Genomic DNA, 115,343 nt, shown 5'->3' with positions numbered 1-115,343 from the left:
GGGTGGTGCATGATTCCGACATTGCAATCATTACAAGGAAAAACGATGAAAATGTCGTACTGATGTCTCAGGCACAGTACGATAACTTGATTGAAAACCTTCATGTAAGAGAGAGTAAGTCAAACTATGAGTGGTTGAAAGAATCTGTCCAACAAGCAGAAGATGGAAAACTTGTAAACTTTGATGTGGAGGATTAGTTTATGAATATATCCCTCACTGAGAATGCCTGGGAGGATTATATATACTGGAAAAAAATGGATAAAAAAATTGTAAAAAGAATCAATGAATTAATTAAGGATATAAAAAGGAGCCCGTTTGAGGGGATTGGCAAACCGGAATCTTTAAAATATGATTTAGCAGGTAAATGGAGTAGAAGGATAACCGATGAGCATAGATTGGTTTATCAATTGGAAGGGACCAATTTAATCGTATATACTTGCAGATATCACTATTCATAGTGGCCAATGGATGTAGGACATTTGCAAAAATCTTTTACGGCATTTTGATAGAAACCAATAAGTTAAAGAAGGAAACGACATAAAGCAAGACCGCGATGATGATACCTTCAGAAATAAGGAATTGACAGGAAAATGAGGATGACATTACAACAATTAAGATATATGATTGCCGTTGCAGAAAGAGGTTCTATTACAGAAGCGTCAAAAGAGCTCTATATTTCCCAGCCCAGTCTCTCCGGCGCCATCAAAGAAGTGGAAAAGGAATCCGGAATAACAATTTTCAGCCGATGCCGGGCGGGCGTAGCATTGACGAAAGAGGGCATGGAGCTTTTAGGATATGCAAGGCAGGTTGTCCAGCAGATGGAACTGCTGGAATCAAAATATGTTAACAGAGAACCGGCAAAGCAGCGATTCTGCGTTTCTACCCAGCATTTTACCTTTACGGCCAATGCGTTTGTGGAACTGGTAGAGCGTTTTGGTCAGGAGAGATATGAGTTTATCCTGAATGAAACACAGACCCATCAAATCGTAGAAGATGTGCGGAACCGGTTTAGCGATTTGGGAATCCTTTATCTTTGCAACAGCAATGAAAATGTGCTGAGAAAGTTGTTTGATGAATACAATTTGAACTTTTATGAGCTGTTTACCGCAAGGCCCCATATCTTTATCAGCAAGGAACATCCGCTGGCAGAATGTGCGTCTGTTCAGTTGGATGATTTGAAACCATATCCCCGGCTTAGCTTTGTGCAGGGGACTTATGAGTCTTCCAATTTTTCAGAGGAACTTTTCAGCAATGAGCCTGCTGAAAGAAGCATTAAGGTAAGTGACCGTGCGGCTATCGTAAATCTGATGATTGGCTTGGGAGGATATACAATTTCAAGCGGTATTTTTCCCAAATATCTGCAAGGGGATTCTATCATTTCCGTTCCCCTTAAGGAAGATGAAGTAATGCATATCGGATACATACTTAACAAGGATAAAGAATTATCGGAATTGGGGGAAATCTATGTTGAGGCTTTGAAACAGTATCGGAAATGAACAATAGAAAGTTTCATTCAGATTCTTCTCTGTATTCAAAGACAAACCACTTTTCATTCATATAAATCTCTATTGTATCGTCCGTTCCATATTGATAACCAAATCCACTCCCAAAGTTAGACTGATTATCTTCCATTGGAATTTCAGTTCCGTCAACCGTGGTCGTTATCTCTCCATCCATATTTCCGCAGCGGCCGGTAACAGTACTTTCTTTTCCTGTGTGATAATATAATTTTCCATTTACTCTTACCATAGGTATCCTATCCCACATTACTACAGATTCTTCCTGCTCTGACAATGTCATTTTATACACATCTCCTAATTGTGCAGGATATGTTTCTAATATCTCCCCGTTGTAAGTGATTTCCACCAAATCGCCAATTTGTAATTCAAGTTGTTCCTTATTGGGTATACGAAACTGATCTGCCGAATTAAGTTCCAAAGAACCCTCTATAGGTTTTACCAAAATCGAATCGGCGGCCGTATCAATTACTGTTGCCTGAAACGTTACAGTTTCAGGAGTATTATCTGCCAAATCAGGCATTTTTGTTATAGAATGGTCTAAAGCCGGGGTAGGCTCATGAATACCCTGGGATTGCTGTTTTCCACATGCACAAAGCAGAAAGACAATAAAACTGCATAAACAAATATTGCCGTATAATTTCTTTTTCAAAATATCCCCCTCCAATCTTGTCAGCGTCCCGCAAATTGTGTGTGTGCGGAGTACGCTATGTGTATCTGGAAATCATATTTTTATCATACTATATTTTACTGCATAGTTCAATGAATGAAGCGGTTCGATTACCCTATTTATCAAAGGAAACGTTACTATTCACGGCCTGGGAACCGCTCATAGTAACATTCGGGGCGATATTCCAAGTTTCACTTCGCAAAAATCGCTCCTCACACCTGAATCACGTTCTCACAAAATGCGCAGTAAATGCGCATTCCTGACCCGTGAAAAGTAACAAGGAAACGTTACTTTATCATGGATTATACATAGGCTCAAGCTATGAAACAGCATAAAAAACAGATATTACCTATTACATGATGTTCCATATTAAAATAGTCCCAGAAACTCCTTTCTGGTTGCTTTTGCGATTGCAAAGGAGATTTTGAGGAACTATTGAAATGGAAAGGAGGCATAAAAATGCCGGCTTATGTATTAGGTAATTTTTTGATTTATTCTTGTATCAATGCTTTTACGCCAGGACCGGGAAATATACTAGCGCTGAATACGGTAGCGAACTATGGGTATAAAAAAGGAAGGCCGCTTTTTGGGGGGATTTTTGCAGGATATTATGTTGTGCAGATTATATGTGCGGTTTTTGTATTTGGGGTGAGTGCATTTTTGCCGGATATGCTTGGGATTATGAAATATATAGGGGCCGCTTATATTTTGTGGCTGGCAGTCCATATTGCGTTAAGCAAACCGGCGGTAGATACCGCAGAAGAATCCGCATCTTTTATGAAAGGCTTTTTGTTACAGTTTGTGAATGTGAAAATCTATTTATTTGGAATTACGGCACTGACCGGTTATATAACAGATTATAGCGTTTCTTTTTGGGTTTTGCTATTGTTTGAGATTCTCATTGCCACCATTGGAACAGTTGCAACTTTCACCTGGGTTGGGATGGGCATGCTGATACGGAAAACATATCAGAAATATTACAGGGCGATTAACCTGATCCTTGCGTTAGCTTTAGTAGAGTGTGTATATGGCATGTTAAAATAAAGGTTTTTCCTATGGAATATAGGATACAGAAAATTGATTCAGTTTAGGAGATTTAAGGATGAAAAAGATTCTTTTGGCCACGCCCACCATGCATGGCAAGGAGCGGCAGTATATACAAGAGGCGTTTGAAACAAACCAGGTTGCGCCGTTAGGGTCCAACGTAGATGCATTTGAGGATAAAGTGGCGGCTTATGTGGGGGCGTCTTCCGCCGCCGCTCTTTCATCAGGAACGGCGGCGCTGCATCTGTCCGTTCTTTTGGCAGGTGTGAAGGAAAACGATATTGTCTTTGTTCCTTCCCTGACCTTTGCGGCCAGCGTAAATCCAATCAGATATGAGAAGGCAATTCCCGTTTTGATTGATTCGGAGCGTGATACATGGAACATGGACGGGGCGGCGCTGAAAAAGGCGTTTGAAAAATATCCCCACCCCAAAGCGGTTATGGCAGTGCATTTATACGGCACATCAGCTCATATGGATGAAATATGCGCCATATGTAAAGAACACAATGTCCCTTTAATAGAAGATGCGGCGGAGTCCTTAGGCACCACCTATAAAGGAAAAATGACGGGGACTTTCGGGGACTATGGAATCTACTCTTTTAACGGGAATAAAATTATTACGACTTCAGGGGGAGGGATACTTGTTGCAAAGCGGGATGAGGATGTGGAAAAAGCGCGTTTTCTGTCAAGACAGGCCCGGGATCCGGCCAGGCATTATCAGCATTCTACGATTGGTTACAACTACAGGATGTCAAATATTGTTGCCGGAATAGGATGCGGGCAGATGGGGTATCTGAAAGACCACATAGAAAAAAAGCGCAAGATTTATCAAATCTACAAAGAAGCTTTCTCGGATATAAAGGAAATAGAAATGAATCCGCTAAACAAAGACGGCGCTGACAACAACTGGCTTTCCTGTATGACGATTTCATCAGACAGCAATGTAACGCCTGCTCAGGTTATGGACGCCTTAGAGGCCGAAAATATTGAAACCAGGCCGATATGGAAACCAATGCATCTGCAGCCTGTATTTGAAAAATATGACTTTATCCAGGTAGAGGATGGGATGAGTGTAAGCGAAGATATATTTAACAGAGGGCTTTGCCTGCCAAGCGATATTAAAAATACAAAGGAGGATATGGAGCGCATCATAAAAATTGTACGAAACCAGTTCCGGCAGCAATAAACTTATAGGTGTTTTCTCCAAGCCTTTTTCCGCTATATAGTTTGAGTCATGAATTATCATTACGGTTACGCTTTATGAATGATATAACTTTTGTGTTGCTATCCATTTTGAAATTAAGTATAATTTTTATAGAAAATAGTAGGTATCATAAGGGCTGGCGGCATGACCAAGGTGGGAGAAAAGTATGTTCAACGTATTATTGGTTGAAGATGAAAAACTGGAAATGGAAACATTGAGAGATTACGTGGACTGGAAAAGGCTTGGCGCCTCCAGGGTTTATACGGCCCGAAACGGACGGGCGGCGTTAGAATGTCTGGAAGCCCATGACCCTGATATTATGATTACGGATATTCAGATGCCGGTGATGGATGGGATAGAATTGGCCAAAAGGGCGCGGGAAGAAGGGTATCAATGTAAAATAGTTTTTTTAACAGGTTATGACTATTACGACTATATGAAATCTGCTTTTCAGGTACAGGCAGTAGATTATATTTTAAAACCATTTGGAGTAGATGAAGTAGAAGGACTGATTGAAAGAATTTGTGAACAAATTGGAAGGGAAAAAATGGCGGAGGATTCCATAAGATTTGCATCCGGGCAGCTTTTGGTGCGTGCATGTGAAGGGAATGAACAAAAACTGGACGAGCTTTCTAGAGCCTATTTTTCCCATACGGCACAGGAAAAAGCTTTTGGTATGCTGGGAGTTTATGGGAACGTAGACGAAAAATTGGCAGTCGATTTGTTAAAGTTTTCCGAAGTGCAGCATGCTTTTTGCGCGGAACAAATGATTTTTGTTATTTTGCAGGGTTACATTTCGGTTCAGGATGCAGCAGGGAGAATCATACAGGCGGTCAGAGATAATGGATGTGTGGCTTACCTGGAGGGAAGGCTATCGCTTGAGGAACTAAAAAACGGCAGTGATATTCTAAAAAGCCAAAGAGACAGAATGTTTTACGAAAAGCCTGGCAATGTCAATTGTGTGAGCAGTCAAGAAGAAGATAATAGAAAGCGTGTGGACAAAGATAGCTGGAGCGAAAAAAGAAAGGAATTGCGCAGGGAGATTTTATCCGGCAAAGAGGAAAGTACAAAAGATGCTCTGCTGTCTTGCCTTAGGGAATTGAAAGGACTGAACAGCGCGGAGAGTCAGAGAGAAGCATATGCATTGTATCTGAATCTGCATAACAGGCTTGAATTGGAAGATATGCAGCTTTTGGAATTTATGGAAAAAAGGGAAGAAAAGCCAGAACGTAAGATATTGAATATCGGTTATTTTACTGGTATTTGCGAGGCTTTGTGGCAGTATGTAAAAGAATTGTGTACTTATTATAAAAAGCAGCAGGAGGACTCAAATTACTATGTGGTTGCCTGGGTCAGAAACTATGTTGATAAAAATTATATGAATGCATGCAGAGTGGAGGATATGGCGGAAAAAATCAACCTGTCTCCTAATTATCTGAGGAGCTTATTTAAAATAGGAACAGGGCAGACTATTTTGGAGTATATAACAGATGTCAGAATGCAGCAGGCATGCGAATTATTAAGAGATAAGCGCTTGAAAGTCAAGGATGTAAGCAGCAGAGCGGGGTATGAAAATGTATCTTATTTTAGCCAGATTTTCACCAAACGATTTGGGGTAACGCCGAATGAATATCGTAAAAAAGTTTAGAAATTTCACTTTTTTCGGCAAAATGATGTTGGTATATATTACATTTGCCGTGCTTCCTATGATACTTATGACGGCATACAACTATAAGCAGACCAGTAATATTCTGAAAGAAAAAAGTTATCAGGATATGCAGCAGAATATGGAAACGGCAGCCAGGAGTCTGGGAGCGTTTTTTCAGACTTACAGCACAATCATGGATCTGCTGTACACGAACCAGGCGATGTATAATTATTTGAGTGTGGATTATACAGAGTTGTCCTATTGGGACATGTTTTATTATATTGATAAACAGTTACATAATACGATTTCGCTGATTCCAGGTATTAGTAGAGTAAGCTTTTATTCCAGCAATAAAACACTGCCGCAGGATAACTACTATTTTTATCCCAAAGAAAGCCTGATGGAGGGTTTTGAGGACAGAGCCGAATCAAAAAGCGGCTCAGCAATAGCAGGAGGAATTGTCTGCAAAGAAGATGGAAACTATATCGGGCTGATACAGAAAATGAATCATTACAGCAGCGGGGAAATAGAAAATTTCATGGTGGTAATGATTGATGCGGAGCCTGTCTGCGAGCTGCTTTTTCAAAAAGCCGGAAACAGAAAACTGCTTTTAGTGGATGAGGAAGGTAAGATTCTGGCAGCATCCAACCGGGAGGAAACGGGGTCATCTTTAGATGGAAAGCTTTCCGGATGGAAAAGCGTGGAGGGAGGCGGACGTGGAGTGGCGCTGCACATGGACGATTTGCCAGTTATTTGTATGTCGCAGGATATTGGGCTAGGTATGAAGCTGTTTATGATTGAAAATCAGAAAAGCCTGCTAGAAGAAGCAGGGGCAGTTTCCCGAAAGATATTGACAATTTTTGTATGCAGTTCATTGTTCGTGTTTGTGGCAATCTACATATATAGCGCAAAAGCATCGGCCCGTGTAGGGAAAGTGGTTTATGCGGCCAGAAAATTAGGGGATGGAGAGTTTGACTATGTTCTTGAAGATATGGGTAAAGATGAAATTGGACAAATAGCTGTTGCATTTAATTTGCTCAATGAAAGGATACAGATACTCATTCGGGATAATTATGAGAAAAAGCTTCTTGTAAAGTCCAGCGAGATGAATCTGCTTCAAGAGCAGATAAACCCGCATTTTTTGTACAATGCTCTTTCGGTGATTTCTTCTATGGCATTAAGAGAAGGAGGGAAAAGAACGGTTGAGAGTGTTAAATATTTGGCAAATTTTTATCGCATATCTTTAAATAAAGGGCGTCAGGTGGTTTCCGTCCAGGAAGAATTAGAGCTTTTACAAAACTATATGAAGATCCAAAAAATCCGGTTTGAAGAGGTTATGGATATTGCTTATGAGGTAGATAAGGAAGTGCTCAACTATCGGACAATCAAACTTCTATTGCAGCCATTAGTGGAAAATGCGATTCATCACGGAATGAGAGAAGAAGGGATTCTCCATATAAAAGTGAGTATCGGACAAAAAGGCAGCCGGATTGTTTATACGGTAGAGGATGATGGGTTGGGAATTGAGCCGGAGAAGCTAGAAAGGCTTCGAGCAGAGTTAAAGCATTCCCAGGAAGGATTTGGACTTAAAAATGTAGATATCAGGGTTAAGCTTAATTATGGTGAACGTTATGGGGTGAGTGTAGATAGTGTATTGGGAAAGGGTACCTGCATACGTGTGGAAATTCCTAAAAGAACGGCAGGACAATGAAAATTTATAATGATACATAGTAATGAAACTGTGCAAAATGCCATAGGAGCGTTTTGTGCAGTTTTTTTATTACAAGCAGCCGGAGCACAAAGGGTGAGGGCGTTTGTCACAATAAGTCAGCAAGTGAAACAGCCCTGTCTGAATGAACAGCCGGGAAATTGTGATTGTATGTAAAATCGTTAAAAATATAAACAAATCATTAAAAATTTATATTTTAGAAAAAAGAAAAATCTAAAATTGTAAAATAATGATTAAATTTATAAAATTTTTAGATTGAGACCCATACAAAATGAACATAGAATAAAGACACAAAGAAATAAAAATATACAATACTAACAAAGAAAGGATGGTAAGTTATGAAAAAGGCAGTTGCAAAAGCTGTAAAACCCAAAAAAAGTTTTTGGGAAAGATTTTGGGAACAGAAATATTTGTTCCTGCTCCTGCTTCCCGCACTGATTTGGGTTGTATTGATTTGCTATGCACCAATGACCGGTGTGTACATGGCATTTATCAATTATACGCCAAAAGGAAACGGATATTTTGCGGATATGGCAAGTGCTCAGTTCGTAGGTTTTGATTGGTTTAAGTATTTCTTTTCAACAGATTTTTTTAAGATCATGAGAAATACGCTGGCCACCAGCTTATTGACATTATTGTTTTCTTTTCCATTGCCTATTATTTTGGCAGTTTGCTTGAATGAAGTAAGGAGTGAGAAGATGAAGAAATTTGTTCAGACATCTTCCTATCTGCCATATTTTATTTCATGGGTTATTGCTGCCAATATTTTTATTACGTTTTTATCTGCTGATGGCGTAATCAATAACCTGCTGATGGCAATTGGATTTACGGAAGAAGCGGTTTTGTTTTTCCAGAAAGGACCGTATTTCTGGTGGATCATAGCAATTGCAAATGCATGGAAAGTGCTTGGCTATAATGCAATTATTTATCTGGCGGCAGTCTCAGGGATTAGTCAGGATATGTATGAGGCGGCAGATGTTGACGGAGCCACCAGAGTACAGAAAATATGGTACATAACACTCCCGGCTCTTAAACCTACAATAATGGTTCTGTTGATTTTAGCAATTGGAGGCGTGCTGAATACCGGGTTTGAACAGCAGTTGTTGATGGCGAATGACGCTATTTTAGATTATTCCGATGTCTTAGATACATATGCATATCGTTACGGTTTGAAAAACGGCATGTACTCTTACGGTACTGCAGTAGGACTGTTTAAGTCAATTGTATCTTTTATACTGGTTATGGGCGCTAATACTTTGTCGAAGAAATTTGACGATGATAACAGTGCATTATTCTAAGGAGGGAAAGAAATGGGAACGAATGCTGTGGTATATAAAAAGAAAAAACCTGCTTCAGATATTGCATTGGATGTTTTTAAAGTAGTTTTTTTGACACTGGTAGTTGTGGTTTGTGTATACCCGTTTTGGAATATTTTTATTATTTCCATTAATGATGCGACTGATGCAATTCGTGGCGGACTTTACTTTTTGCCAAGAAAATTGAGCTTTGCAAGCTACAAAGATATTTTGACCAGGACAACATTTTTACATTCTATTATCGTGACAGTTGCCCGTACTGCTATTGGGACGCCGCTGGCGGTGTTGGCTACGACCGCCCTTGCTTTTGTTCTTTCAAGAAAAGATTTGCTTCTAAAAAAGCCTATTACATTATTTTTTATTTTTACAATGTATTTTGGCGGCGGCCAGGTTCCTTACTATATGGTATTAAAAAATTTAGGATTGTTAGACAGCTTTTGGGTTTATATCTTTCCCAACCTGATCAGTGTGTACAATATGATTTTAGTAAAAAATTATATTGAAGGAATGCCGGACGCGCTTTTTGAAGCAGCCAAGATTGACGGAGCAAATGATTTGGTGGTGTTTTTTAAGTTGGTAATTCCGTTGTCAAAACCTATTATTATGACGGTAGCGCTGTTTGTGGCGATCATGCACTGGAATTCATGGTTTGATGCGTATTTATATACGAACTCTCAGAACTTGAAAGTAATGCAGTCTATTTTGGTTGAAATTTTGAACCAATATCAGACAACGGGGGCAAATCAGGCGGCAAACCGTACCGGTCAGGGTATTACACCTGACAGTATTCGTATGGCGGCAACAATGGTGGCGACCATTCCGATTATCATGGTTTATCCATTTATCCAAAAGTATTTTGTGAAGGGAATTATGCTTGGATCGGTAAAGAGCTGACCAAAAAGGTTAAATGTGTAAAAGGGGCATATCCATACGGATATGGAAGGTCGGATTGGGAGTATTTAAAGTAAAGTCGATAGAATGAGCAAATGACAATTGCCTGAAAAATGTTAAAAACAGGAGGAAAATAATGAAAGCAAAAAAAATAACAGCGCTCCTTTTGGGGGCTGTAATGACAGCAACAGCATTCACAGGCTGCGGCGGACAAAATGACAGCACGGACACCAATGCAGGCAGTAAAGGGGCTGCGGAAGGAGAAGCGGTAACACTAACGTTATTTGACAAAAATTCCGGCAGCAATACCTTTGATGACCCAGTGGCATTGGCGATTCAGGAAAAGACGGGTGTAACAATTGCAGTGGAAAATCCTACGGGAGATCCCCTTGAAAAACTGAATCTGATGCTGACAGGACAGAACTATCCCGATATTGTATTGATGGACAGAGGCAATGAAATTGTAGACCGTTATATTGAAGCAGGCGCGCTGATTCCTTTAAACGATTTGATTGACCAGTATGGTCCGCACATTAAAGAAATGTATGGCGAGGTACTTACAAAAAGCAGGTACTCTGATGGTCAGAATTACTATCTGAATAACTGGTACGGTGTGGATCCGGAGGCTTCTGCGGGCGTGTTGATGAGAAAAGACCTGCTGACAGAAATTGTCGGGGAAGAACGTGCTAATAGTACCGATCCCTTTACACAGTCCGAATATTTAGATATTTTGAGACAGTTTAAGGAGAAGTATCCTACTATAGACGGCAAGGAGAGCATTGCAATTACCGTTGATGCAGAAAGTAAAAATTATGAAGGTTCTTTGTTTGGTATGTATGGAATGACAAATTATTATGTAGATGAAAGCAATCAAATACAGCATAGGGCAAAGGATCCGCGATATAAAGAAGCGGTGGCTTTTATGAACACGCTTTATGCAGAGGGACTGCTGGATAAGGAATGGGTTGTAAATAAAAAGGAACAGTGGACACAGAAGCTTTCGGCAGGTAATGTATTTTCCACTTTTTGCTCTTATTGGGATACGGATGCCGCAAATGCCAGCTTGGCAAGCACGATTGGACCGGACGCTAAGTTCTACAGTTATAAAGTAGTAGCGGATGGCGTTGATGCTTCAAAGACTACTTATAATGGCAGGAGTACATTAGGATGGGATGCGATTGCAATAACGACCAACTGCAAAAATCCTGAAGCGGCAATGAAGTTTATTGATTATCTTGTTAGTGAAGAAGGCCAATATTTGATGATGTGGGGAATTGAAGGTGAAAACTGGGATATGGTAGATGGGAAACATGTGCCTCACCAGGATATTATTGATGGATTCAACACAGACTTTGATGATACGAAATTGAAAACAGGCATACGTAAATGGACATGGTTTATTAAAAATGGCTTCGGTTCCGATGGAACCCCTTATGATGTTACTGCTTATGAGAAATCGGACGTTGCCCAATTTGCCAATGAGCGATTCGGCGAATCAGACAGATGGGATACGGCAGATTTCACAGGGCTTGAACCTGCCGGCAGTTCACCGGAGGGCTTAAAATGGCAGAAGGTGAAAGACATTTATGACCAGAACTTTCCTAAAATCGTGAATGCGGCAGATAATGCAGAAGCAATTTCTGTCTACGAAGCAATGATTTCAGAGATGGACGAAGCAGGTCTTTCTGATGTGGAAAGCTATATGTCTAAACAATATCAGGAAAGAATGAAATTGTGGGGAAAAACTGAGTAGTTGAAGTGAGAAAAAGAAAGCCGCAGGCGGGGAACTTTCTGCTTGCGGTTTTTGATGTAAAAGTATAATAAGGAGAAGATGGTGGAATATGGGTATTTTTTATGATGATAAATATAAAACTTTTACTTTACAGACAAAAGACAGCACCTATCAAATGAAGGTGGATGAAAACAAAACTTTATTACATACGTATTATGGGGAAAAGACAGATAATACAGACAAATCGTATTTGATTTGCAGGATGGACAGGGGGTTTTCGGGAAATCCATATGAGCTTGGTAAAGACGACAGAACCTATTCTCCGGACATCCTTCCCCAGGAGTATAGCTGTTTTGGCACAGGGGACTATCGTATCAGCGCTCTGAAAATAAAACACGTGGATGGAAGCAGAGGGGTTTGTTTACATTATGAAGGGTATGAAATAAAGGAAGAAAAATATTCCCTTAAAGGACTGCCGGCAGCATATGGAACTGGAGAAGATGTGCAGACCCTTATTATTACACTGAAAGATTCCGTATCCGGCATAAATGTACTCTTGTATTATGGAGTATTTGAGGAGTTGGATGTTATTACAAGGGCCGTAGAAATTGTAAACGGGAGTATAAGCCCTGTAATCTTGATGAAAGCTGCCAGCATTTCGCTGGATTGGCAAATGGGGGAATACGATTGGCTTACCTTCTATGGACGCCATGCAATGGAACGTAATCTGCAGCGTGCGGAAATTGTCCATGGGCAGCAGTCCGTAGGCAGCATACGGGGCACATCCAGCCATCAGTATAATCCCTTTGCAATAGTCTGTGAAAGAAGTGCAACGGAAGAACAAGGCGCTTGCTATGGGGTTTCGTTTGTATATAGCGGAGAATTTTTGATGGAGATTGAAAAAGACCAAATAGATCAGATGCGTTTGGTGTGTGGAATTCATCCGGAGAATTTTGAGTGGAAACTGGATTTGGGGGAAAGCTTTACCACTCCAGAGGTATTATTGACATATGGAAAGAGCGGTTTTGCAGGTATTAGCCATTCTTTCCATAAGTTGATTCGAAACCATATCTGCCGTGGAATATGGAAAGACAAACCGCGTCCGGTGCTGATCAACAATTGGGAAGGAACTTATTTTCATTTTACTGGAGATAAGCTGGTATCCATAGCAAAAGAGGCGGCGGAGTTGGGAATAGAGTTGTTTGTTATGGACGATGGATGGTTTGGAAAGAGGGATGACGATAATTCCGGCCTGGGTGATTGGTACCCTAACGAGGAAAAGCTGGGATGTACTTTAAAGGAGTTGGGGGAACAGATTGTAGCATTGGGAATGCAGTTCGGCATATGGTTTGAGCCGGAGAGCATTTCCAAAGACAGTGACTTATACCGTATGCATCCGGAATGGGCGGTACAGATTCCAGGTAGAAAACCTAATTTAAGCCGCAATCAGTTGATTTTGGATTTCTCACGCAGAGATGTACAGGATTATATAATAGAAAAGTTGTCATCTGTCCTTAAAAGTGCGCCTGTCACTTATATAAAATGGGATTTAAACAGAAGTATATGCGATAAATATAGTAACATACTCCCGGCTGAGCGCCAAGGGGAGATGGCTCATGGTTTTGTATTGGGGCTTTATCGGGTGCTGGAAAAGCTGCATAAGGAATTTCCTGATTTGCTGATAGAAGGCTGCAGCGGCGGCGGTGGACGGTTTGATGCAGGTATGCTTTATTATACGCCTCAAATATGGTGCAGTGATAATACGGATGCTATTGAGCGGCTGAAAATTCAATATGGCACGTCTTTCGGCTATCCTGTCAGTACTATGGGCGCACATGTTTCAGCGGTGCCAAATCATCAGACCGGCAGGGAAACACCGCTTTCTACAAGAGGATGTGTAGCTATGGCGGGAACTTTTGGCTACGAGCTGGATATAAACCGGATTACAGAAAAGGACAAAGAAGAAATAAGACGACAGATTCGTATTTTTAAGCGATATTATAATGTAATTCAGTATGGAAATTATTATCGCCTGACAACACCTTATGCAAATTCGTGTACTGTTTGGCAGATAGCGGCAGCAGATGGAACGGAAACTTTAGTGAGTGCGGTATACCACCATGTTTGTGCGAATGCTGTTCCGGTCTTTGTCAAGCTGAAAGGATTGTGCGAGAAGGCGATATACCGACTGGAATTAATATGCGCGCCGGACGAAGATATACTGCCTGCGGGCGGAAAAGTTAAATTTCTTGAGCAGGGGCGGAGGTTAAGCGGCGCTGCTTTGATGCATTGTGGATTACAGATACCAATTGCATGGAAGGAATTTGGAGCATGGCAGATTTATGTGGAAAAAATTGAATATGTATCCCCAACAGAACAGGGCGAAGCGAAAGGGGGAAAAGCTAATATCTCTTACACATAAATGGGCATGGTTGTATAAAATGATGAAATAAAGAAAGGGAGAAATGATGAAAGAGTTATTTGCAGAGTAATATATGACAACTGATTCATAAATATATCTAAAATTTTTATAATAATTTCCATATTAGATAGCAAAATTTTTTATAAAATGTTATCATAAAGTTATTACGAAAAAATTATGCCTACACATGACAGGCTGTGTATATGTGTACGCATATACATAAGGTATGTTAAATTTGCGGGTGTTGGCAGGAATGGAGGGTTAGTTGCGATGAACAAAATAAGAATTGAGGCATCGGAAGTCCAGGCCTTTGAAAAGGAGCACATAGCAGCGGCGCGCTTGCTTGCGCCGGAGTGTATGGTGCTTCTTAAAAATGATGGAACGCTGCCTTTAAAGGGAACAGGAAAGCTTGCATTATACGGAAGTGGTGCGAGGAATACCATTAAAGGCGGTACCGGGTCAGGGGATGTGAATGTACGCCATTTCGTGACAGTTGAGGAAGGACTTAAAAACGCCGGATTCGAGCTCACCACCAAAAGCTGGCTGGATGCCTATGACCAGGTAAGGAATGAGGCAAAGAAGGCTTTTTATGGAGGCATTCGAAAAGAAGCCGAGGCAGCAGGCGTGACAGGCGAGCGCATTATGTTTTTTGCCATGGGAAAAGCATGTCCGGAGCCGGAATATGAGATAGCCCTTGCGGGAGAGGGAGATACGGCGGTTTATGTGCTGGCCCGTAATTCAGGAGAAGGCGCGGATCGCACGCCTACGGCAGGGGATATCAATCTGACAGAAACAGAGATACGTGATATCCTTGCGTTAAATGAAAAGTACGAAAAATTCGTGCTTGTTTTAAATGTTGGCGGCATGATTGACTTAAAGCCTGTGGAGGCGGTAAAGACGGTGCTGATTTTGGGCCAGCTTGGTTCGGCTACGGGGGATGCGCTGGCGGATGTGCTTCTCGGAAAGGCTTATCCTTCCGGAAAGCTTACCATGACATGGGCGCCTATTAAGGACTATGCATCTACGGAAGGGTTCGGGGATCCTAACGATACCTATTATAAGGAAGGGATTTACGTAGGGTACCGTTACTTTGACACAATCGGTTATGTGCCTACTTATCCTTTTGGCTATGGAATTGGTTATACCACATTTTCCGTGGAGCCTAAGGAAATGACGGCGGACGCGGATAAAGTATCCGTTAGCGCGACCGTAACCAACACAGGCGCTTTGCCCGGGAAGGAAGTGGTTCAGGTTTATTATTCAGCACCGGCAGGGAAACTGGACAAACCTTATCAGGAACTGGCGGGCTATGCAAAGACGAAAGAGCTTGCACCAGGGGAAAGCCAGGAGGTAACCGTAACATTTGATACGAAGTCAATGGCATCCTATTGTACAAAATGCGCTTCTTATGTGATGGAGGCGGGCACTTATTATGTGCGTGTTGGAAACAGTTCCAGAAACACCCACATTGCAGGGGCTGTTGCGCTGGATGAGTCAAAAGCCATTGAAAAGGTTAAAAATATCTGTGGAGAGAGCGGATTTGAAGACTTAAAACCAGAAGGGAATCCGATTACTTATGATGGCGAGGCGGAAGAAAAAGCAAAGGCAAAAGTGATCCAAATCAAGGCGGCGGATTTGACTGTAAAGGAAATAAGCTACCAGGAGATGCCAACGGAAATTCCGGCAGGCCCCACTGTAAAATGGGAGGAAGTAGTAAGTGGTGACAGGTCAGTGGATGAATTTGTGGCAGGCCTTACGGATGAACAGCTGGCTTACCTGTGCATTGGTGCATACAAGGAATCGGACGATTTTATGGAAGTAATCGGAAACGCTTCAAAGGGCGTTGCAGGAGCGGCAGGGGAGACGACCCGCAAACTGGAAGATCTAGGAACCCCTGCGCTGGTTATGGCGGACGGACCGGCAGGCCTTCGTCTGGCCCAGGCTTACAGAGTAGTGGATGGAGCAGCGAAAGCCCTCTCAAGCAGTTTGGACGCTGATTTTATGTCCTTTGTGCTGACACCGGAGGAGCTGCAGGCTATGGCTGCTAAGGCGCCGCAGCCTGGCGAGGAGGAAAAAGCAGCGCCGGTATATTATCAGTACTGTGTGGCGATCCCTATCGGTACAGGCATTGCCCAATCCTGGAATGACGAACTGGCAAAGAAATGCGGCGATTTGGTAGGCGAAGAAATGGAAATGTTTGGAACCCATCTGTGGCTTGCTCCGGCTATGAATATTTATCGTTCGCCTCTTTGTGGACGTAACTTTGAATATTATTCCGAAGACCCTTGCCTTTCCGGATGCATTGCGGCAGATATTACGGACGGCGTGCAGGTACATGAGGGGTGTGCAACCACCATCAAGCATTACGCCTGCAACAACCAGGAAACCAACCGTTATTTCTCCAACAGCAATGTAGGAGAAAGGGCGTTGCGTGAAATTTATCTGAAAGGGTTTGAAATTTGTATCAAGAAATCACAGCCCCACTTTATCATGACTTCCTACAATCTGATTAACGGCGAACATGCATGCAGCACAAAGGATATCCAGACCTTTACCCTGCGTGACGAGTGGGGCTTTAAGGGAGTGGTTATGACTGACTGGCTGGTAACAGGCGGCATGGGAGCGAAAGGAGATAAATGGCCCTGTGCATCCTGTGCGGGCAATGTAAAGGCTGGCAATGACATCACAATGCCAGGTATCCCTTCCGACAAAGCGGATATCATGAAGGCCCTTACGGACGCATCCCACCCGTATGCGCTCAGCAGAGCGGAACTACAGCTGTCAGCAAAACGAGTGCTTGGCATGATAAAGAAATTAGCATAAATGAAAGAACGTGTGTCTGATACACATTTTTTATCTTCAATTTTATAGCTGTCTTAAACCAAAACGAACACCGCAATCCCTTGCTAAGGGGCTGCGGTGTTGTTAAAGTCATAATTGATAGTTGCTTTTCACAAGTTGGCTAATAAACAGCTTGGAATATTTGTTTTTTCCAAGCATCCTTTGGCCGGTGTGTGAAAAGTAACAATTGAAATATGATGTACCGGAATTGTATCGAGATAGGATTGTTTGCCCTGAAAAGTTATGATATAGTTTACCTATGTGATGCAATATGGAATGAAATGCTTTAAAATGGAGGTAAAAATGAAAAAAGGAATCGTTTTGTGTATAGCCGCCGCCCTTGCGATGGCATTTATTTTTGCAGGGTGCGGAAAGCAGAAAGAAGAAACGCCGGCGGAATCTAAAGGGGCAGGGAATGTGGACGAGGACGGGTATGTCTATGTGGCGCAGTACCACCCTGTGGGAGAAGCCGGGGGAGAAGTTGGAGAGGCAGTGATTGGAAGTGACCAAAAGATTTTTTGGCTGGAGTATGGAAGCACCGGGACAAAGCTAAATTCCATGGATATGGACAGCCAGGAAAAAATACAGCTGCCGGTGGAGCTTGGAGAATACCAGTATATCACCAGCCTTAATGCAGATGGGGAGGGAAATCTGCTGGCCGGTGTGACAGGCTATACGGATGAAAGCAACACTAAGTTAGTGGAAGTACTGATTAAAACACTGGATGAAAATGGAAAGGAACTGGCGTCTTTGGATGTCAGCGATACTTTTTTACAGTCCTCTGACTTCTATATTTCGGATGTTTATACGGATGGGGATGGAAATTATTATGTCTGCAGTGGATGGGAGATTTATGTCCTGAAACCGGATGGCAGTGTGTATAGCCAGGTGAGCCCGGGACAGTATATCAACTGCTTTTTCCGGATGAAGGATGGAAAAATAGGAGCTGCATATTATGATGATGCCCGCGGCTTTATTGTCAATGAGGTGGTTCCGGGAGAAAGTGAGCTAAAGCCGGTCAACAGCTCTATTTCATTTGGCTATGGGACTTATCAGGGGGGAACGGATACGGATTTACTGTATACGGAAAACGGTGTTCTTTTATCCTGCAATCTGACGGATGAAAAGCCGGAGGAAATTTTGCGCTGGACCGATTATGATGTAAATTCCACCAACCTTACCTCCGTAGCTTTTCTTGCTGATGGAAGGATTGCGGCGCTCACTACAGATTTCATGAGCCCTGACGGAGGTACAGAGCTGGTGGTTCTGACCAGGAAACCTGAATCGGAAGTGCCGGAAAAGATTCTGCTGACTTATGGAACCTATTATTCTTCTTTTTTTGCCGAAAGGGATATTACGGCGTTTAACAGGCAAAGTGAAAAGTACCGCATTATGATAAAAGAATATGGAGATGCCTCCATGGATTATAGCGAAAAGGCCGAACTATTTTTAAAGGATCTGGAAAGTGGACAGTTCCCGGACATCATAGACTTGACCTATTGCCCTATGTCCTTAGAGACATTGATATCGGTAGGCGCCATTGAGGATTTGAATCCTTATCTTGATGCGGATGAAGTGATAGCCAGGGAAGATTATGTGGAAAGCGCATTAAAGGCCTATGAAAGAGACGGAAAGCTGTATGCGATTATGCCTTATTATGGTGTGGAAACGCTGGTGGGCAAGGTTTCCGAAATCGGAGATGCAAAAACCTGGACAGTGGATGATGTAATAGAGTTGATGGCGTCCGCAGAAAACGGCGCAAAACTCTTGCCTGGTACGGATAAATCAGGCATTTTGTGGGCAATGTGTACAATGAATCAGGATTTATTTATAAATAAAGAAACCGGGGAATGCACCTTTACGGGAGAGGAATTTAAGAAAATTCTTGCATTTGCCAATGGTTTTGCAAATGAAGCAAGCGATGATACCACCCTGGATGATTTAAGGAGCGGAAAAACATTGCTTAACAATGGATATATCACTTCCGTTTCCCAATACCAGATGTACGAGTTTATGTTCGGAGGGCCGGTTAATCTGATTGGCTATCCCACCTTTGGGGAGAGCGGACTGACCTTCCGTTCTAATGGAACCACTGTGGCCATGGGGAGCGGCTGCGAAAATAAAGAAGGGGTTTGGGAATTTATCCGCTTTAATGTGACAAAGGAAAGACAGGAGAATGTAGGTTCTCCCAACGGGGGATTTCCAATTTTAAAATCCGCTCTTGAAAAAGAGTTTGAGAAGGATATGGAACCGGAATATACAAAAGATGAAAATGGAAATCAGATAGAAACGCCTAAATCGAGTTGGGCAAGCAGCATGGGCGGTGAAGAATTTTCCGTGGAGGTTTATGCAGCTACGAAAGAGCAGGTAGACAGAGTAAGGGAAATGATTGAGACAACACAAAGCGGAGCAGGCATGGATCAGGAAGTGTTAAATATCATTTTGGAAGAAGCATCAGGATACTTTAGCGGGCAAAAGACGCCGGAAGATGTGGCATCGGTGGTCCAAAACAGGGTGCAGCTTTACCTGAATGAAACACGGTAAGGGCAAATTCCTGGTACATATCATTCCTCTGCCTTGCAGAGATAAGGTTTATTCTGCGCTATTTGTTGCCGTATCCCGGAAAAGCGAAAAGCTTTTCCGGGATGTTTAAAGTTTATATTGAAAGTTTTTGATGGTTGGAGGAAGTAAGAAGTGGAAATTTCAAAACAGAAATCAAACGAGGCGGTAAATCTGACGGAAGGGTCCGTGGCAAAAGGGATTTTAGCTTTTGCGGTGCCGATCTTCTGGGGACAGCTGCTGCAGCAGTTATACAATATGGTAGATGCCTGGGTTATTGGAAATTATGCGGACAATGCGTCCTTTGCGGCGGTCAGTTCCGCGGGGAATCTGATTTTTTTGATTGTGGGATTTTTTAACGGCATTGGCGTTGGCGGCGGTGTGGTGATTTCCAAATATTTTGGAGCAAAGGACCAGGAGCATGTAGAGTATGCAATCCATACAAATTTTATGTTTGGGATTCTGGCTTCCATTGCCTCAACCATAGTGGGGGTTCTTTTGATTCCCACTATTTTAAGGTGGATGGGAACGCCGGATAATGTGCTGCCCCAGTCTCTTATATATTTCCGTATTTATTTTGGGGGAGTTTCAACGGTAATTATGTATAATATCTGCATGTCCATTATGCAGGCTGTGGGGGACAGCAAGCATCCTCTGTATTATCTGATTTTGTCTTCCATTATTAATATGGTTTTGGATATGATTTTTGTGGCAGGGCTCCATACCGGGGTGGCAGGTGCAGCCGTGGCCACCGTATTGTCACAGGGAATCAGCGTGGCGCTGTGCGTTTTCAGAATGTGCAAGGGAAAGGACAGGGCAAGGCTGGACTTTAAGAAGTTGCGGATTCACCCGGACATTATCAGGGAAGTGATTTTGCAGGGTATCCCCACAGGTATCCAAAATTCGGTGATCAGTATTGGAAATATAGTGATACAATCCAATATCAATTCATTTGGGGAATATGCCATGTCCGGCATCGGAGCCTATTCCCGTATTGAAGGCATTGTTTTTCTGCCGATTATGAGTATGTCCATGGCATTACCTACCTTTATCAGTCAGAATCTTGGAGCAAGGAAATATGAGCGGGCCAAAAAGGGCGCCCTGTTTGGTATCGCCTCAGGTGTAATCATTGCGGAGCTGATTGGCCTGGTTATGTTCTTTGGAATCTCGCCCCTGCTTAAAATATTCGTAAGCGCGCCAAAGGCGATTGCCTTTGGAAGAATCCACGCAAGAACCGTATCCTTGTTTTTTTGCATTCTTTCCTTTTCCCACTGTGCGGCCGGCGTGATTCGGGGTTGTGGAAAAGCAGTGGTGCCTATGATTGGCATGCTGTTTTCCTGGTGTGTGCTGCGTATCATTTACGTGACGGTAGCCTTGAAAATTGTACCGGAATTTCGGATGATAGCGTGCGCCTATCCAATTACCTGGTCTGTTACGACCGTGATATTTTCCATATTTTTGCTAAAAACAGACTGGACCCATTCCTATGAGCGTTAAAGGATGTTACTTTTTATATGTTAGCCAGAGGACGCTTGGAAAAACAAATATTCCAAGCTGTTTATTGGCCAACCTCTGAAAAGTAACTAAAGGATTAAGAAATTTATAAGAAACCTGCCAAGAATTTTGTAAGAACCCACAGTTATGATACAATTGTTCCGAAAGAGGATGTAAAGAAATTTTCCGGCAATCTAAGGATGCTTGAATAGCTTGCGAGATGCAGGGGGTGTAGTTATGAATGAATGTGTGCTTGTGGTAGATGATGACAAAGAGATTGTAAAGGCAATCGCCCTTCTTTTAGAAAAAGAAGGCTACCGGGTCATCAAAGCTTATGACGGTATGGAGGCTCTTAAAGTGATGGCGGAGCAGGCGGTAAGGCTTGTGATTATGGATGTGATGATGCCAAAGCTGGACGGACTTTCCGCTATGATGAAAATCCGGGAGAGAAAAAATCTTCCAATCATTGTGCTCAGCGCTAAAACAGAGGAGACAGACAAAATCCTGGGCTTATCCATGGGAGCCGATGATTATGTGTCCAAGCCTTTTCATCCCCAGGAGCTGGTGGCAAGGGTAAACAGCCAGCTGCGCAGATATACGCGTTTAGGGGATATCAACGCTTTGCATGAAAAGGAGGAAATCAGAAACGGGCGGCTTTGCTACCGATTAGGAGAACACATTCTTTATGCGGATGGAGAGCCGGTTAAGCTTACCGCCACGGAGACGAAAATCATCGACCTGCTGATGCGGAACAGAGGGAGGATATTCCCGGCGGAGGAAATCTACGAGAGAGTTTGGGAGGAGCCTTCTTTTGCCCCGGAAAATACGGTGATGGTGCATATCCGCCATATCAGGGAAAAAATCGAACTGAATCCGAAGGAACCAGAATATTTAAAGGTGGTGTGGGGTATTGGATACAAAATGGAAAAAATTGAAAATCGCAGTTAGCTGCGGTACATTCTTTTTGGGAATGACTTTGCTGATCAGCAGCCTTATTCCCGTGTTAAATGTGCTGTGGATCACAGAGGGAAATTTGCTGACGGCCGGAATGGACTATCAGGAGGATGAGGAATTTCGGGGGTATATTGAAGACAGGTTAGAAGAATTGCTGGGGGTGGCCACAGGAGGAAAGAGCTGGAAGAATTATGGAACCGGGGCGGTAAGCGAAAGAGGCTATTATTTCGGCTGGGATGGGGATTACCCTGATTGGGGCTGGAATTATTCTGAGGATACAAGCGTTTTAGTGGAGCAGACAGACGAGGAATATGCTTTTGAAGGCTCCATAGCCAGTGGGACGGATGCCAGTACCAGCGATTATTGGGAAGACTACGGTGCGTATGATAATGGCCAAGAGGAAGATGAAGAAACTCTGGATGCGTACATGGCGGATATGGCACTCAATCAGAATCTTCTTTATGCGGTAATTTATCAGGGAAATCTGCTTTATACCAATATTGACGCATTTGCAGACAAGACGGGAGAACCCTGGCAGGGGGAGGATTTTTATGAGGCCATTTCCAAAAGCGAGTACAATTTTTCCCTGTGGTTTAACAGGGAAGGGGACGGAAAGGTGCAGATTGTCAAAGACAACATAAAAGAAAACGTATACGGGAACGGTGTGTATACAAGGGACAGCCGTTGGTTTGTGCCGGGCTATGCAAATTTCCGTGTGGATGCATCTACAAACGATGCCGTGATTTTTATGGCGGCGACTAAAGAGCCGAAGCTTTACGTGGTTGGAAATTATTCGCTTGACGGGGCCGACTGGTATAGCGGCAGACTGTATTCCATGTATGAGAACCGCCTTCATAGCATGGAGCAGTTTGAAAAAAAGTGGACTGCGCTTATTGTTTCGGTGTTGCTGCTTGCCCTGTCAGTTCTCCTGCGAAAGGAAAAGCAGCTTGGAAAACAGGCAATTGCCCGGTTTATGGGAAAGATTTGGTTTGAGGCCAAAGCGCTGCTTATTTTGGGCGTTTCTCTGTTCCTTTGTCTGCTGTTTGTGGTGGGAGAGATTGGAGAAATGTATTCTTTTATCTATATCAACTATGGCAGTTTCAGCTTAGGGGATGCTTATTATTACATGGACATGTTTGCTGGCAGCGAGAAGTTTTTGACTCTCTTGTTTTGGGTGGTTTACCTGATTGTTTTAGATGTAAGGGCCAACAGGGGACAGCAGAAAAAGCCAATCTTAGATAGTATAAGGACAAGAAATTTGCAGTACCCGATACAGAAAAAGCTGATAAAAAGGTATCGCCTGACGCTGGCAGCAGGGATTTTAGCAGCGGTTTTATGCGGACTGCTTTTGATGTCAGCGGCGGCAGCAATAAATGGCGGAAACTATTACCTTTTAAATTTAGGAGAATTTGTGGAGGATTACTTGTGGTCTCCGCTCTCTGACGGCGCCCAATTAATTCTTTTGATTTTGATTAGTATTCTTCTTATCCTCAGCGTACTCAATATAGCATATATGAAAACGAACCGCCGTATGGCCGAGGATATTGGAGCCCTGATAAACCAAATTGAAAAGGTGAAAAAAGGGAACCTGGCTCAGCCTCTTATCCTTGGGGCTGACACAGACCTTGGAAGGGCAGCTGAAAGCTTAAATGAAATCCAGTGTGGCATGGAAGAAGCGCTGCAGGAGCAGATGCACAGCGAAAGGATGAAGGTTGAGCTGGTCACAAATGTCTCCCACGACATTAAGACGCCGCTGACTTCCATTATAAGCTATGTGGAGCTGCTTAAGCAGGAAGAAGGGCTTCCCGAGCACGTGATGGAATTTATCCGGATTTTAAGTGAAAAATCAGAACGTTTAAGAAATATAGTGCAGGATGTGTTTGAGGTAAGCAAGGCCACATCAGGCCAGCTCCCGGTGAAAATGGAAGAACTGGATTTAGGAAAGCTGCTGCGCCAGACGCTGGCCGATATGGATGAACAAATTAGCGCAAGCACGCATATTATGAAAGTTTCCATCTCGGAAGAACCAATGCTTATCAGGGCGGACGGGCAGAGATTATACCGGGTTTTCCAAAACCTGATTCAAAACGCACTGAAATATTCCCTGCAGGGCTCCCGCATTTTTTTGATACTGACGGATAAAAAGGAGGAAGCTGTGGTGAGCATCAAAAATACTTCCAGCGTGGAATTAGATGACGGGGCGGATCTCACAGAGCGGTTTGTGAGGGGGGATGAAAGCCGGACAGACGGCGGCAGCGGACTTGGCCTTTCCATTGCCAAAAGTTTTACGCAGGCATGCGGCGGCAGCTTAAGCGTGAAGGTGGACGCGGATTTGTTTACGGTAACGGTGGTATTTCCGAGAATACCAGAGAGCGTATAAAGTGACAAGATGTAAAAAAGACGCATGTTTTACACTGCCAGGTGTGGGCGAGAAGAAGGAAGGGCGAAGCATAAATGAGCAGATACTGCCGATATTTTCCATAGGTTCAAGCAGATCAGTAAGTGTTGTGTTTGCAAGGCTTGTTTGTGTAGATAAACTGCTGATACTGATAGTATCATTCTGCCAAAGCAGGTACAAAATCTTTCTAAACAGGTATGATTCAATAATGAAATCTTGCGCGTTTCATAGCGAAAAACAGAATGGTTACGGCGGCGGCAACGATTTCCGCGGCAACAACGGAGAGCCAAATACCGTCAATTCCCAAAATAAGCGGAAGGATAAGCACGGCTGCCAACTGAAAAAGGAGCGTGCGCAAAAATGAAATCAGTGCGGATGTCAGGCCGTCATTTAAGGCGGTAAAAAAGGCGGAACCGTAAATTGCAATTCCCGAAAAAAGAAAGAAAAGGAATAGATTACAAAGGCCCTTGTGGTCAGCGCCAAAAGAGTCTGATCATAGCCTGCAAATATTTTCGAGAGCGGCGCTGCCAGAATTTCTGCAATGACAAACATGCATATGGAAGATGCGCCAATCATGACGAAGCTCTTTTTCAGCAGACTTTTCAATTCCATATGGTTCCGTGCGCCGTAATGGTAGCTGATGATTGGGGCGGTTCCGGTGGAATAGCCGATAAAGGTTGCCAGGAATATCATGTTTACATACATAAGTACCCCGTAAGCTGCAACACCGTCTTCCCCAGCATATTTCATAAGCTGGATGTTGTAAAGCATGCTGACCAGCGAAATGGAAAGATTGGACATCAATTCCGAGGACCCATTGGTACAGGCTTTTAGAAGGGCTGATTTATCAAAATTTGTTTTTCCAAGTCTTAGCAGACTTGTATTTGGCCGGGCAAAATAAAACAGCGGCAGCAGACCGCCGATTGCCTGGCTAAGTGTGGTGGCAGCAGCAGCTCCGGCAAGCCCCCAGTGGAACACAGCCACAAAGAGCCCATCCCCGATGATATTTGTTATGCCTGCAGCAATGGAAAAAGCAAGTCCCAGTTGCGGCTTTTCCGCTGTGATGAAGAAACTCTGGAATGCAAACTGCAGGATCAATGTGGGGAGAGAGGCCAGAATGATTCGTCCATATAAGACGCAGTCGTCAAGCATAGCGCCTTTGGCCCCCAGAAGCTCCGCTATAGGGCGTAACAGAAAATATGCCCCAATCATGATGATAATACCGCTTAAGAAGGATATGTAAATAAACAGGGAAAAGTATCGGTTTGCTTTTTGGTGCGCTCCTTCCCCCAGTGTTTTAGCAATGAAAGCGCCGCCGCCGGTTCCGAACATGAAGCCAACGGCACCCAGTATCATCAAGAAAGGCATGATAAAATTAACAGCTGCAAAGGGTGTCTTTCCAACAAAGTTTGATACAAAAAAACCATCTACCACACTATATACAGATGTAAAAATCATCATAATGATAGACGGCAGAGAGAACTTAAATAGTCTGTTATAATTGAAATGATCTGAAAGCTGAATGTGCATGATAACCTCCTGATATTGAAAAGGCCCGGCCACTACAGGGATAAATCCCAAAACAGTAACCGGGCGCACCCGACATCTTCCTTCGACAAGATGGCTACGGCCAAATGTCCTCCGATGACAACTTTACAAATTTAATTGTTTCTTTAATTCTGCCTGAAGCAGTTCAAGGTGCTTTTGGGTCAGGCGCAGGAACTCCTGCCGTTCGGTACTGTCTAAAGAACCAAAAGCTCTTTTTTCCATCTCCATAAAAGGAATGACAGTCTTTTGTGCAAAGGCAGTTCCTTTGTGGGTAAGAAAAATTTGTTTTTCCTTTTTATTCCGAATAGACTGTTCAAAGAATATAAGGCCGCCCGATTCCATATTTTTTAAGGCTGTATTGATAGTCTGTTTGTGAAAGGACCACATACTGCACAGTTCGGTCTGGGTACATGGTTCCTGGCGTTCAAGCAGGGAATAAATAATCCAGAACACGCTGTCCGGAATGTGGCATATTTTCGCAAAGCAGCTGTAAAATTCATCTAATTTCTTTTGAAGCTGGTTATATCGCACCAGGTCTGATTGTACGGTGTCGTCCATGTTGTACCCCCTCCTTTTTGTTGATCTGGTTTCGGACTAATAGGAAGTATAATCCGAAAACGGACTAACGTCAAGCATTAAGGCAAACTTTCTGTTACTTTTCGTAACGACTCAGCCAGGTCTGTGCATATACTGCACAGACCGTGCCCATTCTTGGCCTATGTAAAGTAACGGACAGTTACAATGCAATTAAAAATAGACCGGAATATTTGCACAAGGGTTTTCAGTGCGCTATACTAGTATCGGGAGGTTAATACAATGGATATTATAAAAATGTCAAAAAACACTTGGAGGATAGAAGACGAAGGCGTTCGTTTCTTTTTGCTCTCTGGCGATGAAAAGGCTCTTTTGATTGACAGTGGTATGAAGATTCACAATGCAAAAGAAATTGTACGGCAGCTGGTATCTCTGCCCATAGAACTTCTGAATACCCACGGCGATATAGACCATGTTGCAAGTAACGGTGAGTTTGAAAAATTTTATATGAGCCCGGCAGAAGCGTCAAATTATTATCGTACACAGAAGAAATCGGGATGTTTTATTCCGGTGGAAAATGGGGATATCCTGGATCTTGGCAACAGGAAATTGGAAATTGTTCATATACCTGGACATACACCGGGAAGTATTGCAGTGTTGGATCTCGACAATCGTATTCTTTACAGTGGGGATACCGTTCAGGACGATGTTATTTTCATGTTTGGTGTTCAGCGGGAATTTCATGCATATATGCATAGTCTTGAAAAATTGGAGAAATATGTGGGGAAGTTTGACGAGATTTACCCTTCCCATGGTTCCCTTCCTGTTGGTCCGGAGCTGATATCTAAGCTGTACAAGGGAGCCGGAAGCATATTGGAAGGAACCGTGCCGGGAGAAGATGTGAAGTTTCACGGTATGGACCTTAAGCAGTATGATTTGGGCTGTGCAAAGTTTCTATGTGATTTTTAAAATCTTTTTTTAGAAAAACTTACGAAAAAGGAACAGTAAAATGAAAATTGCCTACATTGAATTTTGGTGGAAACTGTGGAGAAGCGATTCATACGTATGAAAATATAGCTCCTGTCGGGTTATTTTTGTTGATAAGTTTAGGATTCGTTGGGGAATTATGACAGAGCAGACAAAACGGTAAGACAGTTGTTGCGAATGGTGCACCAAAAAACCTATGGTACTTTTGTTGGTTTCTAATGTGAGATTGGGATGTGAAACGGAAATTTTTATCTTTTTTGTCAGGGCGTATCTGAAAATTACCTTCTGCCGGATGGCAATTTTCAGATACGCTAGTATGACAACCTTTGTTTTACAGGCAGGCTTTCATCACCTCATAAGTGCCTTGTGCCTCTATTTTTTCCAGAATATCTGCGACAGTATCCGCAAATCCGGGGAGCCGGGATAAATCCTCACCCCAGAAGTCTTCATTTTTACATACTGCATTGGCAAGCTGGCGTAAAGAGTCGTCCTTGTGGGCTAAGTAGAAATCCAAAACAGCTTTATCATCGGAAATAATGTAGCTCTCTCCATCAGGCCGGTGGGCAGTAAGTCCGGTTTCGGTCATTTCCTTTCCACGATAGAAAGCAATATAAAGGGCAAAAGAGATGGTAAGGCATACCGGAAGTTTGCCCGTATTTTTCATATAATCCTTTAAAGTAGGCATTACCCTTGCTTTCCACTTGGAGGTGGAATTTAAGGAGATGGATAAAAGCGCATGGTCAATAAAAGGATTTTTGAAGCGCTCTGTCACGGAAAATGCAAAGCTTTCCAGTTCATCCTTGGGCAGGGTGAGGGTAGGGATGATTTCTTCGTAGATGGCTTTATTCATAAAACCGCGGATTACATCATCGGCCATACAGTCCCTGACGATATCAAAGCCTGCCAGATAAGCCCCAAGCACCATGGAAGTGTGGGCGCCGTTTAAGATGCGGACCTTCCGCTGTTTGTAGGGCTTGTGGTTATCCGTAATGATGACCGGAAGATTTGCCTTCTCAAAAGGAAGTTCTTCCTTTAACCACTCCGGTCCTTCGATAACCCAGAATCCAAATACTTCGCCGGTGTTGAGAACTTTATCTTCATATCCGTTTTCCTGATTGATGGCATCGGCTTCGCTTCGGGGATAACCAGTTACGATACGGTCCACTAAAGTTGAGCAAAAGAGATTTTCTTCTTCCACCCATCGGATGAAATCTTCGCTTAAATTCCACTGCTTTGCATACTTGATTACACAGTCTTTTAAGACTTTTCCATTATCGTCAATCAGCTCGCAGGCAAGAATGACGAATCCTTTCCCTTTCTTGGTGCCAAATTTTTCAAAACGCCGATATAAAAGCTGTGTCAGCTTTCCAGGGTAACTTGATGGAGGGGTATCCGTAAACTGGCAGGAAGGGTCGTAGACAATGCCAGCTTCTGTGGTGTTGCTGGTAATATAGCGCAGAGACGGGTTGTCTGCGCATTTCATCATTTCCTCGTAATCGCTATAGGCATTGATACACCGATCGATACAGGAGATTACGCGTTTTGCATTTACCTTCCGGCCATTTTCAAATCCACGCAGATATAAGGTGTACAAGCCTTCCTGTTGGTTTAAAAACTGCGGAACGCTAGTAAAGGAATTTTCAGGCAATGGCTGCAGCACGGTGACCTTGCCGTCAAACCCGGCTTTCTCATTTAGGTTGTCGATAAAGTAATCCACGAAGGCCCTAAGGAAATTTCCTTCGCCAAACTGCAATACCTTTACAGGGGCTTTTTCCAGCAGATATCCTTCATAGCCTTGTTCTTTTAAAACTTCATAAGATAATCTTTTCATATTGATACAATCCCTTTCTTTTTTATCATGATTTCATATTTCAGGTTTCCTTTAAAGCGTCACGCCCTGTTTGAAGATAGCCATGTCATGGTATCCGGCTTCCTCCGCCTTTACCTTTTGTCCCGAAGCTACGCTTACTACATAATCAAAAAGCTCCTGCCCAAGCTGCTGCATAGGTTTTCCGTCTACCAGGGAACCGCAGTTGAAATCGATCCAGTTTTTTTTGCGCTCATAAAGAGACGTATTGCTGGAAATTTTAACAGTGGGAACCGGAGAAGCAAAAGGGGTTCCCCTGCCTGTGGTAAAAAGGACAATGTGCGCGCCGGAAGCGGCCAGTGCCGTAGAGGCAACCAAATCGTTGCCGGGGGCGCTTAAGAGGTTGAGCCCCTTTTGGCAGACTCTCTCGCCATAAGAAAGCACACCTTTTACCGGCGCAGAGCCGGATTTTTGGGTACATCCCATGGACTTATCCTCAAGGGTGGAAATTCCGCCCTTTTTATTACCAGGAGAGGGGTTTTCATAAATTGTCTGGTTATGGCTGGTAAAATAATTTTTAAAGTCATTGATCAGGGATACGGTCTTTTCAAATAATGCTTCATTGGCGCAGCGGTTCATAAGCAATGTTTCCGCTCCAAACATTTCAGGAACCTCCGTCAGGATAGTGGTGCCGCCCTTTGAAATCAGCAGGTCGGAAAAACGTCCAACGGCAGGGTTGGCAGTGATGCCGGATAACCCATCGGAGCCGCCGCATTTCATACCAATAATCAATTCGCTGCAGCTGATAGGTTCTCTTTGGAAAGCGCCGGCATATGCGGCCAGAGATTCCACTAATTTAAGACCATCCTCCACCTCATTTTCAGATTCCTGGGAAACCAGAAATTTTACCCGGTCTTCATCATAGGAGCCAATATATTTTTTCAGCTCCTCAATGTTGCTGTTTTCACAGCCAAGACCTAATACCAAAACCCCGCCAGCATTGGGATGATTGATTAAGTCAGCTAAAATCCGGCGGGTATGCTCCTGGTCATCCCCCATCTGGGAACATCCGTAAGGATGCGGAAAAGCTGCGATGGCGTCAATGGTACCCTGCAGGAGCTGTTGTGCCTGCCGCTCAATGGCGGTGGCTATATTGTTGACACAACCTACCGTAGGGATGATCCAGATTTCATTTCTTACACCCACCGATCCGTCTTTTCTCCTGTAGCCTTGAAAGGACTCAGGCGCGGTAGGCGCCAGTGTGGTATCTACAGGCTGATACGTGTAAGTGAGCAAGTCCCCAAGACCGGTTTTCATGTTATGGGTATGAATCCAGGCGCCTGCACAGATATCCTCCTTGGCAATGCCAATGGGAGAACCATATTTTATCACCGGTTCGTTTGCCTTTATGGGGAAAAGGGCAAATTTGTGTCCCTGGGGAATATCCTCAGATAAGGTGACGAGGCTGCCGTCCACAGTAAGAACAGTTCCCTTTGAAAGTGGTTTCAATGCCACTGCCACCTTATCATCCGGGTGAATCTTAAGAAAAACTTCCATATATAAAACCTCCATGTAGCCAACGCCTAAAAACGTGGGTGCTGGCGCAAATAAGCTTGTTTTTACAGTGATGTAAGGGCTTACATAAAAGTTACACCCAAAAGGAAATTCCGTCAATGCATAATCTGAAAAATTATCAATCAAAATACAAAATCAGCGAAATAGACAAAAAATAGTTCGGAAAATCGTAAAAAACGCTGGCGGAATCAGAGTTGATAATCTACGATTTCATGATATAATAAATACAAGTGTAAGGGCTTACACTTCGAGAACAGAAGGGAAGAAGTGAGAGGTGTGAATATATACGACATTGCGAAATTAGCCGATGTATCGATAGCAACCGTATCAAGAGTAGTCAACGACAGTTCTAAGGTCAATGATAAGACCAAGGAGAAGGTACTAAGGGTTATGGAAGAAAATCATTATACGCCCAATGTATTTGCCAGAGGGTTAGGGCTTAATTCCATGAAAACGGTAGGTTTGGTTTGTCCTGATGTTTCAGATAACTACATGGCCAAGGCGGTGGCATATCTGGAAAAAAATCTTAGGGGATATGGCTATGACTGTATTTTGTATTGCAGCGGTTACGATGAGGAAGATAAGCGCCAGGCAGTAGAGCTGATTTTACAAAAAAGAATAGACGCTTTGGTGCTGATTGGTTCCAATTATGCAGGGGGCAGGGACGAGGAAACTTCTTATATCAATGAAGTGGCGGGACAAATTCCGGTATTTATGATTAACGGCTATATAGAGGGGGAAAATATTTACTGTACTCTTGCAGACGATTATCAGGCGGTATATGACGCAACGGAAGAACTGATCTTTGCAGGGAAAAGGAGAATCCTTTTTCTGAGCAATTCAGAGTCTTTCAGCGCAATGCAGAAACGAAAAGGATATGAGGATGCCCATAAAAACCATGGTCTGCCTGTTTTGGAAGAATTAAGGCTTTATACGGAAAATTCCATTCATGGGACCAGAGACAGGCTATTATTATGCAGGAATCTTGTATTTGACAGTGTAATTGCAACAGAGGACGGGATGGCGGTTGGCGCCCTGAAATATGCCAGAGCCAGAGGGATTTCCGTTCCGGGGGAGATAAGTGTCGTAGGATATAACAATTCGGAGCTTTCCATCAGTTGTGAACCGGAGCTTACCACTGTAGATGCCAGAGGAGAAATACTATGTAAGAGCGCGATTGATTCCATGATGTCACTGCTTGGAGGGGAAAAAATCAGGCAGAAAACAATGATAAAGTGCCATCTGATCAAGCGTCACACAACTGACTTCTGATTTTTAGAAGATACTACAAAAAGGCAATGAGTTTTGCAGACAGTCCTTTATGCGGCAGTCGCAAACTGCCCTTATGTTAAGAAAGGAAATAGGAAAAATGAAAAGTTTGAAAAAGATAGGAGCGCTGGTTCTTAGTGCAAGTCTTTTAGTGGGATGCCTGACCGGGCTTACCGGCTGCGCTTCCATTAAAAGCGGAAAACGGATTATCCGTATTTCCCATGCACAGTCCGAGACGCATCCGGAGCACCTTGGGCTATTAAAATTTAAAGAGTATATTGAAGAAAATTTGGGGGATAAGTATGAGGTACAGATTTACCCCAATGAGCTTTTGGGGGGAGCCCAGAAAGCTATTGAGCTGACCCAGACAGGAGCAATCGACTTTGTAGTGGCGGGAACGGCCAATCTGGAAAACTTTGCGGATGTATATGAAGTATTCAGTATGCCTTACCTGTTTACATCCGAGGAGGCTTACCATGAGGTTATGAATGATGTGGACTATATGCAGCAGGTTTACGAATCGACCAATGCGGCAGGTTTCCGGGTGCTTACCTGGTACAATGCGGGCACAAGAAGCTTTTATGCAAAGAAACCGATTTATACGCCGGATGATTTAAAGGGCCTTAAGATGCGTGTGCAGCAAAGTCCGGCCAGCGTAAATATGGCCAATGCCTTTGGGGCGGCGGCGTCCCCCATGAGCTTTGGAGAGGTGTATACGGCAATCCAGCAGGGCGTTATTGACGGGGCGGAAAATAACGAGCTGGCGCTTACAAACAACAAACACGGCGAAGTTGCAAAGTATTATTCTTATAATAAGCACCAGATGGTTCCGGATATGCTTATCGGCAATCTGAAATTTTTAGAGGGCTTAAGCGATGAGGAATATCAAGTTTTTTTGGATGCGGCTTTGATTTCTACCCAGGAGGAGATGCTCTACTGGGATGAGCAGGTGGAGGCGGCAAAGCAGATTGCCATAAACGATATGGGCGTGGAATTTATAGAGGTGGATGTAGGGGTCTTTCAGGATAAGGTTTCCGAGGTGCAGCAGGAAATGCTGGATGATAATCCTAACATAAGAGAGCTTTACGACCATATCCAGGAAATAAACAAAAAATATGCATAAGGAGGAAAATAGAATGGAAGTGTTACACAAGATTCGCAAGGGGATAGACCTTGTATTAAGCTCCGCATGCGCTGTGATTTTCGCGGCTATGGTGGTGATTGGAACCTACCAGATTTTGACCCGTTTTATCTTCAGAAGGCCAAGCACCGTATCGGAGGAGCTGCTTACATACAGCTTTACCTGGATGGCGCTGCTTGCAAGCGCATATGTATTTGGAAAAAGAGATCATATGAGAATGGGCTTTGCGGCGGATAAGCTGGGAAAAGCCGGTCAGAAGATTTTAAATATCATCAGTGAGATTTTGATTGTCCTGTTGGCAGGCAGCGTAATGATTTACGGCGGCGTAACCATTATGGACCTTACGATGACTCAGTCAACTGCTTCTCTTGGAATACCTATGGGCGTGGTGTATACCATTATTCCTCTTTCAGGCGTCCTGATTGTAGTTTATTCTATTCTGAATCTGGTGGATTTGGTAACAGGAGTGGAAAGACAGCAGCGGGAAGTGAAAGAATAGGAAAAAGAAGGAATAGGAAAGTTTGGAAATTTCTTTCCAAACAATCTGTTAACGTAGTATCGCAGACATAGCTCGCGGTACATAACAATAGGCTTTGCCTGTTGTATGCAGGAGGTGTAAATATGAATATAGCATTAGTATGTGGACTTATTATATTAATCGTGCTGGCGGTGCTTTTGATTGCCGGCGTTCCGATTGCGGTGGCGCTGGGCATATCTTCCGTGTGCGCCATCCTGCCGATTATGGATACGGAGGTTGCCGTGCTGACAGGAGCCCAGAGAATCTTTTCGGGTATATCGGTGTTCAGCCTTTTAGCGATTCCGTTTTTCATTTTGGCCGGTAATATTATGAATAAGGGCGGTATTGCAGTGCGCCTTATTAACCTTGCAAAGGTGGTTACAGGGCGTACACCCGGCGCTCTTGCGCAGACCAATGTGTTAGCCAACATGCTCTTTGGAGCGATTTCAGGTTCCGGTACGGCGGCGGCTTCCGCAATGGGTTCCATCATTGGACCTATTGAGAAGGAGGAGGGATATGATCCCAACTTTTCGGCGGCAGCTAACATAGCAACAGCGCCCACAGGGCTTTTGATTCCGCCCAGCAATGTTATGATTACTTTTTCATTGGTCAGTGGCGGAACTTCCGTGGCAGCGCTTTTTATGGCAGGATATATTCCCGGATTTTTATGGGGCCTTGCCTGTATGCTGGTGATCTTTATTATTGCAAAAAAACGCGGGTACAGAAGTAATACAAACTTTACTGCCAAAGAAAAATGGGATATCTTTATCCAGGCGCTGCCCTGCCTTTTGCTGATTATCATTGTAATAGGCGGAATCATAGGCGGTATCTTTACGGCAACGGAAGGATCCGTGGTTGCGGTGGTTTACAGCCTGATTTTGTCCCTGTTTTTCTACAAATCCATTAAAATTTCAGATTTACCGCAGATTTTAAAGGAAAGCGCGGAGATGACAGGCATCATCATATTTCTGATTGGTGTTTCCAGTATTATGTCATGGGTAATGGCGTTTACCAACATTCCGGCATTGGTCTCCTCGGGCCTTTTGTCCATTAGCAATAGCAAAATCGTGATTCTTTTGATGATTAACCTGATTCTGCTCATTGTAGGTACTTTCATGGACATGACCCCTGCATGCCTGATTTTTACGCCGATATTCCTTCCGGTATGTCAGGCCCTTGGTATGAATACGGTACATTTCGGTATTATGATGATATTCAATTTGTGTATCGGAACCATTACGCCCCCGGTTGGAACCACTTTGTTTGTGGGCGTTAAGGTGGGCGGTGTGAAGATTGAGACGGTAATAAAGCAGCTGCTGATTTACTTTGCGGCAATCTTCATTGTGCTTTTGCTGGTAACTTATATTCCGCAGATTTCCCTGTGGCTGCCGGGTCTGTTAGGATATGTATAAATTCGTTCCCCGGCCTGTGTTTCCGGCCGGGGAGAAACAAACGCTGTCACGCTTTGCGAGCCAGCTTATTGAAACAAACGCTGTCACGCTTTGCGAGCCAGCTTATTGAAACAAACGCTGTCACGCTTTGCGAGCCAGCTTATTGAAACAAACGCTGTCACGTTTTGCGAGCCAGCTTATTGAAACAAACGCTGTCACGCTTTGCGAGCCAGCTTATTGAAACAAACGCTGTCACGTTTTGCGAGCCAGCTTATTGAAACAAACGCTGTCACGCTTTGCGAGCCAGCTTATTGAAACAAACGCTGTCACGTTTTGCGAGCCAGCTTATTGAAACAAACGCTGTCACGCTTTGCGAGCCAGCTTATTGAAACAAACGCTGTCACGCTTTGCGAGCCAGCTTATTGAAACAAACGCTGTCACGTTTTGCGAGCCAGCTTATTGAAACAAACGCTGTCACGCTTTGCGAGCCAGCTTATTGAAACAAACGCTGTCACGTTTTGCGAGCCAGCTTATTGAAACAAACGCTGTCACGCTTTGCGAGCCAGCTTATTGAAACAAACGCTGTCACGCTTTGCGAGCCAGCTTATTGAAACAAACGCTGTCACGCTTTGCGAGCCAGCTTATTGAAACAAACGCTGTCACGTTTTGCGAGCCAGCTTATTGAAACAAACGCTGTCACGCTTTGCGAGCCAGCTTATTGAAACAAACGCTGTCACGTTTTGCGAGCCAGCTTATTGAAACAAACGCTGTCACGCTTTGCGAGCCAGCTTATTGAAACAAACGCTGTCACGCTTTGCGAGCCAGCTTATTGAAACAAACGCTGTCACGCTTTGTAAGTCAGTTTATTGTAACAACGGATGTTATGCTTTGTGACATATCCGTTGTTAAATAGAGTGATTGCTACATCAGGCGGTAGGAATGAAAACGATAAAAATATGGAGGTGTTTGAAACATGAAGGAATTTATGGGAAAAGATTTTTTGCTGGGTACGCAGACCGCACAGGAGTTGTACCACGATTTTGCAGCAAAGGTGCCTGTTTTGGACTATCATTGTCATATTAATCCTCAGGAAATCGCCGAGGACAGAAAATTTGAAAATATCACCCAGGTTTGGTTAGGAGGCGATCATTACAAATGGCGCCAGATGCGCTCAAACGGCGTGGATGAATATTATATTACAGGGGATGCACCGGACCGTGAGAAATTTCAGAAATGGGCGGAAACTTTAGATAAAGCCATCGGAAATCCGCTGTTCCATTGGAGCCATTTGGAACTGCAGAGATATTTTGAATATCATGGGGTGTTAGGAGCAGATACGGCGGAGGAAGTGTGGAATCTGTGCAACAGCAAGCTTAAGGAGGATTCCATGAGCGTCCGCAATCTGATTCGACAGTCCAACGTGACGTTGATCTGTACCACAGATGATCCGGCGGATGATCTGAGATGGCACAAAATAATTGCGGAAGATGACAGCTTTCAGGTACAGGTGCTTCCCGCATGGCGCCCGGATAAGGCCATGAACCTTGAGAAACCGGACTATGCAGCATATCTTGTAAAGTTAGGCAAGGCAGCGGACATGGAAATTCAATCATTTGAAGATTTGAAAAAGGCCTTGATTAAGCGTATGGATTTCTTTGACAGCTATGGGTGTCGTGCGTCAGACCATGCTTTGGAATATGTGATGTATAACCCTGCTTCGAAGGAGGAGATAGAAGCAATTTTTGCAAAGCGCCTTAGCGGAGAAGAAATTTCCAGGGAAGAAGAACTGAAATTTAAAACAGAATTTATGATTTTTGTGGCAGGAGAATATGCAAGGCTTGGCTGGGCTATGCAGCTCCATTATGGATGCAAGCGTGACAACAATAAAAAAATGTATGAAAAGCTGGGACCGGATACAGGCTATGACTGTATCAATAATTATGCGCCCTCCAGCGAGACCGCAGACTTTTTAAATGCGCTAAGTGAGACAGGGAATATGCCCAAGACAATTTTGTACAGCTTGAATCCCAATGATGATGAGGCCCTTGGCACGATCCTTGGCTGTTTCCAGAATGGGGATATGATTGGAAAAATCCAGCAGGGATCGGCATGGTGGTTTAATGACAATAAAACCGGTATGATAAAGCAGATGACCTCCCTTGCAAACTTAAGTCTTTTGGGCAATTTCAATGGAATGCTTACAGATTCCAGAAGCTTTCTTTCCTATCCGAGACATGAGTATTTCAGAAGGATTATGTGTGATTTGATTGGCGGATGGGTGGAAAACGGCGAGTATCCCAAGGACATGAAGAAGCTTGCCCAGATTGTAAAAGGAATTTCTTATAATAACGCAATCCGGTATTTTGGATTTAAACTTGATATGAAATAATTAAGCATAAATCAAACAATATGGTTCTTTCCGTATCTAATGAAGCAGCATTCGTAACAGTTCAGCCTTGTGCTGAACTGTTATGCAATTACAAACTATTTCAACTTTTGGTTGACAAAAGTGTTTCCTGGGGCTATACTATAACAGTGATATATAACACTGTTATAAGCAAGGGCGGCAAAATGAGCGAATCAGAAAAAAGTACGCTGGATCTACTCCACAGGGCGGCTAAAGTGGAATTTATGGAGAAAGGGTTTCAGACTGCTTCTTTACGTAATATTGTTAAAACAGCAGGCGTCACCACCGGAGCTTTTTACGGATACTATGACAGTAAGGAAGAATTATTTTCAGCTTTGGTGGGGAAAGCTTATGAATATGTGATGAGCCGGTATAGGCAGGCCCATGAATATTTTGAAAATCTGCCTGCCGAAAAGCAGCCGGAGCAGATGGGAAAGCTGTCTGCAAAATGCATGAACGAACTGCTGGCATATTCCTACGAGCATGCGGATGAGTTCTATTTGATTTTGAAATGCTCGGAGGGCACGAAATACGCCGGTATGATAGACGACATGGTGGAGCTTGAGGTAGAATCCACCCATAAGTATTATAAGGTTTTGGAACAGCTTGGCGCTTACGTCCCTAAAATTGATGAAAGACTGGAACATATCATGGCAACAGGCATGATAGGCGCTTTTTTTGAAATGGTTTTGCATAAAATGCCTTTTGAAGATGCGAAGGTGTTTTTGCAGCAGTTAAACGATTTTTACACCGCAGGTTGGATGAAAATTATGGGACAGTAACATCCAGGCGGATGTGATATAGAAAGTATGCATTGCAGGCTTTCTATATATTTTCCCTATAAGTTAGAATAGACTAACTAATATTTTATGCAGGTAACAATGGAGCGGCTGCAGCGTTTCCATTATTATATTTAATTTAAAATAAGCTGATCCACGAAGCGTGACGGCGTTTGTTACAATAAGCCGCCTCGCGAAGCGTGACGGCGTTTGTTGGACACCAACAGTCCGAACAGCATGAAAAATATAAAAGGAGGTCTTATCTTTGAAAACTTTGAAAAAAGAATCTAATCTGAAAAGGCTTTTGGATTATGCCGGAGGCTACAAATACCTAACGATAGCGTCATGGGCCTTAAGTGCGCTGAGCGCTTTGGTGGCGCTTTTGCCATTTGTGTATATTTGGAAAGTCATCAAAGAGGTGTTAGATGGGGCTGCAAATTTGCAGGATACAAAGAACCTGGCCCATAACGGGTGGATGGCAGTACTGTTTGCGGTGGCTGCGATTTTGATTTATGTGGCGGCCCTTATGTGCTCGCATTTGGCAGCATTCCGGGTACAGGCAAATATCCGGATCAAAGCAATGCACCATATTGTAACTCTGCCAATGGGTTTTATGGACAGCATTGGCAGCGGAAAAATCAGAAAGACGGTGTATGAATCCAGCGCCGCGACAGAAACCTATCTTGCCCACCAGCTTCCCGACAAAGCAAACGCGCTTGCCACGCCCGTGGGGTTATTGATTTTTCTTATGGTCTTTGACTGGCGGCTGGGACTTTTAAGTCTTCTTCCCATTGTGGCGGCATTTATTATCATGAGTATCATGACAGGTAAGCGCATGGCAAAGAAAATGGAAGAATACAATAACGCGTTAGGACAGATGTCCGGTGAAGCGGTGGAGTATGTGAGAGGAATATCGGTTGTAAAAACATTCGGCCAATCGGTATTTTCTTTCAAACGTTTTCAAGAATCCATTGACAATTATGAAAAGTGGGTCATTGCTTATACGAAAGATCTGCGTTTCCCAATGATGTGTTACACCACGCTGGTAAATGGAATTTTTGCAGTCCTGATTGCAGCGGCATTGGTGATAACAAAGGATGGAGTGACAAATGAATTTCTGTTAAATCTGATGTACTATATTATCATCACGCCAGTTATTACGCTGACCCTGACAAAGATTATGTATGCCAGCGAAAATAAGCTGATAGTAGCCGATGCTATGTCGCGAATCGAAAGCGTTTTAGAAATGAAGCCATTGCCGGAAACCCAAAAACCAAAGCATCCAAAGGATAATTCCGTGGAGCTTTCCGGAGTTTCTTTTCGGTATAAGGATGCAAAGAAAGATGCACTTAAAAATATTTCCCTTGTAATCAAATCCGGTGAACATGTAGCATTTGTAGGACCCTCAGGCGGAGGGAAGACCACCCTTGCAAGTATTGTGGCAAGATTCTGGGATGTATCCGGCGGAAGTGTAAAAATCGGGGGTGTCAATGTAAAAGATATTTCCAAGGAAGAATTGATGAACACGGTTTCTTTCGTTTTTCAGGATTCGCAGCTTTTAAAAACTTCTATCCTTGAAAATGTGCGGATGGCTAAGCCGGATGCTTCGCGGGGGGAAGTCCTGAAAGCCCTTCACGATGCGCAGTGCGATGATATTCTTGAAAAGCTGCCGGAAGGAGTGGATACGGTCGTAGGAGCAAAGGGAGTATATCTATCAGGCGGAGAACAGCAGCGCATTTCGATTGCACGAGTTATGCTGAAAGATGCACCGGTTCTTATCCTAGATGAAGCCACTGCTTTTGCTGACCCGGACAATGAGGTTAAAGTGCAGACAGCATTTAATGTGCTTGCCAAAGGAAAGACCGTGCTGATGATTGCGCACAGGCTTTCCACTGTTACCGGCGCGGACAGAATAATCGTTATAAAGGACGGAATGATAGAAGAATGGGGTACCCATGCCCAGCTGAAAGATAAAGGGGGGACGTATGCCGAAATGTGGAGAGAGTACAATAAAGCTGCAAAGTGGAAGGTAGGTGTTTCAAATGCATGAAAAATTAAAACACACGTTTGCCCTGTCTGACCAGGGCGCGAAAGATATGGTAAAGGCATTTTTTACCTGCATCCTGCATAATCTTTCTATGATGGTTCCGGTGGTGCTTTTATATAGCCTTATCAGCGACTTGCTGTACGGAGGGATACCGGACGGAAAAAGTACTTTTTATATTGTGGGACTTTTGGTGGCCCTGGGGTTGATTATGCTTACCTGCTATATTCAATACAACGCCACATTTTTTGCAACCTATGTGGAAAGCGGCGTCAGGAGACTGGCGCTTGCGGAGAAACTGAGAAAAATACCGCTGTCTTTTTTCGGACAAAAGGATTTACCTGATTTAACCAGTGTGTTGATGTCGGACTGCGCCTCTTTGGAAAGCGGTTTGTCCCATTGGGTTCCGGAGCTGATTGGCTCTGTGATTTCTACTTTGCTGATTGCCGTGGGGATTTTTGTCTTTAATTGGAAAATGGCTTTGGCTTCTCTGTGGGTGCTTCCGGTCTCTTTTGGGCTGCTGATTTTGACATCAGGAATCTTGAGAAAATCGGAGAGGAAGGTAAATCAGGCGCAGTTATCCTGCATGGATGGGATACAGGAGTGCCTTGAGTCTGTGAGGGATTTGAAGGCCAACAATGCGGAAGACGAATACTTAAAAGGACTGGATGCTAAAATCAAGAGGGTTGAAAGACAGACTGTCTTTAGTGAACTGACCCATGCAATCTGCAATACCTGTGGAAGGATGATTTTAAAGCTGGGTATCGCTACCACAGTGCTTGCAGGCAGCATGCTGCTTGTGGATGGGCAGATTACATTGCTCACATTATTTACTTTTTTGATACTGGTTTCCCGTATATATGATCCCCTGATTAGCGCTTTAGATAACCTGATGGCGGTGATGATGATGCTCAATATCCAGTGCAGACGAATGGATGAAATCCTAAGCTGCCCGGAACAAAAGGGCACGGAAGAACTGACAAATCAAGGCTATGACATTACCTTTGACCATGTGGGATTTTCCTACAACAGCGGGGAGATGGTGTTAAAAGATGTATCCTTTAGCGCAAAGCAGGGGCAGGTCACTGCTTTGGTAGGACCCTCAGGCGGTGGCAAAACAACAGTTTCCCGTCTTGCCGCAAGGTTCTGGGATATCCAAAAGGGCAAGATTACCGTGGGCGGCATGGATATTTCGAATACGGACCCGGAATCACTGATGTCCCTGTACTCTATTGTATTTCAGGATGTCACACTGTTTAACAATACGGTCATGGAAAATATCCGCCTGGGACGGAAGGACGCCACTGACAATGAGGTGCTTGCGGCGGCAAGACTTGCCAATGTGGATGAATTTGCAGAGAAATTACCCCACAAGTGGAATACCCTGATAGGAGAGAACGGCAGCCAGCTTTCAGGAGGGGAACGCCAGCGCATTTCGATTGCAAGGGCATTTCTCAAGAACGCTCCGATTATCCTGTTGGATGAAGCAACGGCCAGCCTTGATGTGGAAAACGAAACGCTGATTCAGGAATCCTTATCAAAACTGATTGAAAATAAGACGGTTATGATCATTGCCCACCGTATGCGTACCGTTGCAGGGGCGGATAAAATCGTTGTCCTTTCTGACGGCACAGTAGCGGAACAGGGCAATTCTGACATGCTTCTTAAAAAGAACGGTATTTATGCCCGCATGGTTAATCTTCAGACTCAGAGCAGGAATTGGGCAATGGAATAATAAAATTGTTTCTATAATTTATGTTTTAAATACAGATGCATTCATAAAGGCGCGTGGAACAGTGAAATGTAAACCATGCGTCTTTACATTAAGCTGGCGTTTGTGTATGGATTGTCTTCCCTATTGCAGGAAATTGAGGTATAATTGTAATGTTGGAAATATATAAAATGAGATGAAGAATGGCAGTCAAAATGAAAAACCCATGGGAAAAAATTTCTTTAGCCGATTATGAAAATCATATGAAACTTGATTCTGTTATGCAGTTACAAGCTATGAATCAAATGATGATAGGACAGTTTGACACTTATCCTGTTTCCAGCGTAATGATACTTGGTATCGCAGGCGGTAATGGTCTTGAACATATCCAAAAAGACAAATTTGAGAGGGTATATGGGGTAGATGTGAATTCTTCTTATTTAAAAGAAGTTATTTGCAGATATCCTGATTTAGACGGACTTCTGGAATGCCTGTGCATCAATTTGATAAACGAAACTGATAAGTTACCGAAAGCCGATATGATTATTGCAAATCTGCTGATTGAGTATATTGGCTATGAATGTTTTCAGAATGCAGTCCAACATGTAAATCCGAAGTATGTTTCAAGTATAATTCAAATCAACATTGAAAATACATGGATATCTGACTCTAGAAAAAGCTATCTAACTACCCAGAACTTGGAAACTGCTTGCTACACAAATTTTTTAAAAAAAGTTGGCTGACAAGTTGGCTGCACTTAATTAGCTGATGTGCGAAAAGCTCCTTTCTATGTGGGTGCGGCGCAGGGAAATTCGTTCAAGTATAATCATGAGATTTTTAAGTGGGCATTCGAAGGCTCAGGAACAGGGCGATTGCCAATGTTTTTAATCAAATGGGACTTGTTGAAGCGTGGGGAATCGGAATACGAAGAATAAAAGAAGGGGCAAAAAGTTATGGTCTTCCAAGTCCGGAAATATTGGTTTTTGATGACATGTTTAGAGTAAATCTTTATCGCAATCAAATAATAGAAGGACAGAATGATTATACCCTGGCATCTAATAAACAGCAAAAAAGCATCGGAGAAAGATTGGGAACAGTTTCGGGGAGATTTGAGTGATACACAGATAAGAATCTTGGAGCTTTTGTCTGTGGATATATACCTTTCGGCTGCCAAGATGGCCAAACAGCTTGGTATAGCAGGCAGGAACGTTGAGGCGAACATCAAAAAACTGAAAGAAAAGGGCATTTTAATCCGTCATGGCTCTCCCAAAAATGGGTACTGGGAAATTAAATACGATAAGAAATCATGGGACTGAGGAAAGTGAGGGGGAAAGAATGGAAAATGGTATGTTTGGATTTCCATTAGAAAGGTGTAATTTAAAGAGGCAGCAGCTAATGAAATATACAGGAAAATATAAAGAGATGGCAGAGCAGTTTCGGAAGGACGGCTGCGATGAGTATATGATTGAGAAATTTATCCGTCAGGAGATGGAGGCGGATGAATTCAGGAAAGGAGAGGGTATCACAGATATGGAAACACTTCGGATTTGGAAGGCATATCCGGATGAGGCAAAGGAGATGTGGCTGCATAATGCATTTTGTGTCAATTGTGGAAAAGCGTCCTTTAAGTTGGGATACAACTTGCGGCAAGATAAATTTGGTGTGGTGATTGAAGGTTTTTGTAATAAATGTGGAGAACGGATTGCGAGGTGTTGCGACTGATGGCTGGATTTTCGGAAAGAGACTGGAAACTGTTTCGCAGTAAGATTCCTGGTTGGCAGGAAGCATACATGGATAGGCTGAATAAAGAGTACATAGAACTTCTGAGCGCGGAGGGAAACGCATCGGACAAATTTTGGACACTGGAGAAGAGGATTCGTGAGGATAAAAAGGACTGTGGTGTGCAGTGTGAGATGAGCAGATCTAACCAGTTTTATATTATGATGTCGCTGCTAAATGAAGGTGCGATTTCACTAGAGGATTTGGATGATTTCAGCGATGAGCTGAAAGATACAATGAAACATTTTTTTGAGAGAAGATGATGTGTCCGGCGCAAAGCGCTTTAGATTGGAGGAAAAATGGACAGAATGAGAAGGCTGCGGATGAATCCTGCCATAAGGGATATGGTCAGGGAAAATCATGTGCGGGTACAGGAACTGATTTATCCGGTTTTTGTTATGGAGGGAGAGAATATCTGTAATCCAGTGGAGGCCATGCCGGGAATTTTCAGATATTCCATTGACCGTTTAGCCGGTGAATTGAACCGTGTGGTTGAAACAGGGGTTGGAGCGGTGCTTTTATTTGGGATTCCGGCCCATAAGGATGAAATCGGCAGCGGCGCTTATGACGATCAGGGGATTATACAGAAGGCGATCCGCTATATAAAATCGGAAAAAAGATACAGGGATTTATTGGTGATTGCAGACGTTTGTCTATGCGAATACACATCCCATGGACATTGCGGGCTTATTAAGGACGGCGTGATTTTAAATGACGAGACGCTGCCGCTTCTTGCCAAAACAGCGGTAAGCTATGCAAAGGCGGGAGCAGATATCGTAGCGCCCAGCGATATGATGGATAAACGGGTGGCAGCCATCAGAAAAGCCCTTGACGAAAATGGCTTTATCCATATTCCTATTATGGCCTACAGCGCTAAATTTGCTTCGGCTTTTTATGGGCCCTTTCGGGAGGCGGCAGGTTCTGCGCCTTGCTTTGGAGACCGGAAAACCTATCAGATGGACCCGGCTAACGGCCGCGAAGCAATGCGGGAGGTGGAGGAAGATATAGCGGAGGGCGCAGATTTCATTATTGCCAAGCCTGCTATGGCCTATATGGACGTGATACGGGAAATGACGGTAAGCTACAACATTCCTGTTGTGGCCTATAACGTAAGCGGGGAATATTCCATGGTGAAGGCGGCAACGGCACAGGGCTTTATTGATGAAAAGAAAATTGTAATGGAAATCATGACAGGCTTAAAGAGGGCCGGGGCAAAAATGATTATCACCTACCATGCACTGGATGTGGCAAGCTGGCTGGTGTGAAGAAAACGTTAAGAAACGTTAAGGCATCAAAAAACACTGCCTAAGCGTTACGAAATGTTTTAGAGGATGCCGAAAATGCGGGTATTCTCCGCCAGGATTTGAGTTGCCGTAAAGCATCAGCAGAGAATGCCCCAGCATGGGTATTCCCCCCTAGGATTTGAGTTATCGTAAAGCGGCGGCAGAGAATGCCCTAATATAGGCATTCTCCGCATAGATTTGAGTTGCCGCGAAGCAGCATGACATAGTATGAAGATAATTCTTAAGCCGTAAAAAGAAAGGATACAGGCACATGGATACAAAATCAAAAGAACTGTTTTTAAAGGCTAAGAAGTATATTCCGGGAGGGGTGAACAGCCCGGTGCGCGCTTTTGGAGCTGTGGGAGGCTGGCCGCGCTTTATCGCATCAGCTCACAAGGACCGGCTGGTGGACGTGGACGGAAACGAGATGATAGACTATGTCTGCTCCTGGGGCCCGGGCATTTTGGGACATGCGCATCCGAGAGTAATTGAAAAGGTACAAGAAGCCTGCAAAGATGGCCTGACCTTTGGCGCGCCTACAAAGAAAGAGGTGTTGCTGGCAGAGTTGATTGCTGAGCTTGTTCCCTCTATAGAAGACAGCCGTCTTGTGAGCTCCGGAACAGAAGCCGTGATGAGCGCAATACGTGTGGCAAGGGGCTACACCAGGCGGGATAAAATTATAAAATTTAAAGGCTGCTATCATGGACATTCCGATGGGCTTTTGGTGAAGGCGGGTTCCGGCGCTTTGACCACATCCATGCCGGACAGCGCCGGTGTACCAGCGGATTACACAAAAAATACGCTGGTGGCTTCTTATAATGACAGGGCTTCTGTGAAAAATTTGTTTGAGGCTGACCCGGAAGAAATTGCGGCCGTTATTGTGGAACCTGTGGCGGCGAACATGGGAGTTGTGCTGCCCGAGAAGGGTTTTTTGGAATTTTTGCGGGAAATTACGAAAAAGTATGGGGCGCTTTTGATTTTTGATGAAGTAATAACAGGATTCCGCCTGGCCTTAGGCGGCGCCCAGGAATACTATGGCGTGCGGCCGGATTTGACGACCCTGGGTAAAATTGTGGGCGGCGGTATGCCCATTGGCGCTTATGGAGGAAAAAGAGAGATTATGGAAATGGTTTCTCCTGCAGGGCCGGTGTACCAGGCAGGAACGCTGTCCGGCAATCCAATCGCTACCACGGCGGGCATTGAAACCCTGCTGATTTTAAAGGAAGACCCTGATATTTACAGGCGCCTTAACCAAAAAGCCGGGGAAATTGCTTTGGCAGTAAAAGAAGCGGCCAAAGATGCCGTCTGTCTAAATCAGGCTGGTTCTTTGCTCAGTATTTTCTTTACATCTCATAAAGTGACAGACTACGAAAGCGCGGCAGACTCGGATACGGCAAGCTACGGAAGATACTTTAACTATCTGCTGGATAGAGGAATCTATGTGGCACCGTCACAGTTTGAAGCAATGTTTTTGTCAGATGCACATACGGAAGAAGACATAGCGTTTACCTGCCAGATGATCAGGGATTTTTTTAATCAATGAGCGGATTTCTAATGGCCGGATTCAGTAACGGATTGGCCGAAGGCTGAAAAAAGTAACAAGTAACAATGTTATAGCAGATGACGGAAACATGGAAAGGTTTTGGATTGTCATTTCATATGTAAAATGGTATGATTAAGAAACAGAAATTGTGTGGTAGTTTAAGGAGGTAAAAAATGAGGGTATTGGTACTAGGAGGAGTTGCAGCAGGCACAAAGATTGCAGCGAAATTAATGAGAGAAGACCGCAGCAACGAAGTAATCGTGCTCAACAAAGGAAAGGATATTTCTTATGCAGGATGCGGCCTTCCCTATTATGTGGGACATGTGATTGAGGATAAGAACCAGTTGATTGTGAATACGCCTGAAAAGTATTCCAAATTGACGGGCGTATCGGTTTTGACGGAGACAGAAGCGGTCAAAGTTGACCCTCAGGCAAAAAAGGTAACGGCTCATGATTTGAAGACAGGGGAAGAAAAAGTTTACGAGTATGACAAACTGGTTATTTCCGTAGGGGCAAGTCCGGTCAAGCCCCCGATTGAAGGGTGCGACCTTGAAAATGTGTTTTTTGTAAGAACGCCGGAGGATGCAATCAGGCTCCGGGATTTGACAGATAGCAAAGAGGTGAAAAGAGCGGTGGTGGTGGGGGCCGGTTACATTGGCCTTGAGATTGCGGAAAACCTGAAATTGCAGGGAATACGCCCCTTTGTGCTGGATATGGCGGATCATGCTCTGCCGGGCTTTGACGCTGAAATGGCAGGCTATGTGGAAGGCAAGCTGCAGGAGAGCGGTATCCCGGTGGTGACCGGGGTTACGGTGACCGGAATTGAAGGCAATGGCAAAGTGGAAAAGGTTACCACCAGCAAGAAGGCTTACAAGGCGGATTTGGTGGTGCTCAGCGCTGGAATCCGGCCCAATACCGGATTTTTGGAGGGCAGCGGAATCGAGATGTTTAAGGGAACGATTCTGACCAATGAGCAGGGGGAGACAAACCTTCCTGACATTTACGCGGCAGGGGACTGCGCTATGGTACATAATGCGCTGACCGGGAAACCGGCATGGTCGCCTATGGGCTCCACAGCAAACATTGACGGTCGTTTGATTGCCCAAAATATCATGGGAGCAGGGCTTGGCTATGGAGGCGTTCTTGGAACAGCCGTATGCAAGCTGCCTGAGCTGAATGTGGGAAGAACGGGGCTGACACAGGCTCAGGCCAAGGCGGAAGGATTTTCGCCGGTCAGCGTGGTGACGGTAGTGGATGATAAGGCCCACTATTTCCCGGGAGCGTCCTCCTTTATCATCAAAATGATTGCGGACAAAGATTCCCTGAGGCTTTTAGGGGTGCAGGTCATTGGCCAGGGAGCAGTGGATAAAGTGGTGGACATTGCCGTAACAGGCATTATGTTAAAGGGAACTCTGCCGGAGCTTGCAAATATGGATTTAGCCTATGCGCCGCCTTTTTCAACAGCTATTCATCCTTTTGCAAATGCGGCCAATGTGCTGATGAATAAAATAAGCGGAAAGTTTGAGACCTTTACGCCGGCCCAGTACGAAGCGGGCGAGGCAGGGGATTACAAGATAGTGGATGCCTGTCTGGTTCCATCTATTGAAGGGGCTCCTTATGTGGATTTGACTACGGTGGAAGGCCCCGTTGAAGGATTAGGTAAGGATGAAAAAATACTTCTTGTATGCAATAAGGGAAAGAGAGCTTATTTGCTCCAAAACCGTCTAAAATATTACGGATATACCAATACAAAGGTGTTAGAAGGCGGTATTACTTTTAATGAAGTAGAGGTGTAGGAGCCAAGATAACAGTTCAGCCTTGGGATTGCCTGTTACGAAATCTACCTATTCCAAACCGCTTGCGGCGAGAGGCATGATTTCCTCTGGGCCCAATTTAGATGTTCTTGGGGGATTTGCAGCAAATGCAGGGTCCTGGGCTGAATCGTTACGGAACAGGCACAGCCGTCAGGGGGCAAGTTTTGCGCTTGTCTGAAAGAATTGTCTGAAAGCTTAAAGAAGGAAAAGGAGAGAAAACATGGGATGTACATTAAAGCCGGAAGAAATTAAAAAGGTAAAAGCGCTGGGCTTTTTACACAATAAAGGGACGGATTTGTTTAATGGCCGTATTATCACAGTCAACGGCAAGATTACCGCCGCGCAGACAAAGGTGATTGCCGAGGCGGCGGAAAAATTTGGAAACGGGGATGTGGAGTTTACTACCCGTCTGACGGTCGAAGTGAGGGGGATTCCTTATAACGATATTGAGCCTTTCCGTGAGTATGTGGCTAAGGCTGGGCTGGAAACCGGAGGCACAGGCTCGGTGGTACGGCCGGTGGTATCCTGTAAGGGCACTACATGCCAGTATGGCTTATATGATACCTTTGCTTTATCCGAAAAGATACATGAACGTTTTTACAAAGGATATCATACGGTTAAACTGCCTCATAAGTTTAAAATTGCAACCGGCGGATGTCCTAACAACTGCGTAAAGCCGGATTTGAACGATTTGGGAATTGTAGGCCAGCTTGTTCCGAATTTAGATGAGGACATGTGTAATGGCTGCAAGAAATGCCAGGTACAGGCCACATGCCCTATGGGAGCCGCTAAGCTGGAAGATGGAGAGATTGACATTGATAAGGAGCTGTGCAACAATTGCGGCCGCTGTATAGAAAAATGTCCTTTTGACGCCATTCCGGGGGGCATGACAGGTTTCCGTATTTACATAGGCGGAAGGTGGGGCAAAAAGGTAGCCCATGCAAAGCCTTTATCTAAGGTGTTTACCGATGAAAATGAAGTGTTAGATACGGTGGAGAAGGCGATTTTACTATTCCGGGAGCAGGGAAAGACCGGAGAGCGTTTTGCAGACACCATTACAAGAATCGGTTTTGAGGAAGTGGAAAAACAGCTTTTATCAGACGAAATTTTACAGAGAAAGCAGGCGATTTTAGACGCCAATCTGCATGTAACAGGCGGGGCAACCTGCTAGAGTATGTTTGAAAATTCATTCCTGCTTCAAACAGGTGCGAAGTCTTTTAAACAGGGTCGCAGGATATGCGGCCCTGTTTTTAGTACAATAAGCCTGCTGGCGAAGCATGACAGCGTTTGCTGCAATAAGTCTGCTGGCGAAGCGTGGCAGCGTTTATCACAATACGCTTGCTCACGAAGCATGGCAGCGTTTGCTGCAATAAGTCTGCTGGCGAAGCATATGACAGCGTTTATGACAATAAACCGGCTTACGAAGCATGACAGCGTTTGCCGGATAAAAGCAAGAAAGAAGGAGAGACGAAACTGTATGAGGTTTGGTTTTTTAGGAATAAATTATAAAAAAGCCCAGCTGGACATCAGAGACAGGGTTTCCTTTACCGACACAATGAAGCTGGATTTTTTTCAAAGGGCGGAAGGTTTAGGGGTGAGCCAGTCCATGGTGCTGTCCACCTGTAACCGCAGCGAAGTATATTTTGTGTATGAGAAGGAAGAACAGGCGAAGGGGATGGGCCGGGTTTATGAGGGCATGTTTCCGGAGCTAAATTTAAAGGAATACTTAAACAATCTTTCAGGACAGGAGGCAATGGCTTATCTGTTCCGGGTCACGGCAGGGTTGGAATCCCTGGTGCTTGGAGAAGATCAGATCCTTGGACAGGTCCAGGAGGCGCTGGATTATTCCAAAACCATGGGCTTTAGCGGCAAAGAATTAAACCGGATTGTCAGAGACGCCGTCACATGCGCAAAAAGGATGAAATCAGAGCTGAAAATCAGTGAGAAGCCTTTATCGGTCAGCTATATTGGAATCCGTCAGCTGGACAGAGTCTGCGGGATTGCGGGAAAAAGGGTTTTGGTGATTGGCAGTGGGAAAACAGCAACACTTGCATTGAAATATCTCAGTGAATATGAGACAGAAAGCATAACCGCATGCAGCAGAACCTATATGCATGCGAAGCGCCTGAAGGAGGAGTTTTCCCAGATTCATATTATACCCTATGAGGAACGGTATCAGAGAATGGCTCAGTGCCACATTGTAATTTCCGCCACAGCTTCTCCCCACCTGACCGTGCGGAGGGATGCTTTCAAGCCCAGGCAGCCGATAACCTTTTTGGATTTGGCATCTCCCAGGGACATTGATACGGAATTTGACCGGGAGCTGCAGGCAACGCTCATCAATTTGGACGCTTTGCAGGAAATTGCGGAGGAGAATTGGAGGGAGCGGGAGAGGCTTGCTAAGGAAGGCGGGAAAATTGTGGAGGAGGCCCTAAAGGAGACGGATATGTGGCTGCGCCAAAGCAGGATGGACTCTGCAATTGAATCCCTGCAGCACAGATGCAGCGGGATTGTGGAGGACAGCTACCAGTATCTGAACCGAAAGATGGAGCTAAGCCTACGGGAGCAAAAGCTTCTTAAAAAAGTGCTGCATGCATCTTTGCAGCGGCTTTTAAGGGAGCCCATAAAAGAGCTGAAACGTCTTGGCATAGAACAAGAACAGGAGGAATATAAGCGCTTGATAGAGCAATTATTTCAATTTGAAAAGGATGGACAAGGTTGAGCGGACGAATCCTGTTCCAGCCGGTCAAACGCTGCCACGCTCCGCGAGCCGGCTTATAGCACCAAACACTGCTACGCACGGCGAGCCGGTTTATAGCAATAAACGCTGCTGCACTTCGCGAGCCGGCTTATAGTGTCCAACAATGCCACGGTTTGCAGGACAGCTTATTGTAATGACAATGGAGATGAAAGGTTCGGAGGCGGAGGTGTAAACCTTCTGTTTGCAATGGCACGAAAAAGGCAGTCCTGCCATATGAAAATATACTGCTATTGAGAGGTATGAGTATGGAATATAGAATCGGCACAAGAGGTTCCCGGCTGGCGCTTTCACAGGCTGAGTATGTACGGGAGAGATTACAAGGGGCATATCCGGAAGATGCATTTACCGTTCAGGTGATCAAGACCAGAGGGGATATGATTTTGGATAAGCCTTTGCACCAGATAGGGGATAAAGGCGTATTCGTAAAGGAGATTGAGGAAAAGCTTCTTTTGGGAGAAATCCATATTGGCGTACACAGCATGAAAGATATGCCATCTGCGGCGGCAGAAGGACTTACCTTTGCCAGGGCATGGAAAAGAGAGGACTACAGGGATGTGCTTATTTTACGGGAGGGGGCATCTTTAGAGGACCTGCCCAAAGGCGCTGTTATCGGCACCGGAAGCCGGCGCAGGGAGTTCCAGTTAAAGCGCCTTAGGCCGGATATCAAAGTAGTGGGGATCAGAGGCAATGTGGACACCCGACTGAAAAAGATGGAAGAAGAAAAATTAGACGGCCTTGTGCTGGCGGCTGCCGGTTTAAAACGGCTGGGAATGGAAGATAGAATCACCCGGTACCTGGAAGTGGAGGAAATGATTCCGGCTCCGGCCCAGGGAATCCTTGGGCTTGAAATCCTGGAAAGCAATACGGGGCTTTTGGAAATGTTAAACAGGTTAAGCGATAAGGAGACGGTTGAGGCGGTCAAAGCGGAACGGGGCTTTTTACAGGAAATGGGCGGCAGCTGCCATATACCGGCAGGGGCAGTGTGCAGAAATATGAATAACCACGGCCTGTGTCTGGATGTTATGTACGGAAATGAAACCGGTTCTAGACAGGCTTATGCAAAAGTATGGGGTGATGAACCGGATATGCTTTCCAAAAAAGCGGCGGTGTCTATCCGTAGACAGATAGCCGGAAAGGTTTATTTGGTTGGCGCCGGCCCGGGGGATGCGGGCCTTATTACGGTAAAGGGATTAAAAGCCATCCGGGAGGCGGCATGCATTATTTATGACAGATTAGCCGCACCGGAATTGCTAAAGGAGGCAAAAGCGGACTGTGAAATAATTTACGCAGGAAAAGCCAGAGATGCCCACACCATGAAACAGGAGGAGATCAACCGTCTGCTGGTGAAAAAGAGCATGGAATATGAGAGGATAGTCCGATTAAAGGGGGGCGATGCCTATGTATTTGGGCGGGGCGGAGAGGAAGGAATTTACCTGCAGGAGGCGGGTGTGCCTTTTGAGGTGATTCCCGGTATCAGTTCAGCCATTGCAGGGCCAGAATACGCGGGAATACCGGTTACCCACCGGGGGATAGTCCAAGGATTCCATGTGGTAACCGCCCATAACAGCAAGGACACACTTTCGGAGATTGATTTTGAGGCATTGGCCAAGGAGAAGGAAACCTGCGTATTTTTAATGGGACTTAGTAAGGTGGATGAAATTGCCCGCAGATTGATAGAAGCCGGAAAACCTTCCTCTGCCATGGCTGCCGTAATTTCAAAGGCAACAACCCCTAAACAGAGGACTTGTGTTTCCGACCTGTCCCATATAGGCGGGAAAGTAAAAGAGGCAGGATTGACATCGCCGGCTGTGATTGTGGTGGGAGATGTGGTTTGTCTGCGGGATAAGCTGGATTATTTTGAAAAAAAGCCTTTGTTTGGAAAAAAATATCTGATTCCTAAAATAGGGGCTAAAACCACCGGATTAAAAGAACTGCTGCAGGAAAAGGGAGCGGATGTAACGGAAATCCAGGTGGGGGAGATTGTGAAAAAGAAAAAAATCTTTTCGGCCGAACAGCTAAAAAGTGTGGATTGGCTTCTTTTTACCAGCAAAAACGGGGTGGAGGCCGCCTTTTTAAACTTTGTGGAAAGCGGGCTGGATTTGCGAAGCCTTGGAGGGTGCCGTATTGGAGTGATTGGCGCAAAAAGCGCGGAGGCTTTGCAGGCTTACGGGATATATGCAGACTTGCTCCCGGCTGATTTTAACAGTGACGGACTTGTGGAGGCGCTGAAACCCTATCTTACAGGAAAGGAGAAGGTCTGGTACTTTAAGGCGGAAAATGCGGATGGACATTTGAAAGAGGCGCTAGAGGCCTTTTGCCGGTTTGAGGAAATCGTAGTGTATGAAAATTGTGGAGTGGAGGTAGATTTAGGAGACTTAGAGCCGCTTGCAGAGTATAATGGAATTTTATTTACCTGTGCATCCAGTGTAAAGCGTCTGATGGAGGCACTGCATACCAGGAGAAACGCTTTGCCGGAACATGGAAATGAAAAAACCGAAAAATCAGAAAAATCTGAAAAGGAAGAAAAGACAGGCGAAAACAAAAGGGGGTGCAATATATACAGCATTGGTCCTAAAACAACAGCCTGCCTGAAATCCTGCGGGAGGGAGCTTGAAGGCATTGAAAATATATGGGAGGCCAGACAGGCATCCTATGAGGGATTAGCGGAATTATGTGTAGCTACAAGCGCCTCCCAAAGAGAACCTATTTATAGTCCATTAAGCCCCCAGCAGAGCTGAGGAGAGCGGAGTAAGCAGTAGCGCTACCTAAAGTATCAAAATAAAACCTCCATGTTATCATAGATTTGAGTTTGGACAACCTAATCTATGAAAAACAGGAGGTATCCATAAAGGATAATCAGATGTTAGCACATACGAAGTATAATTGCACGTACCATATTGTTTTTATTCCAAAATACTGAAGGAAAGTAATGGTATGTAATGAGAAAGAAGATAAATAGGTGTTTAATCTTGGAGGGAATCAGCATGTTAATAGAGTTAAGGGCGAAAAACTGTTTTTCGTTTTCAGATGAGATTAGATTTTCTACAAAAGCAGATATGAGAAATAAAAAGTTCTCATCCAATGTCCATACAGAGAATAATTTTAATATTTTGAAAACAGTAGGAATCTATGGTCCAAATAACGCAGGTAAGACATGCCTGGTAAAATGTATCCGCAGTGCCAAGAATATTTTATTAAACCAGAGACCCCGTATCATGTCCAATATTTTTCAAGAAAGTGCAATATGCCAGCTGGGTATTACATTTTTGGAGGAGGGCAGAGAGTTTTCCTATGATTTTGGGCAAAGTTTGCTTCCAGGATTGATATTGTCAACATGAATAATATCCCTTTAAAACGTACCATCAACCTCATGAAAAATCAAAATGATCTTCAAAGGAAAGTCGTGGAGTTCATCAAGAATTCTGATCTGTATATGAATGATTTTGAATATGCGGATATGGATAAGATTCGCGTAAAAATGGATTCTGACGAGGAAAAACCGGAGGAAAAGGCTCTTGATATCCCCGAGCAGATTATGGATCAGATCCGACTGGTATCCGTTTATAGAGGGGGGGGGTGCGATCCCCAGTGTACTTTTTGACTCTACGGGAACAAAAAAGATCGCTGCCCTTGCAAGTTATATCATAGAGGGAATTGAACAGGGCAGAATTCTTGTTGTGGACGAACTGGACAGCAGCATTCACTTTAAATTGACCAGAGCGATAGTTGCCATGTTTAATAATGAACTGAATACCGATGCACAGATGATATTTACTGTACATGATATCAACTTGATGGATTGCAAAAAAATGTTCCGCAAAGAACAGATTTGGTTTGTTCATAAGGATGATACAGGCATTTATGTTTATTCCAGACATATCCCTCGCTCGGAAGCAGGATTTCTCCTGTTATGCCCGAAAAAAGCATGCAGACCTTATTCATTTATGAAGCCTCCCGCACTTATCTCCTGTACATTTAAGACGCCTGATCCGGTACCATTCCTTTCCTCCGCCAGCTGCTTTGTGGACACGCTTCCTGTGGTCCCTGGGTTTAAGCCGGCCCCCACAGCAGGGGCAGATACTTTCTTCTTTACTGGTTATTAAAAATGTTTTTTTCCTCATTGTATTCCACTTCATATCCTGATATAATGACCATTGTTTTTATATAGTTCCAGGTACACTCAGCTATGTCAAAAGTAAGTGTTCTGGCGCTTTCTCTTTCTATAGACTGATGACATTATATCGGTTCATTCCGTGACAATCAATCAGATTAATTTGAAGACAAGATAAATGGGAAGCAACAATAATAACCATTGTTTTAATAATAGTTCCTGGATGCCTGGCTCTGCAAAAGTAGGTTTCCAGAAACCTTTCTTTCTCTAAGATAATGTCATTATATTGAGTAATTCTGTGACAGGCAACCAGAGTAATTTGAGGTCAGAAAAAATGGGTAGCAACAGTAATGCTCTGTAAAGGCATCCGGTGATTTACAGCGGACACAATCCACATGACAGTAGGTATAGACGAAGTCTACCCATTTCTGGCTCCGCCAGGAGAGGATATAAGACAAAGTACAAAACCATTATTTTACGGAGCTGTTTTTCTATGAATATCACGGACGGTATTTTTCTTTTGAGATCCAGAATATCCGTGCTGAGCAGTGGGAGAACCGTGATCTGATGCAGGATCTGAAGGATATCCGTAACGGGATTTAGATTGTACATGCTTCCGACATGGAAAAACGGAATCCAGAAAACAAAAGGGAAAGGAGACAACAGCTGCGGGAATCTGCGGTCAGGCGTCTGGAAAAAAGCTGGTGGAGAATGGATATGAAAGTCTGGGAAAATACAGCGTAGACCAACGCCATGCGGATAAATGGCTGGATCAGGAGCGGATGATAGAACTGGAACGACTGCGTAAGGAAAAAGAAAAGGAGAGAAAAGAACAGCCGGTACAATTAAGTCTGTTTGATATGGAACTTTTATAAGATGCAAGAAGGATTGCTGGGAGTTGCAGTAGATTTTTCATTCCAGTATCCTTTTGGCTCATTCATCTGAGATATGAAATTAAAAATTCCTTGAAAAATAAGGAAATAACACTTGACTAAATAGGGAGGCAGACAGAACATGAATGTAATCATACTTGGTTCTGGAGGGTGTGTTAGCATGCTAAGGGCATGTTGTAACTGTCGTGTATGTACAGAAGCGCGGCAGAAAGGATTTCCTTATATTTCCTTATGTAAGAACGGGATGCAGTCTGTTTATTGAAGACGCGAATATATTGATTGATACATCGGAAGATATCAATGCTGCATTGAATAATTCCGACATACAGAAAGTTGAATATATTTTATACAGCCATTGTGCTCTCGATCATACAATGGGAATGCGTGTGATTGAACAATTGAAAATGGATTGGCTTGCCGATTCCCTGGGAAAGAAACCGGACAATCCGATAGAAATTGCTTCTTTACCTGCCATTCTTGAAGATATTAAAAAGCAGTGTACAAAGTATGGTTCAGCTATTGAATACTATGAGGCAAGGAGGCTTGTATATACAAAAGAAATTCGTGTTTTTAAAAAAGACAATATTTTGATAGAGTTGGTTCCTGCAGATGAACAGGAACATGTGGCAATTTTTATTATTTCTTCAAACAGCCAAAAGATAATTTATGCCCCATGTGATGTAAAGCCGTTTCCAAAGTCAGAGAAATTTCAAGATGTAGATGTTTTAGTCATTGGCAATACAATCGTCGGGGACATATTAAAAGATGGCTTTGTATTAAATGAAGACAACCCGCTGCGAAAAGAATTATTTACTTTAGACGAAATTGATATGATACGGAAACAGTATGGAATCAAAAGAGTTATTATTACACATTTAGAGGAGGACTGGGGGAAATCATATGATGATTATAGAGAATTGGAGAGAGAACTGAATTTAATATATTTTGCATATGACGGGTTGAAAATAAGGCTGTAAGCGGGGGCAGGACTGGTTTTTCAGAACAGGGAGTAGTTTTCAATCTTTCTTCTGCTTTATTGCAGCCTATCCGTAAAAAGTAGCCTGCATAGGTGCATACATTAATGTTTTATGTTCTGGACGGACCTATCATAGAAGGTGGCGAGGAGATGGAAACAGTGATAAAACATTTCCTTGCTTCCGGCATGACAATGAAAGAAATTTCTGTGAAAATGGATGTTTCCATTCAGAATTTAACAAAACTTTTAAACAGCTAATATATGGTTGCATGAATAAATAGGCCAAGATTTACGGAGGGAATAGAATGGTACTTTTGGTGGTCGATACTCAAAATCTGATTATGAATAATGACTTATATGAATTTCAGACCCTGGTATATCGGATCAGAACATTGATAGATAAGGCACGCAATAATAATATAGAAGTTATTTATGTCAGGCATGATGATGGCATCGGACAGAAATTGACGAAAGGCACATTGGGTTATGAAATATACGAGGAATTCCAGCCAATGTCAGATGAGCGTATTTTCGATAAAAATGTAAATAGTGCATTTAAAGGTACAAGATTATTAGATTACCTACATGAAAAGGGCGAAGATACAATTATTATTGTTGGACTGCAAACAGACTACTGCATAGATGCAACGGTAAAATGCGGCTTTGAGCATGGCTTTAAAATGATTGTCCCAGCAAATACAAACAGTACGGTTGATAATTCATATATGTCAGCCGAAAGTTCCTATAAATATTATAATGAATTCATGTGGAATGGAAGATATGCAGAATGTATCTCATTTGAAAAAACGCTTGAATTATTTTCTTTTTCATTCCATCCTTCCTATATCATTAATTAATGTGTTTTATATCCTATATTATTTTGCAGAATATTTATATGAAATTAAATTTTACAATTTGTATTCGATATGCTGTCTGAATGACTGAAAAAATTTATACATCAAAAATGTATATTTATGGGATCGTTTTCACCGGATACATAATTCCGAAAATAGAGTATAAAAACTAAAATACTCCTTCATAGTCCGCTGATTTCATTTTACAGCTTCCGTCCAGTTTCTTAAATTCTCCGTAACCAACAAAATGTAGTCCACATTTTTCCATAACATGACCCGAAGCTATATTTGGCTCGGCATGACTTGAAGAAAAATGTGTTGCACCTAAATTTTTACGTGCAAACTCTATCATTGCTTTAGCAGCTTCTGTTGCATATCCCTTTCCCCAACAATCATAACACAAATTATATCCAAATCCCCAATATCCATTTTTTTCTGCCGTTCCGATATCCCCGCTTCCTATCAGTTTTCCATCCGATAACCGTTCAAATCCAAAATGATATGTACTTGTATCTTTTTCTACAAATGCAAGCCATTCTCTAACCTGATTAATGCTTGTATAGGTTGTATAAACCATATAGCGTGAAACTCTTTCATCGCTGACCCATTCAAAAACCTCATTGGCATCAGCAACCGTTAAAGACCGAAGCAAAAGACGCTCTGTTTTTAGCTTAATATTATGCATACTGTCCTCCATACAAATTTATTTGACATTGACATCAAAAAATAAAATACCACAATAACACACATTTCAACTTTTGTATCTTTTTTCTGTCTTGTTTTTTCACGACAAACTGGAAGGTGTATGATTATTGATATTCTGTCCTGATGGTGAAATGTTCGGGAAAATCAAAAATACTTGTTTTCAGAAATATGGGATAGAAATACTCCTCCTGTAAACGTTCAAAGGCAAGCCACTCAAAATCATGTATGTGGTGACCTTCATGAAGTGTAAAACGTTCTCCTCTTTCCAATAGCCCTGTTTCGGAAACATCCATCAGATAATAGATACAGATTTCATGGTAATGCAGTTTGTCAACATCTTCGGTGAAAAAGCCTTGATTCAGCCATAAAGGACGAATGATCTTAGGTGTGATATTCAGTTCCTCTTTAACTTCCCTAACCACTGCGTGTTCTGCGGTCTCGCCCATCTGAACTCGTCCCCCAGGCAAATAAAAGTATGGAGAACGCTCATCGTGCATTGCCAAAATTTTATTGTTGGCGGTAATGATAGCGCAGACCCTATAATTAAACTTATCCTGTTCAGAAACATAAGTAATATCCATTGAGCTTTCCTCCGAAAATTCCGATTGTGATTTGATGGTTTTTCAGGTCAATATTAGCTGTTATATTTTGTTTTAGCAGTTCACTTTGCGGTAGGATACACCACTAATAGTATTATAACACATTTCAAAAAATCAGGTAACATTTTCTGGAATTTTGTTATTTTTCGCTGGCTGGCCCATAGACAGCTTGGAAAAAACAAATATTTCAAAAGGAATCCTTTGAAAAACGTTACGCATTTATGTGTGTGCGCTTAGGTGAGGCTCTTTCGAACCTGGTGTCTGCTGCGTTTTACAGGACGAAAGCGGGTGGCGCCTTTATATTTGTTTTTCCAAGCGTCCTCCGGACAACGTATGAAAAGTAACTCTTGGGCGACTGAAAAGTAAGGATCAAATTTGCAGATTGTTGACAGCTTGGAGGATTATGGAGTATCATGAATTGAAAACAGAAACAAAGGTTAGCGCCGGAAGGAAATAGGATGTTACCGGAACAATTTTTAAATAGAATGAAGAACCTGCTAGGAGAGGAGTACGCAGATTTTCTGGCAAGTTATGACAGGCCGAATTTCCAGTCTCTGCGGGTCAATCTGCTAAAGGGAGGGGAAGAAGACCTTACAAAAAAAGTAAATTTCCTAAAAGATAAAGTGCCCTGGGCGGAAGGCGGCTATTATTATGGGAACGAAGCCCGGCCGGGCAGACACCCTTTCCATGAGGCGGGAGTCTATTACATACAGGAGGCAAGCGCCATGGCGCCGGCCGCCTTCTTAGCGCCCCGTCCGGGGGAGCGGGTTTTGGATTTGTGCGCGGCTCCGGGAGGAAAAAGCACGCAGCTTGCAGGTGCTATGAGGGGAAAGGGCCTGCTTGTATGCAATGAAATCCATCCCCAAAGAGCTAAAATTCTGTCGGGAAATATAGAGAGAATGGGCATTGGAAATGCCCTTGTCATTAACCATGAGCCAGCCTATCTGGCAAAACGCTTCCCAGCATATTTTGATAAAATTTTAGTGGACGCCCCCTGCTCCGGTGAGGGGATGTTCCGCAAAAGCCAGGAGGCGATAGCTGAATGGAGTCCGGAAAATATAGAAATGTGCGCCCAGAGACAGAGAGATATTCTTGAAAGCGCAGCTGTTATGCTTCGGGCCGGCGGCAGACTGGTTTATTCTACCTGTACCTTCGCGCCCGAGGAGGACGAAGGTACCATAAGCAGTTTTTTGAAAAAACATCCTGAATTTTACCTGGAAGAAGTAGAGAAATATCCGGGTATGACGGGGGGAATGTCATCCGTTCAGGAAACGGATAGGGAGGGAATGGACAAGACCGTAAGACTGTGGCCTTACAAATTAAAAGGGGAAGGTCATTTTGTGGCATGTCTGAAAAAAGAAGACGAAGCTAAGGATGGCGCCCTGGAACTAGGCATAGAGGAAAAAGGGATTTCACTGAAAGAATGTAAAGAATGGGAGGTCTTTCAAGACCAATATCTGAAAGTGCCCTTAAGTGGCTTTTATATAAAATTTGGGGAACAACTGTATCTCTTGCCGGAGAAAATGCCGCTTTTAGCAGGACTTAAAGTGTTAAGGCCGGGACTACATCTGGGCGCCTTTAAAAAAAACCGGTTTGAGCCTGCCCATGGACTGGCGCTTTTTTTAAAGCCAAAGGAAGTGAAAAATACATTGGATTTATCCCTGCAAGAAGCATCTTCCTATCTTTCGGGACAAACCCTTTTAAAAGAGGGAGAAAAAGGCTGGTACTTAATCAGCGTGGAGGGTTACAGCCTTGGCTGGGGGAAACTTTCAGGCGGCGTAATGAAGAATCATTATCCTAAGGGGTTGCGTCTGTGTTTATAGCTTGCAGACGGCGGAAAGGCATGTGGTTAATATGAAGAAAAGACGAGTCGTGATGATGCTTGTGCTTGCCCTGATGCTGACAGGCTGCAAAGGGCAAAATAAAAATGAAAATATAAGAGCCGGCATGGAGGCTGTGGAGGCGCTTGATTATGACAGCGCGCTTGCAAGCTTTGAAGCAGCTAAGGAGGCAGGAGAAGACGAACGTCTTTTGTATAGAGGGGAAGGGATTGCCTACATGGGAAAAACCATGTATGCGGAGGCAGCCGAGGCTTTTGAAAAAGCCCTTTCCTTAAGCGATGGCAGAGTAAACAGTATGGATTATGACATTAATTACTATTTGGCCGTTGCCTACTGCAAACAAGGGGAAACCGACAAGGCAATTAATGTGTACAATGCGATTACCGCCCTTAAGAGCGAGGAAAAAGACGCTTATTATCTGCGGGGGGTTTTGTATGCACAGCAGGGGAACTTAGACAAAGCAAAGGAGGATTTTGACAAGACCATAAGCCTTGGCAAAAATGATTACGACAGGCTGATTGACATTTACAATGTTTTAGCTTCAGGAGGGTACAGGGAAACCGGACAGGAGTATTTGCAGTCCGCCATGGATGCAGGAACCAAGAACATGACGAATTTTGAAAAAGGCCGTATCTGCTACTATTTGCAGGACTATGAAAATGCAAGGACTTATCTGGAAAAGGCCCGTGGGGAAAGCGGATATGAGGCGGTGCTCTTTTTAGGAAAGACCTATGAAACATTGGGAGATAATAACTATGCAATCAGCGTATACAATAGTTTCTTAGAAGGCAGCGGACCTAACGCGGAGGTTTTAAACCAGCTGGGACTTTGCAAAATGCAGACAGGAGACTATGAGGGGGCTCTTGCCAATTTCCAGTCGGCAATGAACATAGAAGATAACGGCATGATGCAGACCCTTAAGATGAATGAGATTGTCGCTTATGAACGGCTTGGCGAATATCAAAGCGCGGCATCGCTGATGGAGAGCTATCTGAAAAGCTATCCGAATGATGAGGAGGCCAAACGGGAATCTATCTTCCTGCAGACAAGATAAAAGATTTACCGAAAAGATAATCAGTCTAAGCGGCGCTGAAGCAGGAAGGACGAAACATCACCTGAGAATAAGATGCAAAGCGTCAGGAAAAGATTGGGAGGGCGAAAATGCAGGCGGAAGAAGTAATTGCAAAGGTAGCACAGCTGTGCTGGAAATATTCTGCAGAGCAGGGAATACTATTTGGATCCAGGGCGAAAGGGACGGCTCTTGCAAGGAGCGATATTGATATTGCAGTTTCCGGTGTGGATGATTTTTTTGCATTTCAGGAGGAAGTGGAAAATCTGCCAACGCTTTTTTCCGTGGATATTGTGGACATGGATACCTGCACGAATCCATTGCTGCTAGAGGAGATTAGAAAATATGGAAAGAAAATTTATGAGAAGGTTCCAGTCCTATAAACGTTCCTTAGAAGCGCTTTCGGAAGCCAGAAACAGGGATATGAGCGATTCTTTTGTGCTTAGCGGAACAAGTGCAAAATTTAGTATTACCTTTGACCTTGCATGGAAAACAATGAAGGACATTTTGGTTGAATATTATGCGATTATGGATTTTGTTTCCGGTTCTCCCCGGGAGGTTTTGAAAAAGGCGTTTCAGACAGGGATGATTACAGGGGATGAATGGATGGAAATGTTGGAAATTCGAAACAGGCTGATTCACGATTATGAGGGAGAGATTGTGAAGGAGTATTGCCGGAGGATTATAAAAATTTATATCGGGAAATTTACTGAATTTCAGCTGTGGGTGGAAAGCATTTCAGATAAATAAAAATTACTTTAGAGAGCGTTTGGCTTAACCAATGTAAGCTGACACCTAAGTTTCAGGGGTTGGCAAGAAGGGAGGATTATGATGATCAATCAACTGATTACAAAAATCAAGACTACAGGAGCGCCTATTGTGGTGGGGTTAGACCCTATGCTGAAATTTGTTCCGGAGCATATTAAGAAAAATGCTTTTGCGGAATTTGGCGAGAGCCTTGAGGGAGCCGGAGAAGCAATCTGGCAGTACAACAAAGAGATTGTAGATTATATCTATGATATGGTGCCGGCGGTAAAGCCTCAGATTGCCATGTATGAACAGTTTGGGATTCCGGGCCTTTTGGCCTTCAAAAAGACGGTGGACTACTGTAAGCAAAAAGGCCTGATTGTGATTGGCGACATCAAGAGAGGAGATATCGGGTCCACCTCCGAAGCCTATGCGGTGGGCCATTTAGGTAAGGTGACGGTGGGAAATAAATCTTATTATGGTTTTGATGAAGATTTTGCAACCATCAACCCTTATCTTGGTTCAGACGGGGTGAAGCCTTTTATTAAGGTCTGTAAAGAAGAAAAGAAAGGATTGTTCATTTTGGTGAAAACCTCCAACCCAAGCAGCGGTGAGTTTCAGGACCGTCTGGTAAAGGCACAGGTGCCATTGGATGGACAGGCTGCGGGACTAAAGACTTCTGGGGACAGGCCGCTATACGAGATTGTAGGAGAGCAGGTTGCTAAATGGGGAGAAGAACATATGGGCGATTCCTACAGCTATATTGGAGCAGTAGTGGGAGCCACTTATCCTGAAATGGGTATGGTGCTCAGGAAAATCATGCCTAAAAGCTATATTTTGGTACCTGGCTATGGAGCCCAGGGCGGAACAGGAAAAGATCTTGTTCCTTTCTTCAATGAAGATGGGCTTGGGGCAATTATAAATTCTTCCAGAGGTATTATTGCGGCTTACCAACAGGAAAAATATGCTTCTTTTGGGCCGGAGCGCTTTGGTGAAGCTTCAAGGGCAGCGGTTGAGGATATGAAGGAGGATCTTGCACAGGCTTTAAACAGCAGATAAAAATGCCAACCGCTTTTTTAACCGGTTTATAAAAGGTAGCAGCGTTTGCCGCCCTGCCCGGCTGAGATAAAGTAAAAGTAAATAAAGATTAAGAAATCCTTTATTTTATATTAAATAAATTAATTAACCCCTTTGATATGCTATAATCTGCTAATATGTAACAGCTTATAAGCAAAGGATGAGATGGGGAATGGGATTGGAGTTTATCGACATATCCAGGGAGGAAGGTGAAAGGGTCCGTGCCAACGGTACAACAGGCAGCAGGAGAGAGCCTGGCGGAGGAAGGCCACGGCCAGTTAGACAGGAAACTTCCCGGACAATCAGATATGAAAATCAAAGGGCACGAAGAAGCGAAGTGCAAAGACAAGTACCTGCCCAAACGCAAAGAGCAAGACGGACAAGACCTGCAGGTGAAAGAATGTATTCTGAGGCGGAGGAGCGAAGGAGGGAATATAACGCCCGAAACCGCAACGGCAATCGCCTTCAAAATGAAAATCGCAGCCGCGACAATAACCGCAGAAACGGCGGCCGTGAACGCAGCAGAAATTACGCCGGTTATAATAACCCAGGTGGAAATGTGGTAAGAAGACCCCGGCCAGTGGATCCAAGGGTTCAAAGGGAGCGAATGCGCAGGCGCAAAATACAGAGACAAAGGGTGATGGCAGCCAAAATGACTGTTTTGCTGGGGTTTGTGCTTGTGATTTTTTTTACAGGTTTTACGCTCTATAAGCTTATTGGCGATTTTACAAAGTCAAATGAGCCGCAGCAGACTTTTAATTCCTATACCCCTACGGTGGAGAGACGTGAGGTAATTAAAGCCAATGAAACAAATAAGCCAATCATCACGGAAGATTTTCTGACAATTAACGAGTACTCAAGACCGGGAGAGAAGCTTGGCAAGGTTAAAAATATCTTTGTACATTACACGGCTAATCAAGGAACAAGTGCGGCTCAGAACAGAAGTTACTTTGAAAATCTGGGCATTACAGGGGAGACATCCGCAAGCGCTCATTTTGTTATCGGATATGAAGGAGAAATCATACAGTGTATTCCGCTTGATGAGATAGCCTATGCGGTAGTGCAGCGCAACTATGATTCCATTTCTATTGAGTGCTGCTATTTGTCAGAGGACGGTAAATTTACAGATGAAACCTACCAGTCATTGCTCAGATTATCTGCCTGGCTTCTAAAAGAATATAAACTGGCGCCGGATGATATGAGACGGCATTATGATGAAGGCGGAAAAAAATGTCCCCTGTATTATGTAGAACATGAGGAGGCCTGGGAAAAATTTCTCTCTGATTTAGAGCAACATATTATGAAGAATCAGGTATAAAATAATCAATAGAAAAGTGTAAAAAAGTCGTCTGCTTGTTTTTTAGGTGAGCAGACGACTTTTTCACATGGAAACATTCATCGAAAGCTGAACAGTTACCGAGATTGTAACGATTCGGCCAGAACTGTGCATTTACTGCACAGACCGTGAGAATATGATTAGGGAGTGCAAAAATGGAGTTTGCATGTAACAGTTCAGCAAGGCTGAACTGTTACACGAAATTGATAAAGTTATGTCTAATACTGTTGACATAAGATAAAGTTTGTTGTAGAATCATAACATATGTTATATAAAAGGGGTGATATATGTGGCAAGAAAAGAAACAATTAGTAGAGAGGACATTGTACAAGCAGCATTTGTCATATTACAGGAGGAAGGGATAGAACAGGTGACAGCCAGAAAGCTGGCGGCGAAAGCCAACTGTTCTACCCAGCCTATCTTCCGTGTTTTCAAAAATATGGATGAGCTGGCAGCGGAATTATTTGAAAAAGCATGTGATTTTTTCAAAGATTTTTATGTGGATTTTCCGAGACAATCGGTAACACCTTTCGTAACTCTGGGACAGGCATATATTAAGTTTGCCGGCGTACATAAAAAACTATTTGAGTTCATTTTTCTGTCTCCGGAGCGCTTTGGCAGGAGCATGTATGATTTGGTGAATGGCAAAGAAGGGTTTGTGAGCAGGGAAATACAGGCGGCTAAATCCCAGGGATGTAAAAATGCCAGTGAAATGTTCATGAAAATGTGGATTTTTATCCACGGCGCTGCCTGCATGACATTGACAGGGGACTATGACCTTTCAGATGATGAGACAATGCAGCTTTTGAAAACATCCTACCAGTCATTCAGATAAATTTTTCACACAACAAATTTGTAATGTATTGATGAGATTGGGGGATTGGAATGGAACAGCAGGAAGTTGACATCATCACTAGAATGAATGATAAATTTATGAAAATGAGCAAGGGTCACAGAGCCATTGCCGCTTATATTTCTGACCATTATGATCAGGCTGTGTTTATGACAGCCGCTAAGCTGGGGGAAACAGTGGGCGTCAGTGAGTCAACGGTGGTGCGCTTCGCCGCCGGATTAGGCTATGCAGGTTATCCGGAGTTTCAGGATGCGTTAGAAGAATGGGTAAAAAGCAAGCTGAATTCTGTGCAGAAGATTGGTGCAAAGTATGGAAAAAGTACCCATTCGGAGCTGCTTAATTCCGTGCTTAGCGCAGACATTGAGAAGATTCAGGACACAATTGTAAATTTAGACGCGGTTGCCTTTGGAGCGGCAGTGGATATTATCCTTGGGGCAAGAACGATTTATCTCATTGGTGTTAGAAGCTGCGAGCCGCTTGCTGATTTTTTGCATTTTTATTTAAATATGATTCGTGGAAGTATTGTTCTGGTAAAAACAACCAGTGTTACGGAAATATTTGAACAGATGATACGGGTTGATGGCAGGGATGCGGTTATTGGCATTAGTTTTCCGAGATATTCCATGCGTACCTTAAAAGCAATCGAATTTGCAAATGACAGAAATGCAAAAATAATTACAATAACAGACAGTATCCATTCCCCCATGAATTTATATTCTTCCTGTAATTTATTGGCAAGGAGTGATATGGTTTCCATTGTAGATTCTCTTGTGGCGCCTTTGAGTGTAATCAATGCATTGGTGGTGGCGCTATGTTTAAAACAGCCTGAGGTGGTAAAGAAAAATTTGGAAACATTAGAAGAAGTGTGGAACAATTACCAGGTTTATTTAAACGATGAGATAAATTTCATAGATGGGGATCCAATGCTGCATTATCCGCTGATGAAAAAAGAGGAACTATAAAGTTTGGAAGTCAACTTTGAAAGTCAACTTTGAAAGGATACTGCTCTGGCAATATGGGAGTACATATGAAACGCATTATTATAGTGGGCGGCGGGGCTGCAGGAATGATGGCGGCTGTGGGGGCGGCCGGAGAGGGCGCCCAGGTGACACTGCTTGAACAGAATGAAAAGACAGGGAAAAAAATTTTTATAACAGGAAAGGGCAGATGTAACTTGACCAATGCCTGTGAAAGGGATGCTTTTTTTGAACATGTGGTAAGCAATCAGAAATTTTTGTACAGTGCTTTTTCAAAGCTGGACAATGATTCTACCATGGCATTTTTTGAGAAAGCCGGTTGTAAATTGAAAAAAGAACGGGGGGAGAGAATATTTCCTGTTTCTGACCATGCCTATGATGTGACAAATGCTTTAAACAGGCAGATGGAAAAGAAGCAGGTTAAAGTGTGCCTGAAAACCTGTGTGAAAGAAATTTTGACAAAATCTTTAAAGGAAGAGGCGTTTGATGCCGGTGATAAACAAAGAGATACTTCAAAATATGTAACCGGCGTAAGACTTACGGATGGACGTGTGCTTTCGGCGGATGCAGTGATCCTTGCAACCGGCGGAAGGACTTATGAGTCCACCGGTTCTACCGGTGACGGATACCGTTTCGCTAAGGAAATGGGACATACCATTCAGGATATTAAACCGGCCCTGGTACCTTTTACGGTTCAGGAGAGTTGGTGCATGGAAATGCAGGGACTTTCCCTTAAAAATGTATCTGTTTTACTGAAAAACGGAAAGAAAAAAATTTATGCAGGCTTTGGGGAAATGCTTTTTACCCATTTTGGTGTAAGCGGCCCCTTAATTTTAAGCGCCAGCAGCTATTATGCCAAAAAATACTATGGAATGCCCGTGGAGCTTTGTATTGATTTAAAGCCTGCTCTATCCGGAGAGCAGCTCAACGCGCGTCTTCTACGTGACTTTGAAGAAAACAAAAACCGACAGTTTAAAAATGTCCTGGAAGGCCTGCTCCCGTCCAAAATGATTCCCGTGATGGTGAAGCTTACCGGAATCATGCCGGAAAAAAAGGCAAATGAAATCACCAGGCAGGAGAGAAATAATTTAATTGAATGTCTGAAAAATCTCACTTTGACAGTGACAGGAACCAGAGGCTTTGAGGAAGCGATTATAACCCAGGGCGGAATTAAAATAAAAGAAGTGAACCCATCCACCATGGAATCCAAATTTGTAAGCGGCCTTTATTTTGCAGGGGAAGTGCTTGACCTGGATGCCATGACCGGAGGCTTCAATTTACAGATAGCATGGTCCACAGGATATCTGGCAGGGGTGAGTGCGGCCCACGCGCATTCCGTGAGAACATGATTCAGGTGTGAGGGGCGATTTTTGCGAAGCAAAACTTGGAATATCGCCCCGAATGTTACTATGAGCGGCTTCCAGGCCGTGAATAGTAACATTATTATAGAACCTTAAAATGGTCAATGGACACTTGGCACAGAAAACAGTTCGTGTTATGATAAATACAATGATAGTAGCAGTTCAGCCTTTGGCCGAACTGTTACTGAATCCAGCCATTAGAAGTTCGCCTTTGGCGAAGGGCCGGATTCACTCTCGGTAAAATTCAGGCTTTCTTACGGACTTTGCAGTAAATGCAAAGTCCTAGGCTGAATTGTTACCAATGATAACAGATTATGATAAAAAGGATTGAACAGGAAAATGGAAGTGTTGCTTGCAAAGAGCGCTGGTTTTTGCTTTGGTGTAAAGCGGGCTGTGGAAAATGTTTATGAGCAGCTTGGCACCCATAAGAAAATCTATACCTATGGCCCGATTATTCACAATGAGCAGGTAGTGGCAGATTTAGAAAAACGTGGCGTTACAGTGATAGAAAATGAAAATGAGATAGCCGGCATTAAGGAAGGGGCAGTGGTGATTCGCTCCCATGGCGTCCCCAAAAGGATTTACCGCCTGATTGAAGAAAATGGATTGGAATGCATTGACGCTACCTGTCCTTTTGTAAAAAGGATACACAGGATCGTTGCGGAAGAAAGCCGCAGGGGCAAACAAATCATCATTATTGGCAATGCAGGGCACCCTGAAGTGGAGGGAATCATGGGCTGGTCTTCGGCGCCGGCAGCAGTGATTGGAACCGTCAGCGAAGCGGAAAGCTTTGAAGCGGATGCCGAAAAGCCAATGTGTATCGTATCTCAGACGACATTTAACTACAACAAATTTCAAGAATTAGTTGAAATTATTCAAAAAAAAGGTTATAATGTTAACGTTGTGAATACAATCTGTAATGCGACAGAAGAACGACAGGCGGAAGCTGGAGAAATTTCAGCCAAGGCCGATGCAATGATAGTAATAGGTGGCAAGAATAGTTCTAATACGCAGAAGCTCTACGAGATATGTGCTAAGAAGTGTGAGGCTACGTATTTTATACAAACACTGGAAGATTTGCATTTGGAATTGCCTAAAACGGCCGCTCTGGTGGGTATTACTGCGGGGGCTTCCACCCCCAACAATATAATTGAGGAGGTTCAAAATCATGTCAGAGTTAACTTTTGAACAAATGTTGGAAGAATCATTAAAGACGATACATGCAGGAGAGGTAGTAGAAGGCACAGTCATTGATGTTAAGCCTGAAGAAATCATACTTAACATTGGATATAAATCTGATGGCATTTTGACAAGATATGAATATACCAACGAGCCTAATGTAGACTTGACGACTGTAGTTAAGCCGGGAGATACCATGGAAGTGAAAGTCCTTAAAGTAAACGATGGAGAAGGACAGGTTATCTTAACTTATAAGAGACTCGCTGTTGACCGTGGAAATAAGAGAATCGAAGAAGCTTTTAACAATAAAGAAGTGCTTACGGCTAAGGTTGCACAGGTGCTTGACGGCGGCTTGAGTGTAATTGTTGATGAGATTAGAATTTTCATTCCGGCAAGTCTCGTATCTGATGTGTATGAAAAGGATCTGACCAAATATGCGGGTCAGGAAATTAAGTTTGTAATCAGCGAATACAATCCTAAGAGAAGAAGATATATTGGTGACCGTAAACAACTGCTTGTTGCAGAAAAAGCAGAAATGCAGAGAAAACTGCTTGAGAGCATCCAGATTGGCGATGTAATGGAAGGTGTTGTCAAAAATGTAACTGACTTTGGTGCGTTCATTGATATCGGTGGAGCGGACGGGCTTTTACATATTTCCGAAATGTCCTGGGGACGCGTTGAGAATCCTAAAAAGGTATTTAAAGTTGGCGATAAGGTAAGAGTTTTCATTAAAGATATTTCTGGTACAAAGATTGCGCTCAGTCTCAAATTTGAGGATGAGAATCCATGGAAGGATGCGGCTGAGAGATATGCAGTGGGGAATGAAGTGACCGGTAAAGTTGCCAGAATGACAGATTTCGGTGCTTTCATTGAGCTGGAAGTTGGCGTGGATGCGTTGCTTCATGTATCACAGATTTCCAGAGAACACATTGAAAAGCCTTCCGATGTATTGAAAGTTGGACAGGAAATTACGGCAAAAGTAGTTGATTTTAACAGTGATGACAAAAAAATCAGCTTGAGCATAAAAGCGCTTTTAGCAGCAGAGCCTGAAGAAGCAGATGAAGCAGAGGGCGCGGCAGCAGAAATCGGAAATGAGGAATAATGTGTAAGTAAAAAGGGGGAACGAATTTGCGATGACTACGGCATATGATTATGAAAAATTTAAGAGTGCGGTGCTCACTTTGACCAAAATTGATCTAAATGCCTACAAAGAAAAGCAGATGAAACGCAGAATTGACTCATTGATTGCCAAGAATGGTGTGAAAGGATATGAGCCATATGTGCAGCTTATCAAGACAGACAAGGGGAAGTTTGAAGAATTTATTAACTTTCTGACGATTAATGTTTCTGAGTTTTACAGAAATCCTGACCAGTGGAAATTATTAGAAAATCAAATTATACCGGAATTAATAACCAAGTTTGGAAAGAATTTGAAGATTTGGAGCGCTGCCTGCTCTACAGGTGATGAACCGTATTCTCTTGTAATGGCATTATCAAGGCACATTCCGCTTAATCAGATTCGTATTACAGCTACGGATTTGGATAAGCAGGTTATTGCAAAAGCAAAAGTAGGACTTTACAGCGCAAAAAGCATTGCTGCGGTTCCGGATGATTTAAAGAAAAAGTATTTTACCAAGATAGGTCTTTCCTATCAGATATCCAATGAGATTAAGTCCAGAGTTGAATTTAAGGAGCATAATCTTTTAGATAACAATTACGCCAGAGGGTATCATATGATAGTCTGCCGTAACGTGTTGATCTATTTTACAGAGGAAGCCAAGGATGAAGTGTTTAAGAAGTTTTACAATTCATTAGCTCCAGGCGGAATCCTCTTTATCGGAAGTACAGAGCAGATTATTAATTACAGAGAGATTGGCTATAATAGAAAAAATTCTTTCTATTATGAGCACCCTGCTAATTAAAACTCCTGATAGTTCAAGCGGTAGTAAAAAAGGGACAGAATGGTTTGCATTCTGTCCCTTTTTTCTGGGAGTGATGAACCAGGCGGCTGCGAAGCAGACATTTAGCGAATGCCGCACGTCTTAAAAATTCCCTTTACATTACTCTTGAAGCGCCATTATGTTTAATATATGGCTTGCATAATCTGAAAATAGCTGCCGGTTTTTCTTAATATCGTCTGTAAGTTCGAAGAATAAATCCTTACTTTTATATTCCCGTTTAAAAAAGGGTTCTACAAGCACTTTCCACTGGGGAAGATAGCTGGATAATTTTCTGGTATAGCAGTTGGAGGCGGTTGCCTGCTGTCTGTAATCCCGGTCCACAAAAGAGGAGATTGATTTATGTAGTGCCATATCTTCTGTGGGAAGATAATAATAGTCTTTATAATTTGCATAAAAGTATTTAAGCTCCTCCTCATAAATAGGAACGATTAAAATACCCTCATAGCCTTCCCCTTTAAAGTGGCACCCTTTACCCATAAAGGCAATGGGAACCGGAAGCGGGGAGGCAAAGACCAATTGAAGCACGAGTTCTTTTCGTGGAACGCCGTGAATATCATTGTAATAATTGGCCTGTACCTTTCTGGCTTTGAGACTGCTGTTAAACAGATCATAGTAGGACAGAATAGGAAGAATTTCCAACATTCCCTTTAAATCGTCTGAGTTGTGAAAAAGCAGGGTACGATAAAGGTTGTAGTCGTGAGAGAAGGTAAATTCTCTGTAAACCTGTACCAGCTCGCCGCCACTGTAAGTATCCTCACGCTTAATACCGAGAAACTGTTCCACTGTTTTCAGCTTGCAATCAGGAAGTTTTAAGAAATTTTTGTAGGGCGCTATGCGGCGATAAATATCAAGCCCAGCCATATTTCCAAAATTGCAGGGAATGTCGTATTTTTCAGCCTTATGCATCAAAAAGGGCAAATCAAAGGTATTACCATTATAATGGACAAGATAAGTGTATTTTGAGGCGAAGGACAAAAAGGATTTTATCAGTTCGCATTCCTCATCGGGAGTCTGCGCAAACCACTGTCTTACAATCCAATTATGCTCTGCATAAAAAGCACAGCCAATTAAATACACTGCAGAACTGGAGGACAAAAAGCCGGTAGTTTCTATATCTAAAAATAAAATTTGTTCTAGGGGAGTTAAAAGTTCCAATGGATATTTTAAGCTAAAATTACCGAGAATGATTTCTTCTGTTTTCATGGAAGCCTCCTGTCAATAAGCCCATTTGAGCTATAATATTCCTATATTAGTGTAGCATATTTTTTTAAATTACAGTAGTATTTTCGACAAAAAAATAGTATATTTAAATAGATGGAATATCAGCTTTGATATCTGTCAATACGTATGGAAAGAAGGGTGTTGAGTGGCAAGGTTAACGTTTACGGGAGGGATTCATCCTTATGACGGAAAGGATTTGTCGAAGGATAAGCCGATTAAGGAGATCTTTCCTAAGGGAGATCTGGTGTATCCCCTATCCCAGCACATTGGGGCGCCGGCGAAGCCGGTAGTAAAAAAGGGTGACAAGGTACTGACCGGACAGAAAATTGCGGAGGCAGGCGGATTTGTGTCCGCACCTATTTATGCAACCGTATCCGGTACGGTTAAGGCAATAGAGCCAAGAAGAGTGGTAACAGGCGACAACGTAATGTGCATTGTTGTTGAAAACGATGGGCTGTATGAGGAGATAGACTGGCCCAAGGTACCGCCTTTTGAAAAGCTAACCAAAGAAGAAAAAATTAATATGATTCGGGAGGCGGGAATTGTAGGCATGGGTGGCGCAGGGTTCCCCACGGCTGTTAAGCTTTCTCCCAAGGAGCCTGATAAAATAGAATATGTGATTGTAAACTGCGCGGAGTGCGAGCCTTATCTCACCTCCGATTACCGCAAAATGCTTGAGGAGCCGGAGAAGCTGATAGGAGGGCTTAAGGTATCTTTAAGCCTGTTTGACAATGCCAGAGGGATTTTGGCCGTGGAAGACAATAAGCCGGACTGCATCGAAAAGCTGAAAAGTCTTACCAAGGATGAGAATAAAATTACGGTGAAAGCTCTTAAAACCAAGTATCCGCAAGGGGCTGAGCGGCAGTTGATCTACGCAGCCACAGGGCGTGCCATCAACTCCGCGCAGCTGCCGGCAGATGCGGGATGCGTGGTCAACAATGTGGATACCGTAATATCTATTTATAATGCCGTTATACTGGGAAAACCGCTTATGTACAGGATTGTAACAGTTACCGGAGATGCAATTGTTGATCCCAGGAATTTTAAAGTAAGAATCGGCACCAATTATCATGAATTGGTAGAGGAGGCCGGAGGTTTCAATCAGGAGCCTGTTAAGATTGTGTCCGGCGGTCCTATGATGGGATTTGCTATCTTTGATTTGGATGTGCCGGCTACTAAGACATCCTCCGCACTTCTATGCCTGACAAAGGACGAGGTATCGGCTATGGAGCCTTCCGCCTGCATTAATTGCGGCAAGTGTGTGGAAGTATGTCCCGGCAGGGTAGTTCCGCGGAAACTGGCGGATTATGCGGAGCATTATGACGAAGAAGCGTTTGTAAAAAATGACGGAATGGAATGTTGCGAGTGCGGATGCTGCAGTTTCATCTGCCCGGCAAAACGTCCTCTTACGCAGGTAATTAAATCCATGCGAAAGATGCAGCTTGCAAAGAAGAAAAAATAAAGTAGGAGGAAAGGAATAAAAATGAGCGATTTGATGAAAGTTTCGTCCAATCCCCATGTCCGGTCGAAGGTTACTACCAGTAACATCATGCTTGCAGTGGTAATCGCATTACTTCCTGCGGCAGGCTTTGGTATTTTTAATTTTGGGTTGGATGCACTTATTTTAATTCTAATTACAGTGGCAACCTGCGTGCTGACAGAATATGTTTATGAAAAGGCTATGCACAAAAAGGTTACAATAGGCGATTTCTCGTGTGTAGTGACAGGGCTTTTATTAGCCCTTAATCTTCCTTCCACAGCTCCCTGGTGGATTGGCGTGGTTGGCGGTATTTTTGCTATTTTAGTGGTAAAAATGCTCTTTGGAGGGCTGGGGCAGAACTTTATGAACCCGGCATTAGGCGCAAGGTGCTTTTTGCTGATTTCCTATACCTCTATCATGTGCAATTTTGATTGCGATGCCTACACAGGCCCGACTCCTTTAGCCAGCCTTAAAGCGGGGGAGAGCGTTAATATTCTTGACATGGTAGTGGGAAGAACAGGCGGTGTCATAGGGGAAACATCTATGATAGCGATTGTAATCGGTGCATGTTTCCTGATTCTTTTGGGTGTGATTGATTTAAAGATACCGGGAACTTACATAATAACATTTGTTATATTTATTTTCTTGTTTGGCGGTCATGGTTTTGATCTGGCTTTTGTCAGCGCCCACTTGGCGGGCGGCGGCCTGATGCTGGGAGCCTTCTTTATGGCTACGGATTATGTGACAAGCCCGGTGACGAAGAAGGGAAGATATTTGTACGGTGTGATTTTGGGAATCCTGACCGGAATCTTCCGGATTTTCGGACCATCGGCAGAGGGTGTCTCCTATGCAATCATTTTAGGAAATCTGCTGGTTCCCCTCATTGAAAAGATTACCATGCCGAAGGCGTTTGGAAAAGGAGGGGAGAGAGCATGAAAAATATGATAAAGGATGCTGCGATCCTCCTGGTGATTACATTATTTTCCGGATTGATTTTAGGACTGGTATATGAGATCACTAAAGAGCCTATTGCCATAGCAGAGGAAAAAGCGGCAAAAGAAGCTTATGCGGAGGTATTTCCAGATGCCTTAGAGTTTCAGGAACAGGAAGTGGTTTCAAAAGAGGATGAGAACTGGAAGGCGGAATGGGAAAAGGCAGGCTTTGAGGCTGTGGATATTGATAACGCCCTTATCGCACTTGACGGAAATGGAAATGGGCTTGGGTATGTTCTTACGGTGACGAGCCATGAGGGTTATGGAGGAGATATTACTTTTACCATGGGAATTGGCATGGACGGCACGCTGAACGGTATATCTATCTTAAGTATATCGGAAACTGCCGGTCTTGGCATGAAGGCGGAAGACGTACTAAAGCCCCAGTTTGCAGGAAAAAATGTTTCCGTCTTTACATACACGAAAACAGGTGCGGTTTCTGACAGCGAGATTGATGCCATCAGCGGGGCCACAATTACCACAAATGCTGTCACAACGGCAGTAAATGGCGGCCTTTACTATTTCCAATCACAGTTAGGAGGTGGCGGCAATGAAGCAGAATAAAATAACGGAGCGCCTGCTAAACGGGCTGATAAAAGAAAATCCTACTTTTGTGCTGATGCTGGGAATGTGTCCTACACTGGCAGTTACCACCTCGGCGATGAACGGTCTTGGAATGGGTCTTACCACTATGGTGGTGTTAGCCCTCAGCAATATGTTTATTTCCATGCTGCGTAAAGTCATACCGGATAAGGTGCGTATACCTGCTTTTATTGTGATTATTGCATCTTTTGTGACGGTGGTAGAGCTTTTACTGAAAGCATATATTCCCTTTTTATACAGCGCACTTGGGCTTTATATTCCTCTCATCGTTGTGAATTGTATTATTTTAGGCCGTGCGGAGGCTTATGCATCCAAAAATGGGGTTGTGGCTTCTCTTTTTGACGGAATAGGCATGGGCCTTGGCTTTACCTGCGCGCTTACCATCATTGGCGCTGTCAGAGAATTGATTGGTGCAGGGGAGCTGTTTGGGTTTGGCGTGATGCCGGAAAGCTATGTACCCTGCAGTATTTTTGTATTGGCACCGGGAGCCTTCTTTGTACTTGCTGCGTTAACTGCAATTCAAAATAAAGTTAAAATAGCCGGAGAAAAAAGAGGCAGGGATATGTCAAAAATTCAGTCAGGCTGCAATTCCGACTGCATGAATTGCCAGGAGTCAGGCTGCAGTAAAAGGTTGATTGACACATCCGCCAAAGAAGCGGTAAAAGAAAACGGAGATAGAGCGGAAAAGTCTGCAAAGAAGAAGGAGGGGAAGAACAATGATTAAAGATTTACTGATTATCTTAATCTCATCCTCATTAGTCAGCAATGTAGTCTTAAGCCAGTTTTTAGGGCTGTGTCCTTTCCTGGGCGTATCGAAAAAAACCGGTACAGCGGCAGGCATGGGGAGTGCGGTTATTTTTGTGATTACATTAGCCTCTGCTGTAGCGGGTGTTATTTATAAATACATATTAACGCCGTTTGATTTGACCTACCTGCAAACAATTGTATTTATTTTGGTTATTGCTGCGTTGGTGCAATTTGTGGAAATGTTTTTGAAGAAATTTATGAAATCCTTATATCAAGCGCTTGGAGTTTACCTTCCACTGATTACCACGAACTGTGCCGTGCTGGGTGTTGCGCTTACCAATGTGCAGAAAAATTATGGGATTCTTACAGGAATCGTAAACGGATTTGCAACGGCTGTCGGATTTACCATATCAATTGTTATCCTTGCCGGTATCAGAGAAAAGATGGAATACAATGATATTCCGGAATCCTTTCAAGGAATGCCGATTGTTTTACTGACTGCCGGACTGATGGCAATTGCTTTCTGTGGATTTTCAGGATTGCTGTAGGCGGTATCGGACTAAGAACAAATTTGTGTCGGCGCTCGAATGAATGAGATGTCGGCAGCATGGAGGGTTTGTATGAATATAACAGGTGTTTTGCTTGCTGTGGTTGTGGTGGGAGGCGTTGGACTTTTCATTGGACTTTTCCTGGGGATAGCAGCCATCAAGTTTAAAGTAGAAGTAGACGAAAAGGAAGAAGCGGTTTTAGCGGCTTTGCCCGGCAATAATTGTGGCGGCTGCGGTTTCCCAGGCTGTAGTGGACTTGCGGCGGCTATTGCCAAGGGAGAAGCTGCGGTAAATGCCTGTCCTGTAGGCGGCGAGCCAGTGGGGAAGGTGATTGCCGGTATCATGGGCGTAGAAGCCGGAGAAAGTGTGCGGATGCGTGCATACGTGCAATGTCAGGGCGACTGTGATAAAGTTACATTGGACTATGAATACAGTGGAATTGAAGACTGCCGGATGTTGTCTTTTGTGCCAAACGGAGGAGCAAAGAGTTGTAGTTATGGATGTCTTGGATATGGCAGCTGCGTGAAAGCCTGCCCTTTTGATGCGATTCATGTGGAAAATGGTGTGGCTGTAGTGGACAAAGAGAAATGTAAGGCATGTGGAAAATGCGTTGAGGCCTGCCCGAAGAATTTGATTTCCCTGATTCCATATGACGCGAAATATGCGGTGGCGTGCAGTTCAAAGGATAAGGGACCGGTTACAATGAAAGCCTGCAGCGCAGGCTGTATAGGGTGCCAGCTTTGTAAAAAGAACTGCGCCTCTGAGGCGGTGGAAATTACGGACTTTAATGCCACAATTGATTATGAAAAGTGTGTAAGCTGCGGGGCATGTGCAGGCAAATGCCCAAGAAAGTCTATTGTAAATATATAGTAACAGGTAATATAGTAATAGTAACAAAATAATATATGCTAATTCAGCCCGTCTCCTTAACTTTCGTTGTAGGAGACGGTTTGAGATGGAGGGTGAATGGATGGGAAATCATAAGGTCCAGGTTAGACTTGGAAGTACAGATATTGTTGTAAACAAAAACGCTTTCGGTGCATTGCCGATTCAGAGGGTTAGCGCTGAGGCGGCGGTTAAATTGCTGCGCAGAGCATATGAAGGCGGTATGCGCTTTTTTGATACGGCAAGGGCCTACAGCGACAGCGAGTATAAGTTAGGACTTGCCTTTGAGGGAATGCGTGAAAAAATTTTTATAGCAACCAAGTCAGGAGCGCAAACAGGAGAAGCCATGAAAAAGGATTTGGAAACAAGCCTTGAAATGCTTCGCACAGATTATATAGATATTTATCAGTTCCACAATCCGGCATTTTGCCCTAAGACAGGAGATGAAAGCGGTCTCTATGATGCTGCTTTAGAGGCTAAAGCGGCTGGCAAAATCCGCCATATCGGAATTACAAACCACAGGCTGGGAGTGGCAAAAGAGGCCATTGAAAGCGGTTTGTATGAGACATTACAATTTCCTTTCAGCTATCTTGCCGGGGACAAAGAGGAAGAATTGGTAGAAGGGTGCAAAAAAGCAAATATGGGATTTATCGCAATGAAGGCGCTTTCCGGCGGTCTGATTACCAATTCTGCGGCAGCCTACGCACATGCGGCCGAATTTGACAATGTGCTGCCTATTTGGGGCATACAGAGGGAAAACGAGCTGGAAGAATTTTTATCCTACATAGAGAATCCTCCGGTAATGACCGATGAAATAAAAGCCCTAATCAATCAGGATAGAGAAGAACTATGTGGTGAGTTCTGCAGAGGATGCGGCTATTGTATGCCTTGCCCGGTGGGAATTGAAATCAATACCTGCGCCAGAATGTCGCTGCTTCTTAGAAGATCGCCTTCCGATGGCTGGCTGACAGATAAGGCTAAGGAGATGATGGGGAAGATTGAAAACTGCCTGCACTGCAACCAGTGTAAAGCCAAATGTCCGTATGGCCTTGATACGCCCAATCTTCTTGCCAGAAACTTAGAAGATTATAAAGAAGTACTTGACGGAAAAGTGAGCGTAAAATAAAAGTGTGAATCATCCTAAAGAGCGGAGTTTCCCTCCGCTCTTTTTAACGAAAATAGTATCTAACAAGGAATTTAAAAATTCACGTATAAAATATCGCCCTCCTTTGTGATGAAAACCGCCTGTATTTCTGGAAAGCTTTCAAGCAAAGAGAGCGCTTTTTCATACCCTAAAATAAAACAAAGGGTAGAAAGCGCATCTCCGTCAACCGAATCAGGGCTTAAAATCGTTACCTGCGACAGGCCGCTTTGGGCAGGATAGCCGTTATCTGTGGATAAAATATGGTGATAAAATTCTCCATCCTTTTCAAAGAAGCGTTCATAATTACCGGAGGAAACCACACTCATATCAGAAATATCCAGTGAAAGCGCAGGAGTGCCGGATGGCGCAAAAGGCTGCTGAATACCAACACGAAAAGGAGTTCCATCCGGTTTATTTCCTACCGCAACCACATTGCCTCCTAAATTAATCAAAGCAGAGGTAACACCCTTAGAGAGCAGATATTCTTTCAGCTTATCTCCAATATATCCCTTAGCAATAAAACCAAGCTCCGCCTGTGCCATAGGATCATTTAACGTCACCTGATTGCCATTTATAATGATAGAATGATAATCCACATGTGATAATGCTTCCTCAATTTGCTGCTTTGAGGGAACAATAGCCTGATTATCAGACCCAAAATTCCAAAGCTGGGACAAAGAACCAATAGACGGATCCACCAGTCCATCGGAAAGCCGGGCATACCTTAAAGCAATCTCCAACAATTCCAAAGTATCCTCATCCACAGCCACCGCCTGTCCCATGCTGTGGTTTAACTTCCAAACATCACTTCCCTCAACATTAGGACTAAGCAGATTTTCATAATATTCAGCCAGCCCCATACACTGTTCCAGCAATTCCTCAGACCCGCCTTCATATAACGTAATCGACACAACCGTATCAAAATAAAACCCATTTCCCGTAACCGGCGAATCTTTTACAAAAGAACTGCTGCAGCTTGTAAGAAATACAGGTGAAAAAATACAAAATAAAAATATGATAAAAGAAGATTCAAATATTTTTTTGCAGTTATTGCAAGAAAAGTATTTGAACTTTCTATCGGAAAATAGATGCATGATCAAGCCCCTTCCACTGTTTGGTAACGAATTTAGGTTGTAAAGCTGCCTTATTTCATGTATAGTATTAATGGCGCCATTCACAAACCGGCGCTCCACAGTTATTATAAAGTTTTTATCAAAATTTGCAAAGAGAAAGTGGTGAATCTATATGCGTTTACCTGACGAACAGGACGAAGGAGGAATGGGAGTACCGGTCATCTATACAATTGTGGCCGTTTCCGCCTTTATTTTGATTATTCTGGCAGTTGTGCTTATGAGCAATACAAGACAGCGGGGCCAGGAAACAGCTAAAAACAAGCGCTTGGAGGCGACTCCTTCGCCCACACCGGAGGAGGAGATAGAATTTGTCGAAGGTCAGGAGGATATGGAAACGCTCTATAAGGAGCACAAGCTTCGGGCGGAAGATTTGGACTTTTGGGATATGTATCCAAACAACAATGTCATGATAGGAGAAGATCCTACAGAAAGCCCGGGAAATGACAGAACCTCAGGAACCGACACAAGCCCGGAAGGATCAGCCACGCCAGGACACAGCGCCAGCCCAGGGCCATCGTATGCACCGAATCAAAGTCCCGGCGCATCGGTCTCTCCAACCCCAACATCCGAGCCTACGGAGGAGGAGATGGCTGCTTCCGGAAATTATGTTCAGGTTACTTTAAGAGACGGAACAAAAGAGTGGGTAGAAATATCCGATGACATACCTGGAAACACCTATGATTTTACCAACATTAGAATCAGCGATGGCAAAATGGCATATTACCAGGATGGAGAAAAGCTTTCATGGCTTGGGGTTGACCTGTCTAAAAGTAGCGGAAACGTAGATTTTGAAGCGTTGAAAAATTCAGGGGTAGACTTTGTTATGCTCAGGCTGGGAGGCCGTGGCTACGAGACTGGTTTGGTCAGCCTGGATGATAATTTTGTCAACAACATTACCAAAGCCCAAAGTGCAGGATTGGAGGTTGGCGTTACCTTTTTCTCACAGGCTGTAACCACGCGGGAAGCCGAGGAGGAAGCTGAATTTGTGTTAAACAATTTGATTCCCTATCGGATCAGCTTTCCTGTAGCCTTTGATATGGAATATATTGTCAACGATGAGTCTAGAATTGATATATTGACGAAGGAAGATAAGACGGAGATTGCGGAAACCTTCTTATCCAAGATAGAGCTGGAAGGTTATCGCTGCGTCCTTTACGGCAACAAGAACTGGCTGTTAGGAGAGATAGAGTCAGAGGACTTGCTTGCCTACTATGATGTGTGGCTCAATGAAGCCAGTTCCATACCGGAATTTCCATACCAGTTTAAGATGTGGAAATATAGTGCATCCCAGAAAATAGAGGGTGTGGAAAACGATGCGGCCTATACCATAAGCTTTGTAAATTATTCCCGCAAGTAAGCTGTAATTTTGGGAGAAATATGCAGCTTTTCATAAATGTCGGCATAAACGGAAGAAGATATTTTTTCCAGATAGTTGGGAGAAAAATTCTTGTTTATGCCGGCTTTTTTCAGTAAATCTATCGCCTTATTGTAGGCGATAGCCGCTTCCACATCGCTTGCATAGGTACCTATGGTGTAATTTCCATTGATGTGTATTTTTGCAATATATTTCGTCCCTTTTTTGGTTTCTTTTTTTATGACGCCATGGTAACGGTTATAAATTTCTATATTTTCATATCTAAAATCCAGATCGTCCCCGTTTACGAAACGGTAGTCTCTGCCCTTCACAGCATAATTCTTAATCCCATATCGGTTCATGATATTGGTCTGCATTCCATAGTCGGCTACAAAGAAATGTCGTCCCCGGCGCATGATTTTGTGCGATGAATAAAAAAACAGGTCGTCAATATCAAATTTTAGTATATATTCGGGCGATAAAAGGTATTCAAAGTAATTTTTGCGAACGTAAATGGGGGTGGAAAAATAGATCTGATTGTCCCTGAAATTAATAAGGCAAACCCATTTTTCAAAAGGGAGAACGCGGTGCTTAGAAAAATCTTCCAAAGTAAGAGCACTGTCTGAAAGAAGCGTAATTCCCTCTAAATATGCGGCATAAGCCATATAAGGTGTTTTGTAGCTTCCCAGGGAAATATGCTTTTTTTTGTGGGTTATAGAAGCGCGGTAATAAATGGTACCGTCTTTTTTTCTTGCTGTAAAAACGCCAGGGAGATTCTGCTCCATAGTAGACTCCTTTAGAAATTTTTTTCAATTTAATAATAGCACAAAAAGTTGTATTTTTGAAATATTTTCCCCGGATATGTAATTTTTAGAAATATTTTTGGCATTAACTGTATAAAATATTAAAGAACTGTTACAAATGATAATAAATTTTTAAAAAATCTATGGCAGAGTAAAGAAAGGATGCGTATAGAAAATGTATAAAAAATTTGTAACACAGTTATTTTTATGTAATATGCTGCTGATTATGAGTTGGTTTTGCGTAGGAGGGGCACAGATAAATAAAACGGCTGCCGCACCGGCATTTCAGGTGGCAGGAAGTGAAATCGTAAAGCCAAAGGCGGACAGGTTCTTTGGCCGTTCAAAAAGAGCAGCATCTGGACAACGCATAGTGGACTATGTGGTGATGGAAAAAGAGTACAAGTATGATTTAAAAAGTGCGGATTATGAAGCATTGTTAAAAATTGTACAGGCTGAGGCAGGAAATGAGGATTTAGAAGGGAAGATGCTGGTAGCCGGAGTTGTTATGAACCGGGTGGCGAGCGATAAATTTCCGGATTCCGTTACAGAGGTTGTCTTGCAGAAGGAAAAGGGAGTATATCAGTTTTCGCCGGTGGGAAACGGTACTTACCGGAATGCCAGGGCGTCCCAGGAGACAATTGAAGCAGTGGAGAGAGTGTTAAAAGGGGAGGATATCACCCAGGGAGCTCTTTATTTTGCAGCAAGGAAAAGCGCTGATCCGGAGAAAATGAGGTGGTTTGATTCTTCACTGGTGAAACTCTTTGCCCATGGGAATCATGAATTCTTTATTAATGGTTGATAAATATATATTTTTTATGGTAGAATTAAGAAAAATTTTAGAAGGTACGGCAGGAGAATAAGCTGAAAGAACTTCTCCTTTCTTTCAACTGCAAACTCATGCTTGAAATTTCCTATGACAAGAAGCCTGTGTTTTTTTGTTATGGTAAATTCGTGCGCTGAGAAAGGAGCATTGTCCTAAAATGGATATTTTATATAACAGTACAAGAACAAAAGGAAATCCGGTGAAGGCATCGGAGGCAATTTTAAAAGGGCTTTCAGAGGATGGAGGACTTTTCGTGCCGGAGAGGATTCCTGCTTTGGACAAAACCCTCAGGGAATTATCCGAAATGACCTATGGACAGACTGCCTATGAGGTCATGAAGCTGTATTTGACTGATTTTACCAGGGAGGAGCTTGAGGATTGTATTGCCAAAGCGTATGATGAGAAATTTGACAGGGAGGATATTGCGCCCTTAGTGGAGGCCGATGGCGCTTATTATCTTGAACTGTTCCACGGTGCAACCATTGCTTTTAAGGATATGGCGTTATCTATTTTGCCGCATTTGCTGACGGTCTCAGCCAGAAAGAATCATGTAAAAAACGAGATTGTGATTCTTACGGCAACCTCCGGGGATACAGGGAAAGCGGCGCTTTCGGGCTTTGCGGATGTGGAAGGAACACGTATCATTGTATTTTACCCTAAAAACGGCGTAAGCCCTATACAGGAAAAACAGATGGTAACCCAGAAGGGCCAAAATACATATGTAGTGGGTATTCATGGCAATTTTGATGATGCGCAGAGCGGAGTAAAAAATATTTTTGGGGACAAAGAGCTGAACGCTTATATGGCCGAAAGAGGCTTTCAGTTTTCCTCCGCAAATTCAATTAACATAGGACGGTTGGTGCCGCAGATTGTTTATTATGTGTATTCTTATGCAAAGCTTTTCAAAAAAGGCAACATTAAGGATGGCGAAAAAATTAACGTGGTAGTCCCTACGGGGAATTTTGGGAATATTCTGGCTGCTTATTATGCAAAACAGATGGGGCTTCCTATTGACAGGTTAATTTGCGCATCCAATGAAAATAAAGTGCTTTATGATTTCTTCAAGACGGGCGCTTATGACAGAAATAGAGAGTTTGTTTTAACATCATCTCCCTCTATGGACATTTTAATTTCCAGTAACCTGGAAAGACTGATTTATCATATTGCAGGAAATGACCCGGAAAAAAATAAAGAATTGATGGAAAGGCTGAAAGAGGGCGGTATTTATACAATTACAGAAGAAATGCGCGCGCAGCTTTCCGATTTTTATGGTAATTATGCAACTGAAGCGCAAACAGCTAAGAGAATCCAAGGACTGTACCGTGAGACGGGATATGTGATTGATACTCACACGGCTGTAGCGTCCTGTGTTTACGAGAAATATAAAGAGGAAACAGGGGATAAGAAGACAGCAGTGATTGCGTCAACGGCAAGCCCCTATAAATTTACAAGAAGCGTTATGGAGGCCATCGACAGTAAATATGCCAGGATGGAGGATTTTGATTTGGCGGACAGGCTCTCAGAGCTTTCAGGCGTAAAGGTTCCAAAGGCGATTGAGGAAATCAGGACGGCTAAAGTGCTGCATGACCATATATGTGAAAAGACAGAAATGAAAAAGATGGTAATGAATTTTTTGGGAATTTAAAAGGTAGAAATTCATATCCATGGTTCCTAAGATAGACGGTATAGTGCATCAAAACAGAGGGGGACAAAGAGATGAAACACATTTTGATGGTTGACGACATGGCAGTTAATTTAGAACGTGCGGCGGAGTTACTAAAGGATGCCTATGAAATCTCGGCAGTGAAATCCGGCAGACAGGCATTGGTAATCTTAAGGGAAAGGATCCCTGACATGATTATCATAGATATCAATATGCCGGATATGAATGGATATGAATTAATGGAAGTGGTTAGAAGCGATGTAAGACTGAAAGATATACCTGTTGTTTTTATATCTGTGGAGACTGACAGGGAGAGCGAGATAGAAGCTTTGAAGATGGGGGCCATGGATTTTATCAAAAAACCCTTCGAACCGGAAGTGATGCGCAGCAGAATCGAAAGAGTATTGCAGATGGCGGAGCAGAAAAAAGAGCTGCAAAGTTTTGCATGGCAGGATGGACTTACCAGCCTTTACAATAGGAGATACATAGAAAGACTTCTAAACCATACAAACAGGGATGAAAAAAAATGTTCCTTTATGCTCCTTGATTTGGACAATTTTAAGAAGGTAAATGATAATTTCGGGCATTTGATGGGAGATGAGGTTTTAGTCCGCTTTGCAGATGTCTTAAAGGAGAAGGCAGGTCCCCGGGATATTGTGTGCAGATTAGGCGGTGATGAATTCGCAATCTATTTCCCTGAAGGGTCCGAAGGGTGTGGAAGAAGTCAAATACAGCCAATTGCCCGAAAACTTATAGAGGACGTTGCCTTTGAAATCAATGATATGCTCGGAAACAACTGTGATTTTAAGGTTTCTGTTTCCATAGGTATAGCTGAGAAACCAAAAGATGGAGAATGCTTCTCGGAGTTGTTTGCGGCGGCAGATAAAGCGATGTACTTTGTGAAGCAGAATGGAAAGGGTGGGTATCATTTTCACAGTGATATGGAGACAGAAAAATCCATATCAGAGGAAGAAATGTTACCGAATCTGCTCCAGCTAAGCCGTCAGCTCCATGAGATGGGAGATGAAAGAGGCGTTTATCAGGTAGAATATGCAGGCTTTAAAAAGATTTATAATTTTTTAGCACGCTGTATGGAAAGAGGAAAACAAAACGCACAACTGGTGCTGTTTTCTATCCATGATATAGATGGCAGCGGTTTAGCGCGCTTTAGGGAGACGAAGGGAATTGAAACCCTTGAGCTTGCCATTATCCGGTCGCTTCGGCGTGGAGATGTGGCTACAAGATGTGGAGATGTGCAGTATGCAGCCATTTTAAATGATACCTTTTTGGAAGAAGGGACAATGATAGCAGAGAGGATTCAGGAAAAGTTTAAAGAGCTGCTGAAAGATGATCCCATGCTGCTTACCTATGAAATCCAGAGTATGGGAAGTATTCCTGAATAAATAGCGACTGCTATTTCAAACGAAAAGATGACTTACAGATAACAACAACGGATGTTACAAAAAAGGAAACACCCGTTGTTTTTTGATGCGGTAATAAATCATACGAAATCAGTTTCGGCTGTCGATAGCAAGGTAGTCACGCTCCGGACAGATTGGTTTGTAAGCCGGACGAATAATCTTACCATTGTTTGCAAGCTCCTCCATACGGTGTGCGCTCCAGCCGGAAATACGCGCGATAGCAAAAATTGGAGTATACAGCTCCATAGGGAGTCCTAACATGTGATATACAAATCCTGAATAAAAATCTACGTTGATGCTTACACCCTTATACATCTGTCTCTCTCTGGAAATGATTTCAGGAGCCAGTCTTTCTACAAGGGAATAAAGAGCAAATTCTTTTTCAAGTCCCTTTTCCAGGGAAAGCTTTTCTACGAAGGATTTGAAAATAACGGCACGGGGGTCGGATTTAGAGTAAATAGCGTGGCCTACGCCGTAAATCAGCCCGGCGTGGTCAAAGGCTTCTTTGTGAAGCAGGCGCTTTAAGTAATTGCCAACCTCCTCCTCGTCCGTCCAGTCTTTTACCTCCTGCTTCATTTCCTCAAACATCCGCACAACCTTAATGTTGGCGCCGCCGTGGCGGGGCCCCTTCAAAGAGCCAATCGCCGCTGCAATGACAGAATAGGTGTCCGTCAGGGAGGAGGTCACCACGTGGGTGGTAAAGGAGGAATTGTTTCCGCCGCCGTGCTCCATATGCAGTACAAGGGCAATATCCAAAAGCTTTGCCTCTAAAGGCGTATAAGAACTGTTCGGGCGCAGGATACGCAGAATATTTTCGGCCGTGGAAAGAGCAGGGTCAGGCTGATGGATAAACAGGCTTTTTCCATCGTGGTAATGGCAGTATGCCTGATACCCATAGATGGATAAAAGCGGAAACAGACTGATCAGCTGCAGGCACTGGCGCAGTACATTGGGCAAAGACACATCATCTGCTCTGTCATCATAAGAATAAAGCGTAAGCACACTGCGGGCTAAAGTATTCATCATATCGCTGCTGGGGGCTTTCATGATAATGTCCCGCACAAAGCTGGTGGGCAGGGAACGGTATTTGGAAAGCAAACGTGTAAAACTATCCAGTTCTCTTTCATTTGGAAGCTGGTCAAACAGGAGAAGATATGTAATTTCCTCAAAACCGAACCGGTTGTCCTGGGTAAAGCCATTTACAAGGTCTTTGACATCATAGCCCCGGTAGAATAAACGTCCATGGGCCGGAACTTCCTCTCCATTTATAATATCCTTAGCGCGTACATCTGAGATATTTGTCAGACCGGCCAGCACGCCTTTACCATTTAAGTCGCGTAACCCTCTTTTTACATTATATTTTGTAAAAAGCTCTGTATCAATTATGTCAGCCCGCTCGCTCATTTTAGCCAGGCGGACGATTTCGGGTGTGATTTCAGAAAAAACGTTATTTTCCATTCAAAACTCCTTTCTATGTAAATAAAATCATTAGTAACCATGTTTAAACTGTTTTCATTCTGGTAAGAATGGCTATCATAAAGTTTCACTATAAGTATCGACTATAAGTGTCTTCTTAATATAACGATATTTACTTATACCAGGTATTTATTTCATGAAAAGGCAGTCTGCATTGTCAGTTAATAAATAGAAATGAAAGAACATTTCAGAAAAATCAATATAATCATATTAACATGACAATTCAATTCAAACAAGCAAAAAATGTCCACTTCATAATTTTTTTACATTTTGGACATAATTTATTCCCGTGCACAACGAGCCAGGTGGGCAGGCTTGCATGCACATTTGGCCACTGCCGGGAAAGTCTAAAAAAATTATAAAATTCCATAATTTGTTTGAAAATGAAGTTTATAAATATTGACTTTTAAAAACAGGTTTGAGATAATAGTTCTGATGTACCGGGAAGTACATAGTCAGTCAAAAACCGTATACTTAGGGCCTCTGGCGTTAGGTCTGCGGTGGAAAATATACAATTAATTTAAGGAGGATGTATAATATGTCAACAAAAGCGTATTATCCCATTTCCGAGATTGGCAAAGGTAAGGTTGGTTTTTCCAAAACCCGTTCCATTATCGAAGCTGCCTTTTACGGAAATAACGTAGTTAAGGTAAACACATTAAAAGAAGCTTACGAATTAGCTAAGAATTCACCTGGAACAATCGTAACGGACATGCCTATTAAAGATGGCGATACCTTTGGTCTTGAGAAGGATGCTAAGGTTCTCCTGTTTAATGATGGCGCAGTTACTGGCCGTTATGCAGCAGCACGCCGCATTAAGGGCGAGCCTGGTGTTGACGAGGCTAAGCTTGATAAAGTTGTCATGGACGCTATTTACAAAACCCGTTGGAAAACTCTGTATCATGCGGAGTGCTTTGTAGGTCTTGACCCTGAATTTATGGTAAAAGCGCACCTTCTGATTCCCGAAGGAGAGGAAAACCTGCTTTACAACTGGATGATCAATTTCCAGTATATGTCTGACGAGTATGTTAAGATGTACAAGAAATCCAAACCTGTAGGCGATGGAAAAGAGCCTGATATCTACATCTTCTCAGATCCCCAGTGGGCTCCTGAGGAAGCGCCGGACGTTGATTTCAGCTGCTTAAGCGATCCTCTTACTCTGTGCTACTTTGATACCAATGAAAACTGCGCGGCAATTCTTGGTATGAAATATTTTGGCGAGCACAAGAAGGGTACCCTGACCATGGCATGGGCGCTTGCGAACAGAAACGGTTATGCATCCTGCCACGGCGGTCAGAAAGAATATACCCTGCCCGATGGTTCTAAATTCGTTGCTTCTGTTTATGGTCTGTCAGGCTCCGGTAAGTCTACTCTGACACATGCTAAGCACGGCGGCAAGTATCCTATCACTGTTCTGCATGATGACGCTTTCATCATCAACACAGATACCTGTGCTTCCGTAGCGCTTGAGCCTACTTACTTCGATAAGACAGCAGATTATCCTACAGGATGCCCTGACAATGAATATTTGTTATCCGCACAGAACTGCTCCGCAACTTTAGATGAGAACGGAAAGATTCAGCTGGTAACAGAAGATATCAGAAACGGTAATGGCCGTGCAATCAAGTCCAAATTATGGTCTCCTAACCGTGTGGATAAGATTGACGCACCTGTAAATGCAATCTTCTGGATCATGAAAGACCCTACCATCCCGCCTGTAGTTAAATTAAAAGGCGCAGCTTTAGCTTCCGTTATGGGCGCTACATTAGCTACCAAGACTTCAACAGCAGAGCGTGTTGCAGCCGGCACAGACTTAAATGCACTTCGTATCGTGCCTTATGCAAATCCGTTCAGAACTTATCCTCTGGTAAATGACTATGAGAAGTTCAAAAAGCTGGTTGAGGAAAAGAACGTTGCCTGCTACATCGTAAACACCGGTGACTTTATGGGAACCAAGGTTAAACCTGCCGATACATTAGGAATCCTTGAAACCATCGTTGAAGGCAAGGCAAACTTTGAGAAGTGGGGCAATTTTGATGATGTTGAAATCATGTATGACTGGGAAGGCAAGACTGCTGACTTCAAACCTAACTTGAATGATGCATCTTACAAAACTGCTCTTAAGAACGCTATGCAGAACCGTGTAGACGCTGTTAAGGGATTTGCTGAGAAGAAGGAAGGCTACGATAAACTTCCTGACGAAGCGCTTGAAGCAGTTCAGAAATTGGTTGACGCATTGAACTAAATAAGATCAAATTGTACAGGCTGGCCTTATGGCCAGTCTGTATTTATGTGTGCGGAAAGGTAACGATTCAGCCAGGTTTGTGCATTTACTCACACGTTGGCCAGAGGACGCTTGGAAAAACAAATATTTAGGCGTCACCGCGCTTTCGCTCTGTAAAAACGTAGCAGACGCTAGGTTCGAAAAAAACCTCACCTAAGCGCACACGCATAAATGCGTGACGTTTTTCCAAGGATTCCTTTTGGAATATTTGTTTTCCCAAGCTGTCTATTGGCCAACATGTGAAAAGTAACGAACTGTGACGCGGAAAGTTCGTCAATTAGTAGTTGTATTTTACATGAATATTGGATATAATAGGATTAACCTGAAATGTGCGACAACTCCTGTTAATTTTGAACCTACAGATACTTTAAACGGGATTCCTACATCATCTGGCGGCTGTCAAGCCCTCACTCTTTTAGAGGATTGGAAGGGAAGGCAAAAGCGCAGGTTGCGGTGACCCACCTAGCGCGGGCTAGGAGTCAAAAGGCAGGAACCGGCATTTTGGGGATAACAAATACATGAAAGTGTATTTGCAAACAGAAGAAAAGCAGCCTTTTCAGGCTGCTTTTTCTTTAGTAAAAATAAACCGGTGTTTGGCAGGAATGCTGGTAATATGGAATAGTGGATTGATTTGCTTAAAATCATGCGATAGGAGATTGCGATGAAAAAAAGTGACAGGATTTTAGTGAAAGTGATTGCCGTAGTCGTTTTGGCATTACTGTTTATCTGGCTGATTTATAAGGATGAGACTTTTTTTCAATTGGAGCAGCCGGAAGGGGCGTTTATGCCGGCCGGGGATGTGAAGATTCTTTTAGATGAATTGGTGCAGGCAGGGGCAAAGGGGATTGATATAAGTACCTTGCGAGAATACGGTGACCGGTATCTGACGTTGGAGGCGGAGGGGATAAGCTATGATACATATTGTCTGCTTTTGGAATGTCTGCTGGGAAAGGAAGGGCAGTCAGAAAAAAATGACAGGTTTCGAGATGATATTTTATACAAGAAGAAGTACAAGGGAGAGTTTTTGCTGTTAAAAGAGGACTGGTATGACAGCTATGATAAATTGATAGCATTTTTTGGACTAGAGGATGTAATCCGGGTAGAAACGGTGGAAATTTTGTGCGGTAATTCTGCCTTAGAAGGAGAAAAGCGTCTTGAGGATGGCTGTCTTCTTGGAAGGGATGGAAGTGTCTATACGTATGCTTCCGATCAGTTTGCAGGACTTTCCTTTACTTCCCTGCGGGCATATGTTCACGGCGAGAGACTTCTTACCCTGTTAGAATGTCTGCCTGATGAAGGAAGTCTTAAGAATGTTTGGATCATGGAGGCAGAAGATACGAGGATTCGTTTCTTTTATGAAGGATATGAGGTTTTAGGGGAAGTGCAGGCCCCTTTAGGGACACCGGAACAGACCAGAGAACAGGTTGCGGATTTGTTTTATCAAAATGGGATAATTTCGCGGGCCGCGGTGAAAGCAGAACGGATCAGTGGAAAGCTTCTTGGTATGGAACAGGGGCAGATTGAATTGGAAGGCTATGGTAAAATCTCTATAAAGGAAAGCTGTGTGGGATATCAGCTTTATGAAAAGCTGCAAAAAACGGAACTGACGGAACTATCTATCGGCTATGATTTCTCTGACTTTGTGCTGGAGGACGGAGAGGTGTGCGCCTTTTTGATTGCCCGGAAGGAAAAAATGGAAACCATACGGGTGGCGATTAAAAGCGATAATTTCAGCAGTTTATATCATGACAGACTTATCTTAAAAAGTCAGGACAACATGACAGTTTATTATGGGCCTTATGAGGAGCGGAAGCAGAAGGAGATACTTGGAGGAGAGGAGCTTGTGCTTGAGAGGGATAGCGATTATTTTTCAGGAGACAGGGTAGAGGTAAAACCGGAAATTAACACAGGAAAGATTGAGGTGCTTTCCTTAGGACGCAGCCAGGGGACACCGGCCTATAGAGGGAGCTTTGAGATCGTAAAAACGGAAGACGGGCTTGCGCTCATTAATGAGATACTGTTAGAGGAATATCTCTATTCGGTGGTTCCAAGCGAGATGCCTGCCTCTTATCCGTCCGAGGCGCTTAAGGCACAGGCGATCTGCGCAAGAACTTATGGATACCGATATTTGACACAGCCAGGCTACGGGCAGTTAGGGGCTCATGTGGACGACAGTGTAAGCTATCAGGTTTATAACAATATTGCGGAAAATATTGCGTCAACTAAGGCGGTGAAGGAAACGGCAGGAATGCTTCTTTTGTATGAGCAGGAGCCTGTGAGTACCTATTATTATTCCACATCCTGCGGATTTGGTGCAGATGCCGGCGTTTGGAATGAGGAGCAAAAAGAAAAGATGCCTTATTTAAGCTCCGTACATATTGGATGGCAGGATGAGGAGGGAGAGGAACCTGTTGCGGCAGAGCTTTCCCAGGAGGAAAATTTCAGAGCCTATATTTCTCTGGTGGATGAAAATGCTTATGAGAAAGATGAAGCGTGGTTCAGATGGCAGTATCAGGTGACGGAGCTGGATGTTTCTCTTTTTTATCAAAGGTTAAAAGAGCGGTACGCAGCAGGAGCGAATAAGGTGCTTACCTTTCATGGAAAGGGGGAGCCGGAGGAAAATCCGGAAGATTTTGAAGCAAAAGAGCCGGAAAAGTTTAAAAATGTTTATGAGATTCAATGTTTCAGACGTAAAGAAGGCGGCGTTATGGATGAGCTTTTGGTGAAAACGGACAAAGGGACCTATAAGGTGATTTCTGAATATAATATTAGATATGTTTTAAACCAGGGAGGCGAGATTATCAGGCAGGATGGTTCAGGCTATGAGAGCGCCGCTTTGCTGCCCAGCGCTTATCTGATAATAGATGTTGATAAAAAGGATGAAAATGTGGTAGGATATAGTATATTTGGCGGCGGCTATGGCCATGGGGTCGGCATGTCCCAAAATGGGGCAAAGAGTATGGGACTTCAGGGGCTTAGCTGTGAAGCTATTCTTTCTTTCTATTATACAGATTGTGAGATTGATAAAATTTATTAAGATATGCGGCTGATAGCACCGCGGAAAATTGACATAAAAATTTGATTTTATCCAACAAACATGGATGCTTTTGCTTCCCGAGGGTAGAGCCTTAAGGGGATGCTAAAGGATGGCAGACTGACTGGTTGTTGGAAGTATGGAGAATTATGCTAAAAAGGTTATTGTTTATCGGATATGATTTTGGAAAGCATATGAGTAAAAAAAATATCAGTGCTTTTGCTTCAAGTACAGCTTTTTTCCTTTTTCTATCCTTGATTCCGGCATTGATGCTACTGTGTTCGATTATACCTTATACGCCCGTTACAAAGGCAAACCTTATGAACCTTGTAAAATTGATTTCGCCCGATGCAATGAACGCATTTTTGGTGGGTATTATTGATGATGTTTATGGTAAATCCATTGGAATTGTATCTGTGACAGCGATTGGTACCTTGTGGTCGGCGGGAAAGGGCGTGCTGGCTCTGATGCGTGGGCTGAATGCAGTTTATGATGTGGAGGAAGACAGGAACTATGTGCTGCTGCGTCTGGTAGCCAGCCTGTATACCGTGCTGCTTTTGTTAGCGGTGCTCCTGTCGCTCCTTATTATGGTGTTTGGAAACTCTCTGGTGGGAATCATTGTGGGAATCATTCCTCAGACTGCCTATCTGTTTGTACTGCTGATGCATTTTCGGACGCCTTTTATGTGGATTGTGCTTACAGTAGTGATTGCCCTTATGTATGCTTATGTACCAGGGGTGCACACAGGCTTTAAGCTTCAGCTACCAGGGGCCGGATTTGCGGCAGTGGGATGGAGTGTTATGACATGGGTATTTTCCATATACATAGATGAATTTAACGGATTTAATACATATGGCAGCTTGACCACAATCATTATTTTGATGCTTTGGCTGTATGCCGCCATGTATATTATTTTGGCAGGGGCGTATATGAACCGTTATTTCAAACCGGCTTTTCAGTTTTTTATAGGGAAAAAGCATATTGACAAGCGGGAAAAGATTGGCTAAAATAAGGAAAGTCAGAAAGGGAACGGTTTGGGTAACCCAGACCGTTGCAAATAGGAAAAAGCTGTGAAGGTGTTTAAGTAGCAGGATATCTTCTGTCAGAGAGAGGAAGTCATCGGCTGAAAGCTTCCTTGAGTTCAGATATGTAATGCTATACGGAGTGAAAGAGTATAGCAGATGTGAATTTCCCACCGGAGCTGTCAAACCTAACGCAGATATAAGAGCGGTTTTTATAGTTTTTTAGATATCTGTCAATAAGTTTGAACGTGGCACGCGTTAAGTGAAGTGAGAGTCTGCCGAACGGCAGGAATTTGGGTGGTACCGCGGAGAATATTCGTCCCTTGTGCTTAATCGCACAGGGGACATTTTATTACAAAAAGCCGGCTGGCAGAGTGCGATAGCGTTTGTTCTTAATGAATAAGGATATTTGTAAGGTATGCCTTTGCCCCAGATATGAGGGCCGGGGCGGTTAATCTTACAGGGAAAGGAAGGAAAGCATGAAGGAAAAACTGGAACAGATTAAGGCGGAGGCCTTAAAACAAATCCAAAACAGTGATGCGCTGGATAAGTTAAATGAGATTAGGGTAAGCTATCTGGGCAAAAAAGGCGAGCTGACCGCCGTATTAAAAAGTATGAAGGACGTGGCGGCCGAGGAACGCCCCAAAGTCGGACAGATGGTAAACGAGACAAGGCAGGAGATTGAAGCTGTTTTGGCGCAGGCAAAAGAAAAAATGGAAAAAGCGGTTTTGGAGACAAGACTGAAAAATGAAACCATTGATGTGACGCTTCCGGCGAAAAAGAATAATGTAGGGCATCGTCACCCCAATACTATTGCGTTAGAGGAAGTGGAACGTATTTTTGTCGGTATGGGATATGAGGTGGTGGAAGGTCCTGAGGTGGAGACCGATTATTATAATTTTGAGGCGCTCAATATTCCGGCGGATCATCCGGCTAAGGATGAGCAGGATACCTTTTATATCAATGGGGATTTTCTATTGAGAACCCAGACATCCAGCACGCAGGTACATGAGATGGAGAAGGGAAAGCTGCCGATTCGGATGATTGCACCGGGGCGGGTGTTCCGCTCAGATGAAGTAGATGCAACCCATTCTCCTTCTTTTCACCAGATTGAAGGATTAGTGATTGACAAACATATTACCTTTGCCGATTTAAAAGGAACCTTAGCAGAGTTTGCCAGAGAGCTTTTCGGGGAGGATACCAAGGTGAAATTCCGTCCCCACCATTTCAACTTCACAGAGCCAAGCGCTGAGATGGATGTTTCCTGTTTTAAGTGCGGCGGTAAGGGGTGCCGTTTCTGTAAGGGAGCGGGCTGGATTGAAATTTTAGGCTGCGGCATGGTGCACCCTAACGTGCTTACCATGAGTGGAATTGATCCTGAGAAGTATTCGGGATTTGCTTTTGGCGTAGGGCTTGAGAGAATTGCTCTCCTAAAATATGAAATTGATGATATGCGCCTGCTTTATGAAAACGATATTCGTTTTTTGAGACAGTTTTAGATTTTTTTACATTGATAATCATTAGCAGCCGCGTAGCTTAAGCTAAGGTTTGCAATGGGAAGGGAAGGAAAAGAAATGAACACTGCACTATCATGGATACAAGCGTATGTGCCTGATTTATCATGCACGGATCAGGAATATTGCGATGCAATGACCCTTACGGGAACAAAGGTAGAAAATTATGCAAGACTGGATAAAAATCTGGAGAAGATTGTGGTCGGACAGATTGAAAAGATAGAAAAGCATCCGGATGCGGATAAACTGATTGTATGTCAGGTAAACATTGGAACAGAGGTAATTCAAATTGTAACAGGAGCCCCTAATGTGAAGGAGGGAGACAAAATTCCTGTGGTGCTTGACGGAGGAAAAGTGGCGGGAGGCCATGACGGAGGGCCTTTGCCGGAGGAGGGAATCAAGATTAAGGCCGGTAAGTTGCGGGGAATCACGTCAAATGGTATGATGTGTTCCATAGAGGAGCTTGGCTCTGACCGGAACATGTACCCGGAGGCGCCGGAGGACGGCATTTATATTTTCACGCAGGATGTACAGGTGGGGACGGATGCCGTGGAGATGCTTGGCATGCGCGATACGGTATTTGAATACGAGATTACCTCTAACAGAGTGGACTGCTACAGTGTGCTTGGTATTGCAAGAGAAGCGGCGGCTACCTTCCGCAAGCCCTTTGTTCCTCCGATTGTTACAGTAAAGGAAAACGGCGAGGATATAAAGGATTACGTTTCTGTGGAGGTTAAAGATGCCGATCTGTGTACCAGATACTGTGCGAGGGTCTGTACCAACATAAAGATTGCACCTTCACCGGAATGGATGCAAAAAAGACTCCGCGCCAGCGGTATACGCCCCATCAACAATTTAGTTGACATCACCAATTACGTGATGGAGGAATATGGCCAGCCTATGCATGCATTTGATTTGGATACGGTGGCAGGTCACAAAATTATTGTGCGCCGCGCCAAGGATGGTGATGAATTTCAGACCTTAGATGAACAGGTAAGAAAGCTGGATAAGGACATACTTATGATTTGCGATGGGGAAAAAGAAATTGGTATCGCAGGTATCATGGGCGGTGAAAACAGCAAAATCACTGACAATGTGAAGACAGTTTTGTTTGAGGCAGCTACCTTTAACGGTGCCAATATTCGTAAGTCGGCCAAAAGACTTGGCCTGCGCACAGACGCTTCCGGAAAGTTTGAAAAGGGGCTTGACCCTCATAATGCAGAAGATGCAATTAACCGTGCCTGCCAGCTCATCCAGGAGCTTGGATGTGGAGAAGTGGTAAGCGGTATGGTGGATGTGTGCCAGCCTATGAAAGAAAAAGAAAAAATTCAGTTTGAGCCGAATAAAATCAATGCTCTGTTGGGGACAGATATTACAAAGGAAGATATGCTGGACATCTTCAAGATGCTGGATATCGAATATAATCAGGAGACAAATGACCTGATTGTGCCCACCTACAGACAAGACCTTGGATGCTGTGCGGATATAGCTGAGGAAGTAGCCAGATTCTTTGGATATGATAAGATTCCTACCACCTTGCCAAATGGGGAGGCAACTGCCGGGAAAATTTCCTATAAACTCCGCATCGAACAAAAAGCAAGAGATATTGCAGAGTACTGCGGTTTTTCACAAGGGATGAATTATTCCTTTGAAAGTCCGAAGGTGTTCGATAAGCTTTTGCTGCCGGAGGATTCGCCTTTGCGGAATGCAATTGTGATAGCGAACCCTTTGGGAGAAGATTTTTCCATTATGCGCACTATTTCCTTAAATGGAATGCTTACCTCTCTGGCAACCAACTATAACAGAAGAAATAAGGATGTAAGGCTGTATGAGCTTGGTAACATTTACCTGCCTCATGAATTTCCTTTGACGCAGCTTCCGGAGGAAAGAATGCAGTTTACTCTTGGTATGTATGGAGATGGCGATTTTTATACCATGAAGGGGGTTGTGGAGGAATTTTTTGATGCAATTGGTATGGATAAGAAGACAGTGTACAATCCGCTCTCCTGCAAGCCTTTCCTTCACCCGGGACGACAGGCTGATATCGAATATGATGGAGAAGTGGTCGGATATATTGGAGAGATTCATCCGATTGTATGTGACAGCTATGATATTCATACAAGAGTTTATGTGGCGGTACTGGATATGCCATATATTGTAGAGAGGGCAACCTTTGACAGAAAATATGAAGGAATTGCAAAATACCCCGCTGTTTCAAGAGATATCAGCATGGTGGTCCCCAAAGATATTCTGGCCGGGCAGATAGAGGCAATGATTGAGCAAAGAGGCGGAAAGTTGCTGGAGTCCTGCAGTTTGTTTGATATTTATGAAGGAGAGCAGATTAAGGAAGGATATAAGTCAGTGGCTTATTCTATCACATTCAGGGCAAAAGACCGTACCTTGGACGAAAATGATGTTACAGGTGCCATGAAAAAAATATTAAACGGACTTGAAAGCATGGGAATTGAATTAAGACAATAGTGTGTAGAAAATATTGAGAAACGATGAGGCATCCATAAGTGCTGCCTAAGAGCAGCTAAATGTTTGCCCACAAATTTTATGTCGCTGCAATGCGGAATCATGAAAGTTAGTATAAAATGGAGGTTTGAAATGGAAAAGAAAAATACATGGGAAACGTATCATGACAGTCAGTTAAAGGAAGTTGATTTGTTTGCGGACCAGTACAGGAGTTTTTTGGATGCGGCCAAAACAGAAAGGGAATGCGTGGATTATATTGTAAATGCCGCTGAGGAAAAAGGCTATCGTGAGCTGCAGGCCATTATAAAAGAGGGCGGAAATCTTAAAAAAGGAGATAAGGTATACGCAGTCTGGATGAATAAGTCAGTGGTATTGTTCCGTATTGGAGAGAAACCAATGGCGGAGGGAATGAATATTTTAGGCGCGCATATTGACTCCCCCAGACTTGATGTAAAGCAAAATCCCCTTTATGAGGAGGAGGGATTTGCATATTTTGACACCCACTACTATGGCGGCGTCAAAAAATACCAGTGGGTGACGATTCCTCTTTCCTTGCATGGTGTGATTGTAAAGAAGGATGGAACTACCGTGGAAATCAATATCGGGGAAAATGAAGAGGATCCTGTCTTTTTCATTTCTGACCTTCTCATTCACTTAGCACAGGAGCAGCTTGAGAAAAAGGCGGCAAAGGTGATAGAAGGCGAAGCCTTGGATATCATTGTAGGGAATAGACCTATCGTCTTAGGGGATGAGGATGGAGCAAGCGCAAAAGACGCAAGCAGCGATACGGCCAAAGATGATAAGGAAGATGCGGCAGATAAAAAGAAAGAAAAGGAGCGTGCCCGAGATGCGGTCAAAAAGGGTATTCTTGACATTTTAAAGAAAACTTACGATGTGGAGGAAGAAGATTTTCTTTCCGCAGAGCTTGAGGTGGTACCTGCCGGAAAAGCTAGGGAGGCGGGCTTAGACCGCAGCATGCTTTTAGCCTACGGACAGGATGACAGAGTGTGCGCATATACTTCCTTGCGGGCTATGCTTGAAGTGGAGGAAACGGATAGAACTGCCTGCTGTCTTTTGGTGGATAAAGAGGAGATTGGCAGTGTGGGAGCAACCGGTATGCAGTCAAGATTTTTCGAAAATATGGTTGCAGAGGTGATGAATCTCACAGGAGAATATTCGGAGCTTAATGTAAGAAGATGCTTAGCCTCCTCCTGCATGTTGTCCTCCGATGTGAGCAGCGCCTACGATCCTTCTTTTGCATCCAGCTTTGATAAGAAAAATGTAGCCTATCTTGGGGGCGGCATGGTGTTTAATAAATTTACCGGTTCCCGCGGCAAGGCAGGTTCCAATGATGCCAATGCGGAATATTTGGCCCATATTCGTAAAATTTTCGAGGAAGAAAGCATCAATTTCCAGACAGCGGAGTTGGGCAGGGTAGACCTGGGAGGCGGCGGTACAATCGCCTATATCCTTGCACTTTACGGAATGAATGTAATAGACTGCGGTGTGGCTGTCTTAAATATGCATGCGCCCTGGGAGGCCACCAGCAAGGCGGATGTATATGAGACCAAACGTGGATACGAGGCTTTCTTAAAAGGAGCCTGTCTGTAATGGAAACAGCCAAATTAAAGGAAATGGCAGGAACAGAAGAAACTGCAGCCCTGAAAACATCGGACTTTTATTTTGACCTTCCAAGGGAGCTGATTGCACAGGATCCCTTGGAGGAGAGAAGTTCATCGCGTCTGCTTGTACTTGATAAGAGAACAGGCGACATAAGGCATCAGGTGTTTCGTGACATAATAGACTATCTAAATCCTGGCGACTGCCTTGTGCTGAATAATACAAAGGTCCTCCCGGCAAGACTGCTTGGAGTAAAACAGGACACTGGTGCGGCGGTTGAACTTCTTCTTTTAAAAAGACGGGAAGGAAATGTCTGGGAAACGCTTGCAAAGCCTGGAAAAAAGGTGCGTCCGGGGGCTCGGCTTAGCTTTGGAGATGGTATATTGCAAGCAGAGGTGCTGGATGTGCTAAAGGAGGGCAACCGGCTGATCAGATTTTTCTATGAGGGAATTTTTGAGGAAGTTTTGGACAGGCTGGGGGAAATGCCCCTTCCCCCCTATATTACTCATAAGCTGAAGGATAAAAACCGCTATCAGACAGTGTATGCCCAATATGACGGTTCAGCAGCGGCGCCAACAGCGGGACTTCATTTTACCAGGGAGCTTTTGCAGCAGATAGAAGCGAAAGGCGTAAAGCTTGCCTATGTAACGCTCCATGTAGGTCTTGGTACCTTCCGGCCGGTGAAGGTTGAACATATTTTGGATCACCACATGCATTCCGAATATTATCAGGTGACAGTACAGACAGCACAAATCATCAATGAGACCAAAAGAAGCGGCGGGAGGGTAATCTGTGTAGGTACCACTAGCTGCCGGACAGTGGAAAGTGCGGCGGATGAAAATGGAATGCTGAAAGAATGCTGCGGCGATACGGATATTTTTATTTATCCGGGGTATCGATTCAAAGTACTTGACGGTTTGATTACAAATTTCCACTTGCCGGAATCTACGCTTTTGATGCTGGTAAGCGCCCTTGCAGGAAGGGAAAAGGTGCTTGAGGCTTATGAGACGGCGGTTGCGGAGAGGTATCGTTTTTTTTCTTTTGGGGATGCGATGTTTATCTATTAACACCGTTTTCGTACATTTGTAAACAGATAGAAATTCATAAAAAGGCTTGGGAATAGGATTCCTGGGCCTTTTGTGAATATAATGTTAATTGAAAAAATACTGCTTGACGCAAGGCACATTCGCACGCTAAAGTCTAGTTATCGAAAGGGGGAACCCAAAATGCCGAATATCATTTACACCAAAAAGGCAAGGAAAAGCATCAAGTCACTGGATATAAGAGTAAAAGACAGGGTAAAAGATGGAATTGAAAAAATTCCGTTTGGAGATATTAAAAAGTTGCAGGGCTACTCAAATTTATATCGGCTCCGGATTGGTGACACCGGGTTATCTACCAGATGGAGCATGATACAATTATAATTGATGCTGTACTGCCTAGAGGCGAAGCGTATAAAGGATTGTAGGAGGTGGTTTTTGTGAGCAGAGATACGTTGCGTGGTCTGGTTGAAATTGTAGACGAAAAAGAGATTGATACAGTCTGCCGGATTCTTTTAAAATTTGTGGAGGAGGATGCAGCACTTCCGGATGAAGTGGAAGCAATCAGGGAAGCCAGACAGGAAATCGAAAGAGGAGAACTATTTTCTCACGAAGATGTGTGGGCGTAGAACGATACAAGGAAACAGGAGAAAAAATGAGAGCAGCCGGAAACTTTACCAGAGGATCGGCTGCCCTTATACCCTCTCCGCAACTGAACAAGGGAAAGGATGTGAAGTTCAGATTGTAATAGGATTGATTACATTTGGTGAGGAAACGGCAAAATGCTAAAATAGGAGCCGGGGAAGAAAAACCCTGGTTATCATGCCTTGTAAATAAATTTGTGGGTAAGCCCGCTCCTGAACACTATGGAGGGGCTGTTTTTTTACAGCTTCTTTTGGATTTAACCGTGAATACACAATAATTTTGCAAAATTATTCACCTGTGATGATTACAATTTTCACAGCTTGAGTTGGATGTTCTTCATCGTCAAGAGTCCCCCGGTAACTGTTCTCCACTTTATTGCCCATGGCAATTGTGGAACCTCCTTCAGCCTCATGGGAACTTTCCGTGGAATAATCTTCTAATATCGGGGCATTCTCCGTGAAAAAATAATAGAGCATATCGTCCTCCGGAGACCTGAGTGTAAGTATGTTTCCTTCATACTTTTTAACAATTCCGGCCATGGGATCGCCCGCTGGGATTTCTTTGGTGTCCGAAGGAGTTTTTCTGGTTTCTTCTGTAATTTCCGGCTTTGACGATTCCGTAGATTTTGCTGCTGTTTCTGTAGTTTTTGCATCTACGGTTTTTACATCCGCTGCTTCTTCCTGAACCGTTTCCTTCGGGGAATCATTCTCCACAGATATTTCATCCTCTTTTGGTTCCGATGAGCATCCGATCATCCCCACAGTTAAAGCTATCATAAACATCAGTATCAATTTCCTTTTCACAATCTTTCCCCTAACTTTCTAAAAGAATCGTATTTCCGTGGCATAAAATTCATCATTTTTAAAGCTGCCCTTCATTTCAACAGACATATGTACCTTCAAGTCCTGAAATTCAGCCTCTTTGTCTTCATAGCTTTCTCCATTTCCATCAGTGGTTTTTGAATAAAAACGAGTATCATCTTCCAAAATGACATGAATCAACTGGGAATCAGGGAGATCAGCATTGGAGCTTGGAGAACTGTATGATAAGGAACCGTCATCAAGAATTTTTACTTTCTTTTCGGCAATGAAAAATGAGTCTTCTTCAAGCTTCCAGATCTTACCCAGAAAATCCGCATCAACAACAGCAGCGACATCCGGCTCTAGTATCTGCCATTTACCTGCTGTATTTTCCTGAAGCCCATCCGTGTTCCCATCAATCCCTTTTGGCGGTGCATCATTCAATTCCTCTGATAATGCTTCGTATGTCTGGTTTTCTTCTGTTTTAGCAACAGGACTGGAACCACATCCTGTAACCATTGTGTGCAATATACAGACAGTACCGAGTAATATCATTGCTTTTTTTAGTTTCATAAATACCTCCTTGTTATCATAGAAATAACAGATATTATAGTTTGTCTAAATCATTGAAACAACCTATTTGTCGTGAAATGCTTCTTAAGTGTAGCAAACGTCCTTATACCTCTCTTAACAATTTATCTTCTCTGTCTACTTTAATCCCAAATAAGGTTTAATTCCCTGTAGTTCTGCTGCATAGCAAGCAAATACCGAGCAGAGCAAGGTTGGTTTTAATATCCCGTAGCTTGCTGGGGGCGTTGCTGTTTTTTGTAGTGGCGGCTCTGCTTTGTTTGGATAATGGATATTCAGGGGAACGCCTAATAAGAGAGTGGGAGGACAGCAGATCGACAGCTTTCACAATTACATAGAGGCGAAGCAACGGTCATTGTGTTCAGGGGAACGAATTATAACTGGAAAACAACAATCAGACAAAGGCTAAATGCGGGAGTCTGTGAGTTATGTGGGAAAAAGCACAAAGATTTATTAGAGGTGTATGTTATTAGAAATCTCACAGAATTAGAAAACTCTGATTGGGAGTTGGCAATGAAGGCAAAACGAAGAAAAACGTTAGTCGTCTGCCCTGACTGCCATAAGAGAATCCATAGTTAGCGATACGTAAATTACTAATGGGGAGCCGGATACTTGGAGACAGGTAAGTCCGGTTCCGAGGGAGGGTGTAGGAAACCAAATCTGAGTTTCTGGCATTATTGCGGCAGGCTTCTACGGATTTGCCCGGAACAGCTTAAGTTTGTCCGGGGAGCGCAGAGCGGAACCGGTATCTTAAAGCATGGCAGCATGATCGTACCCATGGATATCACTGTCGATAAGTACAGCTCCATCTACAGGTTATTTTCCACTAATCCTTTTGAGGACAGGAAGGAGGCTGCCCGTGAAGAAGGACATTGAGAAAGCATTAAAGGAATTTTTGATGGATGTAAGGACTACCGGTGAGGAACGTAAGAAAGGAATCCCACTTATCACATTTGTATATAAGAAAGAGGATAAGGCAGTGCTGCTTAAGGCGCTGCCTTTGCCTTTGGCGGAGATCCAGCCGGAAAAGAACTCTTATACCGGGTGGATTTCTTCAGGGAAGGGGAAGCGAAAGTATCGTTTGGCGTACTTCCTGTAATAAAAGAACCTGCCACATTTTTAACGCTCCTTGACAATGCCATCAGAAGCGGAGACAAGAAAGCCGGGTATTAGGGCCTTTGTGATTACCTGAAATTCCACAATGCATTATGCGGTCTGGAAGCCCTTTCGGAAGGGGAACTGTTAACGGAAGGGATATCTATCAGGATATTGCTTATCCTGTGACAAGACAGTTTCGGAAGGAATTGTATGATGCATATGAGTGATCTTATATCTTTTATATGGCCTTTTAGTATTGGCTGGAATAGCGTTTGAAGCTGCATGACAGATTCCACACATATATGGCGTATTAGTGCAAGGGGAATTTTTGTATACGATTTATACCAAATTTCTGCTTTAAGGCAGCCTGTCAGCATTTTCAATTAAATATTCAATAAAATATTTGCTGGCAATGGGCAGGCTGTCTTTATTTTTATAGCCGATAGCCAATTCGCGGTATATGGGCGGAACTATTGGCAGGCAGATGATATCATAGTTTGCCCGTCTGAGCATCAACTCTGCTAAAATACTTACGCCAAGGCCTGCTTCTGCCATAGTCATAATTGCAAAATCATCATGAATGGTATATTTGATATCGGGCTCTTGGCCAATGCTGTGAAATGCTTCCAGCGGCTCACTATAATGTCCTTCTTCTAACAGGATAAAGGGTTCTTTTGTGAGGAGACTTAGCGGGATGGCTGTATTTTGAGCCAGAGGATGATTTTGGGGCAGGACGGCCAGTATCTCTCCGGCTTTTATATTAATCGTATTTAGTCCGGTAACGGCAGGCGGCGTAATAAATCTGAAATCAACAACCCCTGTTTTGCTCCACTCCTGAATCGAAGTATAGTCTCCATCGTGGAAAACAAACTGGACATTGGGATATATTTGCTGGAACCCCTTAATCAGCATGGGCATCCAGTGGCACGTGACGCTTGTGATGGTCCCAACCCGTATGATTCCTGTCTCCAGCCCTTTGATCTCCAGAGCTTTCTCCTGCATGGAATGGTACTGTAATATCGTCCTTTCAATAAAAGGATACAATTCTTCCCCTTCTAAAGTCAGTTTAACGCCGGTGCGTGAACGGATAAGGAGTTTCATTGACAATTCATTCTCTAAGGAAGCAACCATCTGGCTGATGGATGATTGTGTATATCCAAGAGCTGCCGCTGCTTTCGTAAAGCTTTTCATTTCTACAATTTTTTGCAGTGCCAGGTAACGTTCCGTATGACAAATCGCCTTTCTTAATGTTAGTATTAGAAATATTTGTTTTACTTATTATATATGGAAGAATATAATGGGGCCAAGTTAAGAAAAGAGAAATCAGGAGGTGATGACAGTGTCCTATGAAAAAGTAAAGAATTATTTTGAACAGGCAGGTTTGGGGGAGCGGGTTGTTGTACGGCAACATATTGGCGATACGGTGGAACATGCAGCAGAGGCAATTGGATGTGAAGCGGCAAAAATTACAAAGTCTATGTTGTTTCTGGCTGACGGCAGGCCGGTGGTGGTCGTGATGGCTGGTGACGCAAGTATCCATAACACAATGCTCATGTACGGTAAAGAAGCAAGCAACCGAAAACAAGAGATAGACCACCAGCACCACACTATTCCGAACCAAAGAAGCTAAAGACCAAAAGACAAGCATTATGGAAAAATCCAAAAGTTTAGATTTTTCCACAATGCCGACTACTACGAAATTCCCCCTATTTTTCATATCTTTTTATAAATTCTTAAATTATCATTAGGGTATTGCATTATCACCCACGAAGTGTTAAGATATTTGCACACCCACAAGATGTTAAGATAAAAGGAGGACAAAATGGCACAGCAAATTTCTGAATCCGAATTGGTACTAATGAAAATCATTTGGAAGAATGGAGGGGCAGCTTTATATTCCCTCATCATGGAGGAATTGGAAAAAGATAAAAACGAATGGAAGAACAACACCGTACTCACGCTGCTTTCCCGTTTAGGAGAAAAAAAGTTCTTGAAAGTCAAAAAAATCGGCAGAAAAAATGAGTATGTGGCTACGGTAACAGAAGCAGAATACCAGACCATGCAGACCCACAGCTTTCTTGATAAAGTCTACGGCGGGAATGTGAAAAACTTAGTGTCAACCTTGTTGCGGCAGGATATTCTTTCGGCAGACGAATTGAAAGAAATTGAAACATTTTGGAGAAAAGAAAATGAATGAGTTTATAAAAATATTATTGTCGTTGTCTGTTTCCGGCGCACTGTTACTGCTTCTCATTTTGGGATTGAAGCCACTGTATAAAAACAAATTTAGCAAGCGTTGGCAGTATTATATCTGGATAGTTGTTGCGCTGCGGTTTCTGCTTCCCTTTACTCCCGATACTACGATTATTGGAAGTCTGTTTGAAAAATTCGATACAGCAGCAATAACAAATGAAATCCCTGCAAGCCCCAATGTACCCGTTCCCGCAGATACGGATAACAGCAAAGCAGAGCCGATACAGACAAACCGGGAAGTAACCACCGCTGCCATGCGTAAACCATTTAACAAATATATCTGCCTGTTTTTTATCTGGTCAGCATTGGCACTGGTTTTATTTGTCCGCAAAGTAACGGTTTATCAAGGCTTTATCCAATACATCAAAGCAGGAAATAAAGAAGTATCGGATATAAAAATCTTGAATCTGCTATCTGATTGTGAAGAAAAACTGAATATTAAGACAAGGGTAGAACTATCCTGTAATCCGCTGATTGCTTCCCCTATGCTGATTGGTTTCTTTCGACCAAGAATCATTTTGCCTACCCGCGAATGGGAAGATAAAGAGATGTCTTATATCTTTGTGCATGAGCTGATTCACTACAAACAAAGGGATATGTTTTATAAATGGCTGATACAGATTGTTGTGTGCGTCCATTGGTTCAATCCTTTTGTATATTTGCTGGAAAAGGAAGTGAATAAATCTTGTGAATTGTCATGTGATGAAAAAGTCATATCTGTACTTGACGATACCGCAAGACGTGAGTATGGAGATATACTAATTTCCTTTTTGAAGTCGAACAATCTCTACAAAAGTTCTTTAGCTTCCGTCACTTTGACTGAGGGAGCAGAACAGTTAAAAGAAAGGTTAGGTGCAATTATGAAATTTAGGAAAAAATCAAAAGTGATAATTGCCATTACTGCTATTTTCACGGTTGCCGTTTGTATCTGCTTTTTTGTAGCTGGTGCATACGCCGCCCCTTCTACTGCTAATGAAAAGAAATCATTCATGGAAGCTGCCGCAGATATTTTCGGAAACGATGAAGAAAAAAAACAATTTACTGAAATTATTTCAGCTTCTGGTGAGATGATTGGTATCATTGACAATAATAAAGAAATAGAAAGACTCGTAAAACAACTGGATATTGAATCTTGGAATGATATGGAACAGCTGCCCAAAGATATAGACTTGGTATATAGTTATATATCATATGAGGTAATTGATGAACCTATATTTTTACCGGATGGAATACCGTTAGTTCATATGAGTACCTTAGAATTATATATTTCCGATAAAGGTGAATATATTATACGAGATTATGATCAAGAAATAGAAACAATAGCCAGAATATCAGAAAAGGCGGGACGGTTTCTTAATGCGCCGGAAGACTTAGAGCTAAATAAGAATATAACAGCGAAGGATATACTGGATGGGTGGGGACTTGATTTTTATGTGCCAAATAGTGATATTGAAAAAACAGATGATATAGAGAATGCCCGATATTATCAAGGAGAAACATCCTTTACAGAAAAGGAACTACTCAAGACTTCTAAAGAGCAGAAGATACAGTTTTACGGAGCAGATAAAAATACGTTACTGAATGAAATAGACGATATTTCTGAAATAGCGCAATATCTAAACGGGTTGGCTCTGGATCAGTGGGAATATGCAGATAATGCACCAAATCCCGAAGAAGTTGAATGTCAAATTGTTAGATTTATGTTATCAAGGGATAATAAAAAAGAGTTAAAAGAAATGTCTACCGAGATACTTTATAAAAGCAATGGTAATTATTATATTGAGGAAATAATTCCGGGTGAATATAGTGATCGGGGAGAATTTATAACATATTATCAAGTGTCAGAGGAGATAGCAAAATACATTTTATCATATATAGAAACTGCATCAAATTGAAGCAATAGTTTGTGCATTTCTATTTTTCCAGTGATAGTCAAGGGGCGTTTACAATACTGTCGCCCCTCTGAATTATAAATGCAACCGTAAACCATACATCGCCCTATGTGGGAGAAAGGGGGAATCATCTATGCCTTGCACAGAAGCATATAAGGAACACATCATGTATATGTTCAATGGCTTTTGCAAGACCGTCATACGCTTTGCGGCAATCAACGCATGGCGTGACAGGAGCAGACGGCGGCAAAAAGAAATATCCCTTGAATACCTCACAGAAGAAAAGTTTTACCCTTTAGGCACAACAGACGAATATTTTGAAGCACCCTATGAAGAACACCCCATTACAATATGCGGTCAGACAGTTATCCTCACTAATGGGGAGCTTGCCGCCGCCCTGTTATCTCCGCCGGAGAAGAACCGGGAAATCATTTTCCTTTACTTTTTCAGGCAATACACACAGCAGGAAATCGGGGAAATGTACGGACGCTGCCGGAGTACGACCGGGTATCAAATCAGCAGGACTTTACGGCTCCTGCAAAAGAAAATGGAGGTGCTTTCGCATGGGGAATCCGAATCTTTTGCCCTATGAAACGATTGTCCGGGCGACCAGCGGCGAGCCGGAAGCCGTAGACGAGGTTTTACGGCATTACAGCAGGCGAATCCGAATCACCGCCATTGAAAACGGGCATAGCGACAGGGATACCGAGGACAGCATAAAATCCCGGCTTGTCGCTGCCCTGTTCAAGTTCCGTTTTGATGAACATGAAGCATAAAAAATCGCTTTCATTTTTGGGAAAACGGGTATATAATAAAGCAACGACAAAGCGTGATTTGCAGATGAATTTCTTGAACTTTCCTTATTTTTCAAGGCTTTTCAAGCCTTATACAGTGAATTGCTATGTATTTTCCCTTGTTTTTGCCCTTATGGGCAGTTTACAAGGGAAAGTTTTTCTGAATGTATCTAATCGTTGCCCGCCACTTTATCCAAGAGCCTTGCGGAAGTCCGCTTTGCTTCTCTTGTAGCATGGGCATACACATTCATTGTGGTGCTCACATCAGAGTGTCCCAAGAGTTCCTGCACGTCTTTCGGTGCTGCACCGTTTGACAGCAGGTTGCTTGTATAAGTATGGTGGAGTTGGTGGAAATGAAAGCCCTCAAATCCGTCCAGTTTCTTTGCGAGCGTACGGCAGGCGATACTCAATGTACTCGGCGTTTCAAGACAGCCGCCCGGTCTTAAACATACAAAAGAAATTTCGTTGTAATCCGCCGGGATGTCCTGCGTGTCCTCCAAGCTGTAATACTCATAGTAAACCCTGTTTTTGTCCTGCACTTCCTCGTAGTAGTTGCGGTGGTACAGTTCCCCGTACTGCATCTGATTTTTAAGCTGTTCTTTCCTTGCTTTTTTCAGTATGGCGGTAAGCGTGTCCCCAAAATCAACCGTCCGTACTTTCTTACGTTTTGTCGGTCCGATAATCGTTTTGTGCTTTGCGCCGTCATAGCGGACACTCCGTTTTACCGTAAGATACTGTTCCTCAAGGTTGATGTCCTGCCAAGTCAGCCCGCATACCTCTCCGATCCTAAGACCTGCATAGTAAGCTATCTGTATCGGCAGAACCGCAGAAACATTTTTCTTTTTAAGATAAGCGATAAGTTTCTCATAGTCATCATGGGAAATAGGCTGCGTGCTTGACTGTCCCATATCTTCCTCTGAAAACAAATCCACTTCCTCTGCCTTTCGCTTCAGCTTGATGTACTGCATTGGATTGAACGTGATTAGTTGTTTTGGGAATACCGCAAAACGGAACGACTGCTGTAAAACATAGTCTTTGCTCAATCTTGCGGAGACGGGCAGAAAGTGGGTTGAAAAAATAAGTCCATATGGCAAAAGCTGACTTAAAAAATCGACTGATTTCTGTATTTTCAGTTGAAAAAGTCAACTGATGTTTTAGTGGCGTTTTCAATGCAGCATAAAGTGACTGTAAAAGTTCAACTCATTTTCTTCATTTTCAGTTGAAAGAAGTTTCAGACTGGCACTTTTGGATAGCATGATGAAATTTTTTACTATCATAAGCGCTATCACTTTTTGCTATCACAGCGGCATCATTTTAGGCGAAGTGATAGCGTTTTTTGCCATCACAAATGACGTAATGCCATCACTTTTTCTATCATGGTTACAGTATTTGCAGGCATAATTCGAGCGTATATAGCAACGATTCCTTTTTCTTAAAGCCCTCGGCGTTTGAGAGCGAAATACACCCATTGCACAAACTTCGTTTATGCAATGGGGATTTCGCCCCTGCGGGGAGCAAATTCACGCAAGCGTGAATTACAAATGCTGACGCATTTGAATTGACCGCCACAAGGCGGATATGTTTTTAAACATACCGCCTATGCCGCCCACTCACAATCTGTCCCGCCGTACCTCCGCTTGCTCCGATCTGATACTGCCATTTGCAGGAGGGAGGACAAAGCACAATACAGAGACATTCATTTATCCGCATGAGCAAGCTGCCTGATGTCAGGGGCAGGATTACCTATATATCCAGCCACGCAAAGCAGGAAAACCTGTATGCGGTCTATGAAACGGCAGACCGCCACTACTGGACGGAGCTTGCGAAATGCAATCAGCAGGAATTTGAAAAAAGCGGTACGTAGGGGAAGTGCATTGAGGCGAGGGAATTTATCATTGCCCTGCCCGAATCATTCCCAAACCTCTATGAGCCGGACAAACTGTTACAGCTTTTTACAGACCGTTTCAAAGAAAAGTATGGTGTAGAGTGCGTATCGGCGTTGCACCATAACAAACGAAAGACAAATTACCATATTCACCTTATTATTTCGGAACGGAAATTGTTGCCCGAACCCATAGAAAAAACCGCGACACGCAATATGTTTTACGATGAAAACGGGAGACACGTCCGCACCAAGAAAGAGATACTTGACGAAAACGGGAATGCCCGTAAAGGCTGTAAAATCGTGAAGAAAGGCGAAGTCTATGAGCGCAATCTTTTTACCGCCAAGAATAAGCTGTTTGACAGGAGTATTTTGTTGCCGAGATAAAGCATTTCTATACTGACCTTATCAATCTTTTAGTGAAAGATGACAAAGAAAAACTCCATGTGTTTGATAGCAGCGGATTATATCTTGCCACCAAGAAAATAGGGAAGAACAACCCAAAAGCGGAACAGATACAGACCAATAATGAAATGCGTATGCGCTGGAATTGTGAGGTAGACAGGGCGATTGTCAGCGGTGTTTCTGAAACGGAGATACAACAGATAAAGAAAAAATATATCACAGACCGCATCAAAGAATCCGTTGATATATTCGGCAGTCAGCCGGAACGTCTGGGAAGTATTATTATGACTGCTGTTACGGCGCTGGCATTGCTGATTTCTAAAGTATTGGATAAGGCAAGGGAACTGTCGGCAAAGTTTTTTGAGAAAGAATTGTTACCGCCGATTGCAGAGCCAAGCGGGGGAAGAACGGCAGAAATAATACCGCAGACGGATAAAACGCCAAAGCAGGAGCATAGCCGCCTTAAAGAACCGGCTGTCAATCCGTCAGCACAAAAACAGGAGCCGCAGCCCAAAACCCAAGCGAAAGCAACAAATCAGGAAACACCAAAGATACCGCCAAAACCTGTTATGTCCGCTGAAGCCGCCGCATATCCAAAGCTGCTGAAGATTTATAAGGAACTGAACCGTCAAAACGGGATTATCTTTGACGCAGAGAGGGAGCGCAATGCTTTAGAACTTGAACGTGACAGCCTGAAAGGATTGGCAAAGCTGACAAAGAGAGGGGAACTGCAAAACAGGATTGACCGCAAGAACGAGGAAATAGACCTTCTCAAAGTCGGTTTGTCGGGGATTGTTAAACGGTATGGATTTCAAACGGTACATGATTTCTACAAAATCTTTGCTGTCTCTAAAACAGCTAATGACAATTATCAAGACAAAGCCGACAGGCAGGAAGATAGCATTTACAAACGATTACAGAATTATCAAAGAGAAAATGCAGATAGACAAACGAAACACACTTCAAAAAGTAAGGATAAGAGGGCAAGATGAATTACCACATCATAATGGAGATTGCAAGAATAAGGTTATTGACAAAAACAATGAAAAATGCTATTTTGTAGAAGTAGTAATTCAATTCGTCCATTCGCGTGTTACTACCGAAGAAATTGAGAATCGTATTTGCGATTTGAATAATGTTGGATGTTGAAAATCTTCCGCATGAATGGCAAAATATACCCAAAAGTATTTGGGTTGTTTTTGCTATCTTTATGGGAAGATTTTTTGTTTGGAAAAAGAGAATGGAGGTGAATTTATTTATGAAATATATCCGAGATATTTACTCAGTACAGTTGATACAACTGTTAGCAGATTGTGCTGAGGATAATTGAACCTGCTGACAGTTGCAACTGTACTGTTCTAATGACAATATTATCGAATGACAATTTTTGTCATTTCAGAAAAGGAGTACAGTTATGCGTTATATGAAAGAAGTTTTAAGAAATAACAAGAAATGGGTAATTGTCTATCTGTTAATCGGCTTATTCAATGCCTTTATGTCAAACTACAAAGCTGACTATTTTCAAAAGGTTATAGACGGACTGACAGACAGAACAATAACCGTTTATGGGATTTTATTTTATGCTGCCATTCTTTTTATCAATTATGGAATGAACTATATAGACGAATATCCGTCTGCCAAACTTGGAAATGAGATTTACCTGGATTTTAAGTTACTGGCACTGCGTAAGATTGGCAGAATGGATTATTCTGAATACCAAAAGTTAGGAACAGGAAAGTTGGTTCAACAGATTGAAAATGGGGCTAATTCAGGAAAAGGTGTTCTCTATGACTTTTGGTTTAGCGTTGTCAGAAATTTACTGCCGACAATTCTTTTTAGCCTATATTTTATCTGGAAAATAGACAGAACGATTACATATTTTCTTTTGGCAGGATATATTATTGTATTTTTGGTAACGAATCTGCTGCTGCAAGGATTGTATCAGATAAAGGAAAAGATACTGACAAACGAGGAAGAATTAAACCATTTTCTTGTGCGTGGCTTTATGGAAATGCCGATTTTCCGCATGAAACATCAATTTCCAAATGAAGTAAAAAAGGCATTGGGGGCAAAGCGTGTTATTGTATCATCAAAAGTAAAAATGACTATGATACACGAAGCGTTTTTCACCATATTTGCATTATTAGTTGCCTGCTTAGATGTTGGGATTTTAGCTTATGCGTGGAGAAACAACCATTTATCCATTGGCTCTGTAGTTGCTTTAATCACATTGATTGATAATGCGTATACTCCTATCGCAATTTTTAACGTTATTTATGTACAGTACAAACTGAATAAAACGACTTGGATGCGGTTTACGGGGCTGTTAGATTTGAAAGAAGATACACAGCTTGAACAAGGCATAGATTTCCCTGCACCATTAAGCGAAATTCATGTTGAGGACGTATCGTTTTCCTATGAAAACAAAGAGGTGCTTCAATCTGTCAGTCTGATTATTAAAAGAGGTGAAAAAATAGCATTTGTCGGCGAATCGGGTTCGGGAAAATCTACATTGACAAAAATTTTGGTTGGACTGCTCAAGTATGATAAGGGAAATATTCTTTTTGACGATGAACCACTTAAAAATATTTCACTGGAATCATTGTATGAAAAAGTATCCTATTTATCACAGGACACTCCTGTTTTTGACGGCACAATCAGAGAAAATCTTGTGTTTGACAGGGAAGTTTCAGAAAATGATATTCATGTATGCCTTGAAAAAACACATCTGTTGTCATTGCTTGCCGCATTGGATAAAGGTGTAGAAACAAAAATAGGTGAGAAAGGAACTTGTTTATCGGGTGGAGAAAAGCAGCGATTGGCATTAGCCCGACTTTGGTTTGATAATTCTGATATAGTCGTTTTAGATGAAGCAACATCAGCACTGGACAACGTGACCGAAGGTATCGTTATGAAAAATGTTTTGGAACAGATAAAACATGCTACCGTGATTGCTGTTGCCCACCGTCTGACTTCCATTAGGGAATTTGACCGTATTATTGTATTTAGAAACGGAAAGATTGTTGGTAATGGGACTTTTGATGAATTGCTGGAAAATAACAGTTACTTTTTTGGCTTATACAAGAAAGAAGAAGAAAATTCTAATTAAATGAGACTGTAATATTATCTATTTAGAAGATAAACAATCATTGTCTAAGAAACTACAAAATTTACTCATTAAAGGTGTTGCTTTTCTATACCCGAAATACAAACTGGAAAGGTTAATTAGCATATTGGACTTATAGATTATAGCCATCTTAAAAGTAAACAGCAGAGTAACCAAATATAAATTTGGACTCTGCTGTTTTACAAGAAATTACCACAGTTCTAACGAATCCTCCGCATCCACCCACATCTGCATATTTCCTTCAAGATACAGTCTTGCATACTCAAGCGGTTCATTTATTGCCAAAGCGTTTAAGGCGCATTCAGAGCATGGTGTAGTTTTCCATCCTTCTTCTGCCTTGTTGCAGTCTATCCGTAAAAAGTAGCCCGCATGGGTGTATACGTCAATGCTGTTATGGTGGATATTGTATGTTGCGTAAATCATATTCATTTTTTATCTGTCCTCTTTTCATTGATTTTTTGAAAGCATTTCAATCAGTCCACAATTCCCGTATGTTTTGTGTTATAATGTTTTATGTGGTTTTGTTTCCCTCATTTTTTCCCTTATCAGGGTTCGTAATGCCTTGTGGGAAGATATAACACAAGGGAAACTTTAAGGGAAAGTTCACCTGCGATAAATTTAGTGTTTTCAAGGGTTGGCGGAAATTTTAATAACAAACTCAAACTTCGCATTTGAATAAGCGCAGATGCACCTTGAAAATTCAATAAAACTGGCAATAAAATAGCA

General features: G+C 43.1%; 101 protein-coding genes, 1 other RNA gene and 4 pseudogenes (1 of these 106 running past the window's edge). 88 read left to right on the top strand and 18 right to left on the bottom strand.

What is annotated here, in order from left to right; translation table 11 throughout:
• The 3 genes from D5281_RS05290 to D5281_RS05280 all read left to right on the top strand — a co-directional run.
• Positions 1-197, top strand: partial view of a type II toxin-antitoxin system Phd/YefM family antitoxin gene (locus D5281_RS05290; RefSeq protein WP_160559093.1) — the 3' portion only. The gene continues 55 nt to the left of window position 1, outside the view; only the last 197 of its 252 coding nucleotides appear in the window; the start codon falls outside the window, past its left edge; the stop codon is at positions 195-197.
• A gap of 3 nt (positions 198-200) precedes the next feature.
• A complete protein-coding gene (locus tag D5281_RS05285; RefSeq protein WP_160559092.1) occupies positions 201-458 on the top strand; it encodes a Txe/YoeB family addiction module toxin in 258 nt (85 codons plus the stop codon).
• Positions 459-596: 138 nt separating this feature from the next.
• Entirely contained in the window at positions 597-1,496 is a 900-nt protein-coding gene (locus tag D5281_RS05280; protein ID WP_160559091.1) for a LysR family transcriptional regulator, read from the top strand.
• A gap of 13 nt (positions 1,497-1,509) precedes the next feature.
• Here the strand turns inward: D5281_RS05280 and D5281_RS05275 are convergent, their stop codons facing one another.
• Complete coding sequence (locus D5281_RS05275) at positions 1,510-2,169, bottom strand: hypothetical protein (RefSeq protein ID WP_160559090.1); 660 nt, start codon at positions 2,167-2,169, stop codon at positions 1,510-1,512.
• Positions 2,170-2,646: 477 nt separating this feature from the next.
• Between D5281_RS05275 and D5281_RS05270 the strand changes: the two genes are divergently transcribed.
• The 13 genes from D5281_RS05270 to D5281_RS05210 all read left to right on the top strand — a co-directional run bounded on the left by D5281_RS05270 (position 2,647) and on the right by D5281_RS05210 (position 24,401).
• Positions 2,647-3,231, top strand: a complete 585-nt coding sequence (locus D5281_RS05270) for a LysE family transporter (RefSeq protein ID WP_160559089.1) — start codon at positions 2,647-2,649, stop codon at positions 3,229-3,231.
• 58 nt (positions 3,232-3,289) lie between these two features.
• Positions 3,290-4,417 (top strand): aminotransferase class I/II-fold pyridoxal phosphate-dependent enzyme, encoded by a 1,128-nt coding sequence (locus D5281_RS05265; protein ID WP_160559088.1) that lies wholly within the window; start codon positions 3,290-3,292, stop codon positions 4,415-4,417.
• A 184-nt stretch (positions 4,418-4,601) separates the two neighbouring features.
• A complete protein-coding gene (locus tag D5281_RS05260; RefSeq protein ID WP_160559087.1) occupies positions 4,602-6,083 on the top strand; it encodes a response regulator in 1,482 nt (493 codons plus the stop codon).
• Entirely contained in the window at positions 6,061-7,794 is a 1,734-nt protein-coding gene (locus D5281_RS05255; protein ID WP_160559086.1) for a cache domain-containing sensor histidine kinase, read from the top strand. Before D5281_RS05260 ends, D5281_RS05255 begins: the two co-directional genes overlap by 23 nt.
• Before the next feature lie 356 nt (positions 7,795-8,150).
• A complete protein-coding gene (locus tag D5281_RS05250; protein WP_160559085.1) occupies positions 8,151-9,110 on the top strand; it encodes an ABC transporter permease in 960 nt (319 codons plus the stop codon).
• Positions 9,111-9,122: 12 nt separating this feature from the next.
• Positions 9,123-10,022 carry a carbohydrate ABC transporter permease gene (locus tag D5281_RS05245; protein WP_160559084.1) on the top strand — a complete coding sequence of 300 codons (900 nt, stop codon included), beginning with the start codon at positions 9,123-9,125 and terminating at the stop codon, positions 10,020-10,022.
• 133 nt (positions 10,023-10,155) lie between these two features.
• Positions 10,156-11,772 (top strand): extracellular solute-binding protein, encoded by a 1,617-nt coding sequence (locus D5281_RS05240; protein ID WP_160559083.1) that lies wholly within the window; start codon positions 10,156-10,158, stop codon positions 11,770-11,772.
• Positions 11,773-11,860: 88 nt separating this feature from the next.
• On the top strand, positions 11,861-14,173 hold the full coding sequence (locus tag D5281_RS05235; protein ID WP_160559082.1) for an alpha-galactosidase: 2,313 nt from the start codon (positions 11,861-11,863) through the stop codon (positions 14,171-14,173).
• A 270-nt stretch (positions 14,174-14,443) separates the two neighbouring features.
• On the top strand, positions 14,444-16,996 hold the full coding sequence (locus D5281_RS05230) for a beta-glucosidase (RefSeq protein ID WP_277935185.1): 2,553 nt from the start codon (positions 14,444-14,446) through the stop codon (positions 16,994-16,996).
• A 321-nt stretch (positions 16,997-17,317) separates the two neighbouring features.
• On the top strand, positions 17,318-19,558 hold the full coding sequence (locus D5281_RS05225; protein ID WP_160559081.1) for an extracellular solute-binding protein: 2,241 nt from the start codon (positions 17,318-17,320) through the stop codon (positions 19,556-19,558).
• Between the two features lie 150 nt (positions 19,559-19,708).
• Positions 19,709-21,070: an MATE family efflux transporter gene (locus D5281_RS05220; protein ID WP_330584850.1), complete on the top strand. Its 1,362-nt coding sequence runs from the start codon at positions 19,709-19,711 to the stop codon at positions 21,068-21,070.
• A gap of 234 nt (positions 21,071-21,304) precedes the next feature.
• Positions 21,305-22,015, top strand: coding sequence for a response regulator transcription factor (locus tag D5281_RS05215; protein WP_160559080.1), 711 nt, complete (start codon positions 21,305-21,307; stop codon positions 22,013-22,015).
• Positions 21,978-24,401, top strand: a complete 2,424-nt coding sequence (locus D5281_RS05210; RefSeq protein WP_160559079.1) for a HAMP domain-containing sensor histidine kinase — start codon at positions 21,978-21,980, stop codon at positions 24,399-24,401. Before D5281_RS05215 ends, D5281_RS05210 begins: the two co-directional genes overlap by 38 nt.
• Before the next feature lie 220 nt (positions 24,402-24,621).
• Here D5281_RS05210 and D5281_RS05205 read toward each other — a convergent pair.
• Together D5281_RS05205 and D5281_RS05200 are read right to left on the bottom strand one after the other, a co-directional pair.
• A pseudogene (locus tag D5281_RS05205) lies at positions 24,622-25,949 on the bottom strand (MATE family efflux transporter).
• 123 nt (positions 25,950-26,072) lie between these two features.
• Positions 26,073-26,525, bottom strand: a complete 453-nt coding sequence (locus D5281_RS05200; RefSeq protein ID WP_160559078.1) for a MarR family winged helix-turn-helix transcriptional regulator — start codon at positions 26,523-26,525, stop codon at positions 26,073-26,075.
• A 258-nt stretch (positions 26,526-26,783) separates the two neighbouring features.
• Here D5281_RS05200 and D5281_RS05195 point away from each other — a divergent pair, with 258 nt between their 5' ends.
• On the top strand, positions 26,784-27,470 hold the full coding sequence (locus D5281_RS05195; RefSeq protein WP_160559077.1) for an MBL fold metallo-hydrolase: 687 nt from the start codon (positions 26,784-26,786) through the stop codon (positions 27,468-27,470).
• Between the two features lie 349 nt (positions 27,471-27,819).
• On the opposite strand, the gene D5281_RS05190 is transcribed toward D5281_RS05195, so the two are convergent.
• Both D5281_RS05190 and D5281_RS05185 read right to left on the bottom strand, forming a co-directional pair.
• On the bottom strand, positions 27,820-29,319 hold the full coding sequence (locus D5281_RS05190) for a tagaturonate reductase (protein WP_160559076.1): 1,500 nt from the start codon (positions 29,317-29,319) through the stop codon (positions 27,820-27,822).
• Positions 29,320-29,370: 51 nt separating this feature from the next.
• A complete protein-coding gene (locus D5281_RS05185; protein ID WP_160559075.1) occupies positions 29,371-30,852 on the bottom strand; it encodes a UxaA family hydrolase in 1,482 nt (493 codons plus the stop codon).
• A 285-nt stretch (positions 30,853-31,137) separates the two neighbouring features.
• Between D5281_RS05185 and D5281_RS05180 the strand changes: the two genes are divergently transcribed.
• From D5281_RS05180 to D5281_RS27150, 21 genes and pseudogenes are all read left to right on the top strand, one after another.
• The gene (locus D5281_RS05180; RefSeq protein WP_330584847.1) at positions 31,138-32,142 is read left to right on the top strand and encodes a LacI family DNA-binding transcriptional regulator; all 1,005 of its coding nucleotides are present in this window, start codon (positions 31,138-31,140) and stop codon (positions 32,140-32,142) included.
• A 97-nt stretch (positions 32,143-32,239) separates the two neighbouring features.
• Positions 32,240-33,262, top strand: coding sequence for a TRAP transporter substrate-binding protein (locus D5281_RS05175; RefSeq protein ID WP_160559074.1), 1,023 nt, complete (start codon positions 32,240-32,242; stop codon positions 33,260-33,262).
• Between the two features lie 13 nt (positions 33,263-33,275).
• Positions 33,276-33,779 (top strand): TRAP transporter small permease, encoded by a 504-nt coding sequence (locus D5281_RS05170; RefSeq protein WP_160559073.1) that lies wholly within the window; start codon positions 33,276-33,278, stop codon positions 33,777-33,779.
• Between the two features lie 122 nt (positions 33,780-33,901).
• Complete coding sequence (locus D5281_RS05165; RefSeq protein WP_160559072.1) at positions 33,902-35,209, top strand: TRAP transporter large permease; 1,308 nt, start codon at positions 33,902-33,904, stop codon at positions 35,207-35,209.
• Positions 35,210-36,161: 952 nt separating this feature from the next.
• Positions 36,162-37,577, top strand: coding sequence for a glucuronate isomerase (gene uxaC, locus D5281_RS05160; protein WP_160559071.1), 1,416 nt, complete (start codon positions 36,162-36,164; stop codon positions 37,575-37,577).
• A 182-nt stretch (positions 37,578-37,759) separates the two neighbouring features.
• Positions 37,760-38,377, top strand: coding sequence for a TetR/AcrR family transcriptional regulator (locus tag D5281_RS05155; protein WP_160559070.1), 618 nt, complete (start codon positions 37,760-37,762; stop codon positions 38,375-38,377).
• A 271-nt stretch (positions 38,378-38,648) separates the two neighbouring features.
• On the top strand, positions 38,649-40,424 hold the full coding sequence (locus D5281_RS05150) for an ABC transporter ATP-binding protein (protein ID WP_160559145.1): 1,776 nt from the start codon (positions 38,649-38,651) through the stop codon (positions 40,422-40,424).
• The gene (locus D5281_RS05145; RefSeq protein ID WP_160559069.1) at positions 40,417-42,153 is read left to right on the top strand and encodes an ABC transporter ATP-binding protein; all 1,737 of its coding nucleotides are present in this window, start codon (positions 40,417-40,419) and stop codon (positions 42,151-42,153) included. The genes D5281_RS05150 and D5281_RS05145 overlap by 8 nt, the downstream gene beginning before the upstream one ends.
• Before the next feature lie 179 nt (positions 42,154-42,332).
• Positions 42,333-42,872 carry a methyltransferase type 11 gene (locus D5281_RS05140; RefSeq protein ID WP_277935184.1) on the top strand — a complete coding sequence of 180 codons (540 nt, stop codon included), beginning with the start codon at positions 42,333-42,335 and terminating at the stop codon, positions 42,870-42,872.
• A gap of 98 nt (positions 42,873-42,970) precedes the next feature.
• Entirely contained in the window at positions 42,971-43,246 is a 276-nt protein-coding gene (locus tag D5281_RS05135; RefSeq protein ID WP_330584845.1) for an ATP-binding protein, read from the top strand.
• Positions 43,239-43,445, top strand: a complete 207-nt coding sequence (locus D5281_RS05130) for a winged helix-turn-helix transcriptional regulator (protein WP_277935183.1) — start codon at positions 43,239-43,241, stop codon at positions 43,443-43,445. The genes D5281_RS05135 and D5281_RS05130 overlap by 8 nt, the downstream gene beginning before the upstream one ends.
• A gap of 19 nt (positions 43,446-43,464) precedes the next feature.
• On the top strand, positions 43,465-43,851 hold the full coding sequence (locus tag D5281_RS05125; RefSeq protein WP_160559067.1) for a hypothetical protein: 387 nt from the start codon (positions 43,465-43,467) through the stop codon (positions 43,849-43,851).
• A 68-nt stretch (positions 43,852-43,919) separates the two neighbouring features.
• On the top strand, positions 43,920-44,171 hold the full coding sequence (locus tag D5281_RS05120; RefSeq protein ID WP_277935182.1) for a hypothetical protein: 252 nt from the start codon (positions 43,920-43,922) through the stop codon (positions 44,169-44,171).
• A 36-nt stretch (positions 44,172-44,207) separates the two neighbouring features.
• The gene (gene hemB, locus D5281_RS05115; protein WP_160559065.1) at positions 44,208-45,173 is read left to right on the top strand and encodes a porphobilinogen synthase; all 966 of its coding nucleotides are present in this window, start codon (positions 44,208-44,210) and stop codon (positions 45,171-45,173) included.
• A 289-nt stretch (positions 45,174-45,462) separates the two neighbouring features.
• Complete coding sequence (gene hemL, locus D5281_RS05110; protein WP_160559064.1) at positions 45,463-46,734, top strand: glutamate-1-semialdehyde 2,1-aminomutase; 1,272 nt, start codon at positions 45,463-45,465, stop codon at positions 46,732-46,734.
• A gap of 173 nt (positions 46,735-46,907) precedes the next feature.
• Positions 46,908-48,530: an FAD-dependent oxidoreductase gene (locus D5281_RS05105; protein WP_160559063.1), complete on the top strand. Its 1,623-nt coding sequence runs from the start codon at positions 46,908-46,910 to the stop codon at positions 48,528-48,530.
• Positions 48,531-48,768: 238 nt separating this feature from the next.
• Positions 48,769-49,719: a 4Fe-4S dicluster domain-containing protein gene (locus tag D5281_RS05100; RefSeq protein ID WP_160559062.1), complete on the top strand. Its 951-nt coding sequence runs from the start codon at positions 48,769-48,771 to the stop codon at positions 49,717-49,719.
• Positions 49,720-49,938: 219 nt separating this feature from the next.
• Positions 49,939-51,270, top strand: coding sequence for a glutamyl-tRNA reductase (gene hemA / locus D5281_RS05095; RefSeq protein WP_277935181.1), 1,332 nt, complete (start codon positions 49,939-49,941; stop codon positions 51,268-51,270).
• Between the two features lie 284 nt (positions 51,271-51,554).
• Positions 51,555-54,047, top strand: coding sequence for a hydroxymethylbilane synthase (hemC, locus tag D5281_RS05090; protein ID WP_160559061.1), 2,493 nt, complete (start codon positions 51,555-51,557; stop codon positions 54,045-54,047).
• A gap of 201 nt (positions 54,048-54,248) precedes the next feature.
• A complete protein-coding gene (locus tag D5281_RS25450; protein ID WP_277935180.1) occupies positions 54,249-54,647 on the top strand; it encodes an AAA family ATPase in 399 nt (132 codons plus the stop codon).
• Between the two features lie 177 nt (positions 54,648-54,824).
• A pseudogene (locus D5281_RS27150) lies at positions 54,825-55,097 on the top strand (AAA family ATPase); the annotation flags it as partial.
• 150 nt (positions 55,098-55,247) lie between these two features.
• On the opposite strand, the gene D5281_RS27145 reads toward D5281_RS27150, so the two are convergent.
• Positions 55,248-55,430: a DUF6431 domain-containing protein gene (locus tag D5281_RS27145; RefSeq protein ID WP_408637262.1), complete on the bottom strand. Its 183-nt coding sequence runs from the start codon at positions 55,428-55,430 to the stop codon at positions 55,248-55,250.
• A gap of 694 nt (positions 55,431-56,124) precedes the next feature.
• On the opposite strand from D5281_RS27145, the gene D5281_RS05080 reads away from it, so the two are divergent.
• The 4 genes and pseudogenes from D5281_RS05080 to D5281_RS05060 all read left to right on the top strand — a co-directional run bounded on the left by D5281_RS05080 (position 56,125) and on the right by D5281_RS05060 (position 58,146).
• The gene (locus D5281_RS05080; protein ID WP_160559060.1) at positions 56,125-56,295 is read left to right on the top strand and encodes a hypothetical protein; all 171 of its coding nucleotides are present in this window, start codon (positions 56,125-56,127) and stop codon (positions 56,293-56,295) included.
• A 203-nt stretch (positions 56,296-56,498) separates the two neighbouring features.
• Positions 56,499-57,290: an MBL fold metallo-hydrolase gene (locus tag D5281_RS05075; protein ID WP_330584844.1), complete on the top strand. Its 792-nt coding sequence runs from the start codon at positions 56,499-56,501 to the stop codon at positions 57,288-57,290.
• A 101-nt stretch (positions 57,291-57,391) separates the two neighbouring features.
• Positions 57,392-57,547, top strand: a pseudogene (locus tag D5281_RS05065) (glyoxalase); the annotation flags it as partial.
• A 47-nt stretch (positions 57,548-57,594) separates the two neighbouring features.
• Complete coding sequence (locus D5281_RS05060; RefSeq protein WP_160559058.1) at positions 57,595-58,146, top strand: cysteine hydrolase family protein; 552 nt, start codon at positions 57,595-57,597, stop codon at positions 58,144-58,146.
• Positions 58,147-58,312: 166 nt separating this feature from the next.
• On the opposite strand, the gene D5281_RS05055 is transcribed toward D5281_RS05060, so the two are convergent.
• Positions 58,313-58,828: a GNAT family N-acetyltransferase gene (locus D5281_RS05055; RefSeq protein ID WP_160559057.1), complete on the bottom strand. Its 516-nt coding sequence runs from the start codon at positions 58,826-58,828 to the stop codon at positions 58,313-58,315.
• Between the two features lie 124 nt (positions 58,829-58,952).
• On the bottom strand, positions 58,953-59,429 hold the full coding sequence (locus tag D5281_RS05050; protein ID WP_160559056.1) for an NUDIX hydrolase: 477 nt from the start codon (positions 59,427-59,429) through the stop codon (positions 58,953-58,955).
• Between the two features lie 476 nt (positions 59,430-59,905).
• On the opposite strand from D5281_RS05050, the gene D5281_RS05045 reads away from it, so the two are divergent.
• The 13 genes from D5281_RS05045 to D5281_RS04985 all read left to right on the top strand — a co-directional run bounded on the left by D5281_RS05045 (position 59,906) and on the right by D5281_RS04985 (position 71,809).
• Positions 59,906-61,270, top strand: a complete 1,365-nt coding sequence (locus D5281_RS05045; RefSeq protein WP_160559055.1) for an RsmF rRNA methyltransferase first C-terminal domain-containing protein — start codon at positions 59,906-59,908, stop codon at positions 61,268-61,270.
• Between the two features lie 31 nt (positions 61,271-61,301).
• A complete protein-coding gene (locus tag D5281_RS05040) occupies positions 61,302-62,342 on the top strand; it encodes a tetratricopeptide repeat protein (RefSeq protein WP_160559054.1) in 1,041 nt (346 codons plus the stop codon).
• A gap of 107 nt (positions 62,343-62,449) precedes the next feature.
• Positions 62,450-62,740, top strand: coding sequence for a nucleotidyltransferase family protein (locus tag D5281_RS05035; RefSeq protein ID WP_160559053.1), 291 nt, complete (start codon positions 62,450-62,452; stop codon positions 62,738-62,740).
• Positions 62,703-63,107, top strand: a complete 405-nt coding sequence (locus D5281_RS05030; RefSeq protein ID WP_160559052.1) for an HI0074 family nucleotidyltransferase substrate-binding subunit — start codon at positions 62,703-62,705, stop codon at positions 63,105-63,107. The genes D5281_RS05035 and D5281_RS05030 overlap by 38 nt, the downstream gene beginning before the upstream one ends.
• An 81-nt stretch (positions 63,108-63,188) precedes the next feature.
• Positions 63,189-64,163, top strand: coding sequence for an orotidine-5'-phosphate decarboxylase (pyrF, locus tag D5281_RS05025; RefSeq protein ID WP_160559142.1), 975 nt, complete (start codon positions 63,189-63,191; stop codon positions 64,161-64,163).
• Positions 64,164-64,390: 227 nt separating this feature from the next.
• Positions 64,391-64,747: a hypothetical protein gene (locus tag D5281_RS05020; RefSeq protein WP_160559051.1), complete on the top strand. Its 357-nt coding sequence runs from the start codon at positions 64,391-64,393 to the stop codon at positions 64,745-64,747.
• A 74-nt stretch (positions 64,748-64,821) separates the two neighbouring features.
• Positions 64,822-65,499, top strand: a complete 678-nt coding sequence (locus D5281_RS05015; protein ID WP_277935195.1) for a peptidoglycan recognition protein family protein — start codon at positions 64,822-64,824, stop codon at positions 65,497-65,499.
• Positions 65,500-65,806: 307 nt separating this feature from the next.
• Positions 65,807-66,352 (top strand): TetR/AcrR family transcriptional regulator, encoded by a 546-nt coding sequence (locus D5281_RS05010; RefSeq protein ID WP_330584842.1) that lies wholly within the window; start codon positions 65,807-65,809, stop codon positions 66,350-66,352.
• A 50-nt stretch (positions 66,353-66,402) separates the two neighbouring features.
• A complete protein-coding gene (locus D5281_RS05005; RefSeq protein ID WP_160559050.1) occupies positions 66,403-67,332 on the top strand; it encodes a MurR/RpiR family transcriptional regulator in 930 nt (309 codons plus the stop codon).
• Between the two features lie 53 nt (positions 67,333-67,385).
• Positions 67,386-68,696, top strand: coding sequence for a BaiN/RdsA family NAD(P)/FAD-dependent oxidoreductase (locus D5281_RS05000; RefSeq protein WP_277935178.1), 1,311 nt, complete (start codon positions 67,386-67,388; stop codon positions 68,694-68,696).
• 351 nt (positions 68,697-69,047) lie between these two features.
• A complete protein-coding gene (gene ispH / locus D5281_RS04995) occupies positions 69,048-69,896 on the top strand; it encodes a 4-hydroxy-3-methylbut-2-enyl diphosphate reductase (protein WP_160559048.1) in 849 nt (282 codons plus the stop codon).
• A complete protein-coding gene (rpsA, locus tag D5281_RS04990; protein ID WP_160559047.1) occupies positions 69,877-70,989 on the top strand; it encodes a 30S ribosomal protein S1 in 1,113 nt (370 codons plus the stop codon). The genes ispH and rpsA overlap by 20 nt, the downstream gene beginning before the upstream one ends.
• A 31-nt stretch (positions 70,990-71,020) precedes the next feature.
• Positions 71,021-71,809 carry a CheR family methyltransferase gene (locus D5281_RS04985; protein WP_160559046.1) on the top strand — a complete coding sequence of 263 codons (789 nt, stop codon included), beginning with the start codon at positions 71,021-71,023 and terminating at the stop codon, positions 71,807-71,809.
• Between the two features lie 138 nt (positions 71,810-71,947).
• Here D5281_RS04985 and D5281_RS04980 read toward each other — a convergent pair whose 3' ends face one another.
• Positions 71,948-73,051, bottom strand: a complete 1,104-nt coding sequence (locus D5281_RS04980; protein WP_160559045.1) for a ribonuclease H-like domain-containing protein — start codon at positions 73,049-73,051, stop codon at positions 71,948-71,950.
• A 163-nt stretch (positions 73,052-73,214) separates the two neighbouring features.
• Between D5281_RS04980 and rsxC the strand changes: the two genes are divergently transcribed.
• The 7 genes from rsxC (at position 73,215) to D5281_RS04945 (ending at position 79,450) form a co-directional block, all read left to right on the top strand.
• Positions 73,215-74,531 (top strand): electron transport complex subunit RsxC, encoded by a 1,317-nt coding sequence (gene rsxC / locus D5281_RS04975; protein WP_330584841.1) that lies wholly within the window; start codon positions 73,215-73,217, stop codon positions 74,529-74,531.
• Between the two features lie 21 nt (positions 74,532-74,552).
• Positions 74,553-75,485, top strand: coding sequence for an RnfABCDGE type electron transport complex subunit D (locus D5281_RS04970; RefSeq protein ID WP_160559044.1), 933 nt, complete (start codon positions 74,553-74,555; stop codon positions 75,483-75,485).
• Positions 75,482-76,105: an RnfABCDGE type electron transport complex subunit G gene (locus tag D5281_RS04965; protein ID WP_160559043.1), complete on the top strand. Its 624-nt coding sequence runs from the start codon at positions 75,482-75,484 to the stop codon at positions 76,103-76,105. Before D5281_RS04970 ends, D5281_RS04965 begins: the two co-directional genes overlap by 4 nt.
• Positions 76,092-76,868, top strand: a complete 777-nt coding sequence (gene rsxE, locus D5281_RS04960) for an electron transport complex subunit RsxE (RefSeq protein ID WP_160559042.1) — start codon at positions 76,092-76,094, stop codon at positions 76,866-76,868. The genes D5281_RS04965 and rsxE overlap by 14 nt, the downstream gene beginning before the upstream one ends.
• Positions 76,864-77,439, top strand: a complete 576-nt coding sequence (rsxA, locus tag D5281_RS04955) for an electron transport complex subunit RsxA (RefSeq protein ID WP_334296606.1) — start codon at positions 76,864-76,866, stop codon at positions 77,437-77,439. Before rsxE ends, rsxA begins: the two co-directional genes overlap by 5 nt.
• Before the next feature lie 72 nt (positions 77,440-77,511).
• Positions 77,512-78,309: an RnfABCDGE type electron transport complex subunit B gene (locus D5281_RS04950; protein WP_160559040.1), complete on the top strand. Its 798-nt coding sequence runs from the start codon at positions 77,512-77,514 to the stop codon at positions 78,307-78,309.
• Between the two features lie 100 nt (positions 78,310-78,409).
• Positions 78,410-79,450, top strand: coding sequence for an aldo/keto reductase (locus D5281_RS04945; RefSeq protein WP_160559039.1), 1,041 nt, complete (start codon positions 78,410-78,412; stop codon positions 79,448-79,450).
• Positions 79,451-79,521: 71 nt separating this feature from the next.
• On the opposite strand, the gene D5281_RS04940 is transcribed toward D5281_RS04945, so the two are convergent.
• Positions 79,522-80,562, bottom strand: a complete 1,041-nt coding sequence (locus D5281_RS04940; protein WP_160559038.1) for an FAD:protein FMN transferase — start codon at positions 80,560-80,562, stop codon at positions 79,522-79,524.
• 151 nt (positions 80,563-80,713) lie between these two features.
• Between D5281_RS04940 and D5281_RS04935 the strand changes: the two genes are divergently transcribed.
• The gene (locus tag D5281_RS04935; protein ID WP_160559037.1) at positions 80,714-81,958 is read left to right on the top strand and encodes a GH25 family lysozyme; all 1,245 of its coding nucleotides are present in this window, start codon (positions 80,714-80,716) and stop codon (positions 81,956-81,958) included.
• Here the strand turns inward: D5281_RS04935 and D5281_RS04930 are convergent.
• Positions 81,943-82,740 carry a hypothetical protein gene (locus tag D5281_RS04930; protein ID WP_160559036.1) on the bottom strand — a complete coding sequence of 266 codons (798 nt, stop codon included), beginning with the start codon at positions 82,738-82,740 and terminating at the stop codon, positions 81,943-81,945. The genes D5281_RS04935 and D5281_RS04930 overlap by 16 nt on opposite strands.
• Positions 82,741-82,933: 193 nt before the next feature.
• Between D5281_RS04930 and D5281_RS04925 the strand changes: the two genes are divergently transcribed.
• From D5281_RS04925 to D5281_RS04915, 3 genes are all read left to right on the top strand, one after another.
• Entirely contained in the window at positions 82,934-83,557 is a 624-nt protein-coding gene (locus tag D5281_RS04925; protein ID WP_160559035.1) for a cell wall hydrolase, read from the top strand.
• Positions 83,558-83,738: 181 nt separating this feature from the next.
• A complete protein-coding gene (gene thrC / locus D5281_RS04920; RefSeq protein WP_160559034.1) occupies positions 83,739-85,226 on the top strand; it encodes a threonine synthase in 1,488 nt (495 codons plus the stop codon).
• A 71-nt stretch (positions 85,227-85,297) separates the two neighbouring features.
• Positions 85,298-86,647 carry a GGDEF domain-containing response regulator gene (locus D5281_RS04915; protein WP_160559033.1) on the top strand — a complete coding sequence of 450 codons (1,350 nt, stop codon included), beginning with the start codon at positions 85,298-85,300 and terminating at the stop codon, positions 86,645-86,647.
• Positions 86,648-86,755: 108 nt separating this feature from the next.
• Here D5281_RS04915 and D5281_RS04910 read toward each other — a convergent pair whose 3' ends face one another.
• Entirely contained in the window at positions 86,756-88,123 is a 1,368-nt protein-coding gene (locus tag D5281_RS04910) for a citrate/2-methylcitrate synthase (protein ID WP_160559032.1), read from the bottom strand.
• Positions 88,124-88,679: 556 nt separating this feature from the next.
• On the opposite strand from D5281_RS04910, the gene D5281_RS04905 reads away from it, so the two are divergent.
• From D5281_RS04905 to D5281_RS04860, 10 genes are all read left to right on the top strand, one after another.
• Positions 88,680-90,386 (top strand): phosphoenolpyruvate carboxykinase (ATP), encoded by a 1,707-nt coding sequence (locus tag D5281_RS04905; protein WP_160559031.1) that lies wholly within the window; start codon positions 88,680-88,682, stop codon positions 90,384-90,386.
• Positions 90,387-90,741: 355 nt separating this feature from the next.
• Positions 90,742-90,937, top strand: a non-coding RNA gene (ssrS, locus tag D5281_RS04900) — 6S RNA.
• Between the two features lie 149 nt (positions 90,938-91,086).
• Positions 91,087-93,462 (top strand): SpoIID/LytB domain-containing protein, encoded by a 2,376-nt coding sequence (locus D5281_RS04895; protein ID WP_160559030.1) that lies wholly within the window; start codon positions 91,087-91,089, stop codon positions 93,460-93,462.
• 146 nt (positions 93,463-93,608) lie between these two features.
• Positions 93,609-94,466, top strand: a complete 858-nt coding sequence (locus tag D5281_RS04890) for a YihY/virulence factor BrkB family protein (RefSeq protein WP_160559029.1) — start codon at positions 93,609-93,611, stop codon at positions 94,464-94,466.
• A 494-nt stretch (positions 94,467-94,960) separates the two neighbouring features.
• On the top strand, positions 94,961-95,980 hold the full coding sequence (locus tag D5281_RS04885; RefSeq protein ID WP_160559028.1) for a phenylalanine--tRNA ligase subunit alpha: 1,020 nt from the start codon (positions 94,961-94,963) through the stop codon (positions 95,978-95,980).
• A gap of 75 nt (positions 95,981-96,055) precedes the next feature.
• Positions 96,056-98,476, top strand: a complete 2,421-nt coding sequence (pheT, locus tag D5281_RS04880; protein ID WP_160559027.1) for a phenylalanine--tRNA ligase subunit beta — start codon at positions 96,056-96,058, stop codon at positions 98,474-98,476.
• Between the two features lie 129 nt (positions 98,477-98,605).
• Positions 98,606-100,084, top strand: a complete 1,479-nt coding sequence (locus D5281_RS04875) for an aminopeptidase (protein WP_160559026.1) — start codon at positions 98,606-98,608, stop codon at positions 100,082-100,084.
• Between the two features lie 50 nt (positions 100,085-100,134).
• Positions 100,135-101,160, top strand: a complete 1,026-nt coding sequence (gene queA, locus D5281_RS04870) for a tRNA preQ1(34) S-adenosylmethionine ribosyltransferase-isomerase QueA (RefSeq protein WP_160559139.1) — start codon at positions 100,135-100,137, stop codon at positions 101,158-101,160.
• A gap of 159 nt (positions 101,161-101,319) precedes the next feature.
• A complete protein-coding gene (locus D5281_RS04865; protein WP_277935177.1) occupies positions 101,320-101,517 on the top strand; it encodes a type II toxin-antitoxin system RelE family toxin in 198 nt (65 codons plus the stop codon).
• Between the two features lie 56 nt (positions 101,518-101,573).
• On the top strand, positions 101,574-101,762 hold the full coding sequence (locus D5281_RS04860; RefSeq protein ID WP_160559025.1) for a hypothetical protein: 189 nt from the start codon (positions 101,574-101,576) through the stop codon (positions 101,760-101,762).
• A 303-nt stretch (positions 101,763-102,065) separates the two neighbouring features.
• Here the strand turns inward: D5281_RS04860 and D5281_RS04855 are convergent, their stop codons facing one another.
• Positions 102,066-102,581 (bottom strand): hypothetical protein, encoded by a 516-nt coding sequence (locus tag D5281_RS04855; RefSeq protein WP_330584839.1) that lies wholly within the window; start codon positions 102,579-102,581, stop codon positions 102,066-102,068.
• An 18-nt stretch (positions 102,582-102,599) separates the two neighbouring features.
• On the bottom strand, positions 102,600-103,151 hold the full coding sequence (locus tag D5281_RS04850) for a hypothetical protein (protein WP_160559024.1): 552 nt from the start codon (positions 103,149-103,151) through the stop codon (positions 102,600-102,602).
• A gap of 372 nt (positions 103,152-103,523) precedes the next feature.
• On the opposite strand from D5281_RS04850, the gene D5281_RS26485 reads away from it, so the two are divergent.
• The 3 genes from D5281_RS26485 to D5281_RS04840 are packed head-to-tail and all read left to right on the top strand — an operon-like array spanning position 103,524 to position 104,265.
• A complete protein-coding gene (locus D5281_RS26485; protein ID WP_330584838.1) occupies positions 103,524-103,745 on the top strand; it encodes an HNH endonuclease in 222 nt (73 codons plus the stop codon).
• A 33-nt stretch (positions 103,746-103,778) separates the two neighbouring features.
• Positions 103,779-104,042, top strand: a complete 264-nt coding sequence (locus D5281_RS04845; RefSeq protein ID WP_160559023.1) for a hypothetical protein — start codon at positions 103,779-103,781, stop codon at positions 104,040-104,042.
• Positions 104,026-104,265, top strand: a complete 240-nt coding sequence (locus D5281_RS04840) for a hypothetical protein (protein WP_160559022.1) — start codon at positions 104,026-104,028, stop codon at positions 104,263-104,265. Before D5281_RS04845 ends, D5281_RS04840 begins: the two co-directional genes overlap by 17 nt.
• Before the next feature lie 356 nt (positions 104,266-104,621).
• On the opposite strand, the gene D5281_RS04835 is transcribed toward D5281_RS04840, so the two are convergent.
• Positions 104,622-105,464 (bottom strand): LysR family transcriptional regulator, encoded by an 843-nt coding sequence (locus tag D5281_RS04835; protein WP_330584859.1) that lies wholly within the window; start codon positions 105,462-105,464, stop codon positions 104,622-104,624.
• Between the two features lie 139 nt (positions 105,465-105,603).
• Between D5281_RS04835 and D5281_RS04830 the strand changes: the two genes are divergently transcribed.
• The 5 genes from D5281_RS04830 to D5281_RS04810 all read left to right on the top strand — a co-directional run bounded on the left by D5281_RS04830 (position 105,604) and on the right by D5281_RS04810 (position 109,185).
• Complete coding sequence (locus D5281_RS04830; RefSeq protein WP_277935176.1) at positions 105,604-105,894, top strand: YbaK/EbsC family protein; 291 nt, start codon at positions 105,604-105,606, stop codon at positions 105,892-105,894.
• A 192-nt stretch (positions 105,895-106,086) separates the two neighbouring features.
• Positions 106,087-106,461: a BlaI/MecI/CopY family transcriptional regulator gene (locus tag D5281_RS04825; protein WP_120427727.1), complete on the top strand. Its 375-nt coding sequence runs from the start codon at positions 106,087-106,089 to the stop codon at positions 106,459-106,461.
• On the top strand, positions 106,454-108,412 hold the full coding sequence (locus D5281_RS04820; RefSeq protein ID WP_160559020.1) for a M56 family metallopeptidase: 1,959 nt from the start codon (positions 106,454-106,456) through the stop codon (positions 108,410-108,412). Before D5281_RS04825 ends, D5281_RS04820 begins: the two co-directional genes overlap by 8 nt.
• A 130-nt stretch (positions 108,413-108,542) precedes the next feature.
• Complete coding sequence (locus D5281_RS04815) at positions 108,543-109,001, top strand: RNA polymerase sigma factor (protein ID WP_160559019.1); 459 nt, start codon at positions 108,543-108,545, stop codon at positions 108,999-109,001.
• Positions 108,973-109,185, top strand: coding sequence for a helix-turn-helix domain-containing protein (locus D5281_RS04810; RefSeq protein WP_160559018.1), 213 nt, complete (start codon positions 108,973-108,975; stop codon positions 109,183-109,185). The genes D5281_RS04815 and D5281_RS04810 overlap by 29 nt, the downstream gene beginning before the upstream one ends.
• 188 nt (positions 109,186-109,373) lie before the next feature.
• On the opposite strand, the pseudogene D5281_RS04805 reads toward D5281_RS04810, so the two are convergent.
• A pseudogene (locus D5281_RS04805) lies at positions 109,374-110,243 on the bottom strand (site-specific integrase); the annotation flags it as partial.
• A gap of 620 nt (positions 110,244-110,863) precedes the next feature.
• Between D5281_RS04805 and D5281_RS25440 the strand changes: the two are divergent.
• From D5281_RS25440 to D5281_RS04795, 4 genes are all read left to right on the top strand, one after another.
• On the top strand, positions 110,864-111,067 hold the full coding sequence (locus D5281_RS25440; protein WP_277935175.1) for a hypothetical protein: 204 nt from the start codon (positions 110,864-110,866) through the stop codon (positions 111,065-111,067).
• Between the two features lie 9 nt (positions 111,068-111,076).
• A complete protein-coding gene (locus D5281_RS25435; RefSeq protein ID WP_330584858.1) occupies positions 111,077-111,472 on the top strand; it encodes a MobA/MobL family protein in 396 nt (131 codons plus the stop codon).
• 32 nt (positions 111,473-111,504) lie between these two features.
• On the top strand, positions 111,505-112,482 hold the full coding sequence (locus tag D5281_RS25430) for a hypothetical protein (protein WP_277935174.1): 978 nt from the start codon (positions 111,505-111,507) through the stop codon (positions 112,480-112,482).
• Between the two features lie 422 nt (positions 112,483-112,904).
• A complete protein-coding gene (locus tag D5281_RS04795; protein ID WP_160559017.1) occupies positions 112,905-114,599 on the top strand; it encodes an ABC transporter ATP-binding protein in 1,695 nt (564 codons plus the stop codon).
• Between the two features lie 207 nt (positions 114,600-114,806).
• Here the strand turns inward: D5281_RS04795 and D5281_RS04790 are convergent, their stop codons facing one another.
• Both D5281_RS04790 and D5281_RS25425 read right to left on the bottom strand, forming a co-directional pair.
• Positions 114,807-115,046 carry a DUF6061 family protein gene (locus tag D5281_RS04790; protein ID WP_160559016.1) on the bottom strand — a complete coding sequence of 80 codons (240 nt, stop codon included), beginning with the start codon at positions 115,044-115,046 and terminating at the stop codon, positions 114,807-114,809.
• 116 nt (positions 115,047-115,162) lie between these two features.
• A partial coding sequence (locus D5281_RS25425; protein WP_277935173.1) for a hypothetical protein occupies positions 115,163-115,343 on the bottom strand: 181 nt, incomplete at its 5' end.

Origin of the sequence: Parablautia muri (assembly GCF_009917485.1) — a bacterium.
Taxonomy (GTDB): domain Bacteria; phylum Bacillota; class Clostridia; order Lachnospirales; family Lachnospiraceae; genus Suilimivivens; species Suilimivivens muri.
This window is presented reverse-complemented; position numbering and strand designations above follow the sequence as displayed.

Coding starts and splice junctions, on each gene's coding strand:
- D5281_RS05285 (WP_160559092.1), top strand. CDS start 201: ATGAATATATCCCTCACTGAGAATGCCTGGGAGGATTATATATACTGG.
- D5281_RS05280 (WP_160559091.1), top strand. CDS start 597: ATGACATTACAACAATTAAGATATATGATTGCCGTTGCAGAAAGAGGT.
- D5281_RS05270 (WP_160559089.1), top strand. CDS start 2,647: ATGCCGGCTTATGTATTAGGTAATTTTTTGATTTATTCTTGTATCAAT.
- D5281_RS05265 (WP_160559088.1), top strand. CDS start 3,290: ATGAAAAAGATTCTTTTGGCCACGCCCACCATGCATGGCAAGGAGCGG.
- D5281_RS05260 (WP_160559087.1), top strand. CDS start 4,602: ATGTTCAACGTATTATTGGTTGAAGATGAAAAACTGGAAATGGAAACA.
- D5281_RS05255 (WP_160559086.1), top strand. CDS start 6,061: ATGAATATCGTAAAAAAGTTTAGAAATTTCACTTTTTTCGGCAAAATG.
- D5281_RS05250 (WP_160559085.1), top strand. CDS start 8,151: ATGAAAAAGGCAGTTGCAAAAGCTGTAAAACCCAAAAAAAGTTTTTGG.
- D5281_RS05245 (WP_160559084.1), top strand. CDS start 9,123: ATGGGAACGAATGCTGTGGTATATAAAAAGAAAAAACCTGCTTCAGAT.
- D5281_RS05240 (WP_160559083.1), top strand. CDS start 10,156: ATGAAAGCAAAAAAAATAACAGCGCTCCTTTTGGGGGCTGTAATGACA.
- D5281_RS05235 (WP_160559082.1), top strand. CDS start 11,861: ATGGGTATTTTTTATGATGATAAATATAAAACTTTTACTTTACAGACA.
- D5281_RS05230 (WP_277935185.1), top strand. CDS start 14,444: ATGAACAAAATAAGAATTGAGGCATCGGAAGTCCAGGCCTTTGAAAAG.
- D5281_RS05225 (WP_160559081.1), top strand. CDS start 17,318: ATGAAAAAAGGAATCGTTTTGTGTATAGCCGCCGCCCTTGCGATGGCA.
- D5281_RS05215 (WP_160559080.1), top strand. CDS start 21,305: ATGAATGAATGTGTGCTTGTGGTAGATGATGACAAAGAGATTGTAAAG.
- D5281_RS05200 (WP_160559078.1), bottom strand. CDS start 26,525: ATGGACGACACCGTACAATCAGACCTGGTGCGATATAACCAGCTTCAA.
- D5281_RS05195 (WP_160559077.1), top strand. CDS start 26,784: ATGGATATTATAAAAATGTCAAAAAACACTTGGAGGATAGAAGACGAA.
- D5281_RS05190 (WP_160559076.1), bottom strand. CDS start 29,319: ATGAAAAGATTATCTTATGAAGTTTTAAAAGAACAAGGCTATGAAGGA.
- D5281_RS05185 (WP_160559075.1), bottom strand. CDS start 30,852: ATGGAAGTTTTTCTTAAGATTCACCCGGATGATAAGGTGGCAGTGGCA.
- D5281_RS05175 (WP_160559074.1), top strand. CDS start 32,240: ATGAAAAGTTTGAAAAAGATAGGAGCGCTGGTTCTTAGTGCAAGTCTT.
- D5281_RS05170 (WP_160559073.1), top strand. CDS start 33,276: ATGGAAGTGTTACACAAGATTCGCAAGGGGATAGACCTTGTATTAAGC.
- D5281_RS05165 (WP_160559072.1), top strand. CDS start 33,902: ATGAATATAGCATTAGTATGTGGACTTATTATATTAATCGTGCTGGCG.
- uxaC (WP_160559071.1), top strand. CDS start 36,162: ATGAAGGAATTTATGGGAAAAGATTTTTTGCTGGGTACGCAGACCGCA.
- D5281_RS05155 (WP_160559070.1), top strand. CDS start 37,760: ATGAGCGAATCAGAAAAAAGTACGCTGGATCTACTCCACAGGGCGGCT.
- D5281_RS05145 (WP_160559069.1), top strand. CDS start 40,417: ATGCATGAAAAATTAAAACACACGTTTGCCCTGTCTGACCAGGGCGCG.
- D5281_RS05140 (WP_277935184.1), top strand. CDS start 42,333: ATGGCAGTCAAAATGAAAAACCCATGGGAAAAAATTTCTTTAGCCGAT.
- D5281_RS05125 (WP_160559067.1), top strand. CDS start 43,465: ATGGAAAATGGTATGTTTGGATTTCCATTAGAAAGGTGTAATTTAAAG.
- D5281_RS05120 (WP_277935182.1), top strand. CDS start 43,920: ATGGATAGGCTGAATAAAGAGTACATAGAACTTCTGAGCGCGGAGGGA.
- hemB (WP_160559065.1), top strand. CDS start 44,208: ATGGACAGAATGAGAAGGCTGCGGATGAATCCTGCCATAAGGGATATG.
- hemL (WP_160559064.1), top strand. CDS start 45,463: ATGGATACAAAATCAAAAGAACTGTTTTTAAAGGCTAAGAAGTATATT.
- D5281_RS05105 (WP_160559063.1), top strand. CDS start 46,908: ATGAGGGTATTGGTACTAGGAGGAGTTGCAGCAGGCACAAAGATTGCA.
- D5281_RS05100 (WP_160559062.1), top strand. CDS start 48,769: ATGGGATGTACATTAAAGCCGGAAGAAATTAAAAAGGTAAAAGCGCTG.
- hemA (WP_277935181.1), top strand. CDS start 49,939: ATGACAGCGTTTATGACAATAAACCGGCTTACGAAGCATGACAGCGTT.
- hemC (WP_160559061.1), top strand. CDS start 51,555: ATGGAATATAGAATCGGCACAAGAGGTTCCCGGCTGGCGCTTTCACAG.
- D5281_RS25450 (WP_277935180.1), top strand. CDS start 54,249: ATGAGAAAGAAGATAAATAGGTGTTTAATCTTGGAGGGAATCAGCATG.
- D5281_RS27145 (WP_408637262.1), bottom strand. CDS start 55,430: ATGAGGAAAAAAACATTTTTAATAACCAGTAAAGAAGAAAGTATCTGC.
- D5281_RS05060 (WP_160559058.1), top strand. CDS start 57,595: ATGGTACTTTTGGTGGTCGATACTCAAAATCTGATTATGAATAATGAC.
- D5281_RS05055 (WP_160559057.1), bottom strand. CDS start 58,828: ATGCATAATATTAAGCTAAAAACAGAGCGTCTTTTGCTTCGGTCTTTA.
- D5281_RS05050 (WP_160559056.1), bottom strand. CDS start 59,429: ATGGATATTACTTATGTTTCTGAACAGGATAAGTTTAATTATAGGGTC.
- D5281_RS05045 (WP_160559055.1), top strand. CDS start 59,906: ATGTTACCGGAACAATTTTTAAATAGAATGAAGAACCTGCTAGGAGAG.
- D5281_RS05040 (WP_160559054.1), top strand. CDS start 61,302: ATGAAGAAAAGACGAGTCGTGATGATGCTTGTGCTTGCCCTGATGCTG.
- D5281_RS05035 (WP_160559053.1), top strand. CDS start 62,450: ATGCAGGCGGAAGAAGTAATTGCAAAGGTAGCACAGCTGTGCTGGAAA.
- D5281_RS05030 (WP_160559052.1), top strand. CDS start 62,703: ATGGAAAGAAAATTTATGAGAAGGTTCCAGTCCTATAAACGTTCCTTA.
- pyrF (WP_160559142.1), top strand. CDS start 63,189: ATGATCAATCAACTGATTACAAAAATCAAGACTACAGGAGCGCCTATT.
- D5281_RS05015 (WP_277935195.1), top strand. CDS start 64,822: ATGGCAGCCAAAATGACTGTTTTGCTGGGGTTTGTGCTTGTGATTTTT.
- D5281_RS05005 (WP_160559050.1), top strand. CDS start 66,403: ATGGAACAGCAGGAAGTTGACATCATCACTAGAATGAATGATAAATTT.
- D5281_RS05000 (WP_277935178.1), top strand. CDS start 67,386: ATGGGAGTACATATGAAACGCATTATTATAGTGGGCGGCGGGGCTGCA.
- ispH (WP_160559048.1), top strand. CDS start 69,048: ATGGAAGTGTTGCTTGCAAAGAGCGCTGGTTTTTGCTTTGGTGTAAAG.
- rpsA (WP_160559047.1), top strand. CDS start 69,877: ATGTCAGAGTTAACTTTTGAACAAATGTTGGAAGAATCATTAAAGACG.
- D5281_RS04985 (WP_160559046.1), top strand. CDS start 71,021: ATGACTACGGCATATGATTATGAAAAATTTAAGAGTGCGGTGCTCACT.
- D5281_RS04980 (WP_160559045.1), bottom strand. CDS start 73,051: ATGAAAACAGAAGAAATCATTCTCGGTAATTTTAGCTTAAAATATCCA.
- D5281_RS04970 (WP_160559044.1), top strand. CDS start 74,553: ATGAGCGATTTGATGAAAGTTTCGTCCAATCCCCATGTCCGGTCGAAG.
- D5281_RS04965 (WP_160559043.1), top strand. CDS start 75,482: ATGAAAAATATGATAAAGGATGCTGCGATCCTCCTGGTGATTACATTA.
- rsxE (WP_160559042.1), top strand. CDS start 76,092: ATGAAGCAGAATAAAATAACGGAGCGCCTGCTAAACGGGCTGATAAAA.
- D5281_RS04950 (WP_160559040.1), top strand. CDS start 77,512: ATGAATATAACAGGTGTTTTGCTTGCTGTGGTTGTGGTGGGAGGCGTT.
- D5281_RS04945 (WP_160559039.1), top strand. CDS start 78,410: ATGGGAAATCATAAGGTCCAGGTTAGACTTGGAAGTACAGATATTGTT.
- D5281_RS04940 (WP_160559038.1), bottom strand. CDS start 80,562: ATGCATCTATTTTCCGATAGAAAGTTCAAATACTTTTCTTGCAATAAC.
- D5281_RS04935 (WP_160559037.1), top strand. CDS start 80,714: ATGCGTTTACCTGACGAACAGGACGAAGGAGGAATGGGAGTACCGGTC.
- D5281_RS04930 (WP_160559036.1), bottom strand. CDS start 82,740: ATGGAGCAGAATCTCCCTGGCGTTTTTACAGCAAGAAAAAAAGACGGT.
- D5281_RS04925 (WP_160559035.1), top strand. CDS start 82,934: ATGTATAAAAAATTTGTAACACAGTTATTTTTATGTAATATGCTGCTG.
- thrC (WP_160559034.1), top strand. CDS start 83,739: ATGGATATTTTATATAACAGTACAAGAACAAAAGGAAATCCGGTGAAG.
- D5281_RS04915 (WP_160559033.1), top strand. CDS start 85,298: ATGAAACACATTTTGATGGTTGACGACATGGCAGTTAATTTAGAACGT.
- D5281_RS04910 (WP_160559032.1), bottom strand. CDS start 88,123: ATGGAAAATAACGTTTTTTCTGAAATCACACCCGAAATCGTCCGCCTG.
- D5281_RS04905 (WP_160559031.1), top strand. CDS start 88,680: ATGTCAACAAAAGCGTATTATCCCATTTCCGAGATTGGCAAAGGTAAG.
- D5281_RS04895 (WP_160559030.1), top strand. CDS start 91,087: ATGAAAAAAAGTGACAGGATTTTAGTGAAAGTGATTGCCGTAGTCGTT.
- D5281_RS04890 (WP_160559029.1), top strand. CDS start 93,609: ATGCTAAAAAGGTTATTGTTTATCGGATATGATTTTGGAAAGCATATG.
- D5281_RS04885 (WP_160559028.1), top strand. CDS start 94,961: ATGAAGGAAAAACTGGAACAGATTAAGGCGGAGGCCTTAAAACAAATC.
- pheT (WP_160559027.1), top strand. CDS start 96,056: ATGAACACTGCACTATCATGGATACAAGCGTATGTGCCTGATTTATCA.
- D5281_RS04875 (WP_160559026.1), top strand. CDS start 98,606: ATGGAAAAGAAAAATACATGGGAAACGTATCATGACAGTCAGTTAAAG.
- D5281_RS04865 (WP_277935177.1), top strand. CDS start 101,320: ATGCCGAATATCATTTACACCAAAAAGGCAAGGAAAAGCATCAAGTCA.
- D5281_RS04850 (WP_160559024.1), bottom strand. CDS start 103,151: ATGAAACTAAAAAAAGCAATGATATTACTCGGTACTGTCTGTATATTG.
- D5281_RS04825 (WP_120427727.1), top strand. CDS start 106,087: ATGGCACAGCAAATTTCTGAATCCGAATTGGTACTAATGAAAATCATT.
- D5281_RS04820 (WP_160559020.1), top strand. CDS start 106,454: ATGAATGAGTTTATAAAAATATTATTGTCGTTGTCTGTTTCCGGCGCA.
- D5281_RS04815 (WP_160559019.1), top strand. CDS start 108,543: ATGCCTTGCACAGAAGCATATAAGGAACACATCATGTATATGTTCAAT.
- D5281_RS04810 (WP_160559018.1), top strand. CDS start 108,973: ATGGGGAATCCGAATCTTTTGCCCTATGAAACGATTGTCCGGGCGACC.
- D5281_RS04795 (WP_160559017.1), top strand. CDS start 112,905: ATGCGTTATATGAAAGAAGTTTTAAGAAATAACAAGAAATGGGTAATT.
- D5281_RS04790 (WP_160559016.1), bottom strand. CDS start 115,046: ATGAATATGATTTACGCAACATACAATATCCACCATAACAGCATTGAC.